Source organism: Aristophania sp. ESL1100, assembly GCF_058511235.1.
This window is the reverse complement of sequence record NZ_CP196394.1, coordinates 592,501-707,843: the sequence shown is the minus strand read 5'-3', so window position 1 is coordinate 707,843 and position 115,343 is coordinate 592,501. Positions and strand designations below refer to the sequence as shown.

Below are 115,343 nucleotides of genomic sequence, written 5' to 3'. Positions count from 1 at the left end.
TCTTGAAATTCAGGAAGCAGCCTTGCGTTCCTGAGCTTTCAGAATGCGGCGTTTAATCACCATCGCTTCAGGAGGAAGCTTACGATCAGCCGTATTGAGAAGGAAAGAATCCAGCCCACCATTATGCTCGATCGTGCGCAGACCGTTTGTGGTCACGCGCATACGCACTGGCGTTCCGAGAATATCTGAAAGAAGTGTCGTTTCCTGAAGGTTAGGAAGAAAGCGACGGCGGGTTTTGTTGTTGGCATGGCTGACGTTGTTGCCCGTCAGCACTCCTTTGCCCGTGACATGGCAACGGCGAGACATAGAATTTCCTCGATGCTGTGAAACGCAGGGCCAAAACCCGACGTATTCCTAAAATCAATATCTGGCGGCTTATGGCGTATATCCATAAAAAGGTCAAGTCCTTTCAGGGTCATTCTTCAGGCAAAACCACTCTGATATATTTTAAAAGACCCTTAAGACTGTTTTAAAAGACAAAATCGGACTTGTTAAAAAGACTGAATTTTCAGCCTTTCTGGCTCGATTGTGCCTCCCATAATTCCTTATAGAGCCCTTTTTTTGCCATAAGTTCATGATGCGTGCCCTGCTCGCTGATCTCCCCATGATCGAGCACGATAATCTGGTCTGCTTCCTGTATGGTCGATAAACGATGTGCGATAATAAAAGTCGTCCGGTGAGACGAAAGCGCCCTCAATTCCTGCTGGATTGCCAGTTCTGTTCTGGTATCAAGAGCAGAGCTGGCCTCGTCCAGAATCAAAAAACGCGGGTCTTTGAGAATAACGCGTGCTATGGCAACGCGCTGCTTTTCCCCTCCTGATAATTTAACGCCCCTTTCCCCCACAATTGTCTTGTAACCATCTGCCAGTCCCTCAATAAACGGTGCAATATGGGCTTTCCGGGCGGCATCCCTGATTGCTTCATCGGTTGCTCCAATACGCCCATAAGCAATGTTTTCCCCGATTGAGGTGTTAAAAAGTGGGGTGTCCTGCGGCACAATGCCTATGAGCTGATACAGATTATCAAGAGCAAGCTTTCGACAATCCACGCCATCAAAGGTGATTCCCCCTTCTGTCGGGTCATAAAAGCGGGCCAGAAGCCGCCCTAATGTTGATTTTCCTGATCCTGTATGCCCTACCACCGCAAGCGTCCTGCCTACCGGGATATCAAAGCTTATATTTTTCAGGATTGGTCTGTCTGCCTGATAGTAAAAACTTACATTCCGACAACGAACCGCCAAACCACCCTCTTTTTGAAAACTGACCGGTAACGTGGAAGGTTCTGCAACATTTTCGATTTCCGGCTTCAAAGCCATAAGCTCAAAATAGTTTTCGAGGTCGACACGCGCATTACGCCAGCCTGCCCCTACATAATTCAATGTCCCAACAGAGCTATAGACAGTCCTGAGATACGTGCCGATCAGGACAAACTGGGCAACATTCAGAACGCCACGTTCAATATCCCATCCAGCCCATGCCAGCAGAGCTGTGCTCGTCAAAGCGATAAGGCTGTTTCTGGCAAGCTGGGACTCATTAATGAGATTCTGAAGCGTAAGCTCTGCTTTTTGCAGCTTTCTGAGCATCTCATCATGGCTCCTGGCCTCATAAGCCTGGTTACCGAAGGATCGGACCATTTCAGCATTAAGAAGACTATCTACAAGATGATGATGAGCCTGGCCATTGAGCCTGTTTTTCTCACGGCGTGCCTTCATCCGCCATTTTGTAAACAGAAAAGAAACAAAGGCATATAAAGCCAGCGCCGCCAGCAGCAGAAGGATATAGGACAGGCTGAAGACGCGCAAAATGACCAGAAATGTTAAAACAAGGCTGATAATATTTGGCAATACATTGGAAAAAAGCAGATCAAGGATGGAACTGACGGCATCTGCCCCTCTATCAAGCACACGCGTCAGTGCCCCTGTCTGCCGATTGGCATGGAACCGTGCCCCTTGCCTGTGAATCTGCTTCAGCCCCAGAAGAGCCACACGCCTTTTCAACCTGAACCTGACGGGTGCCACAAGGATGTCACGGACGGGCGAAAGGATGCCACTTAAAAAAGAAATAAAGCCATATTGGGCAATCAGCACAATAAAGGCAGATAATACACGCTGCGGACCGGAAAGCTCTCCCACCATTCGACTGAACAGCCACGGCGTTGCAACAGACGTTCCACTCTCGAGAAAAAGCAGAATCAATGCTAGAGTGAGGCGCACGGCCTCCTGCTTCCAGCGTGTCGCAAAAAGTAACCTTACCATATCTTTGACAGAAAATTTCTGTAAAGAGGATTGTCCCGCCATCGTCTGACCATCGATCATACGAAGTTCTTTTGTCTTTCTTTACGAGCAGAGATAAATAGTGTCATGCCTTATAAACCTTCCGAGGAAATCCAGCCTTTCCTCCGTCATATAGCACAATGTCATAATGCCCGCCTTCCTGAAGGGCGTTGGCCTCTTTATGTCGGGAAGGATCTGATAGGATATTGTGATCCCACCTTTTCAGAACTCCTGAAAGATCCGTCCTTTTCCTCTCTGCTCACCATTGAAAATGGATCTATCCAGCTTAAGAGCGGCGCTGCTTTTCTTGTCATCAGTAATGCGCTTAAACAAAAAGGGCATTACCTCCCCTTTAACGAACTTTTTGACGTTCGCACAGCTTTAGGGTTTGTGATCGGACAGGTTGACAGAGCCCTCATTCCCTCATTTGGGCTGGAAGCTCAGGGCGTGCATGTGAATGGTCTTGTCCTTAAAAATGAGGAACCTTTTCTCTGGGTTGGTAAACGCAGCCTTCATAAAAGGCTCGATCCCGGCAAATTGGACCATATCGTCGCAGGTGGCATGAGCAGCGGCCTGACACCTGAAGACACAGTCCAGAAAGAAGCACAGGAAGAGGCCTCCATCCCGCCGGAATTATCCAGCAAGGCGCAAAAAGCCGGGACCATTGCTTACGCTATGAATCGCCCTGAAGGCCTGAGGCGGGATCTGCTTCATTGCTTTGATTTATATCTGCCAGAAACGTTTCAGCCGATTGCCGCTGATGGTGAGGTTGAATCTTTTCAGCTTTGGCCTTTAAAGAAGGTCTTTAATACTGTCCAAACCAGCGATTCATTTAAGTTTAATGTTAACCTTGTCCTTATAGACTTGTTTTTGCGTTATAAATTATTTCAAAATGACGATGAGCTTTTCCTTCGTCGTGCCCTGAATCATCAGCCTCTCTGAAACTGATCAACGTTTTTGTCCGTTCTTCTTTAAAAGCGAATCCTTATGCCCGACCATTCCGACACCCCTGACCGCATCGATTCCCTCGTCAAGCAAAAGGTGGAAATTCCACAGCCCCCTGTACGGATACAAAGACGGGCCAGAGGGATATTGGGACTTTGTTTTCTCCTGGCCGGACTTTATACAATAAAGAGCTTTCTCCCAGCTTTGCTTTGGGGAGGTGTTTTCGCCATTTCGCTTTGGCCTCTTTATTATAAGGCAGAAAAGAAACTCGGGGCCTCTATATGGATTCCACTGCTTTTCACAACAGCCCTGGCGTTACTTTTCCTGATTCCAGTTACCTTTATTGGTTATAAACTCGTTGATGAAGTCCAGAATGCCCTGAAATGGATTGAGCATATTCGTGATAATGGCCTCCCTATGCCCGTTATTATCGATCGCCTTCCATTCGGAGCGTCCCAGGCCCATAATTGGTGGCAGAAGAACCTTTCACAGCCTGATAATATAAAAGAATTTTTCCACTCACTTAATCTCGGCCATAGTCTGCAATTCACAAAAGAAATCGGCTCACAGCTTGCGCACCGTACGATTTTGTTTGTGTTTTCTCTGCTGACTCTTTTCTTCCTGTTAAAAGACGGCGACGACGTCATCAGACAATGCCTGCAAGCGTCGCAAAGACTGTTCGGTTCTCAGGGAGAGAGCATTGCGGCCCAGATTGTCTCTTCTGTCCATGGAACGCTTGCCGGGCTTGTTCTGGTCGGGCTGGGTGAAGGAACCATCATGGGCGTCGCCTACGTTATTGCAGACGCCCCTCAACCACTTATCTTCGGGCTGATGACGGCTGTCTGTGCCATGATTCCTTTTCTGGGATGGGTCGCTGTTACGATTGTAGCTCTCCTCATAGCAGCACAGGGAAGTATGATAGCCGCAGCCATCGTCTGGGTGCTTGGTGCTATTGTGCTTTTCCTGGCGGACCACTTTATTCGCCCTGCCTTAATCGGTGGCAGCACGAAAATGCCGTTTCTATGGGTTCTGTTGGGAATTCTGGGCGGAGCGGAAATCTGGGGTATCCTCGGGCTGTTTCTCGGCCCGGCAATTATGGCGTCTCTGCACCTCTTCTGGTCGCTCTGGACGAATGGCGCCACGAGAGACAATGTAGGACATAAATTAAGACGTTAATTTATTAAGTAGGGGAGATAAAAACCGCAGGACTGGTCGGGCAGGCGGGATTCGAACCCACGACCCCCAGTCCCCCAGACTGATGCGCTACCAGGCTGCGCTACTGCCCGTCCTGCGGTGAAATGCTCTTTAGCAGTCTACGGCGTGAGCTGCAAGGACCATAAAGGATTTTCTAGGCAGAAATAAAAACTTTTTTGAGCCCTTCAAGCTCTGTCACAATCATCTTGAAGCCAAGACGCAATCTTTCAATTTCCTGATCCTGCGCAATGGCTCTTTTCTGGTCCTGATGAACTGAAAGAGCATGAATTTCCTGCTTCAGACGCTCATTATCAGCTTCTATCTCCTGATAATGAGCCAATCTCTCCTCGTCATGTAAATGAACTTCATTCGCATAACCAAGGTCATCTTTAAGAGACGTTATTGTCTCTTCAGCCTGCTTCAGCGCCTCTTTCGTCTTCTCCCCTTCACTCACTTTCAACTGAAGGCGGGCATTTTCCTGCCCCAGGATGGAGACTGTTTCCGAAAGTTCTTTTTCCACCGTTTCCTGATGGTGCTGTATTTCTGTTATTTTCTTCTGAAGAGTTTCAATATCATGACGGAGCTGCTCATTTTCTTTAGCAAGTTCTTCCGTCAACTGGGCTTTATCACCAGGTCTGAATTTCACTTCTGTCTTGATATGCCCCAATTCTTCACGAAGAATCGGCATAATCTCATGACTTTTGCGTCCTTCTTTATAAAGAAGCTCCGCAATACGCCTTATGACTGCAATATCGTTTTCCGTATAGGAAGGCTGGCCATTTTCCGAGCGAACAGACTTGAAAACCGGATAAAAATTCTCCCAGGAGCGCAAACGATAGGTCGGAATACCCAACCCCTCGGCCACTTCTGAAAGAGAATAAGTCCGTTCCTGAGAGCCTGCGTCAGAAGAGTCGCTCATGATAAAAAACCTGCCTAAGTGCTATTGTTAACTTTGTCGCGTAATATCTGGGACGGGCGAAAAAAAGGAACACAACGCGCCGTAATGACAGCCTCTTTCCCATTCTTGGGATTCCGGCCTACACGGGCAGCCTTTTCACGTGTTCCAAAAGTGCCAAAGCCACTAATTTTAAGAGTTTCACCTTGAGACAGAATATCCGTAATCGTCTCAAACGTGATTTCCAGAAAAGACGCAGCCTGATTACGATTCAAGCCCACATCTTTCTGCAATAATTCAATCAGGGAATGTCGCGTAATACTCATCATGAATCATGGCTAGCACGCCCAACGCAACTGTCAACCAGTAATTATAATAATTTTTACAATTATAATCTTACCAGCGCTGATCCCCATGTCAGTCCCCCGCCGAGAGCCTCCATCAGGATAAGATCATTTTTCTTGATGCGGCCATCATTCACCGCTTCAGCAAGCGCCAGAGGAATAGAAGCTGCTGAAGTATTGGCGTGACGGTCCACAGTGACAACCACCTGGTCGGGCCCTAATTTCAGTTTCCGTGCCACACCATCAATGATACGCTGATTCGCCTGATGGGGAACAAGCCACCCAATATCAGACTCACTCAATCCCTGCTCCCGCAATGCCTCTTCCACGGCATCTGCCAGGTGAGTCACAGCATGGCGGAAAACTTCCCGGCCATTCATTTTCAGAACCGCTTTATCTGCCTGCTTACCGACAGCCCCATCGACGTAAAGAATATCGCCAAATCGTCCGTCGGAATGCAACTTCGTGAAAAGCACTCCCTCATTCTGTGAAGCACCCGCTTCAAGAATAACAGCTCCTGCACCATCTCCGAAAAGAACACAGGTTGTACGGTCGTTCCAGTCCAGCAAACGTGAAAAAACCTCGACACCTATGACAAGCAGACGTCGTGCCTGACCTGATTTGATAAAGGCATTCGCTGTAGAAAGAGCGTAAATAAACCCTGAACAGGCAGCACTTACGTCAAAACCAAAGCCACGCTCCATGGAAAGCGCCGCCTGAACCCGCACAGCAACAGATGGAAAAACCTGATCCGGCGTTGAGGTCGCAACAATGACACCATCCAAATCAGCGGCATTAAGACCTGCATAAGCCAGAGCGTTACGAGCAGCCGCCGCAGCCATAAAGACGCAGCTTTCATCTTCAGATGCAATATGACGCTGCCTGATACCTGTCCGGGTGCGAATCCACTCATCCGAGGTTTCGATTCTCCGGGCGAGATCATCATTTGTCACGATATTACGAGGTAAATAAGCCCCTATACCGCACAGTCTTGCATTTCCCATGCTTACGGCTTCTTTCATGACAAGGCTGCCTTATTATTTTTCACTTTTATCAGAAGTAACCACGGCGCCGACCTGCTCAAGTCTCGCACGAATTTTCTGGTTTATATCACTTGTTACAGCATCAATCGCAACATCCAGGGCCGCCGCAAAGCCTTCAGCGTCCGCTCCGCCGTGGGATTTTACAACAACCCCATTGAGCCCGACAAAGAGGGCACCATTATAGCGGCGGGGATCAATCCATTCTCTCATACGGCGCAAGCCGGGGCGCACAAGAAGGTAGCCCAGTTTCGTCACCCATGATGTCTGAAAAACAGAACGCAATAACCCGAAAGCAAGCTTTAAGGCACCCTCACCGGTCTTAAGCGCGATATTGCCGGTAAATCCATCCGTCACAACGACGTCCGTCGTGCCAGCGGTAATATCATGCCCTTCGACAAAGCCGTAATAATTGGAGGCCAGGGCACTTTGCTTCAGGCGCTCCGAGGCCTCCCGAAGTCTTTCATCGCCTTTGAGCTCTTCAGCGCCGACATTCAACAGGCCAATAGAGGGCTCACGCAATCCCAATGCTGCCTGAGCGAGAGCCTCCCCCATAATGGCGAACTCAACAAGGTTGCGTGCGTCACAGGCGATATTGGCGCCAAGATCAAGCATGATCACATCCCCCCTGGCAGAGGGCTGTACAGCCGCCATAGCCGGGCGAGAAATACCTGGAAGTGTTTTGACAACGATTTTTGCCAGGGCAAGCATAGCGCCGCTATTGCCTGCCGAAACAACGCCGCGCGCTTCCCCGCTTGCGACAGCATCCATTGCGATACGCAGGGAGGAGTGTCTCATCCGCAAGGCCGCTGTCGGCTTCATGTCCATGGTGATACTGTCAGGAGCGTGCCTGACATCGCAAATTGATGCGGCCTTTTTATAACGTCCCAAAGCTTGTTTCAGGACCGTTTCATCACCGATCAGAAGGATCCGTGCATCCGGATGGCGCACAGCCATGACCTCGAGACCGCCAAGAACGATCTCAGGAGCATGATCTCCCCCCATAGCATCAACAGCAAGAGTATAAGGCTGTGATGAGGAAGGATTTTTGTCACCTGCACCCGCTTGTGACTCAACCGCAGATACCTCATTCATGAGCACAGTCCCCAAAACCCTTTAAACAGCTTCTATCCTGCCTGCCTCAATGCAGACAGGATTGCAGCGCTTCACTTAGGCGCGTACTGCCGTTTTCAGAGCTTTACCTTCGCTCGCAACGACTTCACGTCCGTCATAATGGCCACAATGGCTGCACACATGATGAGGGCGCTTCACTTCACCGCAGTTGGAACATTCAGCATAAGCCTCTGTACGCAATGCCAGGTGGCTGCGACGCATACCACGACGGGACGGCGACGTCTTTCTTTTAGGAACGGCCATGTTTTTCTGCCTCTCTCACTGGGGTTTCTCAACCCGCACCTTTCTGAAACTGCCTTCTCCGACGTCACAAGGCCGGGGTCTGGCAATAAATATCTCGTACGCCATTATAATTAAAGCGACGCTCAAGCCGGCGGCTCTAGCAGAAACATTCCCTTCATGCAAGGGATTACGCAAATTCTGCCTGCCACCACTGGGCTTCTTTTAACCTTTTTTACTGTTTTCTTTCAACCGGCTTAATACAGAAAATGGCTTTTCTCTTTCATCTGGAAGAACATTTTCCTCTTCTGGCACAACTTCGACAAAATCCTCCAGCCCCTCACCCGGTTTTCTGGGATAAGGATCAAGAGCCAGAGCTAGCTGTTCTGAAGCCGCTTCGCCTAAATCGATCGTCCGGCCATCATAGGGGACTTCATCATAATCAGCTGCGAGAAGCGCCTCTATATCAAGCGCTTCATCGGGTATCATCTCATGTCTCGGGACAAAACGAAGAGTAAATACATCTTCAATCTCTTCCTCAATCGGCTCGTTGGTGATGATACAACTCTGCACAACAGACGCCTGTAATTTCCCTTCGGCCGCAACACGCGCTTCTGGCAGCGCATTGAGGATAAAAGAGCAAACCAGGCTTTTTACTTCCACCAGATTAAGCCGTTTTGCCAGAGCCGCTCTTTCAGCGGGTGTCGCTTCAATAAACTCCTCAAGCCCCCTGTTAATTTGCAGGAGTGAACGTCTCCGTGAAAATTCCGGCTCTATAATCTGATTCTTTTTCAGATCCTGCCCGTTCAATGAAGTGTCCTTTGAAGCCATAAATATTCCTGTCTCTTCTACCCGCAAACTATATATCCACTTTTCCATAGCTCATAAGCTATGCTATTGGTTCATCGTAGCGTGAAAAAAGATTGACATAAAGCTATCCGTAAGGCACCCCCTGAAGCTGAATGACCGCTTTTAAATATTGTAGGAAGCGCACCCTCTTATGAACAGCGAAACTCCCTCCATGAACTCCAACAGACATGAACTCAGTTCCTGTTCCGTAAATCGTGCAGGGCGCCGCGCCGCATACAGAAAGCGCCTGCATTCTGCCTTTTTATTGACGGCCTTTTTTATGGCAGGAGGATGCTCCGTCGTCGCCCCCCCAAAGATTCCCCGTGGATCTCTGGTTGAGGAATATGAGTATAAAAAACTCATCCCAGGCACCAGCACGCGCGATGACGTTATCAATATGATCGGCTCACCTACGGCCCGTGGTACATTTGACGACGATTCGTGGTACTATATTACTCTGACAAAGAAGCTTGTACCGTTAGGTTTCCCAGCCACGAAGAAACAGGAAGTTCTTGTCCTGAATTTCAGTCAGGATGGCGTTCTGAAAAATATGCACGTTCTCCATCGCAAGGACGGTATCAAAGTTTCCATGGCTAATGGCGTTACGCCCACACCTGGCACAGATATTTCCGTTATTCAGGAACTGCTGGGCAATGTTGGCAAATACAACCCTATGAACGCCATGGGCAATACATTTGGCGGCGGCATGGGCGGTATGGGAGGACTTGGCCAGGGCACTGGCAATGGTGGTGTTGGCAACTCAATCCAATAGCCGGGCCAATAGCCGGGCTCTTTTCATCCCATCTGGTCAGCTGACTTTTTATGTCTGCGGAGTGGATAATTCAGCCAACACTCTGCGGAACCCCTCTACAGATGAGCCGTCGGTGCGTTTATAGGCAGCGCTGAGATGTTCTTTAATAAGATTGAAAAGTTCCTTTTCAAGCGCCTCCCCCTCCGGGGTGAGCTTTAACGGGCGCTTGCGGCGGTCGTTGCTGTCATAAAACTGCTCGACCAGCTTTCTTTCCTTCAGGTCACCCAAGGCGCGTCCCAGAGATTGTTTTGTAATTCCCAGCATCGATTGCAGGCGCCCAGGCGTCAGATCAGGATGGCTCTTAATCAGGAAAAGAATACGTTGATGAGCTGCCCCAATCCCGAATTGCACCATATGAGCGTCACAATCTGCGCTTAATCTGCGCCATGCCAACAAAAAGACCTCAAAAGAGGTCCTGACTGATTCTTCACGCAAATAAAGCTGATTCTCGGCAGCAGAAGAACGCTCACTTAAAAATCTTATCGTCACAATCAACCCTCAGGATTCGTGCAGGGAACAGAGACATAACCGAAATAGAACCTTTATGCACCATCACACGCCATATAGAGACGCGGAAACTATTGTTTCCCTCTCAGGAATATGGTAGCGGTCTTTTCCAGTAATTATTTTGTCTAATTCAGGTTATAATCCTGTCTATCCAGACACCGACCCGTTTTTAAGGAGATGACGCCACCGTGCAGGTTCTCGTTCGTGACAATAATGTCGACCAGGCTCTTAAAGCTCTCAAGAAAAAAATGCAGCGCGAAGGCGTTTTTCGTGAGATGAAACTCCGCCGCCACTTTGAAAAGCCTTCAGAGCGTCGCGCACGTGAAGCTGCGGAAGCTGTCCGCCGCGCTCGTAAAATGGAGCGCAAACGCGTTGAGCGTGAAGGCTTCTAAGCCTTCTGCACGATGATGCGTTTTTAAAAAGCTGCCTGATTTCGGGCAGCTTTTTTATTGAATGAAACCCTATAAATTAATTTACCGCATATCCTTCGGCAGAAGGCAGTTTTTCCAGATGATAAGAACGCACTATACGATTCTTGAAATATCTGTCTGCGATGTCTTCTCCTGTCCTTTCGGCTGAGCGCTTTTCGGCAACACTCAGAGCCATTCCTGAAGAAACCGTTTTTCGCTCTCCCAGATAAGACCACCGATTATCAGGGCTGATAATGGGAAACCCATCATGATCATGATAGGCCAGAATAGAGGCCAGCGCATAATCCTGAACGAAAAGCGCCTCACAATGCTGCTCTCTGGCACGGGCAATTAGCGATGCTGTCACATTATGCCACCCCCTCGTCTGTCGCTCTATTGGGTCCCAATGCGCTGAAAGAGGCAATGGCGCATACAGCCCTTGAAGAGCGAGAAGAACCATACAGACTGAAGCACTCCCGACAACCCACCAACGCCCTCTGACAATAAGCGCTCCCGCTAAAGCAAACATCGGATACAGGATAGCCGGCCAATTTGCCTGAACGCGCCCCCCAAAAGCGTGCACGACCAGAACGGTCAACCCAGGGACAATAAGCCAGAACAGAAAGGGTTTCTCTCTCCGCGCACGCAAAAATCCCATAAAACAGACCAGGGCGATTAAAGGGCTTGCCAGGCCAATCTGCCCTCCCAGTAATTCACCAAGGAAATTTAACGCACGCTCAGGATGCCAATCTCCGACACGACTCCCCTGCTTTAGTAGCCCGGCCCACTGATGATGACTGTTCCAGATCATAATCGGGCTCATTGTGAGAAAAGCTGCAATACCCCCCGCCCAGGGCGAAAAAGAGCGTAAAAGGGCGGGCGTTTTAAGCAGAAGATAGCACCCAAGACCTGCGACAAGAAAACTGGCTGTATATTTTGAATCAAAGGCCAGCCCAAGAGCCACGCCTGTCAGAAGCCACCACCATAAACGAGTGACGTTGGTTGACGCATTCAGGGCTTTCACCAGCCCCCAGAGACATAGGATTGTGAAAAAAAGCAAAGGCGTGTCGGGTGTCATAACAACCATCCCGAAACCGAACATGATTGTCCCATTCAGCAAAAGAGCTGCATAGGCGGCCCGCCCATCATTCCGACCATAAATCTGGCGCGCCGTTATAAAAAAGACAATTGTTCCCAATGCCGCCGAAACAGGCCCTAAAAATCTTATGCCAAAAGGCGTATTCCCCCATAGGACTGTTCCCAACTTGATCCACAGAGCCACCATGAAAGGATGATCATAATAGCTTAACTGGAGATTTTTGGACCAAAGCCAGTAATAGGCTTCATCCGGGCTCAAAGGTAAGCTGGCTGCCAGAACAAAGCGCAGAACAATCAGCCCACCCAGCAAGACAAACGGAAGGAACGTCGCACCCTTTTTCACAAACATGGTTCAAGAGGAATACCCGGGCGGTCACAACTTGTCCTGATCGTCTGAAAACTCTGCACCCGGGCAACTGAAGGGTGATCAATCAGGTTTCGCGTCAGCTGGTTCTGATGGTCAACGTCGCGGGCAATCAACCTCAGCAGAAAATCCTCGCCCCCCCTTATCATGTGACATTCACGCGCTTCCGGCCAGGTCCCTATTTCATGCTCAAACGATTCGAGCACAGTCCCTTTCTGACTGACCAGCCCCACAAGTGCATAAAAACTGATTGGCCACCCCAGCCGTCCTGCATCGATCCTTGTTGAGTATCCTTCTATGATTCCCAGCTCCTCCAGCCTTCGCACCCGCCTCAGGCAGGGAGGAGCGGAAATATTGACACGCCTTGCCAACTCCACATTGGTAATTCGGCCATCTTGCTGTAGTTCGTAGAGAATATGACGATCAATGTCATCCAATTCTATCTTTTTCATGGGGGCTCTCAAAATTACAAGAGATTGAATCAGATCGTCTCTGATAAGAATAATTGGCGTTTATTATAAGATATGTCGTATCTTGCGCAAGAAAATTACGCATAAATTTAATGACACAAGACCGGTCCTTCATTTAATCTTAATAGCTTTCACATCATCAGCACCGCGCTTGTCACCAGAAAGGGATTTTACACCACCATGCAGAACAGCTTCCGCACAAAAGTACTGATTATCGGAGCAGGCCCAGCCGGCTATACAGCCGCTATTTACGCTGCTCGTGCGGGGCTTGAACCCATATTGGTCACAGGCCTGCAACCTGGTGGGCAATTAACCATTACTGATGAGATTGAAAATTATCCCGGCTTTGCCGCTCCCATTCAGGGGCCATGGCTTATGGAACAAATGCGTGAACAGGCAGAACATGTCGGCACGAAGCTGATTTATGATCTGATTTCCGAAGCGTCCCTCAAAAAAGGTCGTGATTCGGAAGGCTATTTTCACCTGAAAGGTGATAGCGGGGATCTCTACCTCGCCCAGACACTCATTATCGCTACCGGGGCACAGGCCCGTTGGCTGAATATTCCCTCTGAAGAAAAATTTCAGGGCCATGGTGTTTCTGCCTGCGCCACATGTGACGGCTTTTTCTATCGCGGGAAAAACGTGGCTGTTATCGGCGGAGGAAACACGGCCGTTGAAGAAGCACTTTATCTCACTCATCACGCTGATGTTGTTCACCTGATTCATAGACGTGACAACCTGCGCGCAGAGAAAATTTTGCAGAAACGTCTCTTTGATAATCCTAAAATCAAAATCCACTGGAATAGAGAAGTGGCTGAAATTCAAGGAAGCGGCACACCGGAGGTTGTCACCTCTCTGCTTCTGAGAGACACGTTAAATCCTGCTGTGACTGAAACATTACCCGTCGATGGTGTTTTTATCGCTATCGGGCACAAACCCAGCATCGGCCCCTTCCGTGAAGAAGTTGCCTGCGATCATGAGGGGTATATTATAACCACGCCAGGCACGACCCGTACGTCCATTGAGGGGGTTTTTGCCGCTGGCGATATTCAGGATAAGATCTACCGGCAAGCTGTAACCGCAGCAGGAACAGGTTGTATGGCAGCTCTGGAAGCTGAGCGTTTCCTGGCTGATTTTACGTAGGAACCTATTGAAAAGCTTGAATCCGGACGGACACTGGATTACTCATGCATAACCACATAATCGCACACCCGGCGGCGCCGTATCAGATGGCGCGCCTTGATGGGAATTTATGAGCAAATCTGACGAAAGCTGTTGCGGCAAACTTTACGATGCTCCGACAATGGACTGGGACAAGCTCCGTATTTTTCATACGGTCGCAGAAGCAGGCTCTTTTACCCATGCCGGGGATCGCCTCAAACTCAGCCAATCTGCTGTATCACGGCAGATTTCAGCTTTGGAAGATGTTTTGGGGGTTCCTTTATTTCACCGTCATGCTCGTGGCCTTATTCTGACGGAACAAGGCGAATTGCTGCACAGAACGGCAAAAGAGGTTTTCTCCAAGCTCGCTCTGGCTCAGGCATCCCTCTCTGAGGGGCGGGAACACGCAAAAGGCAAGATAAAGGTCACAACCACAACAGGTTTTGGTCTTTCCTGGCTTATGCCACGCCTGAGGCGTTTTATGAGCAAACACCCTGATGTGACCATTACATTATTGCTTGAAGATAATGATCTTGATCTCAGCATGAGAGAAGCTGACGTTGCCATCAGATTGCACCCCCCTACTCAATCAGACCTGATTCAGCGTCATCTCGCCAGCTTCAGCCTGCCAATTTACGCAGGACGGGGTTATCTGGAACTCCACGGAGAGCCCAGGGAGCTGCACGACCTGGCACAGCACAATCTTATTGGTTTTGCAGGACAACATTTACCGCTCCCCCACGTGAACTGGCTTGTTGAACATCTGCTTGAAGATAAAACCATTACCAAACAGAATGTACGCCTCGCTGTCAGCAATATCTCAGCAATTGGCCATGCCATAGCCACTGATATTGGGATTGGAGTGCTTCCTGAATATACCGCTCAGGCCTACCCTGAGCTGGTACGCATTCTTCCTGAAATTCATTGTCCTAAAATGGATGCTTTTTTTGTCTATCCAGAAGAACTGAAAACATCAAAAAGAATCTCCGTTTTCAGAGATTTTCTTCTTGAAGAATTAAATGGACCGGGTGCTGGCACCCTGTCCTTTCCCTAAACATCACTTACGTCATGTGATAGATTCACTCTTTCCCTTAACTTCTTCCCGGCCTTGAAGTAAGGAACTTTTTTCTCAAAAACAGGAACCTTTTCCCCTGTCCTGGGATTACGCCCTTCATGAGCGGAATGTTTCTTTAAGCCAAAAATACCAAAATTGCGCAATTCCACTCTCCGATCATCATTCAGAGAGTCCGAAATATGCTCCATGACCTTAAGAAAAGAGGCCTCAACTTTACGCGGGTCCATCTCTGGCATCAGACTGATCAACTTTGCGATCAATTCTGCCTTTGTCATATTTGAGTTCCCTTTCTGATCATACAGAGTCTCCCAATAAATCAGAGACTGGAAATACATTCCCGGCAGCCTAACCATAAAATAGATTTTAAACAAAACATTTTTATCTATTCAAATATCACTCTTATGGGTTTTCTTTATCTATCAAGAAAAACAGAGATTACATATTATCTCTCTAAAAGTTACAAAAACATGATAGTGAGACTAACTTATTACGAATTCATGACTTTAAAGGACCATAAAGCTCTTATTTTTCCTTTGCCAGAATCCAGGATTATTATTTTTCAACAATTTTTATAAAATAACGAAATGAGCCCATTATGAATTTTAGCGATAGTGCCTTTCAATTCAATATACATATTAAATAAATATGATTTCATATATTTGTTGTTTTTTATTTCTTTACAAATAGAAAATTAAATAAAAACATACATTATAAAATAATTACAAATGTATATTTTAAACTATTTCAGGTAATAAAATTATAACTTTGCATTTCTATAAATTATCCATAATAAACCTCAGCACACAATCATGTTACAAGCTAAGCTCTTGAAAATCTTAAAAGATATATATTAGGCTCAACTATAATTCGTGGGTCATAATTTATGCCTCTTTATTGATTACTTTCATGAAGTTTGTTTAGGGTATGCGTCATATAGTCCCGAACTTTTTTCTCATTCTAGGTCTTGGCGCAGGCCTGATGATGTTCAGTGGGCAAGTATTCGGCCAGAAAAAAGAGGCTCCGTCCCAGACTGTCGTCACGATCTCAAAAGGTAAAAAGCCTTATAAAGACGTCACACTCGCCCAGATGCTCGGGCTGCAACCTATGTCCGTGCATGATAATATGCCGGACGAGGATCTGGGACATTTCTTCGATCATGATCTTTATGGAAAGCTGCGACGCAAACTTATAAATAAAGGCGTTACGATCGATATTTTCTATTGGCCGGAATATATGGCCAATGTGGGGGGTGGTCTCCGTCGGGAAGGCGTTTACGCCCATGATATTGGCGTTTTGGCGACCTTTGACCTGGAGAAATTACTTGGCTTTAAAAACACCTCCATCGTCATTGCCGGAACGGAACGTGCCGGGCGTTATCATTCCGGAGATGTCTTTGCTGATAATGTCTATAACTCTGCCCAGATTTATGGCGCTGGCGGAAACGTTGCGTTCCATCTGATTTATTTTTATCTGCAAAAAACGTGGCTGAATGAGCGTATACGCTGGATCATTGGTCGTTACGCCACAGGTCTTGATTATGATTCGTCCATGTTACTCTGCAGCTTCAATGGCCTTACAGTGTGTAACCAACCACGTACAGCGACCACAATTAATGGTTATTCATCCTGGCCTACCTCAGCCTGGGGTACGAATATTAAAATTCGTCCAACCAGAGATACATACCTCATCCCTGGTGTCTTCACGTCAGAACCCTTACATGGCGGAACCGCCGGAACCAACTGGTATTCGGCTTCTGGTGTGGCTGTCTATGGAGAAGCCGGTTGGGAGCCTGAATTTGGTGCTGATCGCCTTAATGGCCATTATAAAATCGGCGTAATGTGGGATTCCTCCCCCTTGCCCTATAACTGGGCCTCGCGGGAAACAGGCGTACCGGGCACACGTCATGGCCAGACAATGGCGTGGATCATGATTGACCAGATGATTTTACGACATGGTAAAAATTCCACCTCCGGCCTGCTTCTCATTGGAGGATTTACACATCTGACTTCATCAATATCGATGGTGTCCAACCAATGGTACGCAGGTTTTCTTGATTTTGGCTTAATCCCTTCACGCCCACTGGATGGTTTCGGCGTCGTTTTTTCAAAATTTTATTATGGCAAAAAAGTCGAGGCGGCCTATCAGCCTTTTGCACCGAAAACACTTTCACTATCAACGGTTGATAGCCTGGTACAACAGCGCCCTCTCATGTCGACCCATGAATCGGCTCTGGAAGTTATTTACAGAATTCACGTCACACATGGCATTATATTCACACCTGAATTTCAATATTTATGGCGCCCTGGGGGAACGGGGAAAATTAAGAATGCCCCGATCGTCGGTTTTGATATGCGTGTTTTCTTCTGATTACAAACTCAATCATTCAACCAGAAAAGCAGCTGATATAGTCACTATAAAAAAGGCCCGGAGAAAACCCACCGGGCCTTTTTTTATGAGAACGTTCTAAAAACCGAAAAGCAGATCAGACTTCCCGGCGTCTTCCGTTAGCGCGAGGGTTATCTGAAACTGACCCGATATTACGCCCAAGGCCAATCTCTCTTGCCAGGGCAGAGCGACGTGCGGCATAGTTAGGAGCGACCATAGGGTATTCAGGAGGAAGGCACCATTTCTCACGATATTGCTCTGGTGTCATACCATAAGCACTCTGAAGGTGACGCCGAAGCATTTTCAGCTTCTTTCCATCTTCCAAACAGATAATATAGTCTGGAAACACTGATTTACGAACTGGTACCGCAGGCTGTTGATTTGAGGAAGCGTTGCCTTTTTCCACTTCACTACTTTGGTTATATAATGTTTTATAAACATTACCAATTAAACTACAGAGCTCTTCAAGTGACAAAGAAGATTTTGATAATTTTGCAACAACGATATCGGTTGTCAATTTCAGTAGATGGTTATGTTCAGTCTGATCCGTCATTATAGTAACCTTTGTCTCATAATAATCTCGTTTGATCTGAGGGAGGTATGTAAAATAATTATCCTCTAAAGAAAAGCTTAATTAATAGTTACTTCCCCATAAAATGTTGGTAATAATCAGAAATGAATCTCATCAAGCTTGCGACAGAAAGCGACTTCCAAGGCTGGCGGCATCAAATTCGTCCCTTTTTAGAGCAGCGGATCCCGTTCTCAAAATTAAATTTCACTATCGAAACGTCAGATCAACTCTATAAAAGTAATTACAGATCAAAACTTTCAGAAAATACTTCCTTTTTTTCAATTTCACGCCAGATATCCCACTTAATAGTTGCTGTTTTTTCCTCTGGATCTCCTGATAGATTTAAACTTCTTTATAATCTACTTGAACGACTCAGAGACAATGAAGAAATTAATGAAAAAGAAGATCCTCTCTTTTCCAGATTAATTGCCATCAGTCATAATGCTAAAAAAGACGCCCTGTTATTGAGAGAAAAGCTCTGCTCTGTCCCTATCTCCCAAAAAGCAGTGCTCTCTCTGGATATGGAGACCGCTCTCCTGGATAGTCAGGCTTATGCTCTTTTTTCTTTAAGACCGGATAACTGGTTGATCAAAAATCGGGACCGAATTCTTTGCGCCCATGACAACACATTATTTTTCGCTCCCTCACCACCAGACTCTGCAGAGAGTAACGAGGACGAACTATTTGCTTTTGCCCGGACTCACGGCATCCCGCGTCACGAAAGCCCCTTCTGGCGCTCCATAATGCCTTTTCCCGTAAAACCCACGCCTGATTATATAGAAAAAATACCCTCCCTGCCCCTTCTGAAGGCTTATGCAACTGACTGCCAACTCTGCCCGCTTTGCAGGGCGGCTAATCGAACCGTTACGGGAGAAGGCAATTATGACGCCAGCTTGATGTTCGTCGGGGAACAACCAGGTGACCAGGAAGATCTTCAGGGGCGCCCTTTTGTCGGTCCTGCAGGACAGCTTTTTGACCAGGCTCTGGAAGAATGCGGCATAGACCGGAAAAAAAGCTGGGTCACCAATGCTGTTAAACATTTCCGCTTTACGCCATATGGGAATGGAAAGCGCCTTCACCAGAAACCTGATATGGAACATATTAAAGCCTGTGCTCCGTGGCTTAAAAGAGAAAGAGACCTTTTAAAACCAAAAGTTACGGTCATGATGGGCGTTACTGGCGGGACAGCCATTTTAGGACGTCCAATTACTGTTTCTCGGGAAAGATCAAAATTTTTGACTTTGCAGGACGGCTCTATAGGTCTAGTGACAGTCCATCCGTCTTTTTTACTTCGTCAATCTGACGACTCCCGGGCCAGGGAATATGACCATTTTGTTGCTGACCTTAAACTTGCCTATTCAGCCTTATCATAGCGATTCCTTCATGGGTGGAGCTATCTGATGGCTCTTATTAATGCAGCGATCAGGAGACTGGCCTTTCCGGAGCGGCCACAAACGCCCAAACCATTGCCACTGTCCTGGATATATTGTCCAACACCAGCAGGCTTCATTTTTGCCTTTCGCACAACCATCGCTGCCTGTATTGCTTTGGGAATTTCTCTTTGGATGGAGCTGGATAATCCTGCCTGGGCAGGTATGACCGTTTGGGTTGTGGCCCAGCTTAACCGAGGCGAATCTCTCTCCAAGGCACGCTGGCGTATTGTGGGCACATTTACGGGTGCCTTTGCCTCTATCGTTATTACAGGACTGATTCCACAGTCCCCCTGGCTTTATTATCCAACTATAGCCTTATGGATTGGTGTCTGTAGCGGCTTTGCAACCTTTTGCAGTAATTTCCGTTCATATGCCTTTGTTCTGGCAGGATATACCTGCGCGATTATTTGTATGGATGCCTCTCCAGACGGAAACAGACTTTTCATGGCTGCTGTTGCCCGTACAAGCTACATTATCCTGGGTGTAACGTGCGAGACAGTCGTTGCAACGATCTTTTCCACAGATCAGGAACAGCATGCCCATCTTAAAATAAAGCAGAAACTGGAAACGGCTTTAATTCTCGTTTCAGAAACATTGAAACATATTCTGAGCCGGGACCGTACTGCCCTGAATTCGGCACGAAAACAATTTGGCACTGTTTTAAAGCTGAATGATGAAATCGAGTTTGCTGAAGTCGAAATGAGAGCCTATGGCCATGAAGGGGATCATGCCCGCGCCGCTCTTGCGTCTCTTTCAGCTTTATTGGCACGTGGGTTCGGGATGGCCACCCGGTTACAGCTTCTCACAAATACGCATCAGGAATTTGAGGTTATTACCCAGGAGGTTGTCAAATTTCTGGAAAGCTTTTCCAAACGCCTGACACAGGAAGATGAAATCCCTCTTCTTCTCGAAGATCTTCTGCATTTACGAGACACGTGCCGACAATATGCTTCCCCTCTACGTGTCTCCATCGATTCCTCTTATAGCGGCCCGGCCGTATTGACCATGTCTGATTTCGAGCGCCTCTCCCAGGAAGAAGGCGCGGAAATTACGACTCCTGAGCTTGATGAACGCGTCCTCTTTATCTCTATGGGAGAGTTATTGGGGGACCTTGAACAGGCCGTAACGCAGTTCCATGCCAGTATGCACCCTGTGTTCGGCGACCATTTTCGGTTTAACCGGCAAGTTTCCCATGATGTTAAAATTGCCTGCAATAACGGCATAAGAACTGGATTGGCCGTCATTATCGCAGCTCTTATCTATGAAGTGACCGCATGGCCAAATGGCACCACCTTTATCAGCATGGTTTGTGTCATATGCGGCCTTTATGCAACCCAGGAAAACCCGGTCCTGGGTACAACAAGCTTTCTCAAAGGGATGTTCTTTGCATGGGTCGTCGCCTGGTTTCTGGTTTTTGGCCTGATGCCTATGGTCAAAACCTATGAGCCTCTTGCTCTTATCCTCGGGGGAGCCATGTTCATAGGGGGGCTGGCAAAAAGTAATCCCCCTACGGCTAAAGCAGCGGCATCCTATACGCTTCTCATGCCGCTCATGCTTGGTCTGGATAATCAGATCGTTATGGATGAGGTTGCCTATCATAACGTCAATCTGGCCATAATGATGTCTGGCGTTGTCAGTGTTGTTGTTTTCCGAAGTGTTCTGCCTTTTGACCGGGATGCTGAACGCTTCAGAATACGTAAAATGATGCTTAAAGAATTACGATCTCTGACTGATATCAAATTTATTCCACGCGTTGGAACTTGGATCAGCCATAATACAGACCGTTTCTCACGCCTTATTTCTCACTCTGATCCTGCAGGCTCACCATTAACGGAAGCGGCTATTCAGGGAACATTGGCAACATTAACACTTGGATTAAATATTATCCGCCTTCGCGCTTTGATGGACCGCGAATACCTGCCTGAAAGTGCCAGACGCCCTATTCTGCTGGTGTTACATTATATTGAACGTTCAACGAAACGCCATGCACGCGCTGCCCGCGTTGCCCGTGCCGCTGTCAGAAGATTAAGAGAACTGGATACACCGGAACACGACATCATTACGCGTCTCGAGTTAACAAGAGCCCTGACCTATCTTGTCGTCATCGCTCATACACTTAAAACAAACACGAACTTCCTTGATGAGAGCAGACCGTTTGTTGGTGAAGGCCCCCGCCCGATGCCGAAGACACACCGTAAATGGTCATTCTTTTTCAAAAAGAAGTCTTAAATCATCCAGATCAAGGAAATTATCCGCCTGACGTCTTACTTCATCAGCAACAACAGGGGGGTAAGTACGGGCCGTTGAGATGACCGTTACCTCTTTTCCGTTTTTTTGCAGCTGTTCAATCAGCATACGGAAATCGCCATCACCTGATACCAGGACAATATGATCAGCATGACGGCAATATTCGAGCGCATAAATCGTCAGTTCAACATCAACATTACCTTTAATACGCCGGAAAGTTTCTGTTGAATTACGCGAGGATGCCTCTCCAATCATATCTGTATCATCAATGACCTCAGCGTTATCCATCATATCAAAATTAAAATGACCTTTGGTTTCCTTACGGATAACCCGATAGCCATTATATTCGAGAAAAGAGATGAAACCGCCTCTTTTATAATCATTAGGAATATATGAGATAAAACAATAAACCCCTCTCAGATTTGCCACCTCCTGAAAATCATGGAGAAATCTTTCATAATCAAACCTGAAACGCAGTTTTTTGAGGGCGAACTCGAGATTAGCGTGATCTATCAGGATGGTCACACGTCCTTTAGAAAACAACCGAGACAGTTCACTTCGCAAAAACTCACGCTGCTTATCAAACTGTTCTTCTGAAAGTTCATAATCAGGATGCATAACTCAATCCTTATATATTTTTGTGTACCGAATCGAAAACAAACTCTATCGCCTGCCTTTAAAGAAAACTGGAATAAACTATCCTCGTTTTACCTAATTAACTACTTAACACGTCAAATAATTAATTGGCAGAGCATAAAAAATAAGAGAAAGTCTCTAATTACGTTTTCATGGCGGAGAGGGTGGGATTCGAACCCACGGTACGCTTGCACGCACAACGGTTTTCGAGACCGTCCCAATCGACCACTCTGGCACCTCTCCTGATGTAAAAGACAATTACTACAAACAATTACGTTATAAAATTGCCTTTCTCCCGCTTATGACGATTTTTCATCGTGTATGCAAGAGAGAATTCCCGAAACTTGTCATTTCTAAACATTTGTTAACTAAACAACAAAATTACCTTAATAAAACCATATTAATACTAATAGATTCGTAATGAGCCTTGACGTCTGAGCAGGAAATTTCTATACATCATCCTGCCTGTTTTTCTGTTCTTTTAAGGGAGCACGGAAAATCAAGGCCAACGACAAAAAGCGCAGTGGAAGGCTTACCCAATCCATGACGGATCTGGTAGCGGCCTTCGGACTACGGTTATTAGAGAGAATTTTGCATGTTTGCAGTCATCCGCACAGGCGGAAAACAGTATCGCGTCACAAAAGACGCTGTCCTCAAGGTTGAAAAGCTTGATGCACAGCCTGGTAGCACTGTCACATTTTCTGACGTGCTGATGGTCGGTAGCGAAGGTAATCTTCAGGTTGGAGCTCCTACAGTTGCCGGTGCTTCTGTTACAGCAGAAGTCATTGCACAGGATCGTCTGGCCAAGGTGATTATTTTCAAAAAACGTCGTCGCCAGAACAGCCGTCGCAAAAATGGCCACCGCCAGCCTGTGACCGTATTACGTATTACGGCAGTTAACGCCGCCTAAGCGGCTCCTGATTCTCAAGGCACCGTTTAAAGACCATTTTAAGGAGAGACCAGAATGGCACAAAAAAAGGCAGGCGGATCCAGTCGTAACGGACGCGATAGCGCTGGGCGTCGTTTAGGCGTGAAAAAATTTGGTGGTCAGCACGTTCTTGCTGGCAATATCATTGTACGTCAGCGTGGCACAAAAGTTCATGCTGGTGAAAATGTTGGTGTGGGCCGCGACCATACACTTTTTGCCCTGGTTGAAGGCCATGTTAAATTCCAGCGCCGCGCTCAGGGTAAGGTTCATGTCTCTGTTGCTCTTGCAGCAGCTGCTGAATAATCCGAGCTCCAACGCTTAGATACCGTGTTGTCAGGGGGAAATTTCCTGTAAAAGGGAATTTCCCCCTTTCTCATATCTCCCCTCCTCGCTTCAACTGCGATAAGACTTATGAAATTTCTTGATCAAGCTAAAATTTATGTCCGCTCTGGCGATGGAGGCGATGGCGTTATAGCCTTCCGGCGTGAAAAATATATTGAATTTGGCGGTCCGGATGGCGGAGATGGCGGCCGTGGTGGGCATATTTATTTCCGGGCTGTTCCCAGTCTGAATACATTAATTGACTTTCGCTATACACAGCACTTCCGCGCACGAAAAGGCGGAAATGGTGCAGGTTCAAACCGCACAGGTGCTGCTGCGCAGGATATCATTATCGATGTCCCCATCGGCACGCAGATCCTTGATGAAGACCGTGAAACACTTGTGGCCGATCTGGATGAAGAAGGTAAAATGATCCTTCTTTGCCGAGGGGGCGATGGTGGCCATGGTAACAGCCATTATAAAAGCAGCACAAATCGTGCGCCCCGCCGGGCCGATAAAGGCTATCCAGGTGAAGAGCGTTGGATCTGGTTGCGCCTGAAACTTATTGCCGATGTCGGGCTGCTTGGGTTGCCAAATGCCGGGAAATCCACATTCCTCTCTATCGTCTCCCGGGCAAAGCCAAAAATAGCAGACTATCCCTTTACGACCCTTCATCCCCAGCTTGGTGTTGTGCGCCTTAATAATAGTGAAGAGTTTGTCATTGCTGACATTCCTGGTCTTATTGAAGGTGCTAGTGAGGGATTAGGACTTGGGGATCGTTTCCTGGGGCACGTTGAACGTTGCGCTGTACTGTTGCACCTTGTGGATGGCACACAAACAGATCCCGCAGCAAACTGGGCTATGATTCGCCGAGAACTGGAAGCTTACGATCCTGATCTGGCTGTTAAGCCGGAAATTATTGTGCTTAATAAGTGCGACGCGTTAAGCGAAGAAGAGATTGAAGAGAAAAAAGCCGCTCTGACAAAAGCTTCAGGTCAGGAAATACATCTCCTTTCCTCTGTCAGCAGGAAAGGCCTTGATGAGCTGTTGAGGCTGCTTCAGGATCGCGTAAATTTCAACAAAAACAATCCGTAAATAAAAAGCCTCTTTTATCCATTTAAAAGATAAAAGAGGCTTTTAAATATCTTAATCTGTCCAGATAACTGTCAGACTTCTCACACCCTGCGCACCGCGTACCAGCACGCCCTGAATGTCAGCTGTGGCAGAGGGTCCACTCATCAAAACGCCATATCCAGCCGTCTTGAACTCATTGCGTTCCTGATAAGCCGTATGCATATTTGCGGTCAGGGCCGTTCTGGAAAGCAGCACGATCAGATGCTGAGCCAGATGCACATCAGCCAGATGGTCCTTAAGTTCCACCTCACTCAGGAAGATCGATCCCATTTCAGAAATTCCGAAAGGAGAGCGGACGACCATAACATCGACCTTGTCTGCTTCCTGCAACGTTTTTAAATCGGTAATTTTCATCGTGCCCTGAAAATCATCGATTGCAGAACAGATGGAATTTGCCTTGGGAAATTTACGACGAATTGTCGCTTCGAGGGTTTCGCCTTCCTCTGGTGTCCAGACATCACCACCCAGCAGACAGAGAGCCTCTTCAAAACGTTTTACTGAACGATCCATATCACCCAAAGTCACAACATCCGGCAATGGATAATGCTCAGCACGAGGAGCACGCTTCTCTCTCAATTTGGCCAGGATTGTATCTCTGGCAGATAGTTCCTGCGTTGCCATTATGCCTGCCCTCCTGTCTGGGAATTCTTGTTATCTTTCCCGGACTGATTTAAGCGGTTTTTACGATACCAGTGGTTAAATGTCTCTGAAACCGGATGAGGCAGTTCCCTATGTTTCCCCCACTGGTTGAACGCATTATAGAGTACGAAGCGTGGCATCGTTTTCAAGGCAACATTTGTCCCTGAAATAGCCGCTCTGTACATACGGGGGCTTGCAAGAAGCTTTCCGGCCATTTTCATGATTTCCTTTTTCACAAAAGGAATTTCATTTTCTTCAGCCAGCACACGCCGCCATTGGAAAAGCTGTTCGTGAATATTAATCTTCACCGGGCAGACATTGCTGCAACTTCCGTTCAATGTCGAAGCAAAAGGAAGTGTGCTGTATTTCTCCTTATTAAAGGTAGGATCAATAATCGCACCAATCGGCCCTGAATAAACAGCATTATAGGACTGACCACCTGAGCGCCTGTAAACCGGACAGGTATTCATACAGGCACCACAACGGATACATTTAAGCGATGACCAGAAATCCCCCATCGCCAGACGATCGGAACGACCATTATCGACCAGGATAATATGCATCTCGCAGCCTTTTCTAGGCTTACGGAAATGCGTCGTATATTGCGTGATGGGAGAACCAAGCGCACTGCGAGAAAGCAGGCGGATAAACACGCCGAGGTCAGACATACGCGGCAGCAGGCGCTCAATCCCCAAAGTCGCAATATGGAGGCCTGAGACATTCGCGCTTAAATCCGCATTTCCTTCATTTGTGCAGACGACAAAAGTCCCCGTCTCGGCAATCAGGAAATTCCCGCCCGTCATTCCCGCATCAGCGCCAAGAATAATCGGCCTGGCCGCCTGCCTCTGAGCTTCTGCCAGAGAATGCGCATCATGATCATTGGGATCGGTATGGTAATGTTTCGCGAAAAGAGCCGCCACATCTTCCGTCAGTTTCTGGACAGCCGGCAACACAACATGGCTTGGCAGCTGATCATCAAGCTGCTGAATCCGCTCACCCAGGTCAGTTTCGGTAACGGTGACGCCACGCGGTTCAAGATATTCCCGCATTTCACATTCATCAGTGATCATGGACTTGCTTTTGATCAATGATTTCGCTTTATGCGCTTCTAATATCTCACCAACGATGCGGTTATGTTCCTTGCCATCCCGCGCCCAGTGAACATGAATCCCATTCGCCTTGGCGTTACGTTCAAACTGTTCCAGATATTCCGGCAGATTAGCAAGCGTATGCTCTTTGATTTCTGACGCTTTCTGACGTAATTCCTGCCATTCAGGCAGAATATGCATCTGGTGATCGCGTTTTTGACGGATGTCCCACAGACGCTCATCATGAAAATGCAGATGGGCTGTTTCTTTCAGAAATTCAGCGCCCTGTTTGGCATGTTGAACAGGTTTGTTGCTCATGCTCGTGCTCCGTTCAAAATCTCTGCAATATGGATAAATTTGATCGGTACATTATTACGTTCAGCACATCCCTGCTGGTGCATCATGCAGGATGTATCAGCTGACACAATATATTCAGCACCGGCAGAACTATGATCGGTGACCTTATCAAGGCCCATTTTTGCTGAGATAGCCTCTTCGGTTACGGAATAGGTCCCACCAAAACCGCAACATTCGTCCGGGCGCTGTGGCTGGGCAAAGCTGATTCCCTTTACCGCAGAGAGCAGAGCTTTAGGTTTTGAGAAAAAAGGCTCTCCAAGCTCTGACATACTGGCGGTGCGCAAAGCCCGTAACGTGGCACAACTATTATGAATCCCCACTTTATGAGGAAATTCTGCCCATGGGAACTCACGCACCTTGAGCACATCATGGATAAACTCAACAAGCTCATATGTATTCTGACGCACATGCTTCACAGCAGCTGTCTGCTCAAGTGCATCAAAATTATCACGGATATTATGAACGCAGCTTCCTGTCGGAGCAACGATCACATCATAATCAGCAAAATTTTTAACAAATAACTCTTCCGTCTCTTTGGCATCCTTGTTACAGCCTGAATTGACCATGGGCTGCCCACAACAAGTCTGGTCCAGAGGGTATTCAACCGTCTGTCCCAGCTTCTCAAGGAGTTCCAGAGTAGCAATCGCCGTTTTTGGATAAAACGCATCCATATAACAGGGAATAAACAAACCTATTTTCACGTTTAATCACTCCAAAAGAGTATTTTGACGCATTAAAAAACAAAATACTCAACGATTAAAAATTTTTGTATCCGTAACTATTTATCATTTTTATAATAATAAACAGACGGATACAAATAGCAATTATGTTACTTTAACAGAATTTTCTTAACAATATTTATCAAGCTGAAGCGTTAGGGGATCCTCCTAATGCCGCAAGTGGTGCAAGAAGCTTATGATTATCTGTATAATCAACAGATATTGCAATCACAACAGGTCCTTCTGTTTCCATGGCTTCAGAAAGAGACTGTTTCAGCTCCTCAACCGACGTCACATTAACGCCTTTCGCCCCAAAGGACTGGGCATAAAGAGCGAAGTCAATGTCACCAAACGCAACAGCTGCCTCACGTCCATATTTTTTCTCTTCCTGGATTTTAACCATATTATAATGGTGGTCCACCCAGATCAGATGAATAATATTGGACTTCAGACGCACGGCCGTCTCAAGGTCCATTGATGACATCATAAAGCCGCCATCACCGGAGATGGAAATGACTTTCTGCGCGGGGTTCACAAGGCTGGCAGCCATGGCCCAGGGTAACCCTACCCCCATGGTCTGTTGACCGTTTGTCATGAGAATTTGCCGAGCTCTGAAAGCGTGAAGATAACGCGCCAGCCAGATATGGAACGACCCCATATCAAGGCAAAGCGTAATATCCTGCTGAATAAAAGCTTCAAGAGTTTTGACAATCTCGAGAGGATGCAGCATCCCTTTACGGTGACTTTTTGCAACGGCAAAACTATGTTTTAAATCAGTCCGGTAATCTTCAAGAATTTTGGACAGATCCGCTGTAAGCCCGATTTTCCCAACTTTACGCTTCAAATGGGAAAGTGTCTGAGCAATATCGCCAATCAATTCGCATGTTGGCGCATAGGCATTATCGATCTGGGCAGGAACGACATCGATATTGATAAGCGGACGGCTTGCTTTCAGATTCCATAAAATCGGGTCATATTCGATCGGATTATAGCCAATCGCGAGAACCAGATCCGCTTCGTTAAGAAGGTGATCACCATGCTGGTTATGAAACAGCCCGACGCGCCCACCAAATTGTGGTAACAAATCATGAGAAATGGCACCGGCAGCCTGATATGAACCAACAACGGCCAGGCCCGTATGGGATACAAATTGCCTCACTGCTTCAGCAGTCTCTGGTGTGCTGGCGAGCATACCAAGCAGGATAACAGGCTTCTTTGCCTTTTTCAGTTCCTCAGCGGCTTCATTAATATAATCCTCCGGTGCAGGACCACTTTTCGGCGCTGTGCAATTTGTCAACACGCCATAGGGAGCCGGCAGATTCAGCACATCCATCGGCACACTGACAAACGAAGCACCAGGCCGGCCTGATTCGGCTGTACGGAGGGCATTGGTGACAATTTCAGAGGTTGCGGCCGGCGCACCAATCTCTGCACTATATTTTGTGACCGGACGGAGCATACTGACTGTGTCCATGCTCTGATGAGTAAGCTTCACCAGGTCAGCGCGTCCCACGGCCCCGCCGATCGCCAGCATGGGATCCCCCTCGGACGTTGCTGTCGCCAGACCTGTTGTCAGATTGGAGACACCCGGTCCTGACGTTACCAATGCAACACCCGCCTTGCCCGTAATACGCCCGATTCCTGCGGCCATAAAAGCGGCATTCTGTTCATGACGAACAGCAATCGTCTCGATCGAAGAATCTTCCAGTGCTTCAAATAAACGGTCAATTTTAGCACCCGGAATACCAAATACATGCTTGGTTCCGTGGGCTTCAAGATTACGCACAATCAGCTCAGCCGTAATCTGCTCAGTCGGAGCTTTCTGTTTCTGTGTCATGATATCCTTGGGAAATATTTTAAATCTGAAAAAGGGAAATAACGGTTTCCCGAGCGCACTTATCCGCCTTCAGCGACCCTGATTGAATCGCTCAATCCTTCAGGAGAAAGGTCAGCCTCTGCAAACTCTTTCGTGCGGGGAAGCTCTATTTCCAGATCTGAAATACTTGCGACTTCCAGCTTCCCGCGTTTTACCACGTAATCTGTCACGTGGCCGCCATGTTTGGCATCATCGCTCAATATATGAAGGTGATAGCCCGCAACATTGACGCCCTGCATAAAGTGCGGCGTACGGAATCCGAGCATCTGCCCTGATATATTATTCATCGTGAATGTCGGCTGGCGGGCGACGACATCAAGCATATGAGGATATGGCCTGCACTGACAGAAGACAGTACGCGTATCCACAACCTCAAACTCCCCTGTAAAACGGATCGCCCCAAAAAGATTCTGGTTACCGATCAGGCCGTCAACAATAGCCTCGAACTCTTCCTTGTTATGAGGTTTATCGAGTTCAATAATCTTTTCAGGCTCAAAAAATGTCACGCAGGCAAATGGCGTTTTCAAACCACCATGAGCCTCTGAAGCGATTCCTTCGGCCCGAAACTGTTTTACGACGCCGCCTGCAACAATCATCTCTCCGTCCAGGGCGTTAAACGTCCCCAGTCCGAAATCACCATGTTGCAACAAATCATCAAGCGTCGTCTCGCCATCATAAACAGCGTCCAGCAAAGCGGACATTGTTGATGTCTGATAAAGGCAATTGGTCTTGCGAGACAGTGTTGTCTTCTTATCCAACGGTTTGGTCATATACCCTCCCATTCCCGACTATGGGGAGGAAGATATTACGCCTTTAAACGTATTTCAAATATATAGTTTAAACTATATTCATACATTATGTATATGCTATCCAGATCCATATAAAAAATATATGCTTTTAACTCATTCAGAAAATTTTATTACTACAACGCACATCCAGCGAAATTCACGAGATAGATAAATCGGGATAAATGAATATGGATATCAGACATTTCCAATATTTTACCGCTGTTGCTGACGCAGGAAGTATCACTCTTGCGGCGAAAAATCTCTCAATGGAGCAGCCCCCTCTCAGCCAGCAATTGCGCAAAATGGAAGAGACTCTGGGCGTCACGCTGTTTATCCGCCAGACACGGGGTGTCACACTGACGGAATCTGGACAGATGCTTCTGCCCCAGGCACGCCTTATCCTTGAGCTTAAGCAACAATTTATCGAAAACGCTCAGAGTCTTGCTGAAGGCAAAAAAGGGCGCCTGCGGATCGGATTGGCTGGTTCTGTTCCTCTCCTGCCGGCCATTCCTTTTGCTATCCGGCAATTCAGGCATTTATCGCCCGATGTTGTTCTTTCTCTGGAGGAAAGTAATACGCCCGCTTTATGTGCCTCTCTACTTAATTACCAGCTTGATATTGCGGTTGTACGACCTCCCGTCACAGATCCTGACCTGATTGCGGTCATTCCCCTGCTTCAGGAACCCACTCTGGTGGCTCTTCCAACCGGCCACCCTCTTTCAGGCAAGACGAAAATCCGCCTCAATGAAATAGAGGACGACCCGCTTATCATTTTCCCACGGGAATTAGGGCCAGGATTTTATGATTCTATTTTGGCAGCCTACCAACATGCCGGTGCGACCCCTCCTTTAGGACAACAAGCCCCACAGATTGCCGGCACAATCCCTCTTGTTGCAGCCGGACTGGGCGTTTCTGTCGTTCCTGAATCGCTCAGGCAGCTCCATACAGAGGGCATTACTTATCACGAGATTGAAGAGCCTGCCCCCTATTCCAACCTTGCCATTGCCATGCGTAAATCCTCAAACCGACCGCTGATGCACCATTTCAGTGAGTTGCTCCAAAAGGTTTTCCAGGATTCAGCGGCCTGATTTCAGCAATGCATAATGATCTGATAAAAAAAGCTCTATTGGCGAGAATCCTGCCGCCAACAGAGCTTTCAAAAGACAGATTGTTTTAAAAAATTATTTATTTACATCCCCAGGGCACGACGATAAATGTCCAGAAGAGTCTCCTGCTCTTCAACCTCTGCCGGTTCCTGTTTACGCAACCTGATAATCTGTTTAATGACTTTCACATCAAAGCCGGCTGACTTCGCTTCAGCAAAGATATCCCTTATATCACCGCCCAGAGCCTTGCGTTCTTCCTCAAGCCTCTCAACACGTTCGATGATAGAACGTAAGCGATCAGCGGCAATGCCCCCTGTGATTGCAGTTTCTGACTCCATCAGCCTTTGATCCTCTTTCTTTTTACGATTCCGTAGTACCGTGTTGCGGCTTATCGTGTCCCTGTGGTCTGGTCAATAAATCTACCTCTTTCAAGGAAAAAAAACATCTTTTTCTCATTGGTAAGACCCAAAAAATGACCGACAAAACGCTCCTCTCCCACTCTGTAAAGTAAAAGTTTTTTGAACAGCTCTCTTCCGCTCTTTCTGGCGGCCAACCGCCCTCTTCCTCCTCTTGACAGATACTGACCTCAGGCCGTTCTAAATGGGACAGCGACAGATATTCTGAAATGCATTTTTATCATTATAAGCGCGGCCTGCGCTCAAACAGGAAAGGCGATTATTCATTATGACCGGTTCCCAGCAGACTGTTCCTTTTGATTATATCATTTTCGGCGCAACGGGCGACCTCACAATGCGCAAGTTGCTCCCCAGTCTTTATAACCAGCTTCGCCTGGGCCATATTCCCAAAGGTGCCCGCATTATCGGCACAGCTCGTTCCGTTTATACACGCGAAGAATTTCAGGAACTGGCCCATCAGGCGCTTGAACGCTTCGTCCCTGATGCCAATAGAAGCGAAACCATTATCAAACATTTCCTGGACATGCTGGATTATGTTCAGCTGGACGGCACCAAAAGTGATAGTAACTGGTCCGAATTAAGCGAGAAACTTGCCCAGTCACCCTCAGGGCAAGTGAGGGTGTTTTATTATTCCACCGCTCCCCAGCTCTTCGGCTCCATCAGCGAGAATCTTGCCAAACAGGGTATGATCACACCCCAGTCCCGTGTTGTTCTGGAAAAACCCATTGGGACAGACAGCCTTTCTGCCAGAAAAATCAATGACAGTGTCAGTCATTATTTCAAAGAGCACCAGATTTATCGTATTGACCATTATCTTGGCAAAGAAACGGTGCAGAACATCACCGCATTGCGTTTTGCCAATCCATTTCTCAATGCTGTCTGGTCCCACGAATATATCCAGTCAATCCAGATTACCGCCGCTGAAACAGTGGGTGTGGAAGGCCGCGCCGAGTATTACGACAAGTCTGGCGCCCTGCGTGACATGATCCAGAACCATCTGCTTCAGATCCTCAGCCTTTGCGCCATGGAAGAGCCGGAAGCCCTGGATGCTGACGCCGTCAGAGATGCAAAAGTTGCAGTCCTCAAAGCACTACGTCCCATTACAGGGGATGCTGTAAAAACGGAAACTCTCCGCGCCCAGTACACCAAAGGCGGGATCGGCGATCAGCCTGTCTCAGGTTATCTTGATGAACTTGGCAAACCCAGCAATACTGAAACGTACGCAGCCTTGCGTGCCTACGTCGATACCCCGCGTTGGAAGAATGTTCCTTTCTATATCCGCACCCTGAAACGTTCTAAATTCAAAATCAGCGAAGTGGTCGTTACGTTTAAAAAAGCGCATCAAGGGCTTTTCGGGCACCTCCCTCACCCAAACAAGCTCGTTATCCGCATTCAGCCAAATGAAGGGATTGATCTTACCATCAATGCCAAAAACCCCTCCTCACCCGGCTTTACGTTCCAACAGCTTGACCTGAGCAGCGCTTTCGCCACAACGGATGGATCGCTCATTCCTGACTCCTATGAGCGGTTAATGCTTGATGTCGTGCGAGAAAACCCGACGCTCTTTATCCGCCGGGATGAAGTTGAAGCCGCATGGGCATGGGTTGAACCAACACTGAAGGCCTGGGCTGAAAACAAGGTTCCTATGGAACATTACGTTGCCGGAACACGCGGCCCGACGGCTGCAAAGGCATTTATCCACGAAACGGGTGATTTCTGGCACGAAAATATGAAGAATTAATGAGTTATTTTCTTTCTTCTGTTTTCATATTATTTCAGAAGGGAGGCAGACAAACTGCCTCCCTTTTTGCATTCGGATGGATTTTCCTTTGACACAAGAACCCGCTGCCAAACGCCCCGGCCTTGCCTCACTTTATAAAAAACGCTCTATCAAACAACATGTCATAAGACGGCTGATCATCATGATCCCGCTGATCCTGATCATGTTTTTTATGGCTAAAAATGGCACTTTGGATGCGATATATGACCAGTTCACGTTTAAAAAGACCAGCTGGTTCGATAATAGCGCCCTCGTCGAACATCTGCGCACAGTGATACGCCAGAAAAAACTTTCCACCCTCCCGCGCAGATGCCTTGTTTTTGTCATTAACGGGGATATCACCAATAACGAACCGACAATTAATGTCCTGGGACGCCATGGGAATGGCTGCCCTGGCGAAAGCGCTTCAGCGGAAAATCTTTTCAATATCAAGGTAAACCGTCTTGCAGGCTATATTGCGACAGATGCCGGAACACCGGGAACATTCCGCCCGCTTGCCACAAAATAATTCACCTTTTCCGCTCTTGACCTGATAGCGTAAGGCAGGCACTCTCCGCCACGCCAGATGGTCGGGTGATCGCCGGAGTTATAATACTCTGGAGGAAAGTCCGGGCTCCACAGAAAAACGGTGCCGGCTAACAGCCGGCGAGGGTGACCTTAGGGAAAGTGCCACAGAAACGAGACTGCCTGCCGGCTTTTCAGTTTCTGGAAAGTGCAGGTAAAGATGAAACGGTGCGGTAAGAGCGCACCGCGCCTCTGGTAACAGAGGCGGTCATGGTAAACCCCACCGGGAGCAAAACCGAATAGGGACGGCTGACAAACTTTGTCAGAGGATTCTGCCTCGCCGTCCGGGTTGGTTGCGTGAGACAGATTGCAAAATCTGTCCTAGATGAATGATCACCTCCCTTGCTTCACAGCAAGGGGACAGAACCCGGCTTACAGACCATCTGGCATCTATTCTTCCTAACTACTTAATAAATCACGTTTTTCTCACATTATTCCCGGAAATTAAAAAAAAGGCCGCCCTTTTACCTGACATCACAGGTAATTAATCATTTTTTAATAAATAAAGTCCTATTTCCCTAAGCTTTTTCCGTATTTTGAAAATAAGCGCGGAATTCTGCGCATTTTTTTTCATAAAATTTTTGACGCCCATGTTTACCCATGTTATCCCAATACGTGCAGGACGCTCCCATAAGAACATTATTCCTATGAGGAATCCTGAAATTTCAGGTTTCACAATAACGATGGGTCGTTATCAGATCAGGAAAGGGGGCAGTGGGCGCAATGAGCATGTTTTTAGGCACTCATTGTAACCGTTTTGACGCCAAAGGACGCGTCTCCATTCCTGCATCCTTTAGAATCGCCTTAAAAGAACAGGCTCATCCGGGAGACGCTCTGGTCATCCTGCGCCCTTCTCATCTGCACCCCTGCATCGAAGGCTGGACGGCAGATGGCTTTGCCTCGCTCGCTGCCCCTCTGGAGGAATATGATCCTCTCTCAGAAGAGCATGAGGATCTGGCAGCCAGTCTGTATGCCGATGCCTACCCTCTTGATAGCGATAAGGAAGGCCGTATCATTCTGCCCGATATTCTCAAAGCCCATGCTGGTCTCGATAAGGAAGTCACCTTTATGGGGTTGGGGAAAATTTTCCAGATATGGACGCCTGAAGCCGCTCTTGAACGCCGCTTGCAGGCACGCCAGAAAGCCAAGGCATTAAGTGCTTTGAAATCTGCCTCTCACCTGCCCTCCTCCAAGGAGGAACGTCATGACTGAAGGCCATTTCCCTGTCATGTTGCCTGAAGTCCTTCAGGCGCTGAATGTTAAAGAAAATGGCCGCTATCTGGACGGTACATTCGGAGGGGGCGGCTATAGCCGGGCTATTCTGGCAACCCCGGGTGTCACACTCCATGCCATTGATCGTGATCCGGCTGCCATCAAACGGGGACAGTCTCTTCTCAAAGATTTTCCCGGTGAGTTACGTCTCCATCACGGCACGTTCGGCTCCATGGACACGCTCCTTTCGCACGAAGCCCCTTTTGACGGGATTGTGCTTGATCTGGGCGTATCATCTTATCAGCTTGATGAGGCGGAAAGAGGCTTTTCCTTCCGTTTCGATGCCGATCTTGATATGCGCATGAGCGCACATGGCCGCTCGGCTGCTGATTTTGTTAATCAGGAAAGTGAGCAGACACTCGCCGACATCCTCTATCATTACGGAGAGGAAAGAAAAGCACGTTCCATTGCACGTGCTATTGTCAAAGCACGCACAGAGGCGCCCATCACGACCACGTTCGCCCTGGCGAATATTATTCGTAGTTGCGTCCCCCGCGAACGGCCCGGCTTTGATCCCGCGACACGAAGCTTTCAGGCCTTGAGAATTGCGGTCAATGACGAATTGGGTGAAATAGAACGAGCGCTCGAAGTGGCGCCACAAATGCTGGCCCCTGGCGGCGTATTCGTTGTCGTGACGTTCCATTCACTTGAGGACCGGCTGGTAAAACGCTCAATGGCGCGTTTGAGCGGCCGGTTGGAACAGAATTCCCGTTATCTTCCTGCCAGGGCTACAGCCGCACAGGAAGAATTTTCCCTCCTTTACACACGTGCACTTCATCCCCGGGACGAAGAAATCCGTCAAAATCCCCGTTCAAGAAGTGCGCATCTGAGAGCGCTACGCCGTCTTGGTAATGCTGGAGTCTTAGCATGATTAGACCCGTGACTTTTCTTTTTGCCCTTATGGCTGCTCTTTCAGGGCTGTTTCTTTACACAAAGAAACACGATACGCTCCTTCTTGACCAGAAGATCACGCAAATTGTTCATGACACCCGTAAAGTGCAGGAACAAACAGTTATGCTTCGTACTGAATGGGCCCTTCTTAACCAGCCGGACAGGCTGACGGCCCTTTCTGAACGCTTCCTTCCTGAACTGGAAACCGTGGACCCCCACCAGTTTGTTAAATTGGACAAGCTTGCCTCAGTCTTGCCTGCTGTGACACATCAGACTGTACAGCAGCCTATGCTGGTCCAGAATACGCCTCAGCAGATTATCGCTTTGCCTGAGACAGCCCCTCATCCCAATGAAAGTAAGGCTCCCACGCGCACAGTTGAAATTACAAAGCCTGTTCATAATACAGCGCCTGTGATCACAGCCTCCAACACGCATAATAATGTCCGGGCAACCAATATTACAAAAGTGGCTGCCCGTCCTTCTGCGCATAAAATATCCACACTGGATCAGACCATCGCGATGCTGACCCAGCATAACAGAGAGAAAAAAGCGCAGGAACACAATTTCCCTGCTCACAGGACAGCCCGGGCGGACATGAAAAGAAATGAACATAAAGCGGCTGATTTCGAGGATATGGCTTCATCCAACAAAATTGAAGCAGCTTCCTGGTCCGGCTCTCAGGAGAAATCCTCCCGCAGAAATGCTGTGATTAAAACACCCATGAAATCCGCTTCCAGCCTGCAGGCGCCCTTACCCCCTCCTGTTCCTTTGACAGACTGATTTTCCTAGCCCCTTTCCTTTTTATCAAGTGACAGCTTACGCGCGCTTTCGGCTGAAACGACATACATGGCAGAGCCTCCCCTTCCCCCGCATTCTCCTGATCCCTCTTCTGACAGAATGGATAAAGAAGATCGTTCAGAAAACCGCCTGGGAAGACGCCGGAACGAAAAGGAAAAAGGTAAGAAGAAATCTGCTCCTAAAGAGAAAAAACCAAAAATCAAACCAACGCCGGAAGAACGGCGTCAGGGGCGGCTGGTCTATGTCGGGCTTGGATTTCTCATACTTTTTGGAGCGGTGAGCTTTAAGGCTATTTTAGCCACAGTGCTGGCTCCGGTCGCCCCTTTGCCAAACCAGATCGCAACCGCACTGCCTGAAATCCCCAAGCCGGACCCTAAAGCGTTAATGAGTGGTGGTTTTACACTGCCCAATGTCAAGCGGGCCACTATTACTGACCGTAACGGGCAACCTCTGGCCCTGTCTCTACCTATGGTGCAGGTCTATGCCAACCCGCGGGAAATTATTGACCCGGAAGATGTGGTCGCAAAATTAAGTGCGATTTTACCTGATCTTGATAAAGACCTGATTTTAAAACGCCTCCATCAGAACAGGCAGTTTGTTTATCTCTCGCGCGATATTACCCCCACTCAGGAACTCGCGATCAATAATCTCGGAATTCCGGGGCTTTATTTTGAAAATAGCGAGAAACGCCGCTACCCGTTGGGCAATATTGCAGCCCACGTTCTGGGCAGTGTTGATATTGATGACCACGGCATTGCCGGTGTTGAACGTTATTTCGATAAAAGGTTGATGAGCGATCCGGCTCCCCTGAAATTATCAATTGATACACGGGTGCAGGCAGCGATCAGAGAAGAGCTCTTTAATGCCAAAGAGCATTTCAGTGCGATCGGGGCCAGTGCCATTTTAATGGACGTCCGTACAGGCGAAATCCTCGCCATGGTCAGTCTTCCCGATTTTGATGCCAATGATTTTGCCCATGTCCCCGCGGATGCCCGTTTTAATCGGGCTGTCACAGGCATGTATGAGCCAGGTTCCACGTTCAAACTACAAACAGCAGCCATGGCTCTCCAGCTTGGTGTGGCTCATATCTGGGATCGTTTTTCCACAATTCCCATTCATGTCGGGCGCTTCAAGATCTCTGATCTGAAATCAGACCATTTTGCCCCCTGGCTCCCGCTAACCTCTGTCATGGCCTACTCCTCCAATCCGGCTTCAGCGCATATTGCCCTTGACGTAGGCGCCAAAAGGCAAAGAGAGTGGCTCAAACAGATGGGCTTTCTTGACCGTGTTCCTGTTGAGCTCCCAGAAGTCGGGCGCCCTATTGCGCCCTCGCAACGCAACTGGGGGCTGACAACGGTTATGACAGTCGGCTTCGGTCATGGTGTGGCTGAATCCCCTCTCGCCATCGTAAGAGGCACGGCAGCTGCGGGGAATGGAGGTTTTTTGATTACCCCTACCCTTATCGCCCAACCTCATGATGAAAATGCCACCATAACACCAAAAGGCACACGCATCCTCTCGGAAGAAAATGCGGATATATTGCGCCGGATATTGCGCCTTGACGTGACAAAAGGCACAGGACGCAATTCCGAAAGTCCCGGTTATTTTGTCGGAGGCAAAACCGGAACGGCCGAAAAAGTCGGTGCTCACGGGGGCTATCTGAAGCACGTCAATATTACAGCCTTTACCGGGGTGTTTCCCATGAATGACCCCCATTATGCCCTGTACATCATGTTAGACGCTCCCAAACCGACCGCTGAAACGCATGGCTGGACAACAGCGGGCTGGATTGCTGCCCCCACATTTTCAAAAATCGTGACTCGCACAGCCCCTATGCTCGGCCTGTTCCCGCCCCCTCCTGAGCAGATGGAGAAAATTGAACAGGACCTGGCTATCTCGCTGACGCCCCCCGTTCCAAAAGGGGTCAGACCTTTAGGGCCCGGCAATGACCCCGGTGCTCCTCCCCCACGCAAACCAAAATCTTCCCGTTCGAAAGGTCATTAACACTTTTTCCTCACTTATTTCTGTCAGGCTTCATCATGCTTTTATCCTCGCTGCTCCATCATTCCGGTCTCACACTGAACGTCCCGCACGATGTGACGATTTCCTCCATTACGGCTGACAGCCGGTCTGTCCAGCCAGGCAGTCTCTTTGTTGCCCTTAAAGGAAGCCAGCAGGATGGTGCCGCCTATATTTCCATGGCCATTTTTAAAGGGGCCAGTGCTATTGTCCGGCAGAAAGACTCTCATTGTCCTGATATTATTCAGCATCAGGAAGATGGTCGGACGGTCCCAATGCTTGCTGTTGAAAACCCTGCCCATTTTCTCGCACTTGCCGCTATGGTGCTTGCAGGGGGTCCGCCTTCCTTCATTACCGCTGTTACAGGGACAAACGGTAAAAGCAGCACGGTCGATTTTGTCAGACAGATCTGGCAGAAACGAAATATTCCTGCAGCCAGTATCGGCACTCTCGGGCTGATTACCGATGTTTCCCTTCCCCCTCTGCCCCCTCTGACAACGCCTGACCCTGTCAGTCTGGCAAAGGCGCTGGCAGGACTGAAACAGGCTGGAATCGATCACGTTGCTCTGGAGGCTTCCTCTCACGGTCTGGTGCAGTCCCGCCTGGACGGACTGACCATCAAGGCGGCTGGTTTTTCAAATCTGACGCGCGATCACCTGGATTATCATGGCACAATAGAGGCCTATAGAGAGGCCAAGCTCCATCTGTTCAGAACATTACTTATAGAAGGCGGGATTGCCGCCTTTAATGCGGATATGGACCCGGAAACCGTCTCTGCCCTGCACGCCATCGCCAGAGAACGTCATCTTGAAATTCGCGATATTGGCCGGAATGCCCATCTTCTGAGCATCACAAATGTTACACCAACGACAACAGGGCAGATCATCGAGCTCACATTTGCAGGGAAAAACCTTTCCCCTCTGACAATTCCTCTTGCCGGCGCCTTTCAGGTGGAAAATGCCCTTATGGCAGCCGCCCTTTGCTGGAAAGACCATCACGACACTATTGAGACACTCTCCCTGCTTTCAGGGCTTAAAAATGTTCCCGGGCGTTGCGAACTTGTAGCGACCCTGCCCAATAATGCTTCTGCCTATATTGATTATGCCCATACGCCAGATGCGCTGGAACATATTCTCCTCAGCCTCCGTGCCCATACAAAGGGGAAACTCACCCTTGTTTTCGGTGCCGGTGGCAATCGGGATAAAGGCAAGCGCCCTCTTATGGGACAAATCGCTGAACGCCTGGCTGATCGGGTTATTATTACCGATGATAATCCACGCCATGAGGACCCCGCTCTTATCCGCCAGGAAATCAGAAACACCTGCCCCAGGGCGCAGGAAATTCCGTCCCGGTCCGACGCAATTTCAGAGGGCCTCCGCTCACTCGGTGATGGCGATATCCTGATTGTTGCCGGAAAAGGGCATGAAAAGGGACAGATTATCGGAGATGAGATTCATCCTTTTGATGACCGCACCATCACACGCACTCTTGCAAAAGAACTTTGCTCATGAACGGCTCTCTTCCCCTCTGGTCCAGCTCTGAACTCCGCTCCGCCACGGGGGGCACGCTCGTTGCCGAAGTGAGTATCAGGGACATTTCCATTGATACCCGCACCCTTCAGAAAGGGAACCTCTTTATTGCCCTGATCGGGCATAATTCTGACGGTCATCGTTTTATCAGGCAGGCGCTGGACCAGGGGGCCGCAGCTGTCATGGTTCACGACAGGCAGGCCCTGATTGAACAGGATCTGCAAAATGACCCGCGTATTCTGCTGGTCACAGATACCATGAAAGCTCTTGAAGCACTGGGACAGTTTGCCCGGAAACGTTTCAGGGGCAAAGCCATTGCTATCAGTGGCAGTGTCGGCAAAACCACGACAAAAGAAATGGTGCGCCATGCGTTGGCGCCTCATGGCAAGGTTCATGCCTCGGTCGCTTCCTTTAATAACCACTGGGGCGTCCCCCTGACATTGGCACGTTTGCCGCGTGATGCGGATTTCTGCATCAGTGAAATCGGGATGAATCACGTTGGTGAAATCGCCCCACTGGCCGCACAGGTCCAACCTGACTGCGCAATTATCACCACAATAGGCACGGCTCATCTTGGCCTTATGGGAAGCCGGGAAGCCATTGCCCATGAAAAAGCGTCTCTTTTCGCAAGCCTTACACATCCCGGTTCCATCGCTATCATGCCCGATGATACGGGTTACGAAACTCTGGTAAGGAGCTATCTCCCTTCTTCCGCAGATTTATGGCTGGCAGGTTTTTCAGACGCGGCCATGATCCATATTGAAGACCCAATTCTTTCTGAAGCAGGGAGCCACTTCAGACTTCGGATCAACAAGACCGTTCTTTCAGTGCAGCTTTCCCTGCCTGGCCTTCACCATATTCGCAATGCCTCACTTACCCTGGGATGTGTTGCCGCTCTTGGCTATGCTCTGGCGCCATCAGCCCAGGCGCTTCACTCATTCCTTCCAGATAAGGGACGTGGTGCAACCTATTCTCTGGGACAGGACATCACCATCATTGATGAAAGCTATAATGCCTCCCCCGAAAGCATCAGGGCGTCCCTTAAGACTCTTTCACTCAAACCAACCGGCCGCCGCCTTGTGGCTTTGGGAGATATGCTTGAACTGGGAGAATTTTCACAGCGTGAGCATGAGGCCCTGGCACAAGCTGTCATTGACAGCAAGGCTCTTTGTTTCTGCTGCGGTCCCTATATGAAAGCCCTGTTTGACGCTCTGCCCCCAGAACTGCAAGGAGGTTATGGCGAAAATTCTGGCGCATTGATTCCGCTTATGGCTCCATTAGTGCGCCCTGGTGATGTGATTCTCGTAAAGGGAAGTCTGGGCAGCCAGATGAAAAAACTGATAGTGGGTCTTGAAACGACACTCGGCCCTGTCGACAAAACCTGAACTGAGTCCGATTCTATGCTTTATAATCTCATTGCTGCCCACAATCTGCACCATGGTGGTTTTTTCAACCTCTTCCATTACATCACCTTCCGGGCCGGCTGCGCCTGTTTGACGGCTTTAATCTTTACCCTCTGCCTTGGGCGCCCTTTTATTGCCCATCTCAAACGCATCCAGCGTGATGGGCAACCCATCAGAGCTGTTGGACCAGAACGCCATATTCTTGAAAAAGCCGGAACACCGACAATGGGAGGCATGCTGATCCTCTCCGGTCTGACACTTTCGACCCTTTTATGGGCGGACCTTCATAATGGATTTGTCTGGGCAGTTCTTCTGACGACACTGGCCTTTGGTGCCGTTGGTTTTGTTGATGATTACGAAAAACTGGCCCGTCATAACTCAACAGGGTTAAGTAAAAAGACGCGTCTGGGCTGCGAGTTTCTAGCCTCTCTCATTGCCGGGATCTGGCTTCAGTCCCTCACGCCACCCGAAATACGTAATGCGGTCGCCTTCCCATTCGCTAAATCGCTGATTCTCCCCTTGGGCTATGCTTTCCCTCTCTTTGCCATGATTACCATCAGCGGGTTTGGCAATGCCGTTAATCTTACTGATGGGTTGGATGGCCTGGCGACTGTCCCTGTTATTATTGCAGCCCTGGTTTTCGCCCTGATTGCCTATATGGTGGGTAACCACGTTTTCGCGGATTATCTGCAACTCCACTATATCCCCGGCACGGGGGAGCTCAGTGTCTTCTGCGCGGCATTGATCGGGGCCGCTTTAGGATTTTTATGGTTCAACGCCCCCCCCGCAGAAGTCTTTATGGGCGATACAGGCTCCCTCGCTCTGGGAGGAGCGCTGGGAAGCATCTCTGTCGCTGTCAAACATGAACTGGTTCTGTGCATCGTAGGCGGGCTATTTGTTGCAGAGACATTATCGGTCATTATTCAGGTTTTCTGGTTCAAAAGAACAGGCAGACGTGTTTTTCTTATGGCACCTCTTCATCATCATTTTGAGAAAAAGGGCTGGCAAGAACCGAAAATTGTCGTACGCTTCTGGATCATAGCCTTTGTACTGGGACTCTGTGGTTTGGCAACGTTGAAATTAAGATGACGCATCTTCCTCCCCACTCCTTTCCTCCAAAACTGTTTGAAGGAAAACAATTTGCTGTCTGTGGTCTCGGCCGTAATGGGAGCGCGGTTGTTCGCGCACTTCTGGCCATGGGGGCCAAAGTGCAGGCATGGGATGACCGGTCTCCCGTGCTTGAGGAGGCACCCGGGCTGACCCTTGCTCCTATTACTGATTTACGGGGTTTTGAGGCTTTAATCCTTTCTCCCGGGATTCCTCATCTTCTTCCACACCCCCATCCAACGGCCATTCTAGCACGCTCGCAATCTGTCCCCATCCTCTCTGACGCTGAACTGCTCTGGCGCGCCGTGCGGAAAGCCGGGTCCCGCGCGCAATTTATTTCAGTGACCGGAACAAACGGTAAATCCACAACAACAGCCCTGCTCACTCATATCTTTGAAGAAGCCAAGATTCCTGTCGCCGCTGGTGGCAATCTGGGAACAGCAGCGCTGGCTCTCCCTTTACTGGGCGATAACGGCATCTACGTTATTGAAATGTCGTCTTACATGCTGGAGCGCCTGGACCAGTTTCATGCCCATTGCGCTATCTGGTTGAACATGACGCCAGACCACCTTGAGCGCCATGGTTCCATGAACGGCTATATCGAAGCCAAAGCACACGTCTTTGATAATATGAACGAGCAGGATCTCGCCTTATTAGGTGAAAATGCCGCGTGGGTTAAAGCTGTTATTCCCCAGCTTGAGCACCAGAATGTGCCTTTCATGATTCTGTCCGTGGAACGGGCCTATTCCTCTTATGATGCCCCCAGCCTCCCGGGCCTCCATAACGCACAGAATATTGTTGCCTCCTGCACAACCGCCCGGTTTTTCGGCGTTTCTGATGGCATTATTTCTACGGCGATCAGAAGTTTTCCTGGCCTCGATCATCGTCTCCAGACTGTTGCCATCATTGATAATATCCGTTTCGTCAATGACAGCAAGGCAACCAATGCCGAAGCGACGTCCCACGCCCTGAAAGCTTATGACAAAGTCATATGGATTGCCGGAGGCATTGCAAAAGCCGGCGGCATTGAAAGCCTGGTGCCCCTTTTCCCTCATATCGCTCATGCCTGCCTGATCGGGCAGGATGGTGATATGTTTGCCCGGACGCTGGAAGAACACGGTGTTAGTTATACCGCTTGCGGAACTCTGGACGTTGCTGTTTCAGAAGCTTTCAAAACTGCCAAAGCAACCGGGATCGACACCATATTGCTTTCTCCAGCCTGCGCGAGCTTCGATCAGTTCAAGAGCTTTGAAGAACGTGGTGAGCGATTTACTCAATACGTTCACGCACTTGCAGCGACTTTCTGAGGTCACGCCATGTCATCATTAAGCCGCACAGACACATCCTTTTATGCCCGCTGGTGGCGTAATATCGACCATGTGACCCTGACATGTGTCGGAATCTTGATGGCTCTCGGGTATATATTGATGCTGGCGGCAAGCCCAGCGGTGGCCCACCGTATCGGGGCTTCACGCAATATGTTTATTCTCAAGCAGGTTGTGTTTCTGGCGATTGCAGGGCTCGTTCTTTTACTGACGTCCTCATTAACGCCGCGTGCCATTCGCCGCCTGGCGATCATTGGTGGTCTGGTCGCGCTGGGGGCCACGTTCATGACGCTTGTCCATGGAATGGAAATCAAGGGTGCCAGACGCTGGATTTCCCTGCCGGTCATGTCGGTGCAGCCATCGGAATTTCTGAAACCTTTTTTTGCTGTTGTAACGGGCTGGCTGCTCAATCTGCGTAATACGCTCAGATTTCCAAACGGTTTCAGGTTCCCAGGCAGGCTGGCGGCTTTTCTGGTATTTCTGGTCATCGCGGTTTTATTGCAGGCCCAACCTGACATCGGCATGTTATCAGTCATTACAGCTGTTTTTGCGATACAGCTTTTTATTGATGGCCTGCCGATCATCTTCTTTATCGGTCTTGTCGGGGCCATGCTGGCGGCATTCGGGGTTGCCTTTGTAAAATTTGCCCACGTCCGGTCACGTGTCGAACGCTTTTTGCACCCCGACGTGGGAGACCATTACCAGATTGATACGTCTCTCCGGGCATTCGGCAATGGCGGGCTGTTAGGAAAAGGTCCGGGAGAAGGCCATGTTAAGGACCTCCTGCCGGACGCTCATGCGGATTTTATTTTTGCTGTCGCCGGAGAGGAATATGGCCTGCTTCTCTGCCTGTTTATCATCGCTGTTTATGTCGTTATTGTCTTAAGGACATTATTACGCCTCACCCGTGATAAGAATCCCTATATTGTTCTTTCAACCAGTGGCCTTGTGACAGGCTTTGGCCTTCAGGCCTTCATTAATATGGGCTCGACCCTCCACCTCATCCCCACAAAGGGAATGACGCTGCCACTGATTTCATATGGGGGAAGTTCCGCCATCTCTATTGCGCTGACATTGGGAATGGTCTTAGCCCTGACACGGCACCGGGTTGACCCGGGGCTCTTTGCACCACCATCAGTGGCAACACCCGTCTCTTCGGTCTCATTAAGGCTTGAATCCTCCAGTTCAAAAGGTCGCTAGCATGAAAGCTCCCATCATCATTGCTGCCGGTGGCACAGGCGGCCACTTCTTTCCTGCTGAAGCATTGGCAAGCTGCCTTCTGCAAAGAGGGCATGACCTCGTCCTGATGACTGATGGACGCAACACACACCGCGAGATCGGCGCTTTTGCGTCCTCTCCCCAATATGTGTTGCCTGGTTCCGGTGTGGCGGGCAAATCACTGAAACATAAATTACAGGGCGTCTTTTCCCTCTTAAAAGGAACCATGACGGCCCGTTATCTTATCAAAAAAATAAAACCTGCTGCCATTATCGGTTTTGGTGGTTATCCCTCTGTGCCACCATTGCTGGGAGGGAGCCTATTTTCTACAAAAAAACGCCCTGTTATCGTTATTCATGAAGGCAATGCCATTTTAGGAAAAGCCAACGCGTTGCTGGCCCGCTTTGCAACAGCGATCGCCACATCCTATGCAACGGTTGCCCGTCTGCCTGCCGGGGCGACTGTCAGCTTAACGGGTATGCCTGTTCGCGCTGACATTGAAGCTCTGGCGGCAAAATCCTATCTCCCTCCCGAGTGCGATGGAGACAGTCCTTTGGAGCTTCTTATATGGGGGGGCTCCCTTGGAGCACAGATTTTCAGCCAGATCGTGCCGGAAGCACTGATCACCTTACCTGCTCCCATCAGAAAACGCCTTCATATTACCCAACAACTCAAGGAAGAGCTGATTCCTGACCTGCAAAACCGTTACAAGGAAGCAGGAATTAAAGCTGACCTGCTTCCTTTTATTAAAGATGTCGCCCCTGTGCTGGAAAAAGCACATCTGGTCATCGGGCGTGCAGGTGGTTCCTCTGTCGCTGAGCTTACGATGGCGGGAAAACCGGCCATCATGGTCCCCCTCCCCATTGCCGCCTCTGATGAACAGGGCGCAAATGCCATGGCGCTTGAACAAGCAGGTGCTGGCTGGATGATTCGCCAGAAAGACTTCACAATCGACGCTCTGAGAAGCAAACTTACAGAGCTTTTCAGCGACCCTGCACAGCTTGCCCGAGCGGCTCAGGCTTCTGCCGGGCTCCGTCACCAACATGCCGCAGAAAAACTGGCGGATCTGATTGAAAAACAGATTTCCTGATTTTTTCTTTTCGTCCTTTATTAATTTTTTCCTGGAGATGACCCTATGCGTGCCCTGCCTCTCAATATTGGAACACTTCATTTTGTTGGTATTGGTGGTATCGGCATGTCCGGTATTGCCGAAGTGTTGCATATGCTTGGCTATAAGGTGCAGGGGTCAGATATCAGTGAAAATAGTAACGTCCTGCGCCTGCGCAAAATCGGTATTCCGGTCTATATCGGTCATGACGCCAATAATCTGAATGATGCACAGGTTGTTGTTATTTCCACTGCTGTCAAAAGAGATAATCCTGAGGTCCTGGCGGCCCGGGCTCGCCTGATCCCGGTAGTGCGGCGGGCAGAAATGCTTGCTGAGCTCATGCGCCTGCGTTGGGCGATTGCGATTGGCGGCACACATGGCAAGACGACCACAACCAGCCTTGTCGCCTGCGTTCTGGAGCAGGCCTCGCTTGATCCAACCGTTATTAATGGCGGTATTATTGAGGCTTACGGCACCAATACGCGGATGGGGTCAGGAGACTGGATGGTTGTCGAGGCTGATGAAAGTGATGGTTCCTTCCTCCGCCTGCCTTCTGTTATCGCTGTTGTCACCAACATGGATCCCGAGCATCTCGACCATTGGGGTACAGATGAAGCGATGGAAGCGGGCTATCGGCAATTTGTCTCCAATATTCCTTTTTACGGTTTTGCCGTGCTCTGTGTTGACCACCCCCGCGTGCAACAGATGATTCCCCAGCTTTCTGATCATCGTGTGGTGACCTATGGTTTCAGCCCACAGGCCGATATACGCGCAGAAAATATTATTATGGGCCCACAGGGCGCACGTTTTGACGTTATCATCGCCAATCGTGCCCAGAACAGTACCCGCAAGGCTGGACCTTTCACTCTGCCCATGTTTGGCAACCACAATATTCTCAACGCCCTCGCCGCAATTGCTGTCGCCAGTGAAATGGAAATTTCAGACACGGTCATTGCCGAGGCACTGGCCGGCTTCAGAGGGGTTAAAAGACGCTTTACACGCACCGGCACGTGGAATGGCGTAACGATCATCGATGATTATGGTCATCATCCCGTCGAGATTGCAGCCGTTCTGAAAGCGGCCCGTCAGGCTGGTGCCGGTCAGGTTATTGCCGTTGTGCAGCCCCATCGTTATTCAAGGGTCAAAGACCTGTTTAACGAATTCTGCGGCTGTATGAATGATGCTGATATTGTCATCGTGAGCGATATTTATGCTGCCGGAGAAGATCCCATTGAAGGGATCACGAAAGAAACCCTGGTACAGGGACTGCGCGATCATGGACATCGCAATGTAATCAGCCTTACATCTCCTGATGATCTTCCTTCTCTCATCAAGAAAAATGCTCACCCAGGTGATTATGTTATTTGTCTTGGAGCCGGAAATATTACACAATGGGCTCAACAGCTCCCACAGAAACTTTCTGAAACTCTTTAAAACCTCCAATTGATTACGCAAATTATGCTTCAGAATTTTACGCCTCCTCTGGTTCGCGGTCGCTTGTTGAGACATGCGCCACTGGGTCCGCGCACATGGTTTCGATGTGGAGGCTCTGCTGACTGGTTGTTCATCCCTGAAGATGAAAAGGATCTGGCACATTTCCTCAGCCAGTGCCCACCTTCTCTGCCGCGGACGATTCTTGGAGCGTGCTCCAACGTCATTATCCGCGATGGGGGACTTGAAGGCATTGTTATCAAACTGACTGGCAAATTTGCCGGGATTGAAGAAGATCATGACGGGCTTATTGTCGGCGCAGCAGCACTGGACGTAACAGTCGCAGAAAAAGCCGCGTCTCTGGGACTGGGTGGTCTGGAATTTCTGGTTGGCATCCCTGGCTCTCTAGGCGGTGCTGTGGCCATGAATGCCGGAGCGTATGGAGGTGAAATGATCGATTGCCTGGACTGGGTGGAAGGCCTTGATCCAGCGGGACAGTCTCTCAGACTGAAAGCCGATTCTCTGCATATGAGCTACCGTCACAGCGAATTGCCTGCGGGCTTTATCGTCACACGTCTGCGTTTGAAGGCACACCCAAAAGACCCGACTCTCATCCGGCAGAAACTCTCTGAAATCCGGGCCTCTCGCGAAGCCAGCCAGCCTCTGAGAACACGGACAGGGGGCTCGACTTTCCGTAATCCGGACGGCCATAAAGCCTGGTCGCTGATAGACCAGGCTGGTTGCCGGGGCTTACGCATTGGCGATGCTCAGATGAGTGAAAAACATTGCAATTTTATGCTTAACCTGGGACAGGCAAGCAGTGACGACCTTGAAACACTGGGGGAAACAGTGCGAAAGAAAGTATTCGATCAGAGTGGTGTCCTTTTGCAATGGGAAATTAAACGCCTTGGTCTGACCTCTGCTGAACGCATGACTAAAAATTCTGTTACGGACTGACCTTCATGAATAATACCTTCTATGATGAGAAAGCTGATCGTCCTCTAAAAGTCACCGTTCTGATGGGAGGCACTTCCAGCGAAAGAGACGTCAGTCTTTCAAGTGGGAAATCTGTTGCGCAGGCATTGGCGTCACTCGGTCATGAAGTCCAGTCTCTGGATGTCGGCACGGATCTCCTGCGCACCATTACAGAATTAAAAGCCTATGGGCCTGATGTTGTTTTTAATGCACTGCATGGCCTTGGTGGAGAAGATGGCACCATTCAGGGTGTGCTGCATTGGCTTGGTCTGCCTTATACCCATTCAGATGTTCACAGCTCAGCCATTGCCATGAACAAGGCAACAAGCCGAATTATTTTTGAGGCCCATAATCTGCCTGTTGCTAAAGGACTGGTCATCTCTCCTGAAGAACTGGCAAAGTCAGACCCACTGCCCCGCCCCTATATTATCAAACCCCTTTTGGAAGGATCTTCTGTCGGGGTTACGATTATGCAACCGGGAGATGAAACACGCTGTGACATTGCCCGTTCCTGGCGTTATGGCAAAAACATCCTTGTTGAAGATTATATTCCAGGGCAGGAACTGACTGTTGGCGTCATGCGTGATACGCCTCTTGCTGTCACAGAAATTCTTCCTCTTTCAGGCGAATTTTACGATTTCAGCGCAAAATACCAGGCCGGAGGGTCACGCCATATCGTGCCCGCAGCACTTCCTGCTGACGTGACTGACCATTTATGCTCTCTTGCTGTTAAAGCCCATAAAGCTTTAGGATGCTCAGGCGCCAGCCGCACTGATTTCCGTTATGATCAGGAAACAGGCAGAGTGGCCATTCTTGAAGTCAACACACAACCCGGCATGACACCTACCTCATTACTTCCTGAACAGGCAGCCTATCGCGGGCTTTCTTACGGCAAGCTGTGTGAATGGCTGATTAAAGAGGCGCTTTCTCTCAATGCCTCCTCTGTGTCTGCCCTTCTTATGTCGCCGCAGAAAGGCTGAGCCTTCTTCCATGTACGCAGGCCCACCCCCTCCAGAAAAACCGAGACATCCCATAGAAGGCGATAGACCTTCACGCCTGTCTCTTTTCTGGCAACGCCACAAAATCGGGCTAGGCCGCACATTTTTTCTGATTATCATTCTTGGGATTGCTACTGGCAGTGGCTGGACGCTTTACAACATGCTGTCTGACTCGCAGATGGAGGCAATCAGAAGCAAGCTTGAAGCCCTTGACCCTCTTAAAATAAAAAAAGTCACGATTATTGGTGCCCACCTTACGGACAGAGCCACGATCATGGCTCAACTCAACACAGATACCGGCCATAACCTATTCGGCTTCTCTGTTGAGGACGCCCGGTTAAAACTCAATAAACTGCCCTTTATTGAACGTTCCATTGTAGAAAGACACCTGCCTGATACAATCGTCATCACGGTGGCAGAACGTGTTCCATCAGCCATATGGCAAACCCATGGTCACTTTGTGCTGATTAATGAAGAAGGAAAACCTGTTTCAGAGCAGCAATTCACAACGGCGGATACCGAAATTTTTCGCAAATTACCGCTTGTTGTAGGGAATGGCGCTAATGAAAACGCCGCTCCGCTTATCTGCGCTCTCAAACATTATCCTGAAATCGCCAAACTTACGTCCGCTCTTATCCGTATCGGGGATAGACGCTGGAATATGATGATGAGGAACGGGATCCTGATTTTGCTCCCGGAAAATGCTGAAGAAGCAGCATTGAAGCGTCTTCAGGCCTACCAGCAAACTCTCCATCTTCTTGAACGTCCTCTTTCTGCCATTGATATGAGACTGCCTGACAGGATGGTTATTCACGTATCACAACCTGCTGATCCACAGACACCTCCTCAGCCACAACTGACCACTTCTGTCATGGACAAGAAAGTTCCTGCTTCACCTGCCGTCGATTCTTCGTTAAAGAAAAAAACATTGCCTCCTCCCTCTTCCGGTCTTGCTGAAAAACATCCCTGATGCCCGCCTCGCCTTCACGACAGACCAGTAACGAACTTTTTCTTTCCTCCCCAGAGAGAGAGAACAGGGCTGTACTCCCTATCCTCCCCACAGAGAAACGTCCCGGTTTTGAATGGCGCTCAGGAATCAAGGCAGTTCTGGATATCGGATCAACCAAAACAACCTGCCTTATTGGCCGAGGGCTGCAAAACGGGGCAATACAGGTTCTGGGGTGGGGATGGCGGCGCTCTGAAGGAATACAATCAGGGGCTATTATAGACACCAGACTGGCTGAAGCTGTTATCCGCGCAACAGTGGGCGATGCTGAAAAACAGACGGGCAGGCATATTGATGATTTGATCGTCAATCTCTCAGGAGGGAATCCAACAAGCCTTCATACAGATGTTTCAATGATGATCGGCAATCGGGAAGTGGTGGAAGATGACGTCCGGGATTTACTGGAAGATGCCCGCCTTTCAGTCCACCGAGATGGTCGCGAAATCATCCAGACTCTTCCTTTGGGATTTAATGTTGATGAAACACATGCTGTGCCGAATCCATGTGGGCATTTATGTCAGAATCTGCTGGGTAAATTCCATCTGATTGACGCCAATACCAGCACGTTGCGGACACTCAGCACTGTTTTGAATAAGGCGGAATTACGCCTCTCCGGCCTTGTTTCCAGCCCGTTTGCTGCTGGACTTTCAGTGCTGGACCATGATGAGCGTGACCTGGGTGTGACAGTGGTCGAAATGGGCGCTGGAACAACCTCTCTTGCCACATTCTCTCACGGGAAATTACTTCATACGTTTCAGTTACGTATTGGAGGGCATCACATTACCCGTGATATCGCCTCTGCATTAAATGTTCATACAGACACTGCTGAGTGGCTCAAAACCATGCATGGGGCTGCCCAGTATCTTTCTGAAAATGAGGATTATACGATCCGCCTCCCTTCGGGCACAGACCGCACGGCAGAGCGCATTTCCCGTTCCCAGTTAATTGCCATTATCGCCCCCCGGGTCGAGGAAATTCTGGAAATGACACGTCATGCGCTCGATAATGCCGGACTGGGACCATTGGCTGAAGGCAGAGTGGTTCTGACTGGCGGAGCCTCCCTTCTGACAGATATCGGGCCGGTTGCTGCGCGCATTTTTGGCCGTCAGTTACGGCTGGGTCAGCCTGTCAATATTCAAAACCTGCCTGAAAGCTCAGCCATTTCAGCCGGATTTTCCACAGCATCGGGTCTGTTGGCTTGGGCTTTGGGGGCAGATACACAATTTTCTCTCGTGGAGACCAGTTTACAGGGACGAAACTGGATGAAGCGTCTTGTTAATTTCATCGGCAGGCATGTATAATTCTTCAACGCCCTTTGGCTGAATCACCTGACTGAATCTCTCAGCCGTTCTGTTTTCTATCGTTCGGAGCCGCACATATGACACTGAACCTGACCCCAACGACCCCTAGCACAAGTGTCGTCAGCCCTCCGCGCATTACAGTTGTCGGGGTTGGCGGTGGCGGCGGTAATGCTGTCGATAATATGATCGCTACTGATCTGCAAAGTGTGGAATTTGTTGTCGCCAATACAGACGCACAGCAACTGGCCAACTCTCGCGCTGATGTGCGTCTCCAGCTCGGTCCTAATTTGACACGCGGTCTTGGTGCCGGTGCCAAGCCTGAAATCGGACGCAAATCAGCCGAAGAGGTTGAAGAAGAAATTCGCCAGCATCTGACAGGGGCTGACCTGGTGTTTATTACGGCCGGTATGGGAGGTGGCACAGGAACAGGCGCAGCTCCTGTCATTGCACGCATTGCCCGTGAAAATGGCGCTCTTACCATCGGCGTTGTTTCAAAACCTTTCCAGTTTGAAGGAATAAGACGCTGCCGTTCTGCTGATGCCGGGATCGCAGAGCTGCAAAAATATGTTGATACGCTGATTGTCATTCCCAACCAGAATCTTTTCAGCTGCGCCACACAAACCACGACATTGATGGACGCTTTTAAAATGGCGGATGACGTTCTTTATCAGGGCGTCAGAAGTATTACGGATCTTATGGTTGTGCCTGGCACGATCAATCTGGATTTTGCCGACGTCAAAACCGTCATGGGCGAAATGGGTAAAGCCATGATGGGCACTGGTGTCGCTGACAGTAAAGTTGATGGTCAGGACTGGGCGACAATTGCAGCAGAACGCGCTATCTCCAATCCACTTCTGGAAGAAACATCCATTCGTGGCGCACGCGGCCTCCTGATTAATGTCACAGGCGGCAGGGATCTGGGGCTACACGATTATACCAATGTGATGGAACGCATTCGCGAAGAAGCCCACGAAGATGCCGAAATCATTGGGGGGCTACTTTTCTGTGAAGAAATGAGCGGTACGGTCCAGGTTTCCGTGGTCGCTACGGGAATTGTCTCCCGCGAAGAACAAGAAGCTCTGCAGGCTGCAACTCAGGCAGATACTGCTTCTGATGAGAGCCAGCAGAATGCGGTAGAACAAAAGCCAAAAGAAGTTCCTGCGGCTGCCCCTGCTCCACGCCAGGAATATCATCACGTGCCACATCCGGCACAGACTGTGCCACAGCAACCCATGACCCCTCGGGCACCGGAAGCACCTACGTATGCTGACGATGCAGGCCAACATGAAGGAGGCGGTTTTTTCAGCCGCTTCTTCCGTAATCGCTCAGCTGGCTCTGATCAGAGGGGAGAGCGGTCTACACCTTTCGTTGATCCGCAACAGCAGCGCTCTGCCAGACCAACTGGTTACAATAATCCCCCTCCCCGCCAACAGCAGGGACAGGATGATCAGGCAGATGATTCCAATCTGGATATTCCTGCCTATTTAAGACGCCCGCAAAAGTAAGGGCCTGAAAAACCATCTTTATGGGAAGGGCATCATGAGGCCCTTCCTTGATGATCGGTAAGAGTTTCGGGAAATACGAAATGGGGGGCCTCCCTCCTGGAAGGGACTTTGACGTGTCAGGAAAAAATGAGGAAACCTCTCCCAAGGCTTCAACACCCCACAAAAATGCTTCCCGACCGGCTATTTCTCAAACAACACTTAAAAAAGAAATTTTTTGCCGGGGCATAGGGCTGCATACCGGTAAAGAGATCACGTTAAAACTGCTGCCCCAGCCAGAAGATAGCGGTATCCTCTTCCAGAGAGTTGACCTTTCCCATACTCGTCCTTTCCGATTGTCACCCGAGACTCTTCAAGAGGCTTCTCTTGCAACCGTTATTGCCTCACCCGATGAACCGGACGTACGTATCGCTACAATTGAGCATCTTCTCGCGGCTCTCCACGCTCTGGCCATTGATAATATTCTGATTCAGCTTGACGGTCCTGAAATTCCCATTTTTGACGGAAGTGCCCAGGATTTTGTTTTTCTGCTTGGATGCGCAGGCCAGAAAGAACTCGCCGCACCACGACGATTTATCAAAATTCTTCACCCTGTGACGGTCAAAGGGCAAGATGGTGCCTTTGCTTCTTTCCAGCCTCGTAAAAAACAAAAATTTTCTCTTTCAGTCGCCATAGACTTTAAAGCCCGAATTATAGGGGCCCAGAAAATAGACTTCACGCTGAAACAGGATGACTTTCTGAAAAACGTTGCTTTCAGCCGTACTTTTGTCAATTATAATGATATAAAAGACCTTCAAAAACAAGGACTTGCTCTTGGAGGCTCCTTAGAGAACGCTCTTGTTGTAAATGATGATCATGTCATCAATTCCGGTGGATTAAGAAGTGACGATGAATTCATTCGTCATAAATTACTCGACGCTATTGGCGATTGTTATTGTTTTGGCTATCAAATCATAGGAAAGTTTGAAGGTTTTAAATCTGGCCACGCCCTTAATAATCAGCTTATAAAAGCTCTGGCAAAACAGAAAGAAACGTGGCAGCTCATTTCGCCAAAATGAGCTCTTGAGTCTTGAAAGGTCATTATTTTAAAGAGAAAAGACACTTTTATAATGACCCTGTCCCTCTTCCCCCTGTTACCTTCCATGCTATAAGGCAGTTATGGTTAGCATCATCAAGCATCACGCTGTAAAAACCCCTTCCTCCCGCGCCCTGACTCTTGGTTTAAGTGGTCTGATGGGACTTGCATTGCTCAGCGGCTGTGCCGATGATGCGGATAAACGCGTTCCCAAAACAACGGATGCTGAGACACTCTATAATTACGGCGTAGATTCTCTTCATGGCGGTGATTATAAACTCGCCAGTGCTGAGTTCGAGTCGCTTCAACAGAATTTCCCTTATTCCGGTTACACGGGAAATGCCGAGCTTCTCGAAGGATATGCCTATTATCTTCAGGGCGAATATGAGCTTTCCGTACAGCAGCTTGAACGCTATCTCCAGCTCCATCCAACCAGCCCTGATGCCGCTTATGCCTATTACCTGCGGGGACTGTGCTATTACGAACAGATAGGGATCGTTTCACGTGACCAGCTCGGCACGATTGAAGCCATGGATGCCCTACAGGAAGTGATTACGCGCTTCCCCCAGACATCTTACGCACGTGATGCCCAGCTTAAAATTGATCTTTGCCGTGACCATCTGGCCGGTAAAGAAATGCTTGTCGGCCGTTTCTACGAACGCGAAAAAGATTATCAGGCATCTCTTGGCCGCTATCAGCGTGTTGTACAGGATTTCCAGACAACGAACCACGTGCCGGAAGCACTCGAGCGCATTGTTGAGGTCAGTCTCCGTCTGGGGCTGAAAGATGAAGCACGCCAGAATGCCATAATTCTGGGTTATAACTACCCAGACAGCAAATGGTATCGTATCGCCTATAACAAACTCAAATATAACGGCCTTCTTACCAAAGAAACACGCAAGCCCGGCAGCCGAAACGGTAAATTCAACGAAACCAGAAAAGCCCAGGGTCCCGTCCTGGCATCCGAGACACTTGATGCGACAAAAACAACTCCTGTCGCTCAATTCGACATTCCGAGCCCTGGGCAGAGAGGCGCTTCTACCCCCATTCTCCCACGTGGTGGAACACCTGCACCAGCAATGTCTCCTGTAAATCATGGGGCGCCCCCTCCGGCAATTGCCACAGTGCAGAATGTCCCACAAAAAACGTCCGTTTCCTCATTGCCTAAAAATGCAGCTATGCACCAGAAGCCGAAAAAAGAGGATGAGGGATTCTTTTCATTCCTGAATCCTGTCGGAGATTTCTTCTCCCCTGTTGGCGATTTCTTTGCCAATATGTGGAACGATATCTTCTAAGCCTCTTATACGATATTAAAATAGAACTTTCTGGCCCTGTTGCTTCGTCCTTTCCGGGCGAAGGGGCCCTGTGCTCTAGGGGGGTCACATGCTGACACAACTCTCTATCCGGGATATTGTTCTCATTGAAAAACTCGACCTTCATTTTGAAGAAGGATTGACCGTTTTTACAGGTGAAACCGGTGCCGGAAAGTCAATTCTTCTGGATAGTCTCGGCCTTGCCCTCGGGGAGCGCGCTACTGGTAACATCATCCGCACCGGTGCTGACCAAAGCAGTGTCACAGCCGTTTTTGAGCTTCCTCCTCATCATGACGTGCATGACCTTATCAAAGAACTTGATCTTGCACCCATAGAAGAAGGTGAACCTCTCATTCTCCGCCGCCTTATCACAAAAGACGGACGCTCCCGGGCTTATATGGGAGATCAGCTGATCGGAATTTCCGTTTTACGGAAAATTGCCTCTCTTCTGGTCGAGATTCAGGGGCAGCATGAGCAAATGGGACTGGCCGATCAAAAACTCCATCTTGATTTACTTGATTCTTTTGGAGCCCTGGCAACGCCTGTCGATAAGGTGAGACAGGACTGGAAAGAGTGGCAACAGGCACAATCTCAGTTAACAGAGGCTCGAGACGCCATTGAGCAGGCCGAAAAAGAGGAAAGCTGGTTACGCCAGACCATCGAAGACCTTTCTGCCCTTGCTCCCCAGAATGAAGAAGAAAACCAGCTTGTCGCCCTTCGCACACAATTACAGCAGGAGGAACGCCGACGGGAAGCAGTTACAACGGCTTTATCTGACCTGAATCCACGCGATCGTCGCAGCGCTCACCCTGCCAATGCCCTCCGCTCAGCCAGCCGGACATTGGCACGGCTTCTCCCTTCTTCCTTTGGTGCCCATCAGCAGGAAGACGACGCACAAAGCGAGCCTTCGCCTCATCAGTTACAAGCACAGGAAGCGCTGGCAGCCCTTGAAAAAGCTGAAGAAGCCCTGGCAGATGCTGAAATGTTGCTGACACGGCTGGCAGCCGATACAGATTCTGATAACCGCCTGCTGGAAGAAACTGAAGAGCGGCTCTTTGCCCTGAGGGCAGAAGCACGCAAGCACCATATTACTGTTGCCGAACTTCCTGATTTTCTATCAAACCTGCAGGAAAAACTCTCACAGCTGGAAACTGGAATTGAAACCATTCATCAGCTTGAGCTTACGGCAAAACAGGCTGAAGAAACTTATAAAAACAGCGCAAGAGCCCTGGGGCAAGCCCGTCAGAAAGCAGCCAGAGAGCTCGAAAAAGCGATTATGGCTGAATTAAAACCGCTCAAACTTGAAAGAGCACGTTTTATTGTCGAACTGACCGAACTACCTGCCCAAAACTGGTCTCATCGCGGTATGGAAGAGGCTTCTTTTCTTATCGCCGCCAATCCCGGCCAACCAGCCGGTCCCCTTGGAAAGGTCGCTTCAGGAGGGGAGCTTTCCCGCCTGATGCTGGCGCTTAAAGTTGTTCTTGCTGGGCGCTCAAGCCTGACAACCCTTGTTTTTGACGAAGTTGACTCCGGTGTTGGAGGAGCAACCGCTTCGGCCATAGGTGAAAGGTTGCACCGAGTAGCCAGGGACGTCCAGGTACTGGCCATCACACATAGCCCCCAGGTCGCCGCCTCAGCGAAACATCAATATCGCATTGCCAAAAAAGTTCTTAACCAGAAAACCATCACCACCGCCGAACCTCTCTCCCCTCTGGAGCGGCGTGAGGAACTTGCCCGTATGCTTGCGGGAGATAGTATTACCGAAGCCGCACGTGCGGCAGCGGACAGCCTTCTTGGAAAAACACCTTCATGAATGACACCCCCTCATCCCTTCTTGCGCAATATCAGGACCTTCAGGCAAAAATAGCACGCTGGGATGAAGCTTATCACGGGCATGATGCCCCGGAAGTCTCGGACGCAGAATATGACCATGCCCGACTTGAAATTTCACGCCTGGAACGGCTTCACCCGGAACTGAAAAATCAGAATAATCCCAGCGAGAAAGTCGGCGCGAAACCAAACCCGGCATTTGGCAAGCTCAAACATCGCGTCCCGATGCTTTCCCTGGGGAATGTCTTCAATCCTGAGGAATTTCAGCAATTTGTCAGTCGTGCCGGGAATTTCCTCGGTCTTTCAGAAGAGGATTCCCAGAATCTCAGTTTCGTCGCTGAACCGAAAATCGATGGCCTCTCCATCAATCTCACCTATGAGCACGGCGCGTTGATTTCTGCTTCAACACGGGGCGATGGAAGCGAAGGGGAAGATGTCACAAACAATATCCGAACCCTCAAAACCGTCCCTTTAACACTCGGTCAGAACGCTCCAGACTTCATTGAAATACGCGGTGAAGTTTATATGGAGAAATCCCGCTTTTTTGAGCTGAATGAAGAGCAGGAAAAACGGGGAGAAAAGCCCTTCGCCAATCCGCGCAATGCAGCCGCAGGCTCCCTCCGCCAGCTTGACCCGGCTGTAACAGCCAAACGGCCTTTAGGACTTTTCGCCTATAATATGGGAGGCTCTTCAGCTCCTGTTGCTCACACTCATATGGAGTTTCTCCAACAGCTTCAGGAGTGGGGATTTGAGGTCAATCCCCTCTCACGTTTGCTCGCACATGCACGCGATATCCCTGCCTATGTGGAACAGCTGGCCCGTGAACGCTCTGGCCTGAATTACGATATTGACGGGATCGTTTTTAAAATAAACGATATTGCCCTTCAGCAACGTCTTGGATTTGTCGGGCGTACGCCACGTTGGGCCATTGCATGGAAATTCCCTGCGGAACAGGCCATTACCAGACTTGATGATATTGAAATACAGGTCGGTCGTACAGGAGCCCTGACACCTGTTGCCCATCTTGAACCGGTCAATGTCGGGGGCGTTATCGTCTCCCGGGCAACCTTGCATAATGAAGATGAAATCAACCGCCTTGACGTTCGTGTCGGTGACCTTGTGCGCCTGCAGCGCGCTGGCGATGTCATCCCGCAAATTCTGAGCGTTTTGCCTCCCTCTGAAGGACAGAAAGAATCCCAGCGTGCTCCGAAATTCGTTTTTCCCGATCACTGTCCGGTTTGTGGCGCCTATGCCGAACGCATACAGGGGGAAGCCGTCAGACGCTGCACGGGAGGCCTGACATGCGAGGCCCAGACGGTTGAACGGCTCATCCATTTCGTCTCACGCAACGCCTTTGATATTGAAGGGCTGGGGCAACGCAGCATCAGAGCCTTTTATGAGCTTGGATTTATTAAACAGCCTGGCGATATTTTCCGCCTCTCCCGCCATAAAGAGGCCCTGCTCAAGCTAGAAGGTTGGGGACCACAATCGGTTGATAATCTCTTAAAGGCCATTGATGAAAAACGCACAATCACACTGTCACGTTTTATCTATGCACTTGGCATAAGACGCATCGGCGATCGTAATGCCACTCTTCTTGCCCGGCATTATAGTACATTTGAAAACTGGCTCCGTTCCATGCTGGCGCTCAATGATGAAAAACGTGACGATTATGAGACATTAAGCGCGATCATGGGAATTGGGCCTGCCATCGCTGACGAGCTTGCTGCCTTTTTCCATGAGCCGCACAATAAAACCGTCGTGGATGATCTGGCCACCCAGCTTACTATTGAAGACCATCCATCTCCCACTATGGAAGGCACAGAATCCCACAAGCTGGCTGGTGAGACACTGGTCTTTACCGGATCATTGACACAGATGTCCCGTCCTGAGGCCAAAGCCATTGCAGAACGGCTGGGCGCTCATGTCACAGAAACTGTTTCCAAAAAGACAACGCTTGTCATTCTGGGAGAAAAAGCCGGCTCAAAAGCAAAAAAGGCTCATGAGCTCGGAATCCGTACCATCAATGAAGATGAATGGCGGGAACTGGCCGGGTTATAAAAAGACATCCTCCACTTCCCCGGAACTGTAAGGTCGGGAGAAAGAGAGATCCTCTTTCCCCGCCCTTCCTGATGACCGGCGTCAAATTAATTGGATTTCTCTATTAAAAAGATAGACATAATCATTTTGACATTTTTTACTATATAAAACAGATACTCTTTTGGTAACTTAACAATAAGAACGTGGAGGAATAAAGTTTGAAACGAGTATTGATCTCTCTGGTCGGTGTCGGGATTCTGGCCTATGGCGGTACGGTCGCTTATCTGCAGAATTATGACCGTAAAACAGCTCCCGAGCTGCCTATGAACTCCCCCACACAGAAAGATCCGGTTGCCCTCGCTGCTTTTAACGCGCTGAATGACGCTCGTTGTGACTATTGTCACACAGTCGGGCGTGACCTGCCGTTTTACTTCAGTCTTCCTGTTGCTCATACCATTATGGCAAAAGACCTTTATCAAGGGAGACGTCATTTCCGTCTTGAGCCTGTTCTGGCTGCTTTCGATGAAGGAAAGCCACCTTCTGAAGAGGCGTTATCACGGATCGAAGAAGTTGTTATCCAGAACCGGATGCCTCCTCCACAATATCTTCTGCTGCACTGGCATGCTCACCTTTCCCAGAGTGAACGTCAGGCTATTCTGACGTGGGTGAAGGAAACACGCCGTAAATATTACGCAACGACTGGCGCGACTGCCGCTCTCGCTGCCGAGCCCATTCGCCCTGTTCCTGAAACTGTACCCGTCAATCCTGCAAAAGTGGCTCTTGGCCACAAGCTGTTTTTTGACAAAAAGCTCTCAGGCGACAACACACTCAATTGCGCCAGCTGCCATGGGCTGGATACCGGTGGCGTGGACCGTCTGGTCACAGCGACGGGTATTGGTGGGCAAAAGGGCCCCATCAATGTCCCCAGCGTGTATGATGCCTATTTCAAAATCGCACAATTCTGGAACGGACGTGCCCCTGACCTGGCGGCGCAGGCTGCCGGCCCTGTCATGAATCCGCTTGAAATGGGCTCACATAACTGGTCTGACGTTACGAATAAACTGATGGCAGACAAAGATTATATGCCGATGTTCCAGGCTGCCTTCGGTCCTGATGCACAGATTGATCAACAAAGCATCACACAGGCAATCGCGGAATATGAAAAAACCCTGATTACGCCTGACAGCCCCTTTGACCAATATCTGAAGGGCAAAGACGACGCAATCAGTGCTCAGGCCAAACGTGGTTATGAACGTTTCAAGGCCATCGGCTGTGCCAGCTGCCATAGCGGCATTGCCGTTGGTGGTGGTGCTTTCGAAATTATGGGTCTTGAAGCTGACTATTTCAAAGACCGCGGTGGAAAAGAAACTGACGCCGATAAAGGTGTCTTCGCTCTCGACCAGGAAAAAGACGACCTTAATCGTTTTGTCGTCCCCACCCTGCGTAATATCGAACTGACCCCTCCCTATTTCCACGATGGCAGCGCCAAAACGCTTGAGGATGCTGTGCGGAAAATGGCCCATTATCAGACGACGGACACCCATCCTTCTGATCAGGACGTTGCTGATATTGTCGCCTTCCTTAAAACATTAACCGGCAAATATGACGGTCACGATCTGAGCACCGGAAAGTAAGTTCCACACTAAAACAGGCAGGTATTTATGCAGGGTACCTGCCTGTTTTCCAGGTGATGATCTTAAAATCCGTTCATCACACTATTAAATCCTATTCATTACCAGACTCATTATGAGTCCTATATAGTCAAAGACAGGTTATCCGCCTGTTCTTCCATAGTGCTTGAGGCGGTTTCCCGAAATCCCGCTTTACATAAAGGAAGAATAGAATGAATCCTGTCTATGACTTTAAAGGTCAGGTAGCGCTGGTTACTGGTGCGGCATCAGGTATGGGGCTTGCCACTGCCCGGGCATTTGCCGATGCTGGCGCTGCCGTCGTCATTTCGGATGTTAATGCAGACGGTGTGAAGCTGGTCACTGATGAGCTGAAAGCCAAAGGACATAAGGCCCTCGGTGTTGTTTGTGACGTCACGAATGAAGCTGAAGTCGCTTCCATGATTGAGCGAACAGTCAGAGAGTTTGGGCGCCTTGATATGGCCTTTAATAATGCCGGTATTCAGGTCCCGCCCTGCGATGCTGCGGATGAGCCAGCTTCCAGCTTTGATCATGTTAATGCGGTGAATCTACGCGGCATCTGGGCTTGCATGAAACACGAATTAGCCCAGATGCGTAAACAGGGAAATGGTGCCATTGTTAACTGTTCATCACTCGGTGGCCTTGTCGGCCTTCCCTGCCGCGCGGCTTATCACGCTTCAAAACACGGTGTCATCGGACTGACCAAAAGCGCTGCTATGGAATATGCGCCTCGGGGAATAAGGATCAATGCGATCTGCCCAGGGACAATCGACACGCCAATGGTCTCTGACATGCTGGTAAAGCAAGCCGATGCCATGAAGGAAATTCTCAAGGAACAACCAATCGGGCGTCTGGGACGTAGCGATGAAATTGCTTCAGCAGTCCTATGGTTATGCAGCCCCGGTGCCAGTTTTGTGCTTGGTGTCGCTTTGCCCGTTGATGGTGGTTTTACAGCTCATTGATAGACTAACAGCTGGTTACTTTATTGTCTTCATCACAAGAACATATCAGCAACCCAGGTGCCTTATCCCCATCCAAGGGGGCTTATTAATAAGGGGGGCGTGCCCCCCCCTGGAAAAGATTTTCCCAAAATAAGAAAGACTTTCTTTTTAATAAAAATAATCCATATATCTATAAGTAATTTTTATAATGATAGTGTGTTTATTATTTTATAAAAAACAATCTCAAGAAAAGTTTACAAATAAATCTTTAAAATAACATGATTCACTTAAGAAATACGGTATAATTTCACAAAAGAGCATCATCTATTCAGAATCTATTATTTGTCACTCACATTTATTTGATTTGTGGGTCACATTATTGCACAAGAGAGACAATCAACATCATGACGCAGTCAGTCGATAATCGTACGCCAGCAGAAATGGCAGAGCTTGCGGAAAAACTAGGCATTGCCAAAGTCAGAAAGCATGTAAAGGAAACCTTTTTCTCGGCCGTAACGGCGGGTATTTTCATCTCCATAGGGTTCTTGTTTTTTATTACCGTCACAACCGGCAGTGCCCATATGCCGGCGGGCATGGCAAAACTCGTCGGGGGGCTGTGCTTTTCACTTGGGTTGATATTGGTCGTTTTTTGCGGGGCTGATCTTTTTACCTCCACGATTTTAACATCCGTGCCCACAGCTAGCAAACGCGTCAGCTTTACACGCATGTGCCTTCATTGGCTGATCGTCTATATCGGCAATTTTGTAGGGGCCCTGTTCTTTGCCGCTCTTATCTGGTTTTCTGGCGAATATATGGCCAATAACGGGCAATGGGGTTTAAATGTCCTCAATATTTCCAGCCTTAAATTACAGCATACGTTCATACAGGCCGTATTTCTGGGAACATTGGCAAACCTGATGGTTTGTCTGGCAGTCTGGATGAGCTATAGTGGACATTCACTGATTGATAAAATGCTGATCCTGATGTTGCCGATTGCTGTCTTTGTGGCGAGCGGCTTTGAACATAGCATCGCCAATATGTTCATGATTCCATTAGGAATGGTTATCCACTCTTTTGCCTCTCCCGAATTCTGGAAACTCGTTGGTGTCAATGCCGATCATTACTCACAACTTACATGGGGCCATTTTATCATGGATAATCTGATACCTGTGACCATTGGCAATATAATCGGTGGATTATTGGTGGGATTAACCTATTGGGCCATGCATTTACGCAACAGGCCTCAATAATATCAGTAATCCCAGGGCATTTCTGTCCCTATAGCTCATAGCGAGACCACATTCATCATTCCATGAAAGCAATCTTATTGAAAAACCTGCAAGGGGATGGATTTTTATGAAGAAGACAGGCTAAAATCATGCTGTATGTCTTTTTTATCTGCAAATCTTCATCCTTATTGGCTCTTTGTAGCGGGTATTTTCTTTACAATCGTGCTGATCGGGATTTCTGTTTTGATTTCACTGTCTGAAATCTCTTTCGCAGCGGCGCGTGAATCCCGGATGCGTGGATTTGCAGAAGAGGGAGATAAGCGCGCCAAAGCTTTTCTGGCACTGCGTCGCAATAGCGGCAAGGTTATGACCGCGATACAGATATGCCTCAATGCCATGGGCATATTAGGCGGGATTGTCGGGGATTCGATGCTCGGCGCCCCATTGGGAACAATGCTTGAATCCTGGGGGATCAATCACGTTCTGGCCCATGAGCTCGGATCATTGATTGCGTTTGTCCTTGTGACAGGCCTTTTTGTTCTTTTTGCCGATTTGTTGCCTAAACGGGTTGCCATGAATGCCCCTAATCAGGTGGCACTTAAAATTGCATGGTTTCCTTCTCTCGTCCTGAAGCTCCTTTATCCATTTGTATGGATATTCTCTCATATTTCTGACGCGATTTTGCGTGTTTTGCATATTCCTGCAGCGCCGATGGTTGAGCGTATGACGCCTGAGGATCTGCGCGCTGTACTGGCTGCCGGAACGGCTTCAGGCGTTCTTCTGGAGCAGGAACATCAGATGATCCAGAATGTCATGGCGTTACAGGACCGTTCCGTAACATCGGCCATGACCCCTCGTGATGAAATTGTTTTTCTGGAAGTCAGTGAAAGTCTTGAAAGCCAGCGCGATAAGGTACGCGTGCGCCCTTATTCGCGGTACCCTCTTTGTGATGGTGGGCTCGATCATGTCATCGGCTCTATCCGTGCAGAGGATGTCCTGGTTGCTGTCGTCGATGAGCCTACTGCCCATAAAGCTGAAAGACCATCGCAAAAGAGCCAGATATTCCAGATGCGACGGGATGTGCTGTCATTACCTGACACATTGAACCTTTGGGAGACATTAGCCCAATTTGATACACATGGTGCCGGTTTTGCCCTGATCATCAATGAATACGGCCTTGTTGTCGGCTTGACGACCTATAAAGATATTATGGGGGCGCTGATGGATGGATTGGCCAATCCTTTTGAAGAACAGGCCATTGTTCCCCGCGACAAGGATTCCTGGCTTATTGATGGGGCCGCTCCGATTGGCGATGTTGTCCGGGAACTGAACATCCCGCTTTTTGAAGATGGCCATAATGTTGATACGATCGGTGGGTTCGTCATGCATCGCCTCAGGCGCATGGCACGCAAAGCAGACCGCGTCAAAGCCTCGGGATTTTGTTTTGAAGTGGTTGATGTTGAAGGATTCCGTATTAATCAGCTTCTTGTAACGCGTATTTCCGCTCTTGAAGCGAGAGAAAAAGATAAGAAATTACCCTGAATGATCATCAAGCCGGGCCCCGAAGACGCTCTTCTCATTATTGATATGCAGAAAGATTTTTTGCCTGGTGGCGCTTTGCCGGTTACAGGAAGTGATCAATTAATCCCTTTGATTAATCGCCAAATTCAAAGGGGTTTTTCGACCGTTATCACTACGCGTGACCGGCACCCGGCTAACCATGTCTCATTTAAGACCGAGGGAGGACCCTGGCCTTCCCATTGTGTTGCCGGGACCAGTGGAGCTGAGCTTGATCCCCGTTTGATTCTTCCTCCCTCAGCAAAAATTTTTGACAAGGGAATGGATGCGTCAATTGAAAGCTATTCTGCTTTTACTGACAGTGCTGGCCGCACAACAGGTCTTACGGCTTATCTCAGAAACCACCATATAAAACGCGTTTATTTATGCGGCGTTGCCCTGGATTATTGCGTAAAAGAAAGCGCGCTGGATAGCGTAAAAGCCGGCTTCGAAACGCACCTGATCGCCTCTCTTACACGCGCTGTGAACGACCCGGCTCCGATCTTGGATGAGCTGAAGAATCATCATATCGTGATTCAGTAAAAGCAAAGACTTAAAAAAATCGGGTTACGACCCCTCCTCTTCACGCTCCACAGGCTTGAAGAGACATAGGGCAAAAATTATTTCTGCCCAAGCCATCCTCCTGTAAAACCGGCCTTGTTCAAGGCAACACGGATAACCGGATTTTTTTTCATAATCTTCCAGACAAACTGGCTGCGATAATTCTCAATCATAAGCAGGATCGGCCCCTGATCTATTCCAATCTGTTGGCCATCGGCCCAAAAGCCATCCTGGGTTTTAAAGGTCGGATTAAAAGCATCGACAAATCCATAGCGCTTATAGATTTTATCACCATAACGCCGCTTCATCTCTTTGAGTGCCGGCAATGCGATTTCGGGGGCTATAGCTACAGAGCCACCTGCTGCCGTTGGGGCAATCGTGCCGTCATCATTTATGTAATCACGCCCAACCCCTCTCGCACTATAGGAAAGGTAATGCCTTTTAATACCGTCCTGCTCCTTGGTGACCTCTCCAGGCCCATCGCTGGCTGTTAACCCCCAGACATCCTGGCTATAATCGTTCCACTTTCCTGGGTTAGATTTGGCATATTCGCGCTGAGCATAAACCGCCTCACGGCTGTTTTTGAAATAATCCGTCTCGTGCTTGCGATTAAAGGAATCCTTAATTCCTCGAAAATCAATCCACGCTTCTGAATATTGGTGGCCAAATAGCGGAGCAAAATTCAGGAAAGTATGCCCCTGAAATTCTCCCCATTGGTTATTATAGGTCGTTGTCCAGTCTTTCCAGACCTTTTGCGGTAAGGGATGCGTCGGGGAAGCCAGTGCCAGAAGATAGATAATCAGCCCCTCATTATATCCCTTCCAATCAACAGGGATAAATTTATCAGGGGGAAACCAGCCCATACTGAGCCATTGGCCATTATGGCGCATCCATTGCCAGTCAACCCGACGGTAGAGACGCTTGGCAAGAGTCCTGATTTGACGCTCCTGAGTGGTTGGGCGATCGTAATAAGACTGGGCAAAAAGAACGCCCCCCATAAGCAAGGCAGTATCGACACTGGAAAGCTCGGACCAATCAGCGACACGAAGCCCTGTTTCAGGATTGAGAAAATGATAAAAGAAACCATGCGAGCCTGCTGAGCCGCTGGATTTATCATTCTGTGGCAATTTTTCAAGAAAACGTAATGTCGTTAATGTACGTTCTACGGCCTGGCTCCGCGTAATATAGCCTCTCTCCACCCCTATTCCATAAGAAGTCAGGCCAAACCCTACACTCGCAATACTGGCAGCCCCACCCGGGACAGGCGTACGATCCGGTATCAAGCCGTTTTTGGGATTGGCGTTATCCCAGAACCAGTCGAAAGTGCGTTTTTCAAGATCATTGAGAAAAAGCTGATCCTCTTTGGAGAGCTTCTGGAACGTAAGGCCCGTATCCGATTTTTGCAAAAGAGGAGATTGTTCAGTCTCTAAGGCCATAGACGAACGTTTTGTAAGTGAGAAGCCGGAAATGATAACCAGCAACAGAAAAAACAGACGCCTCAACTTATTCTTTCTTGAGAGTGCCTCAGAAAGAAAATTCCTAATCAAAACCTATCTCCCCACTTATCTTTACACAATCTCAGGGTAAGCCACGCACGATCGGAGAAAAACGTAACAACCTCAAATAATTCTGCGTGTTATCTATCACGAAGAAATATAGGTCAAGGTTTTTATGGTAATTTTTAGTAAATATAAATAATTTTACAGAAATATTTAATATAGTTTCAGAATTAAATTACGAAAAATTAACACAACTCTATAGTTCCAGTGTGTTATTTCTTAGGATATAGACCAAATCATGGTCACGCTTACCTAAAAGACATTCAACATCCTTATAAGCATCCTGAGCTGCAAGAAACACATCATGAAATTTTGTATTGAGTGACGAATTCATTATATAATTAAGAATATTAGTAAGAATGTTACTGCATATTTTTAAAGAAAAAATATCCACATGATTAAAAGCCAGTTTGAAACTGGCCAATGCTTCTGCTGTTAATTCCATTACATTATCCAGGAAATGTGAGGATTTATCAGAATCCTCCACCATTTCCATTTGGCGAAAATGACAATAAGCATCTAATTTTAAAAGACTTTGCTCAGCATCCATTTTTTTCGCCCTCCAGAAAAAATCATAAATACTTAAAATTACATAAACATCACATAAACCTGGTCATAAAACACATTTCAAAATCACTTAGAGTCAGTAAATCTATTTATATAGTCACTAAAGAGCCATACTATTTGACATATCGAACGCCTGTTCTTTCTGCCAACAGGAACATGAATCATCACATTTCAATATGGGTTTCAAAGACGCTTTATAGGCATTCTCAGCCAGGGCAAAAAGTTCAGAATACTCCAGATAAGACGGAGAATTTTTAATAAGATTTAGAGCATTAACCAGCGTATTGGCACATACGAGCATATAGCAACCATTATCACTTTCTGTCGCCAGTTTATAAGCCGCCAGGGCATGATCAGCCAGGGAACTTACTTTTTGAAGGATAGGACTGTGAGGTCCACCACCAAAGATCATCTCCTGCATTTGGCAGTATGACGACAGCCCTAACAAAGCTTGCTCAACACTCATTACTTAAATCTCCAAGGAATCTTAGCGAGCAGTCTTTCTGGTCCGCCCTCTGAGACTGAGGTATAGCGAAAAGAGATTTTTAACAACTTTATTTTGACACAATTTAATAGAAAATACTTATTAAAGTGGATCATTACATCACAAAAAGCGTGATTTTAGTTAGAATTATAGTATTTATACAATAAACAACTTATATAGATTTCAAATTCCACAATTTAAAAAACGCCCAGCAAGACACATAAATGTTAACATATAGAAATAAAAAACGACTTTTAAACCTTTATTTCGATAAATAGCCGATACATACTTGTAAAAATCGAAGAAAAAATATGTTCTAAAAATGTTATTTTTAAGATTAAATTACGAATACTAGTATTCAGTGAAATTAAAATTTCTTTTACGCACTAACCTCACTCCTTCGTCCAATAAACACATCCACGTGATAAATAGACGTATCGCGAAGTAAACGTCGCCTAATACGAATGAAGTATTTCAAAATTTTTAGGAAATATATTAATGGTGCGCCCTGCTGGATTCGAACCAGCGACCCACAGCTTAGAAGGCTGTTGCTCTATCCAGCTGAGCTAAGGGCGCTCTATTCTTCTCTCAGAAGAGAACATGGTCGGGGCGCCCGGACTCGAACCGGGGGCCTCTTGTACCCAAAACAAGCGCGCTACCAGGCTGCGCCACGCCCCGTGACCATGTGCGGCACACTAGTCCGCCCGGCAAAATTACGCAAGAGGGAAAAAAACAAAATTTGTCTCTTTTTTAATAAGTTACACATCTTTTTCCCCTGCGTTTCAAAAGCGCTTCTTAACGACCGTTTAAGGGGGGCACAAAAAGGGGCGCCGTATCCCAGGGGAAAAGCACCCACGTCTCCTGAGGAACTTCTGTGATGAAATGATCCGTAAAAGGGCGTCCTTCAGGTTTTGCATACAGGCACGCAAAAACCCCTTTAGGGAGCATATCTCGAACGTAACGAGCCGTAACACCGGAATCGACCAGATCATCGACAATCAGAAAGCCATCACCATCTCCGGCCTCTGAAGGAGACTTCAATGTTTTTGGCTCACGCTGTGTCCCCTCTTCGCCCTCATAGCTGGCAACGGAGACTGTCTCAATCACTCTGCACCCAAGCTCACGAGCCAGAATCGCCGCAGGGATAAGCCCCCCACGCGTAATTGCAACAATTCCCTTGAAAGGAGGATATTGCGCCATAAGCCTGGAAGCCAGTGCACGAGCATCTCTATGAAGCTGGTCCCATGTAACCGTGGCATAGTCCACGCTCTGCGGCGTGTTATTTTGTAATGCAGTCATAAGTCATCATCTGCACTTACTGAAACAAAAATTCAACCGATTGAATGTTATCTGGGTAAAAAAACAAAAAACCCGCACTATGGCGGGTTTTGAAACTGGCTCCCGAAGTAGGACTCGAACCTACGACCCAGCGATTAACAGTCGCTTGCTCTACCGACTGAGCTATTCGGGATCAGTGAGGCTTTATCTATCCAAAAACTTTCCGGCAGTAAAGCCCCCTGTAAGCATTTTTTAAAAGTTTTTGAAAAAATTATGTTTCAAGAGCTTTCCGAGCCTCTGTTGCCAAAGCATCAACCTGCTCATTTTCGGGAATCCCGGCATGGCCTTTAACCCATAACCATTCAATCTTATGCTGACGTGCCGCATCAAGCAGGCGTCTCCAGAGATCCATATTAGCCACGGGATCTCCCGAAGCATTGCGCCAGTTACGGCGCACCCAGCCTTCATGCCACCGGGTTATGCCATTTTTGACATATTCACTATCTGTATAAAGCCTGACCTGGCAGGGGCGCTTAAGCGCCTCAAGCGCTTCTGCCGCTGCCGTCAGTTCCATTCGGTTATTCGTGGTTTCCGGATCATTCCCCTGAAGAGTCCGCTCACGTCCACGATAGCGGAGCAGGACACCCCATCCTCCTGGCCCCGGATTCGGCTTGCAGCCACCATCCGTCCAGATTTCTATGACGGACTGATCCGTTTCATCAATTAAAGTCTCAGACACGATTCTGCCCTAAAAAATAATGGAGACGATTCTGATAGGCCCACGGGTCTTTTTTAACGACATTGGCCCCCGCTGGCGTATGAACCCAGTCATATAAGCGTGTCAGAAGAAATCTCATCGCAGCCCCCTGGCAAAGAATCGGCAAAAAGGCTTTTTCTGTTTCGCTCAGAGGTCTGACTGATTCATATCCGCTTATAAGGCTTTCAGCGCGTTCTGGCTGGTACGTTTTTTCATCTACAAAACACCAGGCATTCAGGCATATTGCGAGGTCGTAAGCCAGAAAGTCCGTGCAGGCAAAATAGAAATCAATAATGCCGCTTACCTGCCCCTGCTGAAAAAACACATTATCCGGGAAAAGATCCGCATGAATCTGTCCGCTTGGCAATTGGCCCGATAGAGGCCAGTTTTTCAGAATCTGCTCAAGGTCACACTTCGTCTGCCTGATCAGATTCTCTATCGCCTGATCACCATGGCTGCGGCACTGAGCCAGAAGAGGCTTCCAGCTTGCTGCATTCAGGCTATTAGGGCGTTCAGCTTTATAACCCTCCCCTTTCTGATGCAGCTGCGCCAGAGAGACCCCAAGCTTTTCGCAAGCCTCCGGCGTAATCGCCTTCAACGCTTTTCCCGGCAGGAACGTTACGATAACTGCCGGGCGCCCGGCCAGATTTTGTAATGCTTCCCCTGTTTTATCCCTGACAGGCAAGGGACAGGATAGCCCTTGATGAGCCAGATGGCTCATATATCCGAGGAACCAGGGCAACTCTGCGGGATTCATTCTTTTTTCAAAAAGCGTCAGAATATAGGTTCCCGAACTCATTGTGAGGCGGAAATTACTATTTTCAATGCCTTCTGTGATCCCTTCAAACCCGTAAAGTTCCCCCAGCGCATAACGCTGGAGAAATTCTTTCAGGGTTCCTTCTTCTAGATCCGTATAGACGGCCATAAAACCCTGTTATTCATCAGTGAGCGGATGAGGCAGACGGAAATTGATATTCTCCTCCTTAACGATTCGCTCTTCAGTATGAAGATCATATCGTTTTGAAAGCTCGGCTATCATTTCCTGGACCAGACTTTCCGGTGCTGACGCCCCCGCGCTCATGCCAAGTGTTTTAACGCCTTCAAGCTCATCCCAGTTCATATCAGAGACTTTGGGCACCAGAAGAGCTTTTTTGGCGCCTGAACGCTCTGCCACTTCCCTCAATCTCTGGGAATTGGAAGAATTTGGAGACCCTATGACAATGACAAGATCACACTCTGGAGCAAGCTCTTTTACGGCCATTTGCCGATTCGTCGTTGCGTAGCAGATATCCTCGCGCCGGGGACCCTCTATTTTCGGGAATCGATTGCGCAAAATTTCAACGATTTCGGCAGTATCATCAACAGACAGAGTCGTCTGGGTGATAAAGGCAAGCTTATCAGGATCTGCCGGTTCAACAGTACTCGCCTCATGCGCATCATTAATCAACGTAACCGCACCAACAGGGAGCTGCCCCATGGTTCCGACCACTTCCGGATGGCCCGCATGACCAATCATCAGAATATGACGCTGATTCTCGCTTCCGCCGGCAAAATGGCGCTCTGCCTCACGGTGCACTTTAGACACAAGCGGACACGTCGCATCCAGATAAAGCAGATTACGCCGTTCAGCTTCAGCCGGAACAGATTTTGGCACTCCATGGGCGGAGAAAACGACATGCGCATCCTGCGGCACTTCGTCCAGCTCTTCGACAAAAATAGCCCCTTTGGCTTCAAGTCCCTCAACCACGGTACGGTTGTGAACAATTTCGTGACGCACATAAACAGGCGCGCCGTAGCGGCGTAGTGCTTCTTCCACGACGCGAATCGCACGATCCACCCCAGCACAAAACCCCCGTGGACCTGCCAGTAAAAGGCGCAGTGTGCGCCTCTGTCCATCGGAAAAATTAACGCGGTCTGCCGCAGGATTCTCCGGGTGAGAGGTTGCAGATTGTGTCTCTTCTGACATAGTGTTCCCCTGGCAGTCATCAATCGATATAAAAGAAAAGTCTTTCCGGCTAAGAATATTAACCTTTTATCCCTGTCGGAAGTCTTTTCTCTTCGTTTATATCGGATGTATTGATGATTATCGCAATGCCCGGACTTTTTTCATGCGGAGTTCCCCTTTGATGACCACGCGCCGTTTTCATTATCATCTGGTCGCCGGAAGTTTTTTATCACTCCTGGGTCTGGGTTTTCTGACGGGTTGTTCAAGCTCAACCGATAATGACGTTTTATATGCACCAGCCTGCCCTGTCGTTGATATTCCAAGTGGCGCAGCAGACCTTTATCTCTTTGATGGAAAAGGGATCGATATTGGTCACACGACTTACCACGCCCAGATTCTTGGCGTAAATGGCGATTGCCGGACGGGCCCGCGTGATAAACGCAGACGCCCCTTAACACGCATCAGGGTTGGACTTTCCATTCAGTTCACAGAAGGTGCTGCGGCTGATCAGAAAATGCTTGAGGTCCCCTATTTCATAGCCGTCGTCAAAAACGGCAGGATTATTGATAAAAAAATCTTTACTGAGAAATTTAATCCCCGCTCCAACCTTGGGTCGACACAAACACACTCCACCTTGCGCTTCCTTGATCTTCCCACCGGGTCAGACCCTCAGCAGACTCCATATAAATTGGAAATCGGATTCCAGCTCACACATAATCAGCTAGGCTATAACCGCTCGCACCTCAGACCTGTCACATTTGAGAAAATCAATCATTAGTGTCTTCATGAAAAGCCGATTGGACTGATCGGCTTTTATTAATGCCCTTATTTAAGGGTTTTGCGATGCTCTCTCACCCGAGAAAGGTAATCTGTCATGAGGCGGGGCCGAGTGGACGAATCTATACACCAATAATGGATAATCCCACGGGCTTTTTCCACGTTCATCCCGCCATAAAACTTGATAATTTCCGAGTTGGGATCTCCGCCTATTTCCGTCAGAGCCGTCACCAAATCACAATCGACTGCTCCTATTTTTCTTAACGCATAATTCAAATGCTGTTGCTCCGGAAACGGCGTCTTACGCCCCTGTTCCGTTGTATAAATTCTATGAGAGGTAAAGCACAGGTCCATATAAAATTTGTTACGCGACATTGCGGGAATAAAAATAACGCCACTATTAAACCCACTCTCAACATAATCTACCGGAAAAGGATCCTGACTATAAAAGAGCTCCCCTGCTGTATTCGTACAACGGAAATCAACACCGTTATGCCATTCTTCCCTCTGAGCACTGAACCAGTTTATTAAAGCCCCCTGACACAAGATCGAATTTATTGGCTTACTCACCATAACATCAATATCAATATATAATATTGGCGAATATTGTTCCAAAATACCGGAGCTGAAAATCGTCTGCCTTACCGCCACGAAATCGAGAAAGTCATGTGCTTTCAAATGCATCACTTCAACAGATGCATATAACTTTCTAGGCAGGATCGCTGAAACCGTAGCCGTATCGGCATCTGTAACAATTAATATTTCCCCTCTATAATCGCCAGGGTCTTCCAAACTTGAAAGAGCTACAGATAACTGGCGGAAAGCTTTTTCACCAAAGCACGCTAAAAATATTACAGGCTTAAATAAAACGGCCCTATAAATATTACGTTCGCTTAAAAAAATGAATTCATTAAGCTCCTCCCTATTATTAAGTGCAAAAAAAGCACTTAGTGAGATGAGATGATCTCCTAGGTAAAACTCATGAAAATTGCTCTTATAATCTACGACCTTCACGATGTTTATCAAAGGATCAAGAGCCCATTGATTACTGACAAGGTGAAATAATTTTTTTAGCTCACCCTGCGAAAGAAGCCGAAAATACCCACAATTCTTATGAGTATGATCTGGCCTGTTATGATGATAGGCGGCGAGACCTGCTTCTGAAATACTCATATAGGTCAGATCACTGAACTGAATCTGACATATATCACCTTCTTCCAGAGAAATTGGTCTTACCGCCCCGCCAGGAAATGCTCGTTTAACGTTTTTCGTAGAAACATCAAACCAGGACATGGAAGGCTGTATGACCAGAAAGTTCCAGTAATCACCCTGCTTTGCCAGATAAACAATATCATCGAGCCCTGATAATGATGACAGAGGTACAGCGTATAAATAGCCGTCATGGTCAGCTTTTATAACCTTGAAATCTCTGGTCATTAAGGCACGATATTTCATATTTGATCCTGTTTATAGAATTATCTGGAATTAGGACGCTTTTAAAGAAACCACATATTTTTTACAGTCATCGAGAGACCATGCTGACGAATCAACAAATAAAGACTCAATGTCACGTTTAAAAAATCCTTTCTGCTGCTGAGAAGGGCAGAATAACGAATATTTATAAGCGATATATTCAATAAAATATGCTGAGATTTTCCTGTCTGACGTATTACCTTTTCCTTCAATATATGATTTATAGGCAGAGAAAGCCCTTTGCAGGAAAGTCTTATTCTGCAGGAAAGCCAAAGAGCCTCTGATTTTTCTTTCGGAAAATATTATGGGGTTACCCTGATCATACCCCTCCTGACGCATAAAGATATTGGAATCATGACGTGATTTTTCTGCAGAAATCGTTGGAAGAGGATTCAGAGCGGCTTCGACAAAATATGTATCTAATGGTCCCGTAACAAAAAGCATTTCATCCAATGAAATTATTGGATAATACGCATTTATATCAATTGAAGTCAGAGCATCGATTATAGTCAATGAATAATCTTCATAATCAGAGATATATACCGGAATAATTTTTATATAAGATTGCAATGATACCGGTATAAACGCCAAAATATATTCAGGCTTCAAGCTGGATGCTATAAAAATAGTTCTTTTGAAATTTCCAATATCATGCAACACAGACACAGCCTGTGCAAATCTAGGCAATTGATCTGCTTTTAATATAATATACAGGATAGCAGGGTTGAACTTAACCAGCCTTAAAATACCAGTTTTATCATTGACAATAACATCGTGATTTCCACAATTTATATTTGACTTTATAATATTATTCCATAATAAATTTATATCTAATACATAATCCCCAATATGAATTTCCCATATATTACTATAGGCTAGATTAACAGAAATTGGATCCGAACGACTATCGCAAACCCATTCATTTTTAATGAAGTCTCTCAGGGCTTCGAACTCTTCAAGAGTAATACATCTGAAAGCCCCATTTCGCTTCCTGAGTGCCTCCTCGCTAACACCAATCTCCCCAGATTCATGGACGGTAAGATAATTTTCTTTCGCCCCCGAAATGTCACATATCCTTAAGCGAAGAATTCCCTGATCTTGCCGCCTTTCTTTAAGTTCAAGCCACCCACGGGGAACCGGACGAATAAACGACATCGTCTGAAGATCAAGCCACTGCTCGTCTGGTTGCAGCGTGCAAAAATTACTTCCCTTCCCCTCAGAGCACAAAAAAGCCAGTGACATAGACGATTCATAATGCGTCAGAGGATAGGCATATAAACGCCCCTTATCACAACAAAGCACACGCAGATCATGAGAAAGAACAACCAGTTTCCTCATGGCTTCTGCCCCATTTTTGCCTTCAATAAATGTTCGAGATAGGCCCGCATTATGACTGAGCGTTTTTGTTCCGTAATGGAAAAACACATAATTGCAGCTTCATCACCACCGCGATTCTGGCAGGACGTAAGAACACGACCCGATAAAAAAGCAGAAGAGAAATCCCTGATACGCCTCAGAGCATAATTTACGATCGCCTGACCATCAAAACGTAGAGAAACTTCTGGATAAGACGCCAGGCACACCTCGAACAAGCTTACCGCTCCATCAAGATACAGACGGTGAGCCTGCATATTAGGAACAATCATCAGGCTCCCATTCTCCTGCGGCAAAAGACCGGCTACCAGATTTTTTTCTTCCTCGCTTTCACAGAACTCAGGATGATAAAAGTAATCAAGAGACGAAACCTCACGCAAGAGGGCTGACCTGGCAAGTAAATTACAAATATCACTCCCGAAAAGAACACCTGACGTAGAAAACACTATCGGCGCATAATCTTTGAGAATGTCAGACCCCTTTATAAAAAAAGCCCTGGGAGCATAATCGTGCGTTTTTTTTGTCTCTGACACATTAAAAAAGGTGATAGTTCCCGGATATGATTTTACGTAGGCCTCTTCTTTCAACTGCGAAATATCATTATCGGTCAAAACCAGAACGGGGCCATCATAAGAAGCATTTTTACTCAAACTTACCAGAAGCAAAACCAGTTCCGTCGGAGCATCAGCTCCATAGGCCTCAATAACAATAAGAGGATTATAACGAACAAAGCGCCAGACTTTCCAATCCTCATTCAAAAGAAGTTCACCCGTTTCGCGAGCTAACGGAAGGGCTTGTAGAAACTGGTCAAAATTAACTTTTACAGTGCCTATATAAATCTCGTGAACGCTGCTCCTGTGCAAATCAATCGTAACAATCTGCCCGCCAGGCCCACAGACCCATTTATAATTCATTGCCTCTAAAAGTAACGTGAAATCAGTGGCAGTGATGAATCTGAATAACGCACTGCCGTCATTGAGAGTGGAAGATAAACCTAATTTCCCTTCCCAATCGACTTCAAGATACAGGCCATCCACGCAGATATTATATGAGTTTAAATCTTGCGCAACGAGGCTCATCCCCTTTAAGGGCCTGATATCACTGGTCTTCTGGGTCCGTAAATCATACCATTTCGCATCAGGCCCTTGCGTGCGGAGGAACCACTGCCCTTCCTGCCTGTAGACACATAGAAGTTTATCAATCGGTAAGTTCTTATGAATAAAACATGCCTGCAGACTACCATCTTCCTCTAAATATAGAACCCGACATTCTGCTGTTATAATCATCTGAAGAGACACTTATAAAATCTCCTAAAACGTCTTTACCTCTCTCTATCATTCATTATAGAAAAAATTAAGCCTTATTAATCATATACTTTAATAAAGCGAATTTTTAATAACTATATAAATGAGTTCCAGGGATATTCATTTTTTCCCAATGTGTTAAATGTCTTACGTAACATATAATCTGCGACATTTTTCTCGTTAAATAACGCACTATAACGCTTCCATCCGTTATAAGCACTTTTTTGTCGGATCTGAGGATTTTTTATATAATATGAAAGGCGGTCACAAAGTTCCTCAAAAGAGCTGAAAAAGATCATCTCTTCATCAGAAAAGAAACGATCATATCCAACCCGCCTTTCCATGGCGACAAGCTGGCCATTTCCAATCATATGCGCCAGACGATCCGAACTATATAAATAAAAATCAGAGCGTCTGCTGATATTTAAACCGATCGCTGCTTGTTCCAGTAATGCACCGTAGCGATAGCCGCTCATATAAGGTCTGTTTCTGACCCCGGCATAAGCAAATCGGGTGTTTGCGGGCAGCCCTTGCTCCAGGACGAGACAAAAATCATCCATCTGCCAGAAATGACCGCAAACATCTCTTAGCCGGTCTGGATTTCCACATGAATAAAAGAGATCATATTCAAGCTTGTGGGACTGAAAATTACGCCCCCGTTCAACTGATAAATCCACCGGGTTAGGCAGAAAACCAATGACTTTTGTCTGCCCTAATAATTCAGAAAGCTCACGTTCTGACGTCGAAACAAAGCTGGCATCAACAACTTTATGACGCGCTATAATATCGCGGCGGTTCTGTTCGACAAATAAAGCGTCGATGTTCCACTGAATGACTTTCATAGCTGAATAATCATGACGAATTTCAGCGATAACGCCAGGGGGAATCATATAACCATGCCCCAGAACAAGAACGTCAGGACGGAAAGAAGCAACTGTTTCTCTCAGCGCACGCCACATGGCGCGCTTGCCTAGAGAGCGGCTATTAAAGAGCCCGTAACGGCGCGCTACATCCCTATATGCAAAGTTGAGGACATAGTGCCCATTCCGGATAAAACCGTTGGAAAGCTTACCCCCCACGCTAAATAAACCAGGGGCACGCTCTTTCGAAGTCTCAAAGAAGTCACCGACATGCAGAATTTTCAAAGGCTGTAACGGCATCACTCAAAAAATCATTCTACCAGGGTGACATTACGCTTTTAAAATTATTAATCCCCGCTCCACCATTTTACTGGTTGCTGCTCTTCACTATTTTCATTGGATAAAGCATGTGTCATCGTTTTTATTTTGCGCTTGGACACAGACGTTTCAACAACATTAGGAATCTTACGCCCTTCGCGCAATTTTAACTTTACATTATCTTCTTTAAGAAGCGTCAGCTTTTTCTCTCGTTCATCAAGCTGGAATTGATAATGAGCCAAACGAGTCTCCAGAGAGCGGATTTTTTCTTTTAATCCTTCCAGCTCAGTTTCCGCAGCCAGAGATCTTTGTTGTTCATGTGCCAGACTTCTTTGCAGTTGCTGCACTTCTTCCTGAAGGTCTCCATTCTCAGATCGCTCAATGGTGCCCTTCCCTACCATACCGACTTTACGGTTATGGCGGCCTATATCTTTACGGTGCTCAACAACAACCCCGCCATCGTTAATAAAACGACGTTTTTTGCCTGAAGGGACATTTGTGTGCGCGTTCCCACCAGTATAGAAAGGCCGCGCATTATTCGGATCACTTACCTGTTCAGGTTTGTGAAATGATTTTTTATCTGACTTTGATCCCAATCTTTCCAGGGCTTCTCTAAGAGATTGCTCCGTGACCTGTATCTCTTCTGACATAATGACAGTACTATATTCCGTTTTTAAAAGGTAAACGTTTTTTACAACCTTATTACAGAACACTCTAAAATAAGGAAAAAAGGCGACGCCCTCCGGTACTACGCTTACACATGCTATGATGATATAAACAAAAACCGGCCCGTCTGGGCCTACCTCTTACCTTATCTCACAAGGCTTGTCATTAACATAATGCGTAAAAATATTATTTTAACTGGTCATTAATATTTTCAAAAATTTTATTCTCATTGTTCAGAACGCAGGAGATCATGCGCCTGACTTTGGTAATCTGCATTATTCCTAAGAAATTCTTTTATTAATGGAATAATATCTTTTGAAAATCTCTTCAATTCATCCTCTTTCTGAGAGATATAAACTGAATTTGAAAGTCCGTTACTTATTTCTTTCAAGAATAACTGATCAAAACGTCTTCCATATAATGTTTCTAAACTAGATAGTCTTTTTTGTTTTTGAAATGGTAACGAATTCGTTAATTCAATAAAATGATTTTTTAAAAGCGTCTTAATCGCCTCTTTCTGTTTTTGATAGGCACCCACAAGCCGCGTTCCATAATTGATAATGACGGGCCGATTGCTATGGATTTTTGTCGCTTCCCCAAGGGAGATCATCCAGCTCGACCATTCATTCATCTGGTTAAGCGCCGTCAGATCAAACATCGTAAGGGTTACAGCCTCACTTTTGAGAGCCGGGAGCGGCGGTGGCGGCGGAGGAGATGCCGGCATGGCACAGCTACATAAAAAGAAGCTGAAACAGACCGTAAGTTTCTTTTTCATCCCCTCTTCCCTCACTATAAATCACAGAGATTATCTTAGAGAAAGCTTAATGACATACTACTAAAATTCAAATCTATATCTGTTATACTGAGAGTAATGATATTTATATTACCAAGATAATAGGACATTCTTTATATATTATTTCTTAATATACAGAAAATATATCAAAATAAACCTAAAAATAGTGAAACCGCTGCCTTCACAGCGGTTTCACGTTAACCCTGAAGCAAAATGTCACTTGAGGATGATTATTCTCTTGCCCGCAAACTCTTAACCAGGCTGATCATATAAACAATAATCACCAGTGAGAAAGGGAGCCCACATAGCACGACTGCGGTTTGAATGGCTGTGAAATTCCCTGACAGAAAGAGACCAATTGTTACCACGGTCGTTGCGACACACCAGAAGACACGCAGCCATAATGGTGATTCAACTTCCGGATTATCTGATTTTATAGCCAGGTCGGAAATCATCAGGCTCCCGGAATCAACAGGTGCCAGAAAGAGCACGAAGCTGATAATAATCGCAAACAGAATGGTCACCCTGGGTAAAGGCAGGCATTTCAGAAAGTGATAAATCGCCATCTGAGGGTCAGAAACGATTGTGTTACCGAGATCTTTCATCCCTTGGATAAAAACCATATGGATCGCAGCATTCCCGAAAACAGCCAGCCAGAGCAGTGTAAAACCGAGAGGAATCAGCAACACACCGAAAATAAGTTCTCGGATGGTCCTCCCCTTTGAAATACGCGCAATAAACAGCCCGACAAACGGTGCCCAGGCAATCCACCATGCCCAGTAAAAGATGGTCCAGAGCCCCCGCCATTTGCTTGCATTCTCGAAAATGTAAAGATTAAAGCTCATCTTCACAAAATTGCTCAGATAATCTCCAACATTCTGCACAATGCCATCCATGATATGGAAGGTCGGGCCTGTCAGAAAAACGAAAGCCAGGAGCAGACATAACATTAAAATATTAAGCTTGGATAAGGCCGCAATCCCTTTTTCAATGCCGATTATGGCCACAATTGTCGCCACGATCATCATGATAATGATAAGTGTTATGAGCATTCCCAGATGCCCGGACACCCCAAAATAATCAACCAACCCAGAATGAACGAGCATTGCCCCAATGCCAAGATTGGTGACCATGGCAATGACCGTTGCCAATATGCCAAATCCATCCACCATGTCCCCTGCAATACCGTTGGTGAGTTTCTCACCAAACACAGGGTATAACGCCGTACGTAACGCTAAAGGCCGTTTCTCGACATAGGCATAATAGGCAAGAACCGTGGCCATTAAGGCATAAAGAGCCCAGCCATGAACACCCCAATGCAAAAAGGTGATGACCATCGCATGCTGCGCAACTGCCGCAGTGCCGGAGGTGCCACTCGGTGGGTTCAGAAAATGATCCAGAGGCTCGTAAGCCCCGAAATAAACCAGGGCGATGCCAATTCCGGCTGAAAACAGCATTGTGACCCAGGCCGTATAACTAAATTCCGGCTTTTCACCTTCCTGCCCCAGCACAATATTTCCAAAACGTGAAAAGGCCAGCCAGAATGCGAAGATCACGCAGATCACGACCAGCAGCGTATAGTACCAGCTCAACGTATCGGAAACGAATTGCTGCGCCCAATTTAAAATAGAAGAACTTTCTTTTGGAAAGGACACCGTCAGAGCTGAAAACACAATGATACTGATCGCCGAGCTGAAAAAAACTAGTTTATTCAATCTTGGCGGTTCATGACGTTTAGCCCCGCCATCTGCCGGATGGAGTGACATTTTTTCTCTCCCAGGAATCGATTTCATACCTTTGGCATGAAGCTCATAAACATCGGTCTTCACTCTATACTTTGTTGATTGATTGAACGTATAATCAACAACATGTGATTGGCTATGAAACGGCCAAACGCATTAGTTTACATCTGGTGAATAGGAAAAGGCTGCAGGTTGTCTGTATCTGCAGAAATGAAAGACATAATGAAAAAACCGAGGAAGGACATAGCGCCTGAGCGGCGTGAACAATTAGTGGCAGCTACGTGCGCCGTTATTGATCGGGTCGGCCTTGCTGATGCTTCACTAAACCAGATTGCAGGAGAGATCGGTATCTCAACTGGTTTGGTCTCCTATTATTTTGGTGACAAGAAGGGTCTTCTCTACGCAACAATTCGTAAAATCATGAGCGAGTTGAAAGCAACGCTGGAAGAGCTTCAGAAACAGATCCGTCCCGATGATTCTGCCTCACAGATCAGGGTCATTATTGATAGTAACTTTCACAACAGCCTGAATAACCGCGCAATTATTAAAACATGGCTCAATTTCTGGGTTGCAAGTCTTTATGACGATGAATTGAAAAAACTCCAACGTGTTAACAAGCACGTTTTGTTTTCATCTCTTTATACGCAATTCGCCAAATTGACTGTGAAGGACAAAGCTCGTGACGCCGCGCTTGGCCTTGCATCAATGATTGACGGACTGTGGCTGCATCTGGCGCTGTCAGAAGACTTCGCCTTTGACGATGCCCGCCGTCTCGCTCACCAGTTTCTCGATCATTTTTTGGAACAAACGGCGTCTTCGCAAGCTTCAAAAGGATGAAATAAATGGCTCTCTACCCCCTTCAGAAACTCTATATTGACGGTAAATTTGTCGATGCCACCAGCGGCGAGACATTTACCACCTATAATCCTGCCAATGGTGAGGTTCTGGCTGAGGTCCAGATTGCCTCGGCCGAGGATGTCGATCGGGCGGTAATTGCCGCCCGGAAAGGACAGAAAGTCTGGGCTAGCATGACCGGCGTTGAGCGTTCGCGTATCCTGAATCGGGCGGTGGCACTCCTGCGGAAGCGTAATGACGAAATTGCCCTGATTGAAACGCAGGATACCGGAAAATCCATTTCTGAAACATCGGCTGTGGATATCGTAACCGGGGCCGATGTCATTGAATATTATGCCGGGTTGGCTGCCGCCATAGAAGGTGCGCAATACCCCCTCCGGGAGAGCAGCTTTTTCTATACACGCCGTGAACCATTAGGCGTCGTCGCCGGGATTGGGGCGTGGAACTATCCTATCCAGATTGCCATGTGGAAAGCAGCCCCTGCCCTGGCCGCCGGCAATGCCATGATTTTCAAACCAAGTGAAGTCACACCGCTGACAACCCCCATTCTTGCGCAGATCTTTACTGAAGCCGGGTTGCCTGATGGCGTTTTCAATGTTGTGCAGGGCCCGGGTCGCCTTGTTGGGCAGGCTCTGACAGACCATCCCGATATTGCCAAAATCTCTTTTACCGGTGGTGTTTCATCGGGCAAAAAAGTCATGGCCAATGCTGCAGCCTCTTCACTGAAAGATGTCACAATGGAGCTTGGTGGCAAATCGCCACTGGTCATTTTGCCCGATGCGGACATAAAACGCGCTGTCGATGTTGCCATGATGGCCAATTTCTACAGCTCCGGTCAGGTCTGCACAAATGGCACACGGGTTTTTATTCCCGCCTCCATGAAAGCAAAATTTGAAGAAGGGCTCCTGGAGCGCGTCAAACATATCCATATGGGCGACCCCACTGACCCCAAAACCAATTTCGGCCCCATGGTCAGCTTTGAACATATGGAAAGCGTTCTAAACTATATCGAACTTGGCAAAAAGGAAGGGGCCCGCCTGCTCTGCGGCGGAAACCGTGAAACAAGCGGTGCTTTTGGAAAAGGTGCCTATGTGCAACCAACCATTTTCACTGATTGCCATGACGAACAAACCATCGTTCGTGAAGAAATTTTTGGCCCCGTCATGAGTGTCCTCAGCTACGACACCATCGATGAAGCCATTAACCGTGCCAATAACACGACCTACGGCCTCGCAGCGGGTGTTGTAACGCGGGACATCTCGCTTGCTCACTCTGTCATCCATCGCCTGGAGGCCGGAATCTGCTGGATCAACACCTGGGGTGAGTCACCCGCTCCGATGCCCGTCGGCGGCTATAAACAATCGGGGATCGGCCGTGAAAACGGACTGGCCACGCTTGCTCATTATACCCAGCTGAAATCCATTCAGGTCGAGTTGGGAGAGTTTGCCTCAGTGTTCTGATGACACGAAGAGTGCATGTGTGAATCTGCATCGCGAAAATCTGGAAAACCGATGCATCAGGAGGATATTATGTCCATTAAACAGGAATATGACTATATCATTATCGGTGCCGGTTCTGCCGGCAGCGTCTTGGCTGCGCGTCTGACCGAAGATGCTGGCACGACTGTTCTTCTCTTGGAAGCAGGCGGTCCTGATTATCGGTTCGATTTTCGCACGCAAATGCCAGCAGCTCTCTCCATGCCGCTGCAGGGCAAACGGTATAACTACGCTTATGCCACAGATCCCGAACCACATATGAATAATCGCCGCATGGATTGTGGCCGCGGCAAAGGGCTCGGTGGGTCATCGCTCATCAACGGCATGTGCTATATTCGTGGCAATGCCCTTGATTACGATAACTGGGCCAAAATGGATGGGCTCGAAAACTGGAGCTACCTTGACTGCCTGCCCTATTTCAAAAAAGCCGAAACGCGTGACATTGGCGGAAATGCCTATCATGGCGATGAAGGCCCGCTGCATGTCACAACGCCAAAAAACGGCAATAATGTCCTGTTCCATGCCATGGTTGAAGCGGGCGTTCAGGCGGGTTATGCGCGCACAGAAGATTTAAATGGCTATCAGCAGGAAGGTTTCGGCCCGATGGACCGGACCACAACGGCGTTTGGCCGTCGCTGCTCAACCTCACGTTGTTATCTCGATAATGCCCGTAAACGCGATACACTGACTGTCGAAACACATGCTGTGACCGATCGCATCCTGTTTGATGGCAAGCGTGCTGTCGGTGTGCGCTGGCTCCAGAAGGGCGACGTGAATATTTCTTATGCCCGCAAGGAAGTCATTGTCTGTGGTGGTGCCATCGCCTCTCCGCAGATCCTGCAGCGCTCCGGTGTTGGGCCGTCAGACCTGCTGAAAAGTCTCGATATTCCTGTCGTGGCGGATATCCCTGGCGTGGGTGCCAACCTGCAGGACCATGTTGAAATGTATATGCAGTGGAAATGCACAAAACCTGTGACACTGGCAACCGCAGCACGTTTCTATAACAAACCGAAAATTGGCGCAGAATGGCTCTTCCTCGGTAAGGGTATTGGGGCTTCAAATGAATTTGAAGCAGGTGGATTTATTCGCTCTCACGAAGATTTCGAATGGCCGAACATCCAGTATCACTTCCTGCCCGTCGCTGTGAATTACAATGGGACGGATCCGATCCAGGTGCATAGCTTCCAGGCCCATGTCGGCTCCATGCGCTCATTAAGCCGTGGACGAATTCATCTGAAAACCAAGAACCCGAATGCCCATCCCAGCATCCTGTTCAACTATATGTCAGACCCCGATGACTGGCGTGAATTCCGGGCCGGGATCCGCATCACACGTGAAATCTTTGCACAATCCGCCCTGGATGAATATCGCGGCGCCGAAATTTCTCCAACGGCTGACCTGCAATCTGATAGCGAGCTCGATGAATTTGTCCGCCGCCGTGCTGAAACGGCCTATCACCCTTCCTGCAGCAATGCGATGGGGTATCACGATATGGCAGTGGTTGACCGTGACGGCAAAGTGCATGGTATGGAAGGTCTCCGCGTTGTGGATGCCTCCATCATGCCACGTATTACAACGGGCAATTTGAACGCACCTACCATTATGATCGCGGAAAAACTGGCTGACGTCATCCGTGAGCGTAAACCTTTACCGCGCTCCACGGCCCCTTATTACGTTGCCAATGGTGCCCCGACCCGTAAAGTGTAGAATGTGACCAAAAGCAGGGAGCTCCTCTGCCTGGAAACTCGTGAGAACCCGCCGTTTTAAACCGGCGGGTTTTTATGTATTCTCAAAGCTATAAGCTTTGGTCCCTTCTTTCCTGTGCAGGTGAGCAGACAGCATGAAAAAAGAAACATTCCTGAAAATCTGTTTTATTCTGGGCGCTCTTTTTGCCGCAATCGGTGTTGTCCTTCAGGCTCTGACAGCCCACCTCCCCGCCAAAGTTTTTATGGAACCTCACGGTCGTGACTTCCTTAATAACGCTGCCAATATGCTCCTCTGGCACGGGATCGCCCTATGCAGCCTTCCTCTTTATAAAGGCTTTCTCCATCCTGTGCGCCAGTGTCTGGCATGCGGGCTTATGTGCGTGGGGACCCTTCTCTTTTCCATTTCGGTCAGCCTGCTCAGCTTCGGGGTTATTCATCATGCACCGCTCGCGCCCCTGGGCGGAACCCTGCTAATTCTGTCCTGGCTGGTTGTGGCCAGTGCCGCCTTGGGGAAAAACACATCTTTTAACGAGCAGAAATAAAAGCTGTATCGCCAAAGCCAGACAGAAACACACTATAATAATAGCGCTCAAAAGAAGCTGCTCGCGCCCCAAAGCTGTTTCGACGTGAAACAGACTATAAAGACGCAGCCATAGCTCGGATCCCACCATAAGCTGCACCAGATGCTGAGCCGGGTGCCATATCCTTGCAATAAGAATAAAGATCACCGTTAAGGTGACAAGCGATATTGTCCGCAATAATGTCGCTAAAATTGTGACGTCACGTGGCTCAGGCTTCACAAGCAGCCCGATACAAAGCGCTTCAATCTCTCACACGCTTCTGTCAGTTCTGCATCAGACGCGGCAAAGGAGAGACGCAAATGAGGCCCTCTCCCAAAGGCTGAACCTGGAACCGTTGCCAGATACTGCTCCTCCAGCAAAGCCTCTGCCAGATCGACATCATTTTTGAGCACGCGTCCAGAGGCTGATTTTTTCCCCATTAATGCTGCAAAGCCCGGGAACACATAAAAAGCCCCATCCGGCACAGCGCAACTGATCTCTGGAATAGTACGCAAGAACCCAACAACACGATCACGCCGTTCTTCATAGACGCGCCTCATGGCATGCACGCTTTCCAAAGAACCCGTCAGAACCGCGCGGGCTCCCCCTTGTGCCAGAGTGCAGATTCCTGAAGAAATATTGCCCTGCACTTTAATCATCGCCTTGATTAAAGCTTCCGGTCCACAGGCAAAACCGACACGCCAACCCGTCATGGCATAAGCCTTACTGACTCCATTGACTGTCAGAATACGATCTGCAAGGTCAGGAGCAATTTTTGCCAGAGAAACATGCTGCTTTCCTGAGAAAGTCAGATGTTCATAGATTTCATCACTCATAATCATGACATGAGGCGCTTTACGCAGTACTTCGGCCAGTTCCTCAAGGTCAGATTGTTCTAAAATAGCACCGGTCGGATTATTGGGGAAATTCAGAACGACCCACCGCGTTTTAGGTGTAATCGCCTTTGCCAGCGCTTCCGCCTTGAGACGGAACTTATCCTCTTCACGACAGGGAACCTCAACCGGATGTCCCCCAAACATCTGCACAATCAACGGATAGCTGACCCAATAAGGAGAAGGAACAATGACTTCGTCACCTTCTTCGATAGAGGCCATAAAGGCATCAAAAATGATCTGCTTTCCACCATTGGCAACCATCAGCTGAGATAAGGAAACGTCCAACCCGTTATCACGCTTGAATTTATGCGCAATCGCTTCAAGAAGAGACTTCTGACCCGGGATCGGTGGATAACCTGTGTGTCCTGCTTTCACCTCTGCAATAGCGCCCTCCAATGCCTCCTCAGGGGATGCGAAATCAGGCTGTCCAAGAGCGAGAGAAATAACAGGCTTTCCCTCTGATTTCAAATCCCTGGCCCGCGCTGCCATAGCAATCGTTGCAGGAGATGGCAGAGAGGAAACGCGGGTAGCAGGACGAAACATTACTTTAAACTTTCACAGAAACTTTTTATACGAACGCAGGCTTCTTCCAGCAATTCTGTGCTGGTTGCGTAGGAAATGCGGAAATAACCCGGTGTCAGAAAAGCGGCTCCCTGCACAGCAGCAACGCCTGTTTCTTCCAGCAGGGACGTAACAAAATCCTCACAGCTTGTCAGTGTTTTTCCCTTTTGGGTTTGCTTGCCGATCAGGTTTTTAATCGAGACAAAAACGTAAAAGGCCCCTTCAGGCTTATTACATTCCAGCCCGGCAATGCCTGAGAGTCTGGAGACAACCAGGTCACGCCTCTTTTGATAAACAGCCACCATCTCGCTGATACAATCCTGTGGCCCCGATAAAGCCGCACAGGCAGCAGCCTGAGCAATTGAGCAGGGATTGCTTGTGCTCTGCCCCTGTAATTTTATCAGCTGTTTCGTAAACGCTTCCGGCGCTGCTGAAAAACCAATGCGCCAGCCCGTCATGGCATAAGCCTTGCTGACACCATTCATGGTGACAGTACGCTCTCTCAGTTTCGGCTCAACCTGCACAATGGTTTTGGAAACCCGCCCATCATAAATCAGCTTGGCGTAGATATCATCCGTCAGGATCCAGATATCAGGATAATCAAGCAGGACGTCTGTCAGAGCTTTTAACTGCTCTTCAGAATAGGCGGCTCCGGTCGGATTACAGGGAGAGCATAAAATGAACCATTTGGTCCGCTCAGTAATAGCGGCACGCAATTGCTCTGCCGTGAGGCGGAAGCCATTTTCAGGCCGGGTCTGCACAATAACAGGAACACCATCAGCCAGACGGACAATATCAGGATAGGAGACCCATGCTGGTGCGGGAATAACCACTTCATCACCAGCATTGAGGCTGGCGGTCATGGCGTTATAAATAACCTGTTTGCCACCTGTCGAAACGCAGATTTCCTCTTTGCGGTAATCAAGACCGAAATCTTCATTGAGCCTGTCAGCCGCAGCCTGCCTGACAGCTTGCGTACCTGCAACATCGGTATATTTCGTCTCGCCCCGCACAATCGCGTCAATAGCTGCCTGCTTGATGAAATCCGGCGTATCAAAATCAGGCTCCCCTGCGGAGAGACTGATAATATCCTTGCCTTCAGCCTTAAGCTGACGCGCTTTCTGGGTAATAGCGATTGTCTGACTGGGAAGAATCCGGTTCATCCGATCCGCGACAAGTGACATTATAACCTCTGACAATCACATCTTGATAAAGAACCAAAAGTTAACAAACTCAGGCCAGTTCACTCATCATCTTGAGAACAGCCTGCCCCATTTCTTCAGTGCTGACAGCTTCTTCACCCTTTGAGGCGATATCGGCTGTCCGCAAGCCTGATTCAAGCACTTTCGAAACGGCATTTTCAATCAGATCAGCATCATCGCTTCTCTTCAGGGAATAACGCAACAGCATGGAAAGAGAGAGAATTTGTGCCAGAGGGTTGGCAATACCCTTGCCGGCAATATCAGGAGCACTTCCATGAATTGGTTCATAAAGTGCCGCCCTTTTACCATTGCCTGATTCATTGCCCAGCGTTGCAGACGGTAACATCCCCAATGAGCCTGTCAGCATGGAAGCGAGATCAGAAAGGATATCACCAAAGAGATTGCCCGTTACAATCACATCGAACTGACGCGGCGCCCTGACAAGCTGCATGGCACAATTATCAGCCAACATGTGAGACAGTTCCACGTCCTGATATTCACGGCGGTGCAAATCCGTCACCACCTCTTTCCAAAGCAGGCCACTTTCCATGACGTTGCATTTTTCAACTGAGCACACCCGCCCCTGACGCAGGCGCGCCAGGTCAAACGCCACTCTGGCTACACGCTCAATTTCCGGGGTGGTGTAAACTTCTGTATTGATCCCTTTGCGCGTACCATCTGGCAGGGTCTCAATACCCCTTGGTTCACCAAAATAAATGCCACCAACGCTCTCACGCACGATCAGAAGATCCAGCCCACGCACCACTTCCGGCTTTAAGGCCGAAGCAGAAAGGAGCGGGTCAAAAAGCTTGGCAGGACGTAGATTTGCATAAAGCTCCAGATCCTTGCGTAAACGCAGGATGGCCACCTCAGGACGGCGATCAAAGGGCACATCTTTCCACTGAGGATCGCCAACTGAGCCAAATAAAACAGCGTCAGCCGCTTTTGCCTTGGCGATCACCTCATCACGAATAGGCACACCATGAACGGCCAGTGATGCCCCGCCAACCAGGTCTTTATCAAGCTCAACCTCCAGACCACGATGATCCTGCAACCATTGCAGTAATCTGAGAGCCTGAACCATCACTTCCGGGCCAATGCCATCACCTGGTAAAAGCAATAATTTATGTGCCATGATTATGCCTTTTCTTGCTCAGTAGAGGGAATCCATGACCGGGAGGGCCGTTCTTCAAATGAGGTAATATCCTGCGCATACTGCAAGGTCTGGGAAACATCATCCAGCCCTTCAAGCAGGATCTGCCGGCGGAAAGGGTCAATTTCGAACTGAACCTTCTCACCATCGGGGCGAATAATAACCTGATTTTCAAGGTCTATCGTAAAGCGGGCATTGGCACCCGCTTCGGCATCTTTCATCAGACTTTCGCAAATCTCGCGGGGGAGTTTGATCGGCAAAATACCGTTTTTGAAACAGTTATTATGGAAGATATCCGCAAAACTAGGCGCAATAACGCATCTGATCCCAAAATCAAGCAACGCCCAGGGGGCATGTTCACGCGATGACCCGCACCCCAGATTATCGAGTGTGATCAAAATACCCGCCTTGCGATAGGCTGGTTTATTGAGAACAAAATCCGGGTTTTCACTGCCATCTTCATTATAACGCTGTGCTGCGAAAAGATGCTTGCCGAGACCTGTGCGCTGCGTTGTTTTCAGAAAATGCGCCGGAATGATCTGGTCTGTATCGATATTTTCTTTCGGCAGAGGAGCTGCAATCGTCGTCAGGGTTGTAAATTTTTCCATTATACGCCCTCCCTTTGAAGTGTCCGTGGATCACAGAGCGTGCCCGTAACAGCAGCGGCAGCCGCCATGGCTGGCGAGCATAAATGCGTGCGGCCATTAGGGCCCTGCCGGCCTTCAAAATTACGATTGGATGTTGAAGCACAACGCTGATAAGGCTTCAGACGATCGGGGTTCATACCGAGGCACATGGAGCACCCTGCCTCACGCCACTCAAACCCGGCATCAAGGAAAATTTTATCCAGCCCCTCTGCTTCAGCCTGCTTGCGAACGTGCCCTGAACCAGGAACAACCATCGCCCGCACATTTTCTGCGACTTTATGGCCCTTAACAAGATCAGCAGCCACACGCAGATCTTCGATACGGCTATTCGTGCAGGAACCGATAAACACAACATCAACCGGTGTGCCTGCAATAGGCTGACCTGCCTCAAGCCCCATATAACTCAGAGCACGGCGTGTACGCTCTGCTTTTGCAGGGTCTGCAAAATCCTCCGGGGCAGGCACTGTGCCTGTAATCGGCAAAACATCTTCAGGGCTTGTTCCCCATGTCACTGAGGGCTGAATTTCAGCCGCATCAAGCGTAATTTCGGCGTCGAATACAGCATTTTCATCACTGGCCAGCGTCTTCCAGTAAGAAACGGCATCCTCAAACGCTTCACCCTTCGGAGCAAAGGGACGACCTTTTACGTAGTTAAAAGTCGTTTCATCAGGGGCAATCATGCCGGCACGCGCTCCTGCCTCAATGGACATATTGCAGAGCGTCATCCGCCCTGCCATATCCAGCGCCCTGACAGCTGAGCCTGCATATTCGATGACATGCCCCGTCCCGCCAGCAGTCCCTAATCTGCCGATAATTGCCAGCATAATATCTTTGGCCGTCACACCCGGGCCAACTTCGCCTTCAACATTCACGCGCATATTTTTTGCACGTTTCTGCTGAAGGGTCTGCGTTGCCAGAACATGCTCGACTTCTGACGTGCCAATCCCAAAGGCCAGAGAGCCCAGGGCTCCATGTGTTGACGTATGACTGTCACCACAGACAATCGTCATACCAGGAAGGCTGATCCCCTGCTCCGGTCCGACAACATGGACGATCCCCTGATCGTCAGAATTCAGGGCAAAATAAGGGACATGAAATTCTTTGACATTCTTTTCGAGTGTCTCAATCTGAAAACGACTTTTGGGATCTTCTATCGGAAGAGAACGGTCACTTGTCGGCACATTGTGGTCCGCCACGGCCATCGTCGCATCAGGGCGCCGCACCTTGCGGTGGGCGGCCCGCAAGCCATCAAAAGCCTGCGGGCTTGTCACCTCATGGAGAAGGTGACGGTCAATATAGAGAAGGCAGGTCCCGTCTTCGAGCGTTTTGACAACGTGATCGTCCCAGACTTTATCATAAAGAGTCCGGGGGGATGACGAATTCTGCATTCTCACATATCTCCCATATTAAGAAGCGGAGGCTTCTCCGCCTTTATTTGCATCTGCTTTATTAACATCTCTGGGACGTTCTGCAATACGTGCAGACTTACCAGAGCGTCCACGCAGGTAATAAAGCTTCGCACGACGGACTTTACCACGGCGAACAACTTCAATCTCAGCAATAGAAGGAGAGTAAAGTGGGAAAACACGTTCCACACCCTCACCATTGGAGATTTTACGCACTGTGAAGTTGCTGTTGATTCCGCGGTTTGAACGGGCAATCACAACACCTTCATAAGACTGAACACGTTCACGTGTTCCTTCAACAACGCGCACACCAACGCGCACAGTATCGCCAGCTTCAAATTCCGGCACGCCACGAAGGGCAGAAAGACGCTCTATTTCGCGTGCTTCAAACTCTTGCACAATGTTCATTAACCTAACTCCTAACACTCATTCACGATAAGGATTGCCGACTGTAAGCTGCCCATAAATCGGGACGACGCTCACGCGTGACAATCTCTGATTCTTTTCGACGCCACTGGGCAATATCCCCATGATGTCCTGACAATAAAACTGATGGAACCGAGACCCCTTCCCACTCCGCTGGTCGTGTATATTGGGGATATTCCAATAACCCGTCAGAGAAGCTTTCATCCTCGCCACTCAGAGACGACCCCATCACACCTGGCAGCAGACGCACGCAGCCATCCAGAAAGGCCAAGGCCGGTATTTCTCCCCCGGAAAGGACAAAATCGCCAAGGCAAAGCTGCTGAACATTGTATTTTTCCAATACACGTTCATCAACACCCTCAAAACGTCCACAAAGAATCACAACCCCTGCCCCTTCGGCAAAACGAGCCACATCTTTCTGTGTCGCCCGCTTGCCACGCGGCGTTGGATAAATGACAGGACGCTTTGCCCCATCACACTTCGTAACGTCATCAAGGGCATGGGCCAGAACGTCCGGGCGCATGACCATACCAGCACCGCCGCCAAAAGGTGTGTCATCAAGCGCACGATGTTTCCCCAGTCCATAAGGACGGAGATCATGAACCTGACAAGACCACGTCCCCTCCTGCAAGGCGCGCCCTGCAAGAGAAAAACCCAAAGGCCCCGGGAACATCTCGGGAAAAAGAGTTATGATATCAGCTTGCCACGTCACGTGCGCACCTGCACTTCCCCCGCCAGGTCCCCTTCAACCTCAATCTCATCAGGGAAAATCATTACTAATTCCCCTTTTTCAAGATCAATGCTTGGCACACAGGCTTTGGTAAAAGGTACAAGAGCACCGGAATCAAGCTCCAGACTTGTTCCTGCTCCGTATTCATGGACAAATGTTACCCGTCCCAGCTTTTCTCCTTCAGGAGAAATGGCTTTCAGCCCGACCAGATCAATATGATAAAAATCTTCCTCTTCCACGGGCGGAAGAGACGACCTCAACGTATAAAGCCGCTTATTAACGACTTTTTCCGCTGCGGTCCGATCTGACAAAGCGAAACCCTGTTCATCAGTTAAAGCTGCAACACCCTGAGATTTCCATTGCACGCTCCATTTCTGGCCCTGATCGTCAAAGACAGGGTCAAGCCCTTCCAGCAGATCCGGCTCTTCCATCACGGCATGAAGGCGCACAAGGCCCTTCACCCCATGAGGGCGACCTACCGTAGCGATATGGATCTTCTGGTCAGACGGGAAACGCGACAAGGATTTATGCTCCATTCAGGCGCTCAGGGAAAACCTTAAGCGGCTTCCCCGGCAGCAGCGGCCGCTGCTGCTGCACGTTCCTGAGCTTTTTTGCCAGGAGCGGACTTTTTAGGCTGCTCATTATAGGTAAATTTAGGAGCAAGACCGGCATTACCCAGGAAGCGAGCAACGCGATCTGTCGCCTGTGCACCCTGTGACAGCCAGTGCTTGATGCGCTCATCATTGAGCTTCACGCGGTCAGCATGCTCGGAAGGAAGCATAGGGTTATAGGCCCCGACTTTCTCGATAAAACGACCATCGCGCGGGCTGCGGCTGTCAGCAATAACAATGTGATAATAAGGGCGTTTTTTTGCCCCTGCACGGGCCAATCTAATTTTTAGGCTCATAATGACTCCTGACTAACAAAAAACTTCACTAACGGCTCTATCCGGTTCTTATTGGAAAGGAGGACGACCACCTTGCGGCCCCATCCCTTTCATAAGATTGCCCAGTCCGCCAGCGCCCCCCATGCCACGCATCAGGCCTGAAAGACCCATTTTACTGATACGCTTCATCATGGTGGACATCTCATCAAACTGCTTGAGCAACCGGTTAACCTCCGGCACAGTCGTGCCGGAACCTGCTGCTATACGCTTTTTACGCGAGGCTTTGATGATACCTGGCGTTTTGCGTTCCTCTGAGGTCATGGAAGAGATAATGGCTTTATGGCGGTTGAAAATCGACGTATCGATATTCTTCCCCTCAAGCTTCTCTTTCAATTTCCCCATTCCGGGCAACATACCCAGAATTCCTGAAATAGATCCAAGTTTATTGATCTGATTGATCTGCGAGACATAATCATCAAGATCAAACTTGCCGGCGAGCATCTTCTTTGCAACACGCTCGCCTTCTTCCTGATCCAGCTGCTCTGAGGCTTTTTCAACCAGCCCAGCAATATCACCCAGGCCGAGAATACGCCCGGCAACACGCTCGGGATAAAACTCCTCAAGAGCATCCAGCTTTTCACCTGAACCCGTAAACTTGATCGGTGCGCCTGTAACCGCTTTCATGGACAGAGCCGCACCACCGCGGGCATCGCCATCCATTCGGCTCATGACAACACCGGTGATACCGACCTGATCCTTGAAGGCCTGTGCGGTATTCACAGCATCCTGACCGGTCATGGCATCAACAACCAGCAACGTATCTGCCGGGTTCGCGACATCACGCACCTGGCGCACTTCATTCATCAGAGCTTCATCAATCGCCAGACGCCCTGCCGTATCAAGGATGACAACGTCAAATCCCTCACGTTTTGCAGAATCCAGCGCCCGGCGAGCAATGTCAACCGGCTGCTGTCCCGCCACAATCGGGAGCGACACAACACGGCCTTCTGTAAGAGCGGCTGCCTGCTGAGCCAATTGCTGAAGCTGAAGCTGAGCGGCAGGACGCTGCACGTCCAAGCTCGCCAGAAGGACTTTCTTGCGCTCACGCCCTGCAATACGCAAAGCAAGCTTGCCGGCTGTTGTTGTTTTACCAGCACCCTGCAAGCCTACCATAAGCAGAGGCACTGGCGCAGCAGCAGCCAGATTAAGTGGAACAGCGCCTGCACCACCCAAAGCCTCGATCAAGGCATCATTGACGATTTTGGCAACAGCCTGACCCGGGGAGACCCCTTCGAGCACCTGCTCCCCGACGGCTTTCTCTTTAACATTGAAAACAAAGGAACGAACAACAGGCAGAGCAACGTCGGCTTCCAGCATGGCCAGACGAACTTCACGCATGGCCTCAGCGACATCAGCTTCTGAAAGTTTCCCTCCCCGGGAAAGACCTTCAAAAACACGGGACATTCTGCTGGAAAGTTGCTCGAACACGATTAAACCTTTATTCCACAACAAACGCGCCACTGCGCGAACCCTCGCGGAGTGACGTGTCCGAAAACTTTTTTCTTTCTAGAGAGAGAAATCTTTTGGGTCAAGCGTTAATAACCACTTGACGCGGCCTTCTTTTTCGGGTTTATGCAGTTTCACTCCAAGCGAGTTGCGGAGAGGTGGCCGAGTGGTTGAAGGCAGCGGTCTTGAAAACCGCCGTACGTTAATAGCGTACCGTGGGTTCGAATCCCACCCTCTCCGCCAGACAGAAGTCTGGCACATAGATCTTAGCGTTCTAAATTTATATCTCTGAAAAAAATACGGGCATCTCTGCCCCTGCTTTCACTCTTTCATCAATGACGTTACATGCCTTCAAGGCTTCCAGGATTGTATCGTCCATATCCAGATATCTGTAAGTGCCAAGGCGCCCCAGGAATGAAACGTTTTTCGTTTGCCTTGCCAATGAAATATAATCATTGAGCATTTTCGTTTCAGTTGCCAACCTTATGGGACAATAAGGCGTGTCCTTTTCTCTTGCCAGGCGGCTATATTCACGGAAATAAACCGTCTTTTCCAGAGAAGGCAGTTCCCACGGCGTAAAATGCTTATACTCAGCGATACGGGTATAAGGCACGCTCTCGTCACAATAATTAATGACAGCCGTTCCCTGATAATCCCCCTCGCCTTCAAAGCGCTCGAAATCCAGCGTGCGATACCCTAGACGCCCGCAGGAAAAATTGAAGAAACGATCTATCGGCCCTGTATAAAAGACATGATCGAAATCATGATCCCTATTATAGTCTTCAAATGTCGTATTGAGATGCAATTTCAGACGCGAGTCATTGATGATATTCTGAACAACATCACTATAACCATTTTCAGGAATTCCCTGATAAGGATGACTGAAATAATTATCATCATAGTTAAATCTGACCGGCAGTCTCTTTAAAATAGACGCTGGCAGATTAACAGGGTCCATGCCCCATTGTTTGCGCGTATACCCCTTGAAGAAAGCCTCGTAAAGCTCCCGGCCGATCATGGAGAGTGCCTGCTCTTCAAAATTGGCGGAACGGACGATTGACGGATCCGCCTTGGCCCGAATGAAATCCCTCGCCTCTTCGGGGCCCATTACTTTTTGGAAAAACTGGTTAATGGTCAGAAGATTGACAGGAAGAGTATAAACCCTCCCTTGAGAGATTGCCTTAACCCTGTTGATATAAGGCCTGAACTTCCCGAATTGCTGGACATAATCCCACACCTCCTTATGATTGGTGTGAAAAATATGTGGGCCGTAATGATGGATCATGACATTGGTATTTTCGTCACGCGACGTATGACAATTCCCAGCCACGTGAGAGCGTTCATCAATTAGCGCAACATCATGTCCTTTTCGAGAAAGGTGATGACCAAGAACAACGCCACTAAAACCCGCACCGACAATACAGAATTTCATTCTGGTCAATCTCGCTTCTATTTTTTCAAATCACATAATCAGCACTAAAGATAAGTCCTAAAAATTTTCCATTTTATGCCACATAGGACCACACAAAACAGAAGCAGACGCTTTTTCGATATCACGCAAAACCTGCCTGGTGACATTTCTATATTCTTCAAGCAGAGCCTGAGCCTTGTCTGTAAAGGCAAAATTACCCCACGGCTTTGCCGGTCCTATAAAATGACATACAGCCATATCGTCGCGGCTTTTATCCATATCCTCCCTGATAAATTCTGAAAAAGAGGAAGACGGCTCACATTCAAGCTCGATCTGGAAATTCCACCTCAGGGAATAAAGATGCAGTGAATCCTGAAAAACATAATTCAGGATCATTTCCTCATTTGAATGCCAGTGCCGACTGATCAGACTGATACAATCAGAGCGCTCCTGATCAGTAATCAGACGATTATTAAAGACAACCATGCCACCATTGAAATAATGATCAACATTGCGGATACCAGTCTCTAACGTAATTCGCCTGAAATCACAAAAATCGCCATATTTTGTATACTGACGAAAAACGCATCGAACTGCGCCGATTTTTTTATCCTCAGGTAATGCGTCAATAATCTTTAAAATATCATCCCTAAAAAGCATATCAACATCAAGTTTAATTGCTTTATGATAAGATTTAAAATATTGCGGGATCAAAAGCGAATAATATAGCTCTTTAGGCACCCCATTTTTGCAGCTGATATCATCAAAAGCATGAGATACATCAATAAATGTAACCATGCACCCATATGATAGAATAATTTTTTCAGCGGCTGAAATAAAAGAACGGGAAAGATTATTATGGAAGACAAATATTTCTATACGGCTTTTATCAGAAATATGATCGAGCATGGATTTTATTGCAACCAGACCCGGAATATAATAAGTCCGGTCAAAAGCTACAATAACAGGCGTTATATCCATGGCAATTCCTCCGAATATTATAATATTTCCATTTCAAAAAAATCATTAATTTATAATTCTAAAATGAGTGAATCTCTATGAGCCAATTTCTGTCGATATATATATTTGCACTACAGCCCCCTTTCAAGGTTTCAGTCTAGCGGCACAACGAATTACATTGGAGTTATTTAAGCAAAATTGCAGAGATGGATCACTTTCAGTAATATCAGAGACGGATTCCGCATAATTAAGTAGAACATTCCACGCACGATCAAAATAGAATACATTCCATTTTAAAATAAAATTAGCAATATCTGCAAAAGTCATAACGTGTATAAGCTGTATCAACACATAAAATGACAGCCAGTTCATTAAATGACATATATAAAATCCATCAATACTATAAATATTAATTAATTTTAAATAAGGCGAGATCCCCACTCAGCAATATCTTCGCCACTACTGAACCGGTCATCTATCAGGCCGTTAATCATAAAAGTTGGAGAAACGTGAATACCATTCTGCCGGGAAAATCTGGCATGACGTTTTATGGCTTTTGTTACTTCGTCTGATTCAAAGGCTTTCTGTAAAGACACACCGCTATAATCCTCAAGTTTTCTGAGAACCTCACGAGGTGTTACGTCCATATTAGGTCCGGAGGAATGATGAAGAAATTCAAATTCCTCCCGGTGGTCAGCAATTGCCTGAAGAACTTTCCAGGCCTGGTCTCTCCCGTCAGTCAATGTTGCAGCAGCCAGAACGGCGCGACTGACAATAGCGGAGAATAAATGCCACGGCTGAGAATGAATATGAAGCTCCAGCGTGACACGTTCCTCCCCCACTAAAGACAGCAGAGGCATTATTTTGCGAAGAGTACGCACACAAAAAGGACAGGTCGGCTCAATAAAAATGTCGAACTTTACAGCCCCATGTCCCCACATCAAAGGAGAGGCCACAGCAAGATCACTCATGAAAGACTCCTGTCCATCAGTAACACGCTTGTTTCAGGGAGACAGTTTTTGACTCCCTGAAAGCGGATGTCCGAAAATTAGAACGCCGTTAAATTCAGCGTGAAAACTTGCGTCTGCTGCCCTGAGAAGAATGTCTGTCCGTTCTTCTGGAAGCCTGCCCTCTGCCTGCCCCGCGATCTGAACGACGCCCCTGACGGCGACCGCCTCCCAGAACAGGTGGGCGCATGGTTGAAAGACGTGCCTCTTCAGAATGGTAAGGATGATTGGTGATGGCAGGGACACCCTTGCCAATCCGCCGCTCAATATCGTGCAACCACGCTCTCTGCTCTGCCTCACAAAGGGTAATCGCCCACCCTTCACGACCCGCACGAGCCGTACGACCAATCCGGTGAACATAGGATTCAGGAATATTTGGCAGATCATAGTTAAACACGTGAGAGACTTCATCAACGTCAATTCCACGCGCTGCAATATCTGTTGCAACGAGAACCTTTATACTTCCATCACGGAAACCGCTCATGGCACGTTCACGGGCCCCCTGGGATTTATTCCCGTGGATCGCTGCGGCTGAAATCCCATTCTCATTGAGATAGTCAGCGACCTTATTGGCTTCATGTTTCATGAGGGTAAACACGACAGCCCGCTCAACACGGTCATTATCCACCAACATGAGAAGCGCTTCTTTTTTCTTGTCTCCATCCACGAAGAGAACCGCCTGGCGGATGCGATCAACGGTGCTGGATTCAGGTGTGACCTGCACATGCTCCGGATTTCTCAGCAGTGAGTTGGCAAGTTCCTCAATGGAAGAAGGCATCGTCGCAGAAAAGAGAAGCGTCTGACGCTCTTTAGGCAACACATTGATGACTTTGCGGATATCATGAATGAAGCCCATATCGAGCATACGATCGGCTTCATCCAGCACAACAAACTCAGTCCTGGAAAGATCAACAAAACCCTGAGATACAAGATCCAGCAAGCGCCCGGGAGCGGCTACTAGAACATCCACCCCCCTCTTAAGGGCTTCCACCTGGCGGTTCTGCCCGACGCCTCCGAAAATGACAGCATGACGCAACCCGATATGGCGGCCATATTGTGCAAAATTATCCCCGATCTGCGACACAAGCTCTCTTGTCGGCGCTAGAACGAGTGCTCTTACTTCATAAGGCTTTAAGCGTTTTGGTCTGGCAAGGATATGATGCAGAATAGGGAGCGCAAAAGCAGCCGTTTTGCCTGTTCCTGTCTGGGCCAGACCCAATAGATCCCGCCCCTCAAGAAGATGCGGGATGGATTCTGCCTGTATGGGAGTCGGAATTTGATAACCCTGTTCCTTCAAAGCTTTTAAAATGGGCTCAGCAAGACCAAGCGATTCAAAATCCGTCATATTTACTCCCTGGCGCGTTGGCAGACTGAACAGGCAGCAACGCATTAATTAAATGATTTATATAGTACTGATTTAGTTCTGATTGAGTGGAACTTCAAGATAGCCTGATTAATTAATTTTTCAAATAGACCATAAGATTTTTCTAACTACTTTGAAAATAAAGAATTTTTTCAATAAGGAGTGATCTAAAGTCAGGCCTTTCTAAGAAGAAAAAGCGCCTGTTCTCCAAACAGATTAGCCATTGTCAAAGAGTGGCTTAAAAAAGCGGCGCGACCATCTTCCCTCACTGCCCACCATTTCTCGATTTTATAATTTTCTGCCTCACACAGAGCAATAAAATCATAAATAGTACAGGGATGGATGTTGGGCGTCATATACCATGGCGTATTCCAGACAGGCGTCATGGGCATGCGTCCTGTATATAAAAGCTGCCAACGCAACCGCCAATAACCAAAATTTGGAAATGAAACGATGGCATAATGCCCAATTCTCAGGAGCTGCCTTAACACTTCTCTGGGGCGCTCGACGGCCTGCAGAGTGCGTTGCAGAACAACGTAATCAAACGTATTTGCCGGATAATCAGCCAGATCATGGTCAGCATCACCTTGCATGACAGGCAGACCATGAGCGACGGATCTGGTCACCGAGCGCATATCAATCTCGATTCCCTGTGCCTCACATTCTTTTTGATGAAAAAGATAGTCGATCAACCGCCCGTCCCCGCTCCCGACATCAAGAACGCGACTGCGATTGGGAATCATATCCGCTATCAATCTTTGATCAACCCGCATGAACGACACCCCCTAAACAATGGCCATAGGACAGGCCGGCATGATCCGCCGCCCCTTTAAGGAAGCCTTTCATTGTCCGGTCAAAATCAGGCTCGTCCAGCAGGAAAGCATCGTGGCCTCTATCTGTTTCAATCTCCACAAAAGAGACATTCCCACCTGCTCGCGTCAAAGCCCGCACCAATGTGCGTGACTGAGACGTTGGAAACAGCCAGTCAGAACTGAATGAAACGACGCAAAATCTCGTTTGAGAGCGACGAAAAGGCTCTGCCAGATCACCATTATAATCTTCGGCCAGGTCAAAATAATCCATCGCCCGGGAAATTGTCAGATAAGCGTTTGCATCAAAACGCTGCACAAAACTGGATCCCTGATGCCTCAAATAACTTTCGACTTCAAACATACCTTTAAAAAGAAGTGGCATTCCTTCCGGCTGCCGGGGGACGGTCCCTTCCCTGATCCTGCGGCCGAATTTGCGACTTAAAGCCTTTTCAGACAGATAGGTGATATGCGCCATCATACGAGCTACCCCCAACCCGCGAGCAGGAATAACGCCAAAATCCTTATAATGACCATCATGCCAGTCAGGGTCGGCAAAAATCGCCTGCCTGCTGACTTCATTAAAGGCAATATTCTGGGCTGATTGATAGGTTGCTGTCGCGATCGGCATGGCCGCAAAGACGCGGTCAGGATGAAGGGCGGCCCATGAGAGCACCTGCATCCCTCCCATTGAACCACCAATAACCGCAAAAAGACGCTGAATACCGAAAAAATCAATCAGCTTCACCTGGGCTTCCGTAATATCCTGCATGGTAATTGTAGGAAAATCGGGCCCCCAGGGCTCCCCAGTCTCATCACGGATAGAAAGCGGACCGGTCGTCCCCATGCAGCCACCAAGCACATTGCTGCATATAACAAAAAATTTGTCCGTATCGATAGGCAGACCAGGCCCGACCATACGCGTCCACCAGCCGGGCTTGCCTGTTATGGGGTGTTGCTGTGCGACATACTGGTCCCCCGTCAAGGCATGACAGAGAAGGATGGCATTATCACGAGCGGGAGAAAGCGTTCCATATGTCTGATAGGCTATATCAAGCGGAGCAAGCTTCTGCCCACACTGTAGATCAAGCCCTTCTGCAACAGTATAAATCTGATGAGTCAATCTATCTCTCTCTTTACACCTGTATATTCTGCCCACATTGCCTAATCGACACCCTCTTTTTAGAAGATAAAAAACTGGTGGCAAGTGCTTTTGCAAAATAACGGTAGAAATCAGGAGACTTACCGCTTCTCTGACAACTGACTGTTTTTTTGGATATTTCCTGAGTTTAGCGCCCTTCGGACGTTATAAGATTATAAATTTTCCAAGCAGAATGACCCCGACATATCCTTATTCGGCCGCCTGCAAAAACAGACCCTCTCCCTTCTGCATATCCATATCATAATGGGGTAGCCAGCACCCACGGGCCGCCAGAAGGGCGCTCACATACCTCACCACCCTCTCTTTCTTCGTTCCGGAAGATAGCGGAACCTGGAGATTCTGCTCTCTTTCCAAATGAGCCAGAAGGGCGATCTCCTCTTGATTGCATGTCGTTGAGGAAAGCGCATTAATCCCCGTGATATAAATCGTCGCAGCCAGAGCAAGAACGGGCTCGACATCCCGCCCGTAAAAAGCCCTGAGCGAAAACTGCCGCCTGGCAAACAGAACTGACGGCCCGAAAAGATGGCGCACCGTCCATAAAGCCAGTTTTTCATCATAAGTCAGACAGGAACAAGAACGCGACGAGACAAAGCAACGATCAGATACAAGCAGAACACTCATTGGGAGGACTCCTCATAAAGGTGATAAAGTCACCTTAAATGAGAATCAATCTCAATTGCAATAGAAACATAAAATGTGACCTGCTTTTTAGAAAAACCGTGCCCTTCTCTCTATTTTGCTCACAAAACAGGGTAGAAAGGCACGATTATAACATTTCAGCCTTTATCTTTCTGATCCATCACGCACGCGAGAAAACGATTTCCGAAGGGAAACGGGACTTTGGCAGATGCGCATTGGGGTCACGCTGGTCTCTATAGCCCAGCGTAACAATCACACAGGCTGTAAGACCTTTTTCTGCCAGACCAAATTCCTCGTTGAAAATTTCAGCGTCAAACCCTTCGATCGGTGTTGCGTCCACTTTCAGAAACCCAGCCGACAGCAGCAAAGTGCCCAAAGCAATATAAAGCTGTTTCTGGCTCCAGGCTGAAACGCTGCCATATTGCTCATGCAGTTTTACAAAGCCACTTCTGATTTTATGAGTAAGCTCCCGCCCCTCATCATCAGGAAAGCGGCCATCTTTCTGTTCCTGTGCCAATACATCATCCAGATACGCGTCAGGCAGCGACGTACGCGCGCACAAAACGACTGTATGAGAAGAATCCATGATTTTTGTGTGGTTGGTCCTGAAAGCGGTTTCCGTTGATTTACCAACGCGCGCCTTCCCTTTTTCATCATCAGCCACAATGAAATGCCAGGGCTGACAGTTCACAGAGGACGGCGCCAGACGCAGACTTTCCATCAACTCCGCAAATATTTCTGCTGGAATCGTTTTTGTCCTGTCATAAGACTTCGTCGCGTAACGATGCTTTAAAACTTCCGGTAACCTCATTGTGTCTCGCTCTCAAAGGCTGATATTGTGAAAATAAATATTAAAAAACGGGCAGAAATTATACGATTATTTCAAATTAAATACAAGCACACTCTCTTAATCACGAATGTGAGAGGTATGCTTTTAAAAGTAATTTATAGTATGTGGATATATTTATAATCATTTATTTTGCATAATTATCTAAATAAAGTAACCAGAAATATTAATTATCTTCTTAATACTATCTTAATACAGAAGTTATGTAATTCTTATAAATTATTTTAAATATATGTTTATGAAAAAAGACCGATATACTGTCATCAATCAGGCATACATATTGCATATACTATAAGTAAAATTTTCGTCATTTAAAGTAAACTTTCTGATACCATACGGATTCTAAGAATAGATCTCGCATTATGCAGAGTCTTTTTAAGTACTAATTAAATAAAAGATTCATATTTACATGATGCGATTCATGTGGATTCAGTTCTGTGTCTTTATAAAACTTAAATGGAGTCTTTATTTTCTTAAAAAGACAATAAAGAACGCTTAAATGTCCACAATAAAAAATCTTCATCCAAAGAGCTTCACCCGCATTCCACAACACCAGGAACGAAGCAGAACCGCTCCTCGCTGTGAAAGTCTGACATCCGGCAAGAACGTTCTTCAGCCATGTCAGGGCAATTCAATTTTCCATTTTTAATAATCCCCTCAATAGGTGTCTCAGATGAGAAACTTTTCTTGTCGTTTGCGTCACTGGAAAACTGTCAGCATAGCCCTGAGCAGCATTGCCCTTACCTCTGCCCTGACGCCCGTTATTTCTGCCAATGCGGCACCAGACGCTTCCATTCCATTGGCGCCTGTTGCTCCGGTCCCAGTTCTGCCGGCACCTGATAAGGACGCACTTGTAAAAGGAGCTCTCTATCATCGAGATTGGGGTGTCTTTAACGCAGCCGGAGGCGCTGCCTCCGGTTTTGGAAGTGTTAATGGATATGGACAAAATCGCTGGGCGGAAGATTGGAGCGCCCTTGCCAACGCTCCGCAAAGTGTTCGGGACGCTGACTGGTTTAACAGGCTGAAATACGTCAAGCTTAATGACAGTGGCAGTATCTGGATCAGCTTCAGCGGGGAAGAACGCCTCCGTTATATCTTTGAAAATCAGCCATTGATGGGCAATGCAGGCAAAACCAATTCCAGCCGCGTCCTATTGCGCAATCTGTATGGCGCTGACCTTCATATAGGAAAGCATATCAGGGCCTATACAGAGTTTCTTTACGCAGTCGCTGGAGGGTCCAATACATATGGCTATCAGAGTGGCACTCAGCGTGAAAGATTGGACCTGCAACAAGGGATTCTGGAAATCACAGGGCACTTATTAGGCGCAAAAATGGGTGTTATCGGCGGCCGACAGGTTTTCCTGGATGCACCGATCTCCATTCAATCAGCACGTGATCTGGTGAACGTACAGCAGTCATGGGACGGTTTCCGCGGTTATGCTGTATGGAAACGGTTCCGTGTTGACCTGTTTGACTTTATGCAGACAAACAAACTTCCCAAAAGAGTTTTTGCTGATGGAACCAATTATAATAACCGGCTTTATGGCATCTATACCTCAACGGCCCTTCCCTCTTTCAAATTCATGGGCAAGAAAAGTCAGATGTTCGCCGATGTCTTTTTTCTGGGATATCTCTATAACGGCGCTCCCGCTTCCATTCCCACCGCCACGATTGGCGGAACACAAAAAGGCTCCACCCGCAGGGACAATGTCGGTGTGCGCTTATGGGGCAATATCGGTAATTTCAGCCTGAACCTGACCGGCATTTACCAGGGTGGCGAATTCCGCCCCTCACAGGGTAACCGAAAAACCAGACCGGTCCGTGCCTATGCTCTTAATGGCAGCATAACCTACACACGCCCTGACTGGCCCGGGAAACCAGGCTTTGGCGTGCAGGCAGATCTGTTTTCCGGTGGGTCAAGTCGTAGCAAAGATGGCGCTATTGGCACGTTTGGCGCCCCTTTTGTTCCCCTGCCAAATTACAATGATCTTTCACTCTCCGTTACCTCTGCAAATTTGATCAGTATTGGTCCAATTGCCAATTTCACCATCAATCCTTTCCTGCATCTGAAACTGCACGTCCCCTTCATGTGGCGTGAAAGCACTCAGGATGCCGTTTATGGAGGCAATGGTAAAATCTATAGCTGGCGGGATAATTTACATGGCGGTTTTATTGGTGCCATGCCTTACACCCAGCTTTCATGGAATTTTGCGCCGCACTGGGCCTGGACCCATGATATTGAGGGTATCCTTCTCTCCCACGCCATGCGCCGTGTCGGAGCGCAGCAAAGCGTGATGTATATGCAGACTATTGAGTTTAAATTTTAAAACCGGGGCAGCAAAGCGCTGCCCTTCTGAGAGGCCCTCCAGATCATAACAGAGACAGCACTGTAAAGACGGATAAAAATCAGGTGATGAATTTTAAAAGGCATTGATTTTATACATCTTTCTTACATTTTAAAGAGGATGCTTTAGAGGCCGGTTCGTCGCTTTTCAGGAAATACACTTTTTTCATGAAGTGAGCATAACAAAAAGTCCCTTTCATGAGTCATGCACCTTTATAGGAAAATAATTATTTATAATTTATATATGTATACATATTTCTATAGTATGAATAATCTGTCTTTTACATAGGATTTAAAAAAAGAAAAGCCCGCTAATGTGTCATTAGCAAAAAACGTTACTTAAAAATCTTCTTTTATTAATAGAAAAATAATTTATTATTTTAAGTAAAATTTCCGTTATCAATAATAACACTTAAGTTATTTTCATGATGGTTAGAATCAATTCTCAATAATCGACAATAAAAATAAAGCTTATAAAAAAACCGTTACCTCACAGAAAAATAATTTACATAAAATAATCTTTATGGATTCATTTTCTCGTCGTTGAACACTTTTGTGGAGTCTCTATCTGCCTTCAAAAGACAGTAAAGACGGGTAAAGAAGGATCATATGCACAAAATCAATGCTCTTCCCGCTGATGACCCTGGTTGTGGGTGGTTTCGCACAAGCCGCCACAGGCAGCCGGCTCCTTCTGCAACAGGAAATATCAAAACACGCTGGACAATTATCGGGGCAGGACTGACTGGCCTGGCAGCAGCGCGGCAATTGGCCAAGAATTTCCCCTCAGACCAGATTGTTCTTGTCGAAGCACAAGAAGTCGGTTTCGGCACTGCGGGACGTAATGCAGGCTTTGCGATTGATTTACCTCATGATATCGGGGCCAAGGATTATGTTGGTGATCCGAGCACCGCTAAAATGATCCTGAAACTCAACAGAACAGGCCAGACCATTCTCCGCCAGACTGTTGAAGACAATAACATTGAGTGTCAGTTACGCGCCTGCGGTAAATATCAGGCCGCTATTGAAGGCAAAGGCCTTGCTGTTCTTGAGGCCTATAAGCGTGGCCTTGAAAAAATCGGCGAGCCTTCAGAGCTGATCGAAGGAAAAGACCTCCCCGATCACATCGGCACATCGTTCTATCGCCGTGCTCTTTATACGTCCGGCACAATTCTGGTGCAGCCTTCTGCTATGGTAAAAGGGCTGGCTGATACGCTTCCTCCCAATGTAACGCTTTATGAAAACACCCCTATTCTTGGCATTGATTATGGTGGGCAGATAACTCTTTACCATCGTAATGGGCGCATCATTACTGACAAACTTATCCTGGCCAATAATGGCTTTGGGCAGAATTTTGGTATTGAACGTTTAAAACATACCATGATTCCCCTCTTCCTTTATGGCAGCCTGACGCGTCCTCTGACGGAAGAAGAACAGAGCCGTCTTGGTGGTAAACCTTATTGGGGCGTGATTCCGGCAAGTCCTTATGGCAGCACGATCCGCCGCACTGTTGATAATCGCATTCTTGTCCGTAACAGCTTCAGCTTTAACCCCAATGGGCGCCCCAATGCTCATTGCCTGGACCGGTTCATCAAAAATCACCGTCGGTCCTTCCTCCGCCGTTTCCCGATGCTGGCAAATGTGGAGTTTGAGCATAGCTGGAGTGGTTATCTGGCCATGTCGCGCAATCATGAAGGTTATTTCGGGCAGTTTGCCCCGAATGTCTATGGCGCCCTTTGCTGTAACGGCCTCGGCATTACACGCGGAACCGCCACCGGAACCCTTCTGGCAGACTGGCTGGCCGGTGAGCGCAATGACCTGATCGATATGCTGCTTGCTTCTCCCGGCCCCAACAAGCTGCCCCCCGAGCCTTTCCTCTCACTCGGTGTCAATGCAACCCTTGCATGGGACAGTTACCGAGCCGGGCTGGAAAGTTAACTCCTCGAAACAACCGCTCTTTCCTCTCTGCCGCCAGATGATCAGAGGCCTTACCGGCAGAGAGGAAAGACCTTCTTTCTTGGCCGAATAATCGGTCAGTGATGTGTGAGTTTTCTTTATGGAACCTAATAACAAACCGGTTTCTATTGATGATGTGCCCGTTAATGGCTTTCATCAGCGCCTTACCATAGCAGTCGCCTTAGGGTGGCTTATGGTTGGCTATGTCATGAGCATCATTGGTGTAGCAGCCGTTCAAAGTAAGGAAGCTCTGCATCTCAGTGATTCCTGGTCCGGGATCATAGGAGGCGCGGCTCTGATTGGCCTCTTTATAGGGGCTTTTACAGGGGGAATGCTGACAGACCATTTCGGCCGTCGCCGGCTTTATTTCATCTCTCCCATTGCGATCATCATTTGCTCTCTACTCATGTTTGTTGTGCATAATGGCGTCACGCTTTTATGTCTGCGTATCTGTTCAGGCCTGGCATCCGGGATTGAATATACAGCCGCCGGTTCCCTGCTCGTAGAGTTTATCCCGACGAAATATCGTGGCCCACGCGTTTCCATGCTGTCCATTTTATGGTTTTTCGGAGCGGCGCTTGCTTATGTTGTTGGCTACCTCATTTTGGGCACTCACAGCGCACAAGCCTGGCGATTTGTACTGGCAAGCCCTGCTCTTGTCGCCGCAGCGGCTCTATCCTTCCGTATCGGGGCACCGGAATCAGCGCGTTGGCTGTTAAGCAAAAACCGCCCTCAGGATGCTGAGGCCGTTATCAAACGTGTCTACGGAAGTGATTTCTCTCTCCGCAACCTTGAAACTGAGCCTTCAGGCAAAAAAGCGCTCTCACTTTCTGAGGCCATCAAGGCCGGTTACGGCAAAAGAATTTTCTTCGTCATGGCATTCTGGGCCTGCGCGGTCATCCCCATTTTTGCCGTATATGCCTTTGTTCCTGCTTTGTTGGAAAGCCTTAAACTGACAGGCTCCCTGACCATTATCGGTTCAATCAGCATCACAGCAACCTTCGTCGTCGGATGTTGGGGCGCTACGAAACTGATCGACCATATCGGACGCAGAACCATGTTGCTCCAAAGTTTCCTCTGGTCAGGCATTGCTCTTCTGGTTCTGGGCGTTTTTCCCTCTGCCCCTTCATGGTTCATCCTGATTTTCTTCTGCTCTTACGCTGTTATGACAGGTGGGGCGCAGGTGCTGGAATTTGTCTATCCCAATGAACTCTTTCCAACAGAGATCAGAGCTTCTGCTGTGGGGCTGGGGTCAGCGGCGGCTTCCTTAAGTTCAGCCATTGGCACATGGCTTGTTCCGATCGCACTTCATGCCATCGGCATCGGCAATACCATGCTCTTTGCTGCCGGGATTACATTTGTGGGACTGATCATCTCTTACCTGCTCGCTCCCGAAACCCGCTCAATGAGCCTGGAAGAAGCGGCTTCCCTTTCATAACCAGAATAGAAGCCAGCCCTCTTATCAACCTTAATTCAACCTTGTTTTGTCAGGAGATTTTAAAATGAATATTGACGGTATTTTCCCTCCCGCTATCGCCCCTTTGGATAAAAATAATGAAATCAACAAAAAAGCGTATGCTGAGGTCCTTGAATTCCTGATTGATTCAGGCGTCCACGGGATTGTTGTTGCCGGATCAACAGGGGAATATTACGCCCATACCCTCCAGGAAAGGCTTGATCTTGCCGCTTATGCGAAAGAGGTTATCGGCAAGAGAACGAAACTGATTATCGGTGTTGGCTCCATTCGCACTGAAGAATGTGTCACACTCGCTAAAGGCGCCAAAGACATCAAGGCGGATGCCATTTTGATTGGCTCTTCTCCTTATGCTCTTCCCACTCAGGAAGAAAATGCCCATCACGTTCTGACCGTCGATAAAGCTGCGGGACTTCCGATCGTCCTTTATGATTATCCTGGCCGTCAGGGCGTCATGATGGGTAAGGAATTCCTGAGCATCGTTACAAAAAAATCTAAGAACATCATCGGGATCAAGGAAAGTTCCGGTCTGCCTTCACAACTTCATATGCTGGCCTGCGAATTCCCACAAATTCAGCTGGCCTGCGGATGGGATGACCAGGCGCTGGAATTCTTTGCCTGGGGTGCCCGGAGCTGGATCTGTGCGGGTGCAAACTTCATCCCACATGAACATATCGCCCTTTATGAAGCTGCTGTCATAGAGAAAAATTTCGATAAAGCACGCAAGATTATGACGGCCATGATGCCTCTGATGGACTTCCTTGAAATGGGCAAATTCGTGCAGTCCATCAAAGCCGGTTGTAAACTGGTTGGTCTCAACCCTGGTGGCGTTCGTGCCCCATTGCAGCCTCTCACGGATGCCCAGGAAGAGCTTCTTAAAGTCATCGTCAAGAAACTGAAAAAAGACGTCGCCGCCATTACGGGAGAAAAGAAATAATGGCAACCGTTTTAACAGCTTCAGAATATGAAGCTCTTGCTAAAAAAGTCACTTTTCCTGAGCAGGCATTTATTAACGGGGCTTTTCGCCCCGCTAATTCAGGGGACGTTTTCGAGACGATCAATCCTGCCACAGGCGAATTTCTGGGCCATATTTCTGCCTGCGATGCCAGCGATGTGGATGATGCCGTAAAAGCGGCCCAGGACTCATTTAATGATGGCCGGTGGTGGCGCCTGCACCCGACAGAACGTAAAAACATTCTTCTGCGTTTTGCCGCCCTGCTTGAGGAAAATGCACACGAGCTTTCTGTTATGGAAAGTCTCGATAGCGGGAAACCTGTCAGTGAATGTGAACTGACCGATATCCCGGAAGCCATACATACCATCCGCTGGCATGCTGAGTTGATTGACAAGATTTATGACAACACAGCTCCGAGTGGCACTAATGCCGTAGCCATGGTCGTTCGGGAGCCTATTGGCGTTGTTGGCCTTGTCCTCCCCTGGAACTTCCCTCTCCTTATGCTTGCCTGGAAAATAGGCCCCTCTCTTGCAGCTGGCTGTTCCATTATTGTCAAACCCGCACTTGAAACAACCCTGACGGCTCTTAGAGCTGCAGAGTTGGCGCATCAGGCCGGAATTCCTGCTGGGGTTTTTAACGTTGTCCCTGGTGGCGGGAAAGAAGTGGGTGAACCGATTGGACGGCATAAAGATATTTCCATGGTCAGCTTTACAGGCTCTACCGCCACCGGACGGCGCTTTTTGCATTATGCGGCTGAATCCAACCTGAAGCGGATTGTTCTAGAATGTGGTGGCAAAAACCCTGCTGTTGTCATGGACGATATCATTGATATTGAAAGTGTTGCAGAGCAGGTTCTTGCGGGTGCCTTCTGGAATATGGGAGAAAATTGCTCAGCCAGTTCCCGACTGATTGTTCATAGCAGTGTCAAAAATGCGCTTCTTGACCAGATGTGTGCAAAACTTGATGGCTGGAAAATGGGAGATCCCCTTGATCCCCAAAACCGTCTTGGCTCATTGGTCAGCAAAACGCATTTTGAGAAGGTCAAATCTTTCCTTGAAGAGGCCAGAAAAGAACAGCTCACAATCGTAACGGGCGGTAAAACACATAAAGATATTTATGTTGAACCAACCATTATTGATGGTGTCAGACCAGATAGTCTTCTTTTTCAGGAAGAGATTTTTGGCCCTGTGCTGTGCGTCACAACATTCGACACACTGGATGAAGCAATCCAGCTTGCCAATGACACGCATTATGGCCTTGCTGCTTCAGCCTATACAAGCAATTTACGCAACGCCTTGCGCCTCTCACGCGAGATAAGGGCCGGGGTTGTCACCATAAACTGCTTCGGTGAAGGCGACGTCAGCACACCATTCGGCGGATATAACCAGTCAGGCTTTGGAGGACGCGATAAATCCGCCTGGGCACATGACCAATATACCGAGATCAAAACCATCTGGTTGGATGCTACGTCTCAGTAAAAGACTCACAAATAGATCGTGCATTTCAAACAGACTTTCCATGCACGATCTATTTATTCGTAACTGATAATATTTGTTAAGTAAGCTATCATGTATGAGCAAAAGACATAAAAGAAGAACAAAATCATTTTTACATATTTTATACCTTATAGAAGGAAGTCTGTTAATCTTCAGCAATGCACACGCTGAAACAGAGAAAGAAGGGCCGGTTCAAATCGTCTGGCCTGGTTTTATAGCCAAACCAATTCCTCAATTTGACCCCACTTATATGCCACCTTCGGCAGCTGATAAAATGCCAACATCTGACAAGGAGGTCATCCCCTCCGGCCAGCTGAAGATTGGGGGTGCCATACGTGGCCGTTACGACCTCCGCTTTAATGATGTCGATAATAGTGGGAAACGGAAAACATCCAAACATCTCTCCTACGATACATTCATTTTCACCATGAATTATGATTCAAAAATCATATATGGTGCCACGCAATATCGTCTTTATGGCGGGAATTTCATGTATGGGAAAAAATCCGGATATAAAGATTATCCGGGAGAGATCAGTTTCCCCATGTATGCCTATGTCGGTGCCAAATTAGGGAAAGCCGATAAAGTCACGATAGGATTACAGACCGTTCCCTTTGAGGATCAATATTTTGGATCGTCCTTCCTTAATAGTATGGGCTTTGTTTTCGGGCTGGAGGAAACCTATAATGTCGGGATTGATTATGCGCATACAGGGAAAAATTACAGTGTGGAAGTCGGCTATTTCCCTCAAACAGCACCTAATGCCTTTGGGATAAGCAGAGACAGCGCCCGTTATTCCGTTAATATTGTGAATGCAGACAGTTCGCTTGCAGGTGGCACGCATAATGTAGAACGCAATATGCTGATTGGGCGGTTTCAATATCAGTTAGCCCGTTGGAAAGAAGGAGACCTTTCTGCCTCTACCTCATTCTGGCTATCGCAGATCCATAATCTTGATACACACGGGAACGGTCTACGGCGCGCTTTTGCCTTCAGTCTGAAAGCAAAACATGGGCCCTGGCACTCCAAATTTCTGTATGCGAGGCAAGATATAGGGACGGCAAACCCGAAGGGTTTCAGACAACATACCGTCACGGTTGGGGATTATGATTCTGCGTATAATATAGCGGGGAAAGGCAATTTATTTTTTGTAGAAATTGGTCGGACAATTAATACAGGCAAGTTATTCCCATTTGATATGGACGTATTTGCTGACTATAACGTCTTTTTAAAGGACCAGAGCGGCTACCGTAATTCACAGAGAGCGACGTTAGGGATTTACTGGCACAACCAGTCGAAGCGACTGCGTATCTGGAGTGAGGTAAATTTAAGCAAGAATGATCCGCTGGTTGGGGCGGGGCAGTTTAGTAACGGAGCGGCGGGTGGTGGTGACAATCGCTACAAGAAGTCGTTTTTAATAATCTTTGGGTATTATTTTTAGGTGGGGGGATGAATTGGAAGCGGGGGCAGGATTTGAACCTGCGGCCTTCAGGTTATGAGCCTGACGAGCTACCGGGCTGCTCCACCCCGCAGCGGTGGTGGGTAAAGAGAGTGAGCGAGGGGACCTGGCGGCGACCGACTTTTCCGCACCTTAAGGTGCAGTATCATAGGCGCTAGGGTGTTTTACGGCCGAGTTCGGGATGGGATCGGGTTTAATCCCCCTGCCATAGCCACCAGGTCTTCCCGCTCACTCTGTAAAGAGAGAGTAAGAAGTGTTAGTGCGTATTTTTATGAGAAGTGTTTTTGAGTAGGAGATGACTGTGCATGTGTTTATGTGTGAGAGATATGAGCGATTAGTATCAGTTAGCTAAGAGAGTTACCTCCCTTACACACCTGACCTATCAACGTCCTGGTCTTGAACGGCTCTATGAGACCTAGTTTTGAGGCTGGTTTCCCGCTTAGATGCTTTCAGCGGTTATCCATTCCGAACTTAGCTACCCGGCTGTGCCACTGGCGTGACAACCGGTGCACCAGAGGTTCGTTCATCCCGGTCCTCTCGTACTAGGGACAAATCCTCTCAAGTCTCTTACACCCACGGCAGATAGGGACCGAACTGTCTCACGACGTTCTAAACCCAGCTCACGTACCACTTTAATCGGCGAACAGCCGAACCCTTGGGACCTGCTCCAGCCCCAGGATGTGATGAGCCGACATCGAGGTGCCAAACCTCCCCGTCGATGTGGACTCTTGGGGGAGATCAGCCTGTTATCCCTAGAGTACCTTTTATCCGTTGAGCGATGGCCCGTCCACGTGGAACCACCGGATCACTATGGCCGACTTTCGTCTCTGCTCGAGCTGTCACTCTCGCAGTCAGGCGGGCTTATGCCATTGCACTCGACAGTCGGTTTCCGACCGACCTGAGCCCACCATCGCGCGCCTCCGTTATCCTTTAGGAGGCGACCGCCCCAGTCAAACTGCCTGCCATGCAGGGTCCCGGACCCAGCTAATGGGCCTCGGTTAGACATCAGAAAAAGTCAGGGTGGTATTTCAAGGACGGCTCCACAGGAACTGGCGCCCCTGCTTCGATGCCTCCCACCTATCCTACACAGAATTTTCCTGATGCCACTGCAAAGCTGCAGTAAAGGTTCATAGGGTCTTTCCGTCTGACCGCGGGTACCCCGCATCTTCACGGGGAATTCAATTTCGCTGAGCCGATGCTGGAGACAGCGGGGAAGTCGTTACGCCATTCGTGCAGGTCGGAACTTACCCGACAAGGAATTTCGCTACCTTAGGACCGTTATAGTTACGGCCGCCGTTTACCGGGGCTTCAATTCAATGCTCTCACATCTCCTCTTAACCTTCCGGCACCGGGCAGGCGTCAGGCCCTATACGTCATCTTTCGATTTCGCAGAGCCCTGTGTTTTTACTAAACAGTCGCTACCCCCTGGTCTGTGCCACCCATACATGGTTGCCCACATATGGGTCTCGTTTATCCCGAAGTTACACGAGCAATTTGCCTAGTTCCTTCAGCATCGTTCTCTCAAGCGCCTTGGTATTCTCTACCAGTCCACCTGTGTCGGTTTCGGGTACGGTCTATATGCCAGAGCTATTTCCTGGAATGGTCCAAAAGCATGCTCAATCCGTTAAGAGCATACAACATTTCTCATTCGTCACTTCTGGCAGGCCTGGGAATATTTACC

The 115,343-nt window shown here is 48.1% G+C and carries 103 protein-coding genes, 7 tRNA genes, 2 rRNA genes, 1 other RNA gene and 1 pseudogene (1 of these 114 running past the window's edge); 53 read left to right on the top strand and 61 right to left on the bottom strand.

From position 1 onward, the window contains the following. Positions 1–9 precede the first annotated feature (9 nt). Complete coding sequence (gene rpmB, locus ACSYSY_RS03505; RefSeq protein ID WP_491707923.1) at positions 10–306, bottom strand: 50S ribosomal protein L28; 297 nt, start codon at positions 304–306, stop codon at positions 10–12. A gap of 202 nt (positions 307–508) precedes the next feature. Next, complete coding sequence (locus ACSYSY_RS03500) at positions 509–2,314, bottom strand: ATP-binding cassette domain-containing protein (protein WP_491707922.1); 1,806 nt, start codon at positions 2,312–2,314, stop codon at positions 509–511. Positions 2,315–2,359: 45 nt separating this feature from the next. Here ACSYSY_RS03500 and ACSYSY_RS03495 point away from each other — a divergent pair, with 45 nt between their 5' ends. After that, the gene (locus tag ACSYSY_RS03495) at positions 2,360–3,214 is read left to right on the top strand and encodes an NUDIX hydrolase (protein ID WP_491707921.1); all 855 of its coding nucleotides are present in this window, start codon (positions 2,360–2,362) and stop codon (positions 3,212–3,214) included. 45 nt (positions 3,215–3,259) lie between these two features. Beyond that, positions 3,260–4,393 carry an AI-2E family transporter gene (locus ACSYSY_RS03490; protein WP_491707920.1) on the top strand — a complete coding sequence of 378 codons (1,134 nt, stop codon included), beginning with the start codon at positions 3,260–3,262 and terminating at the stop codon, positions 4,391–4,393. A 33-nt stretch (positions 4,394–4,426) separates the two neighbouring features. On the opposite strand, the gene ACSYSY_RS03485 is transcribed toward ACSYSY_RS03490, so the two are convergent. The 7 genes from ACSYSY_RS03485 to ACSYSY_RS03455 form a co-directional block, all read right to left on the bottom strand. Further along, positions 4,427–4,503, bottom strand: a tRNA-Pro gene (locus ACSYSY_RS03485). Between the two features lie 62 nt (positions 4,504–4,565). Further along, the gene (locus ACSYSY_RS03480; protein ID WP_491707919.1) at positions 4,566–5,330 is read right to left on the bottom strand and encodes a MerR family transcriptional regulator; all 765 of its coding nucleotides are present in this window, start codon (positions 5,328–5,330) and stop codon (positions 4,566–4,568) included. A gap of 14 nt (positions 5,331–5,344) precedes the next feature. Continuing rightward, the gene (locus ACSYSY_RS03475; RefSeq protein WP_491707918.1) at positions 5,345–5,635 is read right to left on the bottom strand and encodes an HU family DNA-binding protein; all 291 of its coding nucleotides are present in this window, start codon (positions 5,633–5,635) and stop codon (positions 5,345–5,347) included. A 59-nt stretch (positions 5,636–5,694) separates the two neighbouring features. Further along, complete coding sequence (locus ACSYSY_RS03470) at positions 5,695–6,672, bottom strand: beta-ketoacyl-ACP synthase III (protein ID WP_491707917.1); 978 nt, start codon at positions 6,670–6,672, stop codon at positions 5,695–5,697. Positions 6,673–6,687: 15 nt separating this feature from the next. Continuing rightward, positions 6,688–7,785: a phosphate acyltransferase PlsX gene (gene plsX, locus ACSYSY_RS03465; RefSeq protein ID WP_491707916.1), complete on the bottom strand. Its 1,098-nt coding sequence runs from the start codon at positions 7,783–7,785 to the stop codon at positions 6,688–6,690. A 75-nt stretch (positions 7,786–7,860) separates the two neighbouring features. After that, positions 7,861–8,067, bottom strand: a complete 207-nt coding sequence (gene rpmF, locus ACSYSY_RS03460) for a 50S ribosomal protein L32 (RefSeq protein WP_491707915.1) — start codon at positions 8,065–8,067, stop codon at positions 7,861–7,863. 201 nt (positions 8,068–8,268) lie between these two features. Then, complete coding sequence (locus ACSYSY_RS03455) at positions 8,269–8,874, bottom strand: DUF177 domain-containing protein (protein ID WP_491707914.1); 606 nt, start codon at positions 8,872–8,874, stop codon at positions 8,269–8,271. Between the two features lie 169 nt (positions 8,875–9,043). Between ACSYSY_RS03455 and ACSYSY_RS03450 the strand changes: the two genes are divergently transcribed. Beyond that, positions 9,044–9,664, top strand: a complete 621-nt coding sequence (locus ACSYSY_RS03450; RefSeq protein WP_491707913.1) for an outer membrane protein assembly factor BamE — start codon at positions 9,044–9,046, stop codon at positions 9,662–9,664. A gap of 48 nt (positions 9,665–9,712) precedes the next feature. On the opposite strand, the gene ACSYSY_RS03445 is transcribed toward ACSYSY_RS03450, so the two are convergent. Further along, complete coding sequence (locus ACSYSY_RS03445) at positions 9,713–10,192, bottom strand: MarR family winged helix-turn-helix transcriptional regulator (protein ID WP_491707912.1); 480 nt, start codon at positions 10,190–10,192, stop codon at positions 9,713–9,715. A 206-nt stretch (positions 10,193–10,398) separates the two neighbouring features. Between ACSYSY_RS03445 and rpsU the strand changes: the two genes are divergently transcribed. Beyond that, positions 10,399–10,602: a 30S ribosomal protein S21 gene (gene rpsU / locus ACSYSY_RS03440; protein ID WP_489805151.1), complete on the top strand. Its 204-nt coding sequence runs from the start codon at positions 10,399–10,401 to the stop codon at positions 10,600–10,602. Between the two features lie 76 nt (positions 10,603–10,678). Here the strand turns inward: rpsU and ACSYSY_RS03435 are convergent, their stop codons facing one another. Together ACSYSY_RS03435 and ACSYSY_RS03430 are read right to left on the bottom strand one after the other, a co-directional pair. Next, entirely contained in the window at positions 10,679–12,067 is a 1,389-nt protein-coding gene (locus tag ACSYSY_RS03435) for an ArnT family glycosyltransferase (RefSeq protein ID WP_491707911.1), read from the bottom strand. Beyond that, entirely contained in the window at positions 12,058–12,534 is a 477-nt protein-coding gene (locus ACSYSY_RS03430; RefSeq protein WP_491707910.1) for an Lrp/AsnC family transcriptional regulator, read from the bottom strand. The genes ACSYSY_RS03435 and ACSYSY_RS03430 overlap by 10 nt, the downstream gene beginning before the upstream one ends. Before the next feature lie 198 nt (positions 12,535–12,732). On the opposite strand from ACSYSY_RS03430, the gene trxB reads away from it, so the two are divergent. Further along, positions 12,733–13,695, top strand: a complete 963-nt coding sequence (trxB, locus tag ACSYSY_RS03425; protein WP_491707909.1) for a thioredoxin-disulfide reductase — start codon at positions 12,733–12,735, stop codon at positions 13,693–13,695. A gap of 160 nt (positions 13,696–13,855) precedes the next feature. Further along, positions 13,856–14,767: a LysR family transcriptional regulator gene (locus tag ACSYSY_RS03420; protein WP_491708207.1), complete on the top strand. Its 912-nt coding sequence runs from the start codon at positions 13,856–13,858 to the stop codon at positions 14,765–14,767. Here ACSYSY_RS03420 and ACSYSY_RS03415 read toward each other — a convergent pair. Beyond that, positions 14,764–15,063 carry an HU family DNA-binding protein gene (locus ACSYSY_RS03415; protein WP_491707908.1) on the bottom strand — a complete coding sequence of 100 codons (300 nt, stop codon included), beginning with the start codon at positions 15,061–15,063 and terminating at the stop codon, positions 14,764–14,766. The genes ACSYSY_RS03420 and ACSYSY_RS03415 overlap by 4 nt on opposite strands. A gap of 649 nt (positions 15,064–15,712) precedes the next feature. Between ACSYSY_RS03415 and ACSYSY_RS03410 the strand changes: the two genes are divergently transcribed. Further along, positions 15,713–17,155 (top strand): carbohydrate porin, encoded by a 1,443-nt coding sequence (locus ACSYSY_RS03410; protein WP_491707907.1) that lies wholly within the window; start codon positions 15,713–15,715, stop codon positions 17,153–17,155. A gap of 115 nt (positions 17,156–17,270) precedes the next feature. Here ACSYSY_RS03410 and ACSYSY_RS03405 read toward each other — a convergent pair whose 3' ends face one another. Next, positions 17,271–17,726, bottom strand: coding sequence for a Ros/MucR family transcriptional regulator (locus ACSYSY_RS03405; protein ID WP_491707906.1), 456 nt, complete (start codon positions 17,724–17,726; stop codon positions 17,271–17,273). A 539-nt stretch (positions 17,727–18,265) separates the two neighbouring features. Between ACSYSY_RS03405 and ACSYSY_RS03400 the strand changes: the two genes are divergently transcribed. Both ACSYSY_RS03400 and ACSYSY_RS03395 read left to right on the top strand, forming a co-directional pair. Then, positions 18,266–19,117 (top strand): UdgX family uracil-DNA binding protein, encoded by an 852-nt coding sequence (locus tag ACSYSY_RS03400; RefSeq protein ID WP_491707905.1) that lies wholly within the window; start codon positions 18,266–18,268, stop codon positions 19,115–19,117. Positions 19,118–19,144: 27 nt separating this feature from the next. Beyond that, positions 19,145–21,406: an FUSC family protein gene (locus tag ACSYSY_RS03395; RefSeq protein WP_491707904.1), complete on the top strand. Its 2,262-nt coding sequence runs from the start codon at positions 19,145–19,147 to the stop codon at positions 21,404–21,406. On the opposite strand, the gene ACSYSY_RS03390 is transcribed toward ACSYSY_RS03395, so the two are convergent. Next, positions 21,380–22,042 (bottom strand): LabA-like NYN domain-containing protein, encoded by a 663-nt coding sequence (locus ACSYSY_RS03390; RefSeq protein WP_491707903.1) that lies wholly within the window; start codon positions 22,040–22,042, stop codon positions 21,380–21,382. The two genes, ACSYSY_RS03395 and ACSYSY_RS03390, sit on opposite strands and share 27 nt — an antisense overlap. A 171-nt stretch (positions 22,043–22,213) precedes the next feature. Next, positions 22,214–22,303: transfer RNA gene (locus ACSYSY_RS03385), tRNA-Ser, on the bottom strand. Between the two features lie 352 nt (positions 22,304–22,655). Between ACSYSY_RS03385 and rplU the strand changes: the two genes are divergently transcribed. The 3 genes from rplU (at position 22,656) to obgE (ending at position 24,404) form a co-directional block, all read left to right on the top strand. Then, positions 22,656–22,970 carry a 50S ribosomal protein L21 gene (gene rplU, locus ACSYSY_RS03380; RefSeq protein WP_491707902.1) on the top strand — a complete coding sequence of 105 codons (315 nt, stop codon included), beginning with the start codon at positions 22,656–22,658 and terminating at the stop codon, positions 22,968–22,970. A 54-nt stretch (positions 22,971–23,024) separates the two neighbouring features. Further along, complete coding sequence (gene rpmA, locus ACSYSY_RS03375; RefSeq protein ID WP_491707901.1) at positions 23,025–23,291, top strand: 50S ribosomal protein L27; 267 nt, start codon at positions 23,025–23,027, stop codon at positions 23,289–23,291. Positions 23,292–23,399: 108 nt separating this feature from the next. After that, positions 23,400–24,404, top strand: a complete 1,005-nt coding sequence (gene obgE / locus ACSYSY_RS03370; RefSeq protein WP_491707900.1) for a GTPase ObgE — start codon at positions 23,400–23,402, stop codon at positions 24,402–24,404. Positions 24,405–24,455: 51 nt separating this feature from the next. On the opposite strand, the gene ACSYSY_RS03365 is transcribed toward obgE, so the two are convergent. The 5 genes from ACSYSY_RS03365 to budA all read right to left on the bottom strand — a co-directional run bounded on the left by ACSYSY_RS03365 (position 24,456) and on the right by budA (position 29,892). Next, positions 24,456–25,064 carry a LutC/YkgG family protein gene (locus ACSYSY_RS03365; protein ID WP_491707899.1) on the bottom strand — a complete coding sequence of 203 codons (609 nt, stop codon included), beginning with the start codon at positions 25,062–25,064 and terminating at the stop codon, positions 24,456–24,458. After that, complete coding sequence (locus ACSYSY_RS03360; RefSeq protein WP_491707898.1) at positions 25,064–26,488, bottom strand: lactate utilization protein B; 1,425 nt, start codon at positions 26,486–26,488, stop codon at positions 25,064–25,066. The genes ACSYSY_RS03365 and ACSYSY_RS03360 overlap by 1 nt, the downstream gene beginning before the upstream one ends. After that, positions 26,485–27,228 carry a (Fe-S)-binding protein gene (locus ACSYSY_RS03355; protein ID WP_491707897.1) on the bottom strand — a complete coding sequence of 248 codons (744 nt, stop codon included), beginning with the start codon at positions 27,226–27,228 and terminating at the stop codon, positions 26,485–26,487. The genes ACSYSY_RS03360 and ACSYSY_RS03355 overlap by 4 nt, the downstream gene beginning before the upstream one ends. Positions 27,229–27,388: 160 nt before the next feature. Next, on the bottom strand, positions 27,389–29,083 hold the full coding sequence (alsS, locus tag ACSYSY_RS03350) for an acetolactate synthase AlsS (RefSeq protein WP_491707896.1): 1,695 nt from the start codon (positions 29,081–29,083) through the stop codon (positions 27,389–27,391). Between the two features lie 59 nt (positions 29,084–29,142). Next, entirely contained in the window at positions 29,143–29,892 is a 750-nt protein-coding gene (budA, locus tag ACSYSY_RS03345) for an acetolactate decarboxylase (RefSeq protein WP_491707895.1), read from the bottom strand. A gap of 206 nt (positions 29,893–30,098) precedes the next feature. On the opposite strand from budA, the gene ACSYSY_RS03340 reads away from it, so the two are divergent. Beyond that, on the top strand, positions 30,099–30,998 hold the full coding sequence (locus ACSYSY_RS03340) for a LysR family transcriptional regulator (RefSeq protein ID WP_491707894.1): 900 nt from the start codon (positions 30,099–30,101) through the stop codon (positions 30,996–30,998). Between the two features lie 101 nt (positions 30,999–31,099). Here the strand turns inward: ACSYSY_RS03340 and ACSYSY_RS03335 are convergent, their stop codons facing one another. Next, positions 31,100–31,354, bottom strand: a complete 255-nt coding sequence (locus tag ACSYSY_RS03335; RefSeq protein WP_491707893.1) for a DUF2312 domain-containing protein — start codon at positions 31,352–31,354, stop codon at positions 31,100–31,102. A gap of 346 nt (positions 31,355–31,700) precedes the next feature. Here ACSYSY_RS03335 and zwf point away from each other — a divergent pair, with 346 nt between their 5' ends. The 28 genes and pseudogenes from zwf (at position 31,701) to ACSYSY_RS03195 (ending at position 65,836) form a co-directional block, all read left to right on the top strand. Continuing rightward, on the top strand, positions 31,701–33,173 hold the full coding sequence (zwf, locus tag ACSYSY_RS03330; protein ID WP_491707892.1) for a glucose-6-phosphate dehydrogenase: 1,473 nt from the start codon (positions 31,701–31,703) through the stop codon (positions 33,171–33,173). Positions 33,174–33,261: 88 nt separating this feature from the next. Further along, positions 33,262–33,720, top strand: coding sequence for a hypothetical protein (locus ACSYSY_RS03325; RefSeq protein WP_491707891.1), 459 nt, complete (start codon positions 33,262–33,264; stop codon positions 33,718–33,720). 53 nt (positions 33,721–33,773) lie between these two features. Then, positions 33,774–34,167: RNase P RNA component class A (gene rnpB / locus ACSYSY_RS03320), an RNA gene on the top strand. Positions 34,168–34,499: 332 nt separating this feature from the next. Beyond that, positions 34,500–34,988, top strand: a complete 489-nt coding sequence (gene mraZ, locus ACSYSY_RS03315) for a division/cell wall cluster transcriptional repressor MraZ (protein WP_491707890.1) — start codon at positions 34,500–34,502, stop codon at positions 34,986–34,988. Next, positions 34,981–35,919: a 16S rRNA (cytosine(1402)-N(4))-methyltransferase RsmH gene (rsmH, locus tag ACSYSY_RS03310; protein ID WP_491707889.1), complete on the top strand. Its 939-nt coding sequence runs from the start codon at positions 34,981–34,983 to the stop codon at positions 35,917–35,919. The genes mraZ and rsmH overlap by 8 nt, the downstream gene beginning before the upstream one ends. Further along, a complete protein-coding gene (ftsL, locus tag ACSYSY_RS03305; RefSeq protein WP_491707888.1) occupies positions 35,916–36,719 on the top strand; it encodes a cell division protein FtsL in 804 nt (267 codons plus the stop codon). Before rsmH ends, ftsL begins: the two co-directional genes overlap by 4 nt. A gap of 117 nt (positions 36,720–36,836) precedes the next feature. Next, positions 36,837–38,741 carry a peptidoglycan D,D-transpeptidase FtsI family protein gene (locus tag ACSYSY_RS03300; protein WP_491708206.1) on the top strand — a complete coding sequence of 635 codons (1,905 nt, stop codon included), beginning with the start codon at positions 36,837–36,839 and terminating at the stop codon, positions 38,739–38,741. 35 nt (positions 38,742–38,776) lie between these two features. Further along, positions 38,777–40,267: a UDP-N-acetylmuramoyl-L-alanyl-D-glutamate--2,6-diaminopimelate ligase gene (locus ACSYSY_RS03295; protein ID WP_491707887.1), complete on the top strand. Its 1,491-nt coding sequence runs from the start codon at positions 38,777–38,779 to the stop codon at positions 40,265–40,267. Then, positions 40,264–41,670 carry a UDP-N-acetylmuramoyl-tripeptide--D-alanyl-D-alanine ligase gene (locus tag ACSYSY_RS03290; RefSeq protein WP_491707886.1) on the top strand — a complete coding sequence of 469 codons (1,407 nt, stop codon included), beginning with the start codon at positions 40,264–40,266 and terminating at the stop codon, positions 41,668–41,670. Before ACSYSY_RS03295 ends, ACSYSY_RS03290 begins: the two co-directional genes overlap by 4 nt. A gap of 15 nt (positions 41,671–41,685) precedes the next feature. Next, positions 41,686–42,777 (top strand): phospho-N-acetylmuramoyl-pentapeptide-transferase, encoded by a 1,092-nt coding sequence (gene mraY, locus ACSYSY_RS03285; RefSeq protein ID WP_491707885.1) that lies wholly within the window; start codon positions 41,686–41,688, stop codon positions 42,775–42,777. Continuing rightward, positions 42,774–44,102 carry a UDP-N-acetylmuramoyl-L-alanine--D-glutamate ligase gene (gene murD, locus ACSYSY_RS03280; RefSeq protein WP_491707884.1) on the top strand — a complete coding sequence of 443 codons (1,329 nt, stop codon included), beginning with the start codon at positions 42,774–42,776 and terminating at the stop codon, positions 44,100–44,102. The genes mraY and murD overlap by 4 nt, the downstream gene beginning before the upstream one ends. 9 nt (positions 44,103–44,111) lie before the next feature. Continuing rightward, positions 44,112–45,320 carry an FtsW/RodA/SpoVE family cell cycle protein gene (locus ACSYSY_RS03275; protein ID WP_491707883.1) on the top strand — a complete coding sequence of 403 codons (1,209 nt, stop codon included), beginning with the start codon at positions 44,112–44,114 and terminating at the stop codon, positions 45,318–45,320. A gap of 1 nt (position 45,321) precedes the next feature. Further along, entirely contained in the window at positions 45,322–46,428 is a 1,107-nt protein-coding gene (gene murG, locus ACSYSY_RS03270) for an undecaprenyldiphospho-muramoylpentapeptide beta-N-acetylglucosaminyltransferase (RefSeq protein WP_491707882.1), read from the top strand. Positions 46,429–46,473: 45 nt separating this feature from the next. Further along, the gene (gene murC, locus ACSYSY_RS03265) at positions 46,474–47,880 is read left to right on the top strand and encodes a UDP-N-acetylmuramate--L-alanine ligase (RefSeq protein ID WP_491707881.1); all 1,407 of its coding nucleotides are present in this window, start codon (positions 46,474–46,476) and stop codon (positions 47,878–47,880) included. A 24-nt stretch (positions 47,881–47,904) separates the two neighbouring features. Further along, positions 47,905–48,834 carry a UDP-N-acetylmuramate dehydrogenase gene (gene murB, locus ACSYSY_RS03260; protein ID WP_491707880.1) on the top strand — a complete coding sequence of 310 codons (930 nt, stop codon included), beginning with the start codon at positions 47,905–47,907 and terminating at the stop codon, positions 48,832–48,834. A 5-nt stretch (positions 48,835–48,839) separates the two neighbouring features. Then, positions 48,840–49,832: a D-alanine--D-alanine ligase gene (locus tag ACSYSY_RS03255; protein ID WP_491707879.1), complete on the top strand. Its 993-nt coding sequence runs from the start codon at positions 48,840–48,842 to the stop codon at positions 49,830–49,832. Between the two features lie 10 nt (positions 49,833–49,842). Continuing rightward, complete coding sequence (locus ACSYSY_RS03250) at positions 49,843–50,820, top strand: cell division protein FtsQ/DivIB (RefSeq protein WP_491707878.1); 978 nt, start codon at positions 49,843–49,845, stop codon at positions 50,818–50,820. Next, positions 50,820–52,157 carry a cell division protein FtsA gene (gene ftsA, locus ACSYSY_RS03245; RefSeq protein ID WP_491707877.1) on the top strand — a complete coding sequence of 446 codons (1,338 nt, stop codon included), beginning with the start codon at positions 50,820–50,822 and terminating at the stop codon, positions 52,155–52,157. Before ACSYSY_RS03250 ends, ftsA begins: the two co-directional genes overlap by 1 nt. Positions 52,158–52,234: 77 nt before the next feature. Continuing rightward, on the top strand, positions 52,235–53,662 hold the full coding sequence (ftsZ, locus tag ACSYSY_RS03240) for a cell division protein FtsZ (RefSeq protein ID WP_491707876.1): 1,428 nt from the start codon (positions 52,235–52,237) through the stop codon (positions 53,660–53,662). A 50-nt stretch (positions 53,663–53,712) separates the two neighbouring features. Beyond that, complete coding sequence (gene lpxC / locus ACSYSY_RS03235) at positions 53,713–54,717, top strand: UDP-3-O-acyl-N-acetylglucosamine deacetylase (RefSeq protein ID WP_491707875.1); 1,005 nt, start codon at positions 53,713–53,715, stop codon at positions 54,715–54,717. Between the two features lie 100 nt (positions 54,718–54,817). Continuing rightward, positions 54,818–55,642, top strand: a pseudogene (locus ACSYSY_RS03230) (outer membrane protein assembly factor BamD); the annotation flags it as partial. Positions 55,643–56,117: 475 nt separating this feature from the next. Further along, positions 56,118–57,860, top strand: a complete 1,743-nt coding sequence (recN, locus tag ACSYSY_RS03225; RefSeq protein WP_491707874.1) for a DNA repair protein RecN — start codon at positions 56,118–56,120, stop codon at positions 57,858–57,860. After that, a complete protein-coding gene (gene ligA / locus ACSYSY_RS03220) occupies positions 57,857–59,938 on the top strand; it encodes an NAD-dependent DNA ligase LigA (protein ID WP_491707873.1) in 2,082 nt (693 codons plus the stop codon). Before recN ends, ligA begins: the two co-directional genes overlap by 4 nt. 197 nt (positions 59,939–60,135) lie before the next feature. Further along, on the top strand, positions 60,136–61,551 hold the full coding sequence (locus ACSYSY_RS03215) for a cytochrome-c peroxidase (protein WP_491707872.1): 1,416 nt from the start codon (positions 60,136–60,138) through the stop codon (positions 61,549–61,551). A 209-nt stretch (positions 61,552–61,760) separates the two neighbouring features. Next, complete coding sequence (locus ACSYSY_RS03210) at positions 61,761–62,528, top strand: glucose 1-dehydrogenase (RefSeq protein ID WP_491707871.1); 768 nt, start codon at positions 61,761–61,763, stop codon at positions 62,526–62,528. 383 nt (positions 62,529–62,911) lie between these two features. Then, positions 62,912–63,757, top strand: coding sequence for a formate transporter FocA (focA, locus tag ACSYSY_RS03205; protein WP_491707870.1), 846 nt, complete (start codon positions 62,912–62,914; stop codon positions 63,755–63,757). A 135-nt stretch (positions 63,758–63,892) separates the two neighbouring features. Then, a complete protein-coding gene (locus ACSYSY_RS03200) occupies positions 63,893–65,278 on the top strand; it encodes a hemolysin family protein (RefSeq protein ID WP_491707869.1) in 1,386 nt (461 codons plus the stop codon). Beyond that, positions 65,279–65,836, top strand: coding sequence for a nicotinamidase (locus ACSYSY_RS03195; RefSeq protein WP_491707868.1), 558 nt, complete (start codon positions 65,279–65,281; stop codon positions 65,834–65,836). It begins immediately after the preceding gene. A gap of 77 nt (positions 65,837–65,913) precedes the next feature. Here the strand turns inward: ACSYSY_RS03195 and ACSYSY_RS03190 are convergent, their stop codons facing one another. The 10 genes from ACSYSY_RS03190 to ispH all read right to left on the bottom strand — a co-directional run bounded on the left by ACSYSY_RS03190 (position 65,914) and on the right by ispH (position 72,465). Then, the gene (locus ACSYSY_RS03190; RefSeq protein WP_491707867.1) at positions 65,914–67,290 is read right to left on the bottom strand and encodes a glucoamylase family protein; all 1,377 of its coding nucleotides are present in this window, start codon (positions 67,288–67,290) and stop codon (positions 65,914–65,916) included. Positions 67,291–67,609: 319 nt separating this feature from the next. Next, entirely contained in the window at positions 67,610–67,963 is a 354-nt protein-coding gene (locus ACSYSY_RS03185; RefSeq protein WP_491707866.1) for a hypothetical protein, read from the bottom strand. A 117-nt stretch (positions 67,964–68,080) separates the two neighbouring features. Continuing rightward, a complete protein-coding gene (locus tag ACSYSY_RS03180) occupies positions 68,081–68,446 on the bottom strand; it encodes a hypothetical protein (RefSeq protein WP_491707865.1) in 366 nt (121 codons plus the stop codon). 517 nt (positions 68,447–68,963) lie between these two features. Continuing rightward, positions 68,964–69,040 (bottom strand) — tRNA-Arg (locus tag ACSYSY_RS03175). 25 nt (positions 69,041–69,065) lie between these two features. Beyond that, positions 69,066–69,142, bottom strand: a tRNA-Pro gene (locus ACSYSY_RS03170). A 117-nt stretch (positions 69,143–69,259) separates the two neighbouring features. Next, positions 69,260–69,763, bottom strand: a complete 504-nt coding sequence (gpt, locus tag ACSYSY_RS03165; protein WP_491707864.1) for a xanthine phosphoribosyltransferase — start codon at positions 69,761–69,763, stop codon at positions 69,260–69,262. A 96-nt stretch (positions 69,764–69,859) separates the two neighbouring features. Beyond that, positions 69,860–69,935: transfer RNA gene (locus tag ACSYSY_RS03160), tRNA-Asn, on the bottom strand. Between the two features lie 78 nt (positions 69,936–70,013). Beyond that, complete coding sequence (gene rnhA, locus ACSYSY_RS03155; protein ID WP_491707863.1) at positions 70,014–70,481, bottom strand: ribonuclease HI; 468 nt, start codon at positions 70,479–70,481, stop codon at positions 70,014–70,016. Next, positions 70,474–71,424 (bottom strand): homoserine kinase, encoded by a 951-nt coding sequence (locus ACSYSY_RS03150; RefSeq protein ID WP_491707862.1) that lies wholly within the window; start codon positions 71,422–71,424, stop codon positions 70,474–70,476. Before ACSYSY_RS03150 ends, rnhA begins: the two co-directional genes overlap by 8 nt. Positions 71,425–71,433: 9 nt before the next feature. After that, the gene (ispH, locus tag ACSYSY_RS03145) at positions 71,434–72,465 is read right to left on the bottom strand and encodes a 4-hydroxy-3-methylbut-2-enyl diphosphate reductase (protein WP_491707861.1); all 1,032 of its coding nucleotides are present in this window, start codon (positions 72,463–72,465) and stop codon (positions 71,434–71,436) included. Between the two features lie 160 nt (positions 72,466–72,625). Here ispH and ACSYSY_RS03140 point away from each other — a divergent pair, with 160 nt between their 5' ends. Next, positions 72,626–73,222 (top strand): hypothetical protein, encoded by a 597-nt coding sequence (locus ACSYSY_RS03140; RefSeq protein ID WP_491707860.1) that lies wholly within the window; start codon positions 72,626–72,628, stop codon positions 73,220–73,222. Positions 73,223–73,269: 47 nt separating this feature from the next. On the opposite strand, the gene ACSYSY_RS03135 is transcribed toward ACSYSY_RS03140, so the two are convergent. From ACSYSY_RS03135 to ACSYSY_RS03105, 7 genes are all read right to left on the bottom strand, one after another. Beyond that, positions 73,270–74,676 carry a hypothetical protein gene (locus ACSYSY_RS03135; RefSeq protein ID WP_491707859.1) on the bottom strand — a complete coding sequence of 469 codons (1,407 nt, stop codon included), beginning with the start codon at positions 74,674–74,676 and terminating at the stop codon, positions 73,270–73,272. A gap of 30 nt (positions 74,677–74,706) precedes the next feature. Next, positions 74,707–76,032 carry a hypothetical protein gene (locus ACSYSY_RS03130; protein WP_491707858.1) on the bottom strand — a complete coding sequence of 442 codons (1,326 nt, stop codon included), beginning with the start codon at positions 76,030–76,032 and terminating at the stop codon, positions 74,707–74,709. After that, the gene (locus ACSYSY_RS03125) at positions 76,029–77,366 is read right to left on the bottom strand and encodes a hypothetical protein (RefSeq protein WP_491707857.1); all 1,338 of its coding nucleotides are present in this window, start codon (positions 77,364–77,366) and stop codon (positions 76,029–76,031) included. Before ACSYSY_RS03125 ends, ACSYSY_RS03130 begins: the two co-directional genes overlap by 4 nt. A 101-nt stretch (positions 77,367–77,467) precedes the next feature. Next, entirely contained in the window at positions 77,468–78,532 is a 1,065-nt protein-coding gene (locus ACSYSY_RS03120; protein WP_491708205.1) for a glycosyltransferase family protein, read from the bottom strand. A 47-nt stretch (positions 78,533–78,579) separates the two neighbouring features. Beyond that, positions 78,580–79,200: a hypothetical protein gene (locus tag ACSYSY_RS03115; protein WP_491707856.1), complete on the bottom strand. Its 621-nt coding sequence runs from the start codon at positions 79,198–79,200 to the stop codon at positions 78,580–78,582. Between the two features lie 242 nt (positions 79,201–79,442). After that, entirely contained in the window at positions 79,443–79,991 is a 549-nt protein-coding gene (locus tag ACSYSY_RS03110) for a DUF4142 domain-containing protein (RefSeq protein ID WP_491707855.1), read from the bottom strand. A gap of 248 nt (positions 79,992–80,239) precedes the next feature. Continuing rightward, the gene (locus ACSYSY_RS03105) at positions 80,240–81,775 is read right to left on the bottom strand and encodes a BCCT family transporter (protein WP_491707854.1); all 1,536 of its coding nucleotides are present in this window, start codon (positions 81,773–81,775) and stop codon (positions 80,240–80,242) included. A gap of 198 nt (positions 81,776–81,973) precedes the next feature. Between ACSYSY_RS03105 and betI the strand changes: the two genes are divergently transcribed. The 4 genes from betI to ACSYSY_RS03085 all read left to right on the top strand — a co-directional run bounded on the left by betI (position 81,974) and on the right by ACSYSY_RS03085 (position 86,350). Then, complete coding sequence (gene betI / locus ACSYSY_RS03100; RefSeq protein WP_491707853.1) at positions 81,974–82,588, top strand: transcriptional regulator BetI; 615 nt, start codon at positions 81,974–81,976, stop codon at positions 82,586–82,588. A 5-nt stretch (positions 82,589–82,593) separates the two neighbouring features. Then, positions 82,594–84,066 (top strand): betaine-aldehyde dehydrogenase, encoded by a 1,473-nt coding sequence (gene betB, locus ACSYSY_RS03095; protein ID WP_491707852.1) that lies wholly within the window; start codon positions 82,594–82,596, stop codon positions 84,064–84,066. 69 nt (positions 84,067–84,135) lie between these two features. After that, a complete protein-coding gene (betA, locus tag ACSYSY_RS03090; protein WP_491707851.1) occupies positions 84,136–85,809 on the top strand; it encodes a choline dehydrogenase in 1,674 nt (557 codons plus the stop codon). A 133-nt stretch (positions 85,810–85,942) separates the two neighbouring features. Next, the gene (locus tag ACSYSY_RS03085; RefSeq protein ID WP_491707850.1) at positions 85,943–86,350 is read left to right on the top strand and encodes a DUF423 domain-containing protein; all 408 of its coding nucleotides are present in this window, start codon (positions 85,943–85,945) and stop codon (positions 86,348–86,350) included. Here ACSYSY_RS03085 and ACSYSY_RS03080 read toward each other — a convergent pair. The 11 genes from ACSYSY_RS03080 to ffh are packed head-to-tail and all read right to left on the bottom strand — an operon-like array spanning position 86,279 to position 95,763. Then, positions 86,279–86,608 (bottom strand): hypothetical protein, encoded by a 330-nt coding sequence (locus tag ACSYSY_RS03080; protein ID WP_491707849.1) that lies wholly within the window; start codon positions 86,606–86,608, stop codon positions 86,279–86,281. The genes ACSYSY_RS03085 and ACSYSY_RS03080 overlap by 72 nt on opposite strands. Next, the gene (locus ACSYSY_RS03075) at positions 86,605–87,807 is read right to left on the bottom strand and encodes a pyridoxal phosphate-dependent aminotransferase (RefSeq protein ID WP_491707848.1); all 1,203 of its coding nucleotides are present in this window, start codon (positions 87,805–87,807) and stop codon (positions 86,605–86,607) included. Before ACSYSY_RS03075 ends, ACSYSY_RS03080 begins: the two co-directional genes overlap by 4 nt. Further along, positions 87,807–89,009 carry a pyridoxal phosphate-dependent aminotransferase gene (locus ACSYSY_RS03070; RefSeq protein WP_491707847.1) on the bottom strand — a complete coding sequence of 401 codons (1,203 nt, stop codon included), beginning with the start codon at positions 89,007–89,009 and terminating at the stop codon, positions 87,807–87,809. The genes ACSYSY_RS03075 and ACSYSY_RS03070 overlap by 1 nt, the downstream gene beginning before the upstream one ends. A 49-nt stretch (positions 89,010–89,058) precedes the next feature. Continuing rightward, the gene (gene leuB / locus ACSYSY_RS03065) at positions 89,059–90,162 is read right to left on the bottom strand and encodes a 3-isopropylmalate dehydrogenase (RefSeq protein WP_491707846.1); all 1,104 of its coding nucleotides are present in this window, start codon (positions 90,160–90,162) and stop codon (positions 89,059–89,061) included. A gap of 2 nt (positions 90,163–90,164) precedes the next feature. Next, positions 90,165–90,788 carry a 3-isopropylmalate dehydratase small subunit gene (gene leuD / locus ACSYSY_RS03060; RefSeq protein ID WP_491707845.1) on the bottom strand — a complete coding sequence of 208 codons (624 nt, stop codon included), beginning with the start codon at positions 90,786–90,788 and terminating at the stop codon, positions 90,165–90,167. Continuing rightward, entirely contained in the window at positions 90,788–92,215 is a 1,428-nt protein-coding gene (gene leuC / locus ACSYSY_RS03055) for a 3-isopropylmalate dehydratase large subunit (protein ID WP_491707844.1), read from the bottom strand. The genes leuD and leuC overlap by 1 nt, the downstream gene beginning before the upstream one ends. Positions 92,216–92,233: 18 nt before the next feature. Beyond that, on the bottom strand, positions 92,234–92,641 hold the full coding sequence (rplS, locus tag ACSYSY_RS03050; RefSeq protein ID WP_491707843.1) for a 50S ribosomal protein L19: 408 nt from the start codon (positions 92,639–92,641) through the stop codon (positions 92,234–92,236). 22 nt (positions 92,642–92,663) lie between these two features. After that, entirely contained in the window at positions 92,664–93,371 is a 708-nt protein-coding gene (gene trmD, locus ACSYSY_RS03045; RefSeq protein ID WP_491707842.1) for a tRNA (guanosine(37)-N1)-methyltransferase TrmD, read from the bottom strand. Continuing rightward, the gene (gene rimM, locus ACSYSY_RS03040; protein ID WP_491707841.1) at positions 93,368–93,925 is read right to left on the bottom strand and encodes a ribosome maturation factor RimM; all 558 of its coding nucleotides are present in this window, start codon (positions 93,923–93,925) and stop codon (positions 93,368–93,370) included. The genes trmD and rimM overlap by 4 nt, the downstream gene beginning before the upstream one ends. 20 nt (positions 93,926–93,945) lie before the next feature. Beyond that, entirely contained in the window at positions 93,946–94,296 is a 351-nt protein-coding gene (rpsP, locus tag ACSYSY_RS03035) for a 30S ribosomal protein S16 (RefSeq protein WP_491707840.1), read from the bottom strand. Between the two features lie 48 nt (positions 94,297–94,344). Then, entirely contained in the window at positions 94,345–95,763 is a 1,419-nt protein-coding gene (gene ffh / locus ACSYSY_RS03030; protein ID WP_491707839.1) for a signal recognition particle protein, read from the bottom strand. A 170-nt stretch (positions 95,764–95,933) separates the two neighbouring features. Between ffh and ACSYSY_RS03025 the strand changes: the two genes are divergently transcribed. Further along, positions 95,934–96,024, top strand: a tRNA-Ser gene (locus tag ACSYSY_RS03025). A gap of 37 nt (positions 96,025–96,061) precedes the next feature. Here ACSYSY_RS03025 and glf read toward each other — a convergent pair. The 8 genes from glf to nfsB form a co-directional block, all read right to left on the bottom strand. Continuing rightward, positions 96,062–97,213, bottom strand: a complete 1,152-nt coding sequence (glf, locus tag ACSYSY_RS03020; RefSeq protein ID WP_491707838.1) for a UDP-galactopyranose mutase — start codon at positions 97,211–97,213, stop codon at positions 96,062–96,064. A gap of 57 nt (positions 97,214–97,270) precedes the next feature. Continuing rightward, on the bottom strand, positions 97,271–98,173 hold the full coding sequence (locus tag ACSYSY_RS03015) for a glycosyltransferase family 8 protein (protein WP_491707837.1): 903 nt from the start codon (positions 98,171–98,173) through the stop codon (positions 97,271–97,273). A 398-nt stretch (positions 98,174–98,571) separates the two neighbouring features. Next, a complete protein-coding gene (locus ACSYSY_RS03010; RefSeq protein WP_491707836.1) occupies positions 98,572–99,123 on the bottom strand; it encodes a DsbA family protein in 552 nt (183 codons plus the stop codon). Positions 99,124–99,217: 94 nt separating this feature from the next. Continuing rightward, a complete protein-coding gene (locus tag ACSYSY_RS03005; protein WP_491707835.1) occupies positions 99,218–100,504 on the bottom strand; it encodes a DEAD/DEAH box helicase in 1,287 nt (428 codons plus the stop codon). A gap of 191 nt (positions 100,505–100,695) precedes the next feature. After that, positions 100,696–101,295 (bottom strand): methionine biosynthesis protein MetW, encoded by a 600-nt coding sequence (metW, locus tag ACSYSY_RS03000; protein ID WP_491707834.1) that lies wholly within the window; start codon positions 101,293–101,295, stop codon positions 100,696–100,698. Then, positions 101,285–102,454 carry a homoserine O-acetyltransferase MetX gene (gene metX / locus ACSYSY_RS02995; RefSeq protein ID WP_491707833.1) on the bottom strand — a complete coding sequence of 390 codons (1,170 nt, stop codon included), beginning with the start codon at positions 102,452–102,454 and terminating at the stop codon, positions 101,285–101,287. Before metX ends, metW begins: the two co-directional genes overlap by 11 nt. 228 nt (positions 102,455–102,682) lie before the next feature. Next, positions 102,683–103,114 (bottom strand): hypothetical protein, encoded by a 432-nt coding sequence (locus ACSYSY_RS02990; RefSeq protein WP_491707832.1) that lies wholly within the window; start codon positions 103,112–103,114, stop codon positions 102,683–102,685. A gap of 178 nt (positions 103,115–103,292) precedes the next feature. Further along, complete coding sequence (gene nfsB, locus ACSYSY_RS02985; RefSeq protein WP_491707831.1) at positions 103,293–103,943, bottom strand: oxygen-insensitive NAD(P)H nitroreductase; 651 nt, start codon at positions 103,941–103,943, stop codon at positions 103,293–103,295. Positions 103,944–104,652: 709 nt separating this feature from the next. Between nfsB and ACSYSY_RS02980 the strand changes: the two genes are divergently transcribed. The 6 genes from ACSYSY_RS02980 to ACSYSY_RS02955 all read left to right on the top strand — a co-directional run bounded on the left by ACSYSY_RS02980 (position 104,653) and on the right by ACSYSY_RS02955 (position 113,644). Beyond that, the gene (locus tag ACSYSY_RS02980; RefSeq protein ID WP_491707830.1) at positions 104,653–106,308 is read left to right on the top strand and encodes an alginate export family protein; all 1,656 of its coding nucleotides are present in this window, start codon (positions 104,653–104,655) and stop codon (positions 106,306–106,308) included. Between the two features lie 626 nt (positions 106,309–106,934). Then, positions 106,935–108,260 carry an NAD(P)/FAD-dependent oxidoreductase gene (locus tag ACSYSY_RS02975; protein ID WP_491707829.1) on the top strand — a complete coding sequence of 442 codons (1,326 nt, stop codon included), beginning with the start codon at positions 106,935–106,937 and terminating at the stop codon, positions 108,258–108,260. 118 nt (positions 108,261–108,378) lie between these two features. Then, on the top strand, positions 108,379–109,716 hold the full coding sequence (locus ACSYSY_RS02970; RefSeq protein WP_491707828.1) for an MFS transporter: 1,338 nt from the start codon (positions 108,379–108,381) through the stop codon (positions 109,714–109,716). 64 nt (positions 109,717–109,780) lie between these two features. Further along, positions 109,781–110,689 (top strand): dihydrodipicolinate synthase family protein, encoded by a 909-nt coding sequence (locus ACSYSY_RS02965; protein WP_491707827.1) that lies wholly within the window; start codon positions 109,781–109,783, stop codon positions 110,687–110,689. Beyond that, the gene (locus ACSYSY_RS02960; RefSeq protein ID WP_491707826.1) at positions 110,689–112,185 is read left to right on the top strand and encodes an aldehyde dehydrogenase; all 1,497 of its coding nucleotides are present in this window, start codon (positions 110,689–110,691) and stop codon (positions 112,183–112,185) included. The genes ACSYSY_RS02965 and ACSYSY_RS02960 overlap by 1 nt, the downstream gene beginning before the upstream one ends. Before the next feature lie 94 nt (positions 112,186–112,279). Beyond that, positions 112,280–113,644 (top strand): hypothetical protein, encoded by a 1,365-nt coding sequence (locus ACSYSY_RS02955; RefSeq protein WP_491707825.1) that lies wholly within the window; start codon positions 112,280–112,282, stop codon positions 113,642–113,644. Between the two features lie 14 nt (positions 113,645–113,658). Here ACSYSY_RS02955 and ACSYSY_RS02950 read toward each other — a convergent pair. The 3 genes from ACSYSY_RS02950 to ACSYSY_RS02940 form a co-directional block, all read right to left on the bottom strand. After that, a tRNA-Met gene (locus ACSYSY_RS02950) sits at positions 113,659–113,735 on the bottom strand. 31 nt (positions 113,736–113,766) lie between these two features. Next, positions 113,767–113,881 (bottom strand): 5S ribosomal RNA (gene rrf / locus ACSYSY_RS02945). A gap of 94 nt (positions 113,882–113,975) precedes the next feature. Next, a 23S ribosomal RNA gene (locus ACSYSY_RS02940) occupies positions 113,976–115,343 on the bottom strand; it runs 1,372 nt beyond the window's last position.

Bases quoted from the DNA above. Each gene is read 5' to 3' on its own strand.
- rpmB (WP_491707923.1), bottom strand. From the start codon at position 306: ATGTCTCGCCGTTGCCATGTCACGGGCAAAGGAGTGCTGACGGGCAAC.
- ACSYSY_RS03500 (WP_491707922.1), bottom strand. From the start codon at position 2,314: ATGATCGATGGTCAGACGATGGCGGGACAATCCTCTTTACAGAAATTT.
- ACSYSY_RS03495 (WP_491707921.1), top strand. From the start codon at position 2,360: ATGCCTTATAAACCTTCCGAGGAAATCCAGCCTTTCCTCCGTCATATA.
- ACSYSY_RS03490 (WP_491707920.1), top strand. From the start codon at position 3,260: ATGCCCGACCATTCCGACACCCCTGACCGCATCGATTCCCTCGTCAAG.
- ACSYSY_RS03480 (WP_491707919.1), bottom strand. From the start codon at position 5,330: ATGAGCGACTCTTCTGACGCAGGCTCTCAGGAACGGACTTATTCTCTT.
- ACSYSY_RS03475 (WP_491707918.1), bottom strand. From the start codon at position 5,635: ATGATGAGTATTACGCGACATTCCCTGATTGAATTATTGCAGAAAGAT.
- ACSYSY_RS03470 (WP_491707917.1), bottom strand. From the start codon at position 6,672: ATGAAAGAAGCCGTAAGCATGGGAAATGCAAGACTGTGCGGTATAGGG.
- plsX (WP_491707916.1), bottom strand. From the start codon at position 7,785: ATGAATGAGGTATCTGCGGTTGAGTCACAAGCGGGTGCAGGTGACAAA.
- rpmF (WP_491707915.1), bottom strand. From the start codon at position 8,067: ATGGCCGTTCCTAAAAGAAAGACGTCGCCGTCCCGTCGTGGTATGCGT.
- ACSYSY_RS03455 (WP_491707914.1), bottom strand. From the start codon at position 8,874: ATGGCTTCAAAGGACACTTCATTGAACGGGCAGGATCTGAAAAAGAAT.
- ACSYSY_RS03450 (WP_491707913.1), top strand. From the start codon at position 9,044: ATGAACAGCGAAACTCCCTCCATGAACTCCAACAGACATGAACTCAGT.
- ACSYSY_RS03435 (WP_491707911.1), bottom strand. From the start codon at position 12,067: ATGTTTGTGAAAAAGGGTGCGACGTTCCTTCCGTTTGTCTTGCTGGGT.
- ACSYSY_RS03430 (WP_491707910.1), bottom strand. From the start codon at position 12,534: ATGAAAAAGATAGAATTGGATGACATTGATCGTCATATTCTCTACGAA.
- trxB (WP_491707909.1), top strand. From the start codon at position 12,733: ATGCAGAACAGCTTCCGCACAAAAGTACTGATTATCGGAGCAGGCCCA.
- ACSYSY_RS03420 (WP_491708207.1), top strand. From the start codon at position 13,856: ATGGACTGGGACAAGCTCCGTATTTTTCATACGGTCGCAGAAGCAGGC.
- ACSYSY_RS03415 (WP_491707908.1), bottom strand. From the start codon at position 15,063: ATGACAAAGGCAGAATTGATCGCAAAGTTGATCAGTCTGATGCCAGAG.
- ACSYSY_RS03410 (WP_491707907.1), top strand. From the start codon at position 15,713: ATGCGTCATATAGTCCCGAACTTTTTTCTCATTCTAGGTCTTGGCGCA.
- ACSYSY_RS03405 (WP_491707906.1), bottom strand. From the start codon at position 17,726: ATGACGGATCAGACTGAACATAACCATCTACTGAAATTGACAACCGAT.
- ACSYSY_RS03400 (WP_491707905.1), top strand. From the start codon at position 18,266: ATGGAGACCGCTCTCCTGGATAGTCAGGCTTATGCTCTTTTTTCTTTA.
- ACSYSY_RS03395 (WP_491707904.1), top strand. From the start codon at position 19,145: ATGGCTCTTATTAATGCAGCGATCAGGAGACTGGCCTTTCCGGAGCGG.
- ACSYSY_RS03390 (WP_491707903.1), bottom strand. From the start codon at position 22,042: ATGCATCCTGATTATGAACTTTCAGAAGAACAGTTTGATAAGCAGCGT.
- rplU (WP_491707902.1), top strand. From the start codon at position 22,656: ATGTTTGCAGTCATCCGCACAGGCGGAAAACAGTATCGCGTCACAAAA.
- rpmA (WP_491707901.1), top strand. From the start codon at position 23,025: ATGGCACAAAAAAAGGCAGGCGGATCCAGTCGTAACGGACGCGATAGC.
- obgE (WP_491707900.1), top strand. From the start codon at position 23,400: ATGAAATTTCTTGATCAAGCTAAAATTTATGTCCGCTCTGGCGATGGA.
- ACSYSY_RS03365 (WP_491707899.1), bottom strand. From the start codon at position 25,064: ATGGCAACGCAGGAACTATCTGCCAGAGATACAATCCTGGCCAAATTG.
- ACSYSY_RS03360 (WP_491707898.1), bottom strand. From the start codon at position 26,488: ATGAGCAACAAACCTGTTCAACATGCCAAACAGGGCGCTGAATTTCTG.
- alsS (WP_491707896.1), bottom strand. From the start codon at position 29,083: ATGACACAGAAACAGAAAGCTCCGACTGAGCAGATTACGGCTGAGCTG.
- budA (WP_491707895.1), bottom strand. From the start codon at position 29,892: ATGACCAAACCGTTGGATAAGAAGACAACACTGTCTCGCAAGACCAAT.
- ACSYSY_RS03340 (WP_491707894.1), top strand. From the start codon at position 30,099: ATGGATATCAGACATTTCCAATATTTTACCGCTGTTGCTGACGCAGGA.
- ACSYSY_RS03335 (WP_491707893.1), bottom strand. From the start codon at position 31,354: ATGGAGTCAGAAACTGCAATCACAGGGGGCATTGCCGCTGATCGCTTA.
- zwf (WP_491707892.1), top strand. From the start codon at position 31,701: ATGACCGGTTCCCAGCAGACTGTTCCTTTTGATTATATCATTTTCGGC.
- mraZ (WP_491707890.1), top strand. From the start codon at position 34,500: ATGAGCATGTTTTTAGGCACTCATTGTAACCGTTTTGACGCCAAAGGA.
- rsmH (WP_491707889.1), top strand. From the start codon at position 34,981: ATGACTGAAGGCCATTTCCCTGTCATGTTGCCTGAAGTCCTTCAGGCG.
- ftsL (WP_491707888.1), top strand. From the start codon at position 35,916: ATGATTAGACCCGTGACTTTTCTTTTTGCCCTTATGGCTGCTCTTTCA.
- ACSYSY_RS03300 (WP_491708206.1), top strand. From the start codon at position 36,837: ATGGATAAAGAAGATCGTTCAGAAAACCGCCTGGGAAGACGCCGGAAC.
- ACSYSY_RS03295 (WP_491707887.1), top strand. From the start codon at position 38,777: ATGCTTTTATCCTCGCTGCTCCATCATTCCGGTCTCACACTGAACGTC.
- ACSYSY_RS03290 (WP_491707886.1), top strand. From the start codon at position 40,264: ATGAACGGCTCTCTTCCCCTCTGGTCCAGCTCTGAACTCCGCTCCGCC.
- mraY (WP_491707885.1), top strand. From the start codon at position 41,686: ATGCTTTATAATCTCATTGCTGCCCACAATCTGCACCATGGTGGTTTT.
- murD (WP_491707884.1), top strand. From the start codon at position 42,774: ATGACGCATCTTCCTCCCCACTCCTTTCCTCCAAAACTGTTTGAAGGA.
- ACSYSY_RS03275 (WP_491707883.1), top strand. From the start codon at position 44,112: ATGTCATCATTAAGCCGCACAGACACATCCTTTTATGCCCGCTGGTGG.
- murG (WP_491707882.1), top strand. From the start codon at position 45,322: ATGAAAGCTCCCATCATCATTGCTGCCGGTGGCACAGGCGGCCACTTC.
- murC (WP_491707881.1), top strand. From the start codon at position 46,474: ATGCGTGCCCTGCCTCTCAATATTGGAACACTTCATTTTGTTGGTATT.
- murB (WP_491707880.1), top strand. From the start codon at position 47,905: ATGCTTCAGAATTTTACGCCTCCTCTGGTTCGCGGTCGCTTGTTGAGA.
- ACSYSY_RS03255 (WP_491707879.1), top strand. From the start codon at position 48,840: ATGAATAATACCTTCTATGATGAGAAAGCTGATCGTCCTCTAAAAGTC.
- ACSYSY_RS03250 (WP_491707878.1), top strand. From the start codon at position 49,843: ATGTACGCAGGCCCACCCCCTCCAGAAAAACCGAGACATCCCATAGAA.
- ftsA (WP_491707877.1), top strand. From the start codon at position 50,820: ATGCCCGCCTCGCCTTCACGACAGACCAGTAACGAACTTTTTCTTTCC.
- ftsZ (WP_491707876.1), top strand. From the start codon at position 52,235: ATGACACTGAACCTGACCCCAACGACCCCTAGCACAAGTGTCGTCAGC.
- lpxC (WP_491707875.1), top strand. From the start codon at position 53,713: ATGATCGGTAAGAGTTTCGGGAAATACGAAATGGGGGGCCTCCCTCCT.
- recN (WP_491707874.1), top strand. From the start codon at position 56,118: ATGCTGACACAACTCTCTATCCGGGATATTGTTCTCATTGAAAAACTC.
- ligA (WP_491707873.1), top strand. From the start codon at position 57,857: ATGAATGACACCCCCTCATCCCTTCTTGCGCAATATCAGGACCTTCAG.
- ACSYSY_RS03210 (WP_491707871.1), top strand. From the start codon at position 61,761: ATGAATCCTGTCTATGACTTTAAAGGTCAGGTAGCGCTGGTTACTGGT.
- focA (WP_491707870.1), top strand. From the start codon at position 62,912: ATGACGCAGTCAGTCGATAATCGTACGCCAGCAGAAATGGCAGAGCTT.
- ACSYSY_RS03200 (WP_491707869.1), top strand. From the start codon at position 63,893: ATGTCTTTTTTATCTGCAAATCTTCATCCTTATTGGCTCTTTGTAGCG.
- ACSYSY_RS03195 (WP_491707868.1), top strand. From the start codon at position 65,279: ATGATCATCAAGCCGGGCCCCGAAGACGCTCTTCTCATTATTGATATG.
- ACSYSY_RS03190 (WP_491707867.1), bottom strand. From the start codon at position 67,290: ATGGCCTTAGAGACTGAACAATCTCCTCTTTTGCAAAAATCGGATACG.
- ACSYSY_RS03185 (WP_491707866.1), bottom strand. From the start codon at position 67,963: ATGGATGCTGAGCAAAGTCTTTTAAAATTAGATGCTTATTGTCATTTT.
- ACSYSY_RS03180 (WP_491707865.1), bottom strand. From the start codon at position 68,446: ATGAGTGTTGAGCAAGCTTTGTTAGGGCTGTCGTCATACTGCCAAATG.
- gpt (WP_491707864.1), bottom strand. From the start codon at position 69,763: ATGACTGCATTACAAAATAACACGCCGCAGAGCGTGGACTATGCCACG.
- ACSYSY_RS03150 (WP_491707862.1), bottom strand. From the start codon at position 71,424: ATGGCCGTCTATACGGATCTAGAAGAAGGAACCCTGAAAGAATTTCTC.
- ispH (WP_491707861.1), bottom strand. From the start codon at position 72,465: ATGTCAGAAGAGACACAATCTGCAACCTCTCACCCGGAGAATCCTGCG.
- ACSYSY_RS03140 (WP_491707860.1), top strand. From the start codon at position 72,626: ATGACCACGCGCCGTTTTCATTATCATCTGGTCGCCGGAAGTTTTTTA.
- ACSYSY_RS03135 (WP_491707859.1), bottom strand. From the start codon at position 74,676: ATGAAATATCGTGCCTTAATGACCAGAGATTTCAAGGTTATAAAAGCT.
- ACSYSY_RS03130 (WP_491707858.1), bottom strand. From the start codon at position 76,032: ATGAGGAAACTGGTTGTTCTTTCTCATGATCTGCGTGTGCTTTGTTGT.
- ACSYSY_RS03120 (WP_491708205.1), bottom strand. From the start codon at position 78,532: ATGCCGTTACAGCCTTTGAAAATTCTGCATGTCGGTGACTTCTTTGAG.
- ACSYSY_RS03115 (WP_491707856.1), bottom strand. From the start codon at position 79,200: ATGTCAGAAGAGATACAGGTCACGGAGCAATCTCTTAGAGAAGCCCTG.
- ACSYSY_RS03110 (WP_491707855.1), bottom strand. From the start codon at position 79,991: ATGAAAAAGAAACTTACGGTCTGTTTCAGCTTCTTTTTATGTAGCTGT.
- ACSYSY_RS03105 (WP_491707854.1), bottom strand. From the start codon at position 81,775: ATGTCACTCCATCCGGCAGATGGCGGGGCTAAACGTCATGAACCGCCA.
- betI (WP_491707853.1), top strand. From the start codon at position 81,974: ATGAAAAAACCGAGGAAGGACATAGCGCCTGAGCGGCGTGAACAATTA.
- betB (WP_491707852.1), top strand. From the start codon at position 82,594: ATGGCTCTCTACCCCCTTCAGAAACTCTATATTGACGGTAAATTTGTC.
- betA (WP_491707851.1), top strand. From the start codon at position 84,136: ATGTCCATTAAACAGGAATATGACTATATCATTATCGGTGCCGGTTCT.
- ACSYSY_RS03085 (WP_491707850.1), top strand. From the start codon at position 85,943: ATGAAAAAAGAAACATTCCTGAAAATCTGTTTTATTCTGGGCGCTCTT.
- ACSYSY_RS03075 (WP_491707848.1), bottom strand. From the start codon at position 87,807: ATGTTTCGTCCTGCTACCCGCGTTTCCTCTCTGCCATCTCCTGCAACG.
- ACSYSY_RS03070 (WP_491707847.1), bottom strand. From the start codon at position 89,009: ATGTCACTTGTCGCGGATCGGATGAACCGGATTCTTCCCAGTCAGACA.
- leuB (WP_491707846.1), bottom strand. From the start codon at position 90,162: ATGGCACATAAATTATTGCTTTTACCAGGTGATGGCATTGGCCCGGAA.
- leuD (WP_491707845.1), bottom strand. From the start codon at position 90,788: ATGGAAAAATTTACAACCCTGACGACGATTGCAGCTCCTCTGCCGAAA.
- leuC (WP_491707844.1), bottom strand. From the start codon at position 92,215: ATGCAGAATTCGTCATCCCCCCGGACTCTTTATGATAAAGTCTGGGAC.
- rplS (WP_491707843.1), bottom strand. From the start codon at position 92,641: ATGAACATTGTGCAAGAGTTTGAAGCACGCGAAATAGAGCGTCTTTCT.
- rimM (WP_491707841.1), bottom strand. From the start codon at position 93,925: ATGGAGCATAAATCCTTGTCGCGTTTCCCGTCTGACCAGAAGATCCAT.
- rpsP (WP_491707840.1), bottom strand. From the start codon at position 94,296: ATGAGCCTAAAAATTAGATTGGCCCGTGCAGGGGCAAAAAAACGCCCT.
- glf (WP_491707838.1), bottom strand. From the start codon at position 97,213: ATGAAATTCTGTATTGTCGGTGCGGGTTTTAGTGGCGTTGTTCTTGGT.
- ACSYSY_RS03015 (WP_491707837.1), bottom strand. From the start codon at position 98,173: ATGGATATAACGCCTGTTATTGTAGCTTTTGACCGGACTTATTATATT.
- ACSYSY_RS03010 (WP_491707836.1), bottom strand. From the start codon at position 99,123: ATGAGTGATCTTGCTGTGGCCTCTCCTTTGATGTGGGGACATGGGGCT.
- ACSYSY_RS03005 (WP_491707835.1), bottom strand. From the start codon at position 100,504: ATGACGGATTTTGAATCGCTTGGTCTTGCTGAGCCCATTTTAAAAGCT.
- metW (WP_491707834.1), bottom strand. From the start codon at position 101,295: ATGCGGGTTGATCAAAGATTGATAGCGGATATGATTCCCAATCGCAGT.
- ACSYSY_RS02990 (WP_491707832.1), bottom strand. From the start codon at position 103,114: ATGAGTGTTCTGCTTGTATCTGATCGTTGCTTTGTCTCGTCGCGTTCT.
- nfsB (WP_491707831.1), bottom strand. From the start codon at position 103,943: ATGAGGTTACCGGAAGTTTTAAAGCATCGTTACGCGACGAAGTCTTAT.
- ACSYSY_RS02980 (WP_491707830.1), top strand. From the start codon at position 104,653: ATGAGAAACTTTTCTTGTCGTTTGCGTCACTGGAAAACTGTCAGCATA.
- ACSYSY_RS02975 (WP_491707829.1), top strand. From the start codon at position 106,935: ATGCACAAAATCAATGCTCTTCCCGCTGATGACCCTGGTTGTGGGTGG.
- ACSYSY_RS02970 (WP_491707828.1), top strand. From the start codon at position 108,379: ATGGAACCTAATAACAAACCGGTTTCTATTGATGATGTGCCCGTTAAT.
- ACSYSY_RS02965 (WP_491707827.1), top strand. From the start codon at position 109,781: ATGAATATTGACGGTATTTTCCCTCCCGCTATCGCCCCTTTGGATAAA.
- ACSYSY_RS02960 (WP_491707826.1), top strand. From the start codon at position 110,689: ATGGCAACCGTTTTAACAGCTTCAGAATATGAAGCTCTTGCTAAAAAA.
- ACSYSY_RS02955 (WP_491707825.1), top strand. From the start codon at position 112,280: ATGAGCAAAAGACATAAAAGAAGAACAAAATCATTTTTACATATTTTA.